The sequence below is a fragment of the Sphingomonas pollutisoli genome, assembly GCF_029167165.1.
Lineage (GTDB): Bacteria > Pseudomonadota > Alphaproteobacteria > Sphingomonadales > Sphingomonadaceae > Sphingomonas > Sphingomonas pollutisoli.
In genome coordinates this window covers 403701-515470 of the sequence record NZ_JARFNJ010000003.1, presented here as the reverse complement: position 1 = coordinate 515470, position 111770 = coordinate 403701, and the positions used below count along the sequence as shown (strand labels likewise).

Below are 111770 nucleotides of genomic sequence, written 5' to 3'. Positions count from 1 at the left end.
TGGCGGCGATGCGGATCGCGCCGACCTCGTTCTTGGTGATGTGCCCGCGCCGGCAGATCAGCGGCAGGATCCAGCGCGGATCGGCATTCTCGCGGCGGCCGATGTCCATGCGGAACCACACCACGTCGTCGAAGCCGGCGCGATGATGCTCCTTGCCCGGCGCGCGCTCGGCCGGACCTTCGGCCAGCATCTCCTCGGGCGCGGGCATGCGTGCGCGGAACGAGCGGACCAGCGCGGCGGCGATCTCCTCCGGGGTCTTCTGTTCGAGCAATTTCGCGGCGAGCGCGCGATCGTCCTCATCGACCTCGACGGGTTCGAGAAGCTGGGTCATCAGCCGTTCGCGATCGGCCTTGCGGATGTCGTCCACGCTCGGCACCGGCAGCCATTCGACCGCGATGCGCGCGCCGCGCAACATCATCTCGACCCGGCGCTTGCGCTGATACGGCACGATCAGCACTGCGGTGCCCTTCTTGCCGGCGCGGCCGGTGCGGCCCGAGCGGTGCTGGAGCGTCTCGGCGTCGCGCGGCAGCTCGACGTGGATGACGAGCGTGACGGTCGGCAGATCGATGCCGCGCGCCGCCACGTCGGTCGCGACGCAGACGCGCGCGCGCTGGTCGCGCAGCGCCTGGAGCGCGGCATTGCGCTCGTTCTGGCTATGCTCGCCCGAAAGCGCCACCGCCGAGAAGCCGCGCTCGGTCAGCCCGGCGTGGAGATGCCGCACATTGTCACGCGTCGCGCAAAACAGGATTGCGGTCTCGGCTTCGTGGAGGCGCAGCAGGTTGACGACGGCATTCTCGATGTCGGGCGGCGCGACCGTGACCGCCTGATAGCTGATGTCGCCATGCCCGCGATCCTCGCCGACGGTGGTGATGCGCAGCGCATCCTTCTGGTAGCGCTTGGCGAGCGCGACGATCGACTTGGGCATCGTCGCCGAGAACATCAGCGTGCGGCGCGAGTCGGGGGTCGCGTCGAGGATCTGTTCGAGATCCTCGCGGAAGCCCATGTCGAGCATCTCGTCGGCCTCGTCGAGAATCGCCGCCTTGAGCTGCGACAGATCGAGCGCGCCACGTTCGATATGGTCGCGCAGGCGGCCCGGCGTACCGACGACGATATGCGCGCCGTGGCTGAGCGAGCGGCGCTCGCGCGAGGCGTCCATGCCGCCGACGCAGGTCGAGATGCGTGCGCCGGCCTTGCCGTACAGCCATTCGAGTTCGCGGCTGACCTGCAGCGCGAGTTCACGCGTCGGCGCGATGGCGAGCGCGAGCGGCGCGCGCGCCGGCGGCAGCTTGCCGTCCTCGGTCAGCAGTTGCGGCGCGATGGCGAGCCCGAACGCGACGGTTTTGCCCGAGCCGGTCTGCGCGGAAACGATCAGGTCGCGGCCTTCGGCCTCGGGCGCGATGACGGCGGCCTGGACGGGAGTCGGCGCGGCATACCCGCGTGCGGTGAGCGCTTCGCCAAGAAGCGCGGGAAGGTGGGTAAAGGGCATGATTTTCCGAATGCTGGACGCGCAAATCGCGCGATAAGCGCGGCTCCATAGCAGATATGGCGGAGAAACGCACGCCCCTAAGAAACAGTGCCTTCACCGGCGAACCGGTGCGCGGTTTTCCCGCCCCCGACCGGTCCGGTTCGGGACGAACGGTTCATCCAGCCCGGTCTTTCGCGATGTCGTTACGGAGCCATTCAGCCGCGACGCGGTTATCGTGCGGTATGGACGCAGGATCAGCCCGCCGCCCCAGCGCGCGCCAGCATTATTGGGATACGCTCCGCGCGGCGCTGATGCTGCTCGGCATCCCCTATCACAGCGCGCTCGCCTTTCAGGCGGGCGGCTGGATCGTCGCGACCCACCGGCACGCGCCGGTGCTCGATTATGTCGCGGAGGCGATCCACCTGTTCCGCATGCCGGCCTTCTTCCTGGTCGCGGGCTATTTCGCCGCGCTCAGCCTCACCAAATATCCGCCCGGCGGCTGGTTCCGCGCGCGGCTGACGCGGCTCGGCATCCCGTTCCTCGCCAGTCTCGTCACGATTATTCCGCTGCTCAACATCGGTTGCGAACTGTCCAACTTCGCACCCGCGCAGGCGCTCGAATCGTGGCGGAATCTGTCGCTCACCTCGGGCGGCTATTGGGTGCGGCATCTGTGGTTCATCATCGTGCTGCTGTATCTGTGCGGCGCGACCGCGCTGGCGGCGCGGATATGGCCGGCCCTGCGCACCGCCCCGCTCCCCGCGCGGATCGACCGCTGGACGGCGCGGCGCCCGCTCGCCACGCTCCTGCTGCTCGGCCTCGTCGTCGGGCTGTTCGAGGCGGTGACGATCGAACTGTTCTACGCCGCCCACCTCAACACCACGCTGCCGCAGGAGATTTTGCGGCTCGACGATCTGCTCGGCGCGTTGCCGTGGTTCGTGCTCGGGCTCGCGCTCCAGCGCGCGCCGGAGACGCTCGCGGCGATGGGCGAGCGGCGGGCGGGGGTGGCGGCGCTGGCGGTGGCGGCGACCGCGCTGGCGCTGGCGCTCTACGGGCATAGCTGGCCGCCGCTCTATCGCTTCGTCGGCGCCGGCGCGGCGATGCTGGTGACGCAAGTGATCCTCTCGGTCGCGCGGCAATCGTTCGATCGCGCCAGCCCGGTCACCGACCGGCTCGTGCGCGGATCGTTCGTAGTGTATCTGTTCCACGTGCCGGTGATCGTCTGGCTCGCGCTGATCGTCGATGGCGTCGGGCTGCCGCCGGAGATCGGCTTCGTGGTGGTGGCGTGCGGCACGCTCGCGGCGACGCTCGGCATCGCCGCGCTGATCGAGCGCTCGCCGGCGCTGAGCCTGCTCTACAGCGGCACGCGCGGCGCGGCGCGGCCGCGCGCACGGCGGCAGGTGATGACGGCGGTGGCGGCGGAGTAGCGCCCCGCGTCCGGTCCGGGGCGGGCGGACTATGCCGCCGCGGGTTCGTCCACCGGCAGGATCGCCGCATTCTCGCGCTTTTCGGGCCGGATGTAGATCGACGAGAGGATCGGCAGGCGCGCCTTGAGATCGGTCTCGATCGTCTCGATGATCGTCTCGGCATCGCCCATCGTCAGTGAATCCTCGAAGTCGGCGCTGATCGCGACGAACACGCTGTCGGGCGCGGTGTGGATGGTGCGGACATGGTTGACCGAGGTGATGACCGGATAGGCATCGACGATCGCGCGCACCTCGGCCACGATCGCGGGATCGGCGCCCTCGCCGATCAGCAGCCCCTTGGCCTCGCGCGCGAGCACCATCGCGATCAGCCCGAGCAACACGCCGATCAGGATCGAGGCGACGCCGTCGATGCGCGGATCGTTGAAGTGATGGCTCGCCCAGACGCCGATCGCGGCGATGACGAGGCCGGCGAGCGCCGCCGAATCCTCGAACAGCACGATGAACCCGGCCGGGTCTTTCGACCGCCGCACCGCGCTCCACCAGCCGCGTCCGCGATTGTCGGCGGCGAATCCGCGCATCGCGAGCAGCCACGATCCGCCCTCCAGCGCGAACGCGATGGCGAGCACGACATAGTTGACGAGCGGATCGCGCAGCGGCTCGGGCTCCTCGATATGGACGAGCCCCTCATACACCGACACGCCGGCGCCGACCGCGAAGATCAGGATCGCGACGACGAAGCTCCAGAAATACAGCTCGCGGCCATAGCCGAACGGATGGTCGATATCGGGCGGCCGCTTGCCGCGATGCTGCCCGTAGAGCAGCAAGATCTGGTTGAGGCTGTCGACGACCGAGTGGAACCCCTCGGTCAGCATCGACGACGACCCGCTGATCGCGGCGGCGACGAACTTGGCCACGGCGATGCCGAGATTGGCGGCAAGCGCCGCGAAGATAACGAGGTTCGATTCCCCCTGCTTGGACGACGACATGCAATTCTCCCGGGTGCAGCCTCGGCGTAGCGGGTGAACGGTTGAGGGCCAAGCGGGTGTGTGTTATAACATACGTATGAACGCGCCAACCGAACACGTCCGCAAGCTCAAGCTCATCAAGATCGGCAATTCGATGGGCGTCATCCTGCCGAAGGATGTCATTGCCGGACTGCGCGTCTCGCAGGGCGACGCGATTTATCTGAACGACGCGCCGAACGGCTATAGCATGTCGGCGACCGATCCCGATTTCCTCGCTGCGATGGAAGCCGCCGAGGACATCATGCGCGAGGATCGCGATATCCTCGCCGTGCTCGCGCGCTGATGCCGCATGATCGAACCGAAGTTCCTCAGCGCGGCGGTCGCCTACGCCGTTCATGATCGGCAGTTGGCCGAACATGGCGGGCTGGCGGGCGTCAAGGATGCCGGACTGCTCGAATCGGCGCTCGCGCGTCCCGTCAACAAACATGCGTATGGGGAGGATGATCCCTGTGCGCTGGCTGCGGCTTATGCGTTCGGGATCGCGCGCAATCATCCGTTCAACGACGGTAACAAGCGCACGGCCTGGGTGATCGCGCGACTTTTCCTCAAGCTCAATGGCGTGCAGATCGCATTCGACAAGGCCGAGGCGATCCGCATGGTGCTGGCGCTGGCGGCCGGATCGCTCGAGGAAGATGCCGTCGCCGACTGGTTCCGTGCGAGGATCATCCCCGCCTAGCCGCTTGAGCATTTCGCGCAGCGCGCTACCGAGCGTTGCCAATGTCGTTGCTTGCCGCCCATGCCCATGATCTCGCGGACCTCGCCGCGCGCGACAGGTTGCGGGGGCTGTTCCCACGCAGCGGCGTGGACTTTTCCTCGAACGATTATCTCGGCCTCGCCACGTCGGACCGTCTGCGCGGCGCCGTGATGGAGGCGCTGGCGCGCGGGGTCGCGGTCGGATCGGGCGGGTCGCGGCTGCTCCGCGGCAACGATCCCGAGCATGACGCGCTCGAAGCCGAAGCGGCGGCGTTTTTCGGGAGCGAGGCGGCGCTGTATTTTTCGAGCGGGTACGCCGCCAACGCCGCACTGCTCGGCACGCTGCCGCAGCGCGGCGACCTGGTGGTGTACGACGCGCTGATCCACGCCAGCGCGCATGAAGGGATGCGGCTCGGCCGCGCCGAGACTGTGGGCGTGCCACACAATGATCCACAGGGGTTCGACGACGTGATCGCCGCGTGGCGCGCACGGGGCGGCACCGGACGCGCGTGGATCGCGGTCGAGAGCCTGTACAGCATGGATGGAGACCAGGCGCCGCTGGACGATCTCGCCGAGGTCGCGGCGCGGCATGACGCCGTGCTGCTGATCGACGAGGCGCACGCGACCGGTGTGTTCGGCGCCAACGGACGCGGGCTCGCCGCCGCGTTCGAGGGGCGCGAGAATGTCGTCACGCTGCGGACGTGCGGCAAGGCGCTGGGCTGCGAGGGCGCGCTGGTGTGCGGTCCGCGCGTGGTCCGCGATTTCCTCGTCAATCGCGGGCGCGGCTTCATCTTCTCGACCGCGCCATCGCCGCTGATGGCGAGCGCGGTGCGCGCCGCATTGCGGATCCTCGCTGACGAACCCGAACGGCGAGACCGACTGCGCACCCTGGTGGCGCACGCTGAGGCCGCGCTCGCGCCGTGCGGCGTCACCCCGACCGGATCGCAAATCCTGCCGCTGGTGCTCGGCGACGATGCGACGACGATGCGCGTCGCGAGCGCGGTGCAGGCGGCGGGCTATGACGTACGCGGCATCCGTCCGCCGACCGTGCCGGCGGGAACGTCGCGGCTGCGCATCTCGGTGACGCTCAACGCGTGCGAAGCCGATGTCGACGGGCTTGCGCGCGCAATCGAAGGGGCGCTGGCATGAAGACGATCATCGTCACCGGTACCGATACCGACGCGGGCAAGACGGTGTTCGCCGCCGGTCTCGCGGCGGCGCTCGGCGCGGCCTATTGGAAGCCGGTGCAGGCGGGACTCGACGACGGTACCGACGCGGCGCGCGTCGCCGCGCTCGGTGTGACGCGCGTGCTGCCCGAGGCGTATCGGCTGAACACGCCCTGCTCGCCACACCGCGCCGCCGAGATCGACGGCGTGACGATCGACCCGGCGCGACTCACGCCGCCGAACGTCGAGGGCCCGCTCGTCATCGAAGGCGCGGGCGGGGTGCTGGTGCCGGTGACGCGCACGCTGCTGTTCGCCGATCTGTTCGCACGCTGGGGTCATCCGGTGGTGCTGGTCGCGCGCACCGCGCTGGGGACGATCAACCACAGCCTGCTTTCGATCGAGGCGTTGTGCGCACGCGGAGTGCCGATCCTCGGCGTCGCCTTCAACGGCGATGCCAATGAAGACAGCGAGGCGACCATCGCCGCGATCGGCGGGGTGAAGCGGCTCGGGCGGTTGCCACGGCTGGAGACACTCGATGCGGAGCGCTTGCGGGCGGCGTTCGCCGACAACTTCCGGTTGGAGGATTTCGCATGACCTTCCCTCACCCGTTCGTCCTGAGCGAAGTCGAAGGACGTGCCAAAAGCGTCGCGTCTGGGCCACGCACTTCGACTGCGCTCAGTGCGAACGGGTGGGGGCGGTGAGCGTCTCCTCCCCCTCCCCCGTCTGGCATCCGTTCACCCAGCACGGCCTCGGCGAGCCGATCCCGCTCGTCACGCACGGTGAGGGCGCGGCGCTGTACACGCAGGACGGGCGGCGGATCGTCGATGCGATCTCGTCGTGGTGGGTGACGACGCACGGGCACCGCAACCCGCGGATCATGGCGGCGATCGCCGCGCAGACGCAGACGCTCGACCAGATCATCTTCGCGGGCTGGACGCACGAACCCGCCGAGGCGCTCGCGCGCGGGCTGATCGACATGCTGCCCCCCGCGCTCACCCGTGTGTTTTATTCGGACTCGGGATCGACCAGCGTCGAGGTCGCGCTCAAGATGGCGCTCGGCTATTGGGCCAATCGCGGCGAGGCGCGGCACCGCATCCTCGTGCTCGAACATAGCTACCACGGCGATACGATCGGCGCGATGTCGGTCGGCGCGCGCGGGGTGTTCAACCAAGCCTATGCGCCGCTGCTGTTCGATGTCGGCACCATCCCCTTCCCCGCTGCGGGCCGGGAACAGGCGACGCTCGACTCGCTGGAGGCGGCATGCCGCGCGGGTGCGGCGGCGTTCATCGTCGAGCCGCTGTTGCTCGGCGCGGGCGGCATGCTGATCTACCCGCCCGGGACGCTCGCGACGATGCGCGACATCTGCGCACGGTACGGCGTGCTGTTCATCGCCGACGAGGTGATGACCGGCTGGGGCCGTACCGGCACGCTGCTCGCGTGCGAACAGGCCGGCGTGGTGCCCGACATCCTGTGCCTGTCCAAAGGCCTGACCGGCGGGGCGATCCCGCTCGCCGTCACGCTGGCGTCCGAGCCGATCTACGCCGCGCATTGCTCGCAAGACCGCGCGACGATGTTCTTCCACTCGTCGAGCTACACCGCCAACCCGATCGCCTGCGCCGCCGCGCGCGCCAATCTCGAGATCTGGCGCGACGAGCCGGTCGCGGCGCGGATCGCCGATCTATCACACCGGCAGGCCGTCCGGCTGGCGGCGCTCGATCACCCCGCGATCGGCGGCAAGCGCCAGCTCGGCACCGTCACCGCGCTCGACCTTGCCGATCCGAACGGCGGCTATCTCTCGACCTTGGGGCCGCGCCTGCTCGGCTTCTTCCGCGACCGCGACCTGCTGCTGCGCCCGCTCGGCAACACCGTCTATGTCATGCCGCCCTATTGCATCGACGATGCCGATCTCGACGCGATCTATGCCGCGATCGGCGATGCCTGCGCGATGCTCGCCGCCTGACAAAGCGATTGACCCGGCGCGCGCGCGGAGTAGCTTCGGCGCCGAGGGACGCGAAGGCGGGATGATCGACAGCCTGATCCAGTTCGAAGACGGCGCGCGCGGGGTCGCCGCGCTGATCGGCGGCTTCGCCCGGCGCATCAAGGGCGCCGCCACGCTCGCCGATCTCGCCGAACATGCGCTGGACACCGGCGTACCGCTCGCCGAGGTCGCGGAAGCGCGGCTGGGCGAGCCGCTCAACCTGCGCATGGTGCGGCTGCTCGCGCCGATCGACCTGCCCGATCCCGCGCGGCTGCATGTCAGCGACAGCGGCGCGGCGGCGGCGGGGCGCGGTTCGGGCTGGCGGTATCGCGGCGACGGGCGCTCGCTGGCCGGGCCGGGCACCGTGCTGACCGTGCCCGAATTCGCGCTCGATGGCAGCGAGCGGCCCGAGATCGCCGGGCTATATCTGATCGCGGGCGATCGCACGCCAGTGCGGATCGGCTTCGTGCTCGGCAACCGCTTCCACGATCACGCCGCGGCGCGCACGCACCGCCATTTCCCCGCGCAGCTCAGCCCGCGCCCGACCGCGCTCGGCCCCGAGGTGCGGCTGGGCGCCCTGCCGCACGAGATCATCATGACGAGCCGGTTGCTCCGCGACGGCGTGGTCGAGCGTGAACGCCGCTTCGGCGCGGGCGATGCGCACCTGCCGCACCCGATCGCAGAACTCGAACGCCGGCGTTTCGAAGGCGGCATTCTCGGCCGGCCGGGCGACGTGCTGGTGCATTTCTTCGTCGGCACAGGCGGCGACGCGGAAGACGCCGTACGCACCCAGCCCGACGACGCCTTCGAGGCCACCGCGACCGGCTTCACGCTGCCGATGCGCAACCCGATCGCCTTCGCGCCACGGGTGCGGGTGAGGGGTTAGTCGCCCCTCCCGTTCGTCCGGAGCTAAGGCTGGGCTGTCCTAGCGGCAATCCCCGAGCCTGACCCGTTCGTGCTGAGCTTGTCGAAGCACGTGCCCGAAACGCGACGTCGCGCAACTGGCACGCCCTTCGACAAGCTCAGGGCGAACGGGTGGAAATGCGGGTTTTGATGTCGGAGGTTAGCCGAACCGGCTCACCGCCGCCCGCGCGCCGGCGGTTTCGAGTATGGTCAGGTGGCGCACCAACGTCGCGCGCACCTCGGCATCCGCCGCGAAGCCGAAGAACCCGAGCAGCGCATCGACCCGCGCCGCCGTATCCGGCGCCCCGGCCGACAACGCGCCGAGCGTCTCAGCCGCCGGATCATCCACCGTGAACGTCTCGCCGGCATCGGTGACGCCCGCCTGCCAGCGCATCCACGCCGCCACCGCGAGCGCGAGCGCATCGACCGGCTCGTCCGCTTTGCTGCGCTCGGCGATCGTCGCAAGCAGGCGCTGGGGCAGCTTCTGCGAGCCGTCCATCGCGATCTGGCGGGTGCGATGCTGGAGCGCGCTGTTGGCGAAGCGGCCCATCAGCGCGGTGCGATAGGCGGCGATGTCGAGCCCCTCGGGCGGATCGAGCGTGGTCTGCGCCTCGTCCCACAGCGCATCGACGAAGCCGCGCCCCGCCGGAGTCGCGACGAACTCATGGACGAACGCGTCGCCGCCAAGCGCGCCGAGATAGGCGATCCCCGAATGCGCGCCGTTGAGCAGCCGCAGCTTGGCATCCTCCCATGGCGCGACCGCCTGGGTGAGTTGTACGCCAAGCGCGGCGAAATCAGGACGTTCGGTGACGAAATGGTCCTCGATCACCCACTGGCTGAACGGCTCGGTCTTGACCATCGCGCGGTCCTCCACACCGAGATCGGCGGCGAGCGCAGCGACATCGGCGTCGGTGGTGGCGGGAACGATGCGGTCGATCATCGAGGCGGGGAACGCCACTTCGGCGGCGATCCACTCAGCGAGCGCGGGATCGTTGGCGCGCGCCACCGCCAGCACGGCTTCGCGCAGCAACGCGCCATTGTGGGGCAGATTGTCGCACGAGATCACCGTCAGCGGGCCGAGCCCGGCGCTGCGGCGCGCGGCGAGGCCGGCGGCTAGGAAGCCCGGCGCGGTACGCGGCGCGGCGAGCGATGCGCAATCGGCGGCGACATCGGCATCGTCGGCGAGCAAAGTGCCCTTGGCGCGATCGAGCTTATAGCCCTTCTCGGTGATCGTCAGCGTGACGATCCGCGCATCGGGATGCGCGAGCGCGGCGACGACGGCGGCGGGGTCTTCGGGCGCGACCAGCACCGCCTGTTCGGCACCGATGATCGACACGCTGCGCGCGTCGCCATCGCGAACCACCAGGGCGTAAAGGCAATCCTGCGGCGCGAGCTGATCGCGCACGCTGCCCGAGCGCAGCGACACCGAGGTGATGCCCCAGCGCAAATCGCCCGCCGCCAAGGCCGCCTCGAAATAGGCCGCCTGATGCGCGCGGTGGAACGCGCCGATGCCGAGATGGACGACACCGCGCTTCACCGCGCTTCGGTCATAGGCCGGGCGCGCGATCTCGGCGGGCAGGCCGGCGAGGGTTTCGGTCGAGAGTCTCACAGCTTGTACGCCGCTTTGGCGAGATCATAGGCGAGCGCGCGCGCGACGTCGTGCGCCTCATCCTCGGGCAAACGATGCTCGGCGACGAGCTGCGCGAGCCACACGCAGTCCATCCGCCGCGCGACATCGTGCCGCGCCGGAATCGACAGGAACGCGCGGGTATCGTCGTTGAAACCGACCGTGTTGTAGAAGCCTGCCGTCTCGGTGGTCCGCTCGCGGAAGCGGCGCATGCCCTCGGGGCTGTCGTGGAACCACCACGGCGGGCCGAGCCGCAGACAGGGATAATGGCCGGCGAGCGGCGCCAGTTCGCGGCTGTAAACATCCTCGTCGAGCGTGAAGAGGATCAGCGTCAGCCGGGGATCGGTGCCGAACCGGTCGAGCAGCGGCTTGAGCGACACCACGAACTCGCCCTGCGTCGGGATGTCGGCGCCCTTGTCGCGGCCGAACCGCGCGAGCACGGCGGCATTGTGGTTGCGGTGGACGCCGGGGTGAAGCTGCATCACCATGCCGTCCTCGGTGCTCATCCGCGCCATCTCGGTGAGCATCTGCGCGCGGAACAGCTCGGCGTCCTCCGCCGTCGCCCCCGCCAGCACCCGCGCGTAGAGCGCGGCGGCATCCTCGGGTGAAAGGTCGGCGGTGCGCGCCGAGGGATGGCCGTGGTCGGTCGAGGTCGCGCCGGCTTCGCGGAAGCGCGCGCGGTGGAAGCGGTGCGCGGCGAGATACCCTTCCCAGGTGGACACGTCTTCGCCGGCGGTCTCGCCGAAACGGCGGACGTTGTCGGCGAACTTGGCCGCCTCGGGATCGACCACCGGATCGGGGCGATAAGCGGTGACGACGCGCCCGCCCCAGCCGCTCACGCGGATCGCGGCGTGGTGGGCGAGCGGATCGAGCGGGCTTTCGGTGGTCGCGATCACCTCGATGTTGAAGCGTTCGAACAGCGCGCGCGGGCGGAACGCCTCGGTCTTCAATGCGGCGTCGATCGTGTCGTAATACAGGTCGGCCGTTTCGGGTTCGAGCAGCACGTCGAGCCCGAACACCGCCGAGAACACCCAATCGAGCCACATCCGCGAGGGCGTGCCACGGAACAGATGATAGTTGCTGGCAAGCAGGTGCCAGATCTTGCGCGAATCGGTCTCGGTCAGGCTGCCGTCGACCGTCGGCACGCCGAGCGTCTCGAGCGCGACGCCCTGGCTGAACAGCATGCGGAAGACATAGTGATCGGGCACGATCAGCAGCGACGAGGGATCGCTGAACGGCGCATCGGTCGCGAACCACGCCGGATCGGTATGGCCGTGCGGGCTGACGATCGGCAGATCGGCGACGCCAGCGTAGAGTCGCCGCGCGATCTCGCGAACGGTCGGCTCGGCGGGAAACAGCCGATCGGGGTGGAGCGTGAGCGGTTTTGTCATGCGGGCGACAGGTCCGATACGGGAGAGCGATGGGCAAGCCTTACCCGCGCGGGCGCGGCGCGGGAAGAGCGGTGTCTGACCAATTTCATGCGGCCTCGATCGTCACGCGGGCGAGCCGTGGCGACAGCACCTGCACGATCAGCAGCGCGACGAAATAGGCGGCGGCGGCGACGAGGAAGATCGGCGCGTAGCTGCCAAGCTCCTGAAGCACGCGGCCGACATAGAGCGAGAACAGCATGCCCCCGACCCCGCCGATCGCGCCGCCGATGCCGATCACCGATCCGACCGCCGATCGCGGGAACAGATCGGACGGCAGGGTGTAGAGGTTCGCCGAAAACGCCTGGTGCCCGGCGGTCGCCAGACCGATGATGAACACCGCCACCCAGAGATTATCGACAGATTGCACCGCGAAGATCGGCAGGATCGCGCAGGCGCAGATCAGCATCGTCGTCTTGCGCGCGCCGTTGACACTCCAGCCCGCCTTCATCATCCGGCCCGACAGCCAGCCGCCCGCGACCGAACCGATATCCGACATCAGATATACCGCGACGAGCGGCGGCCCGAACGATTTGAGATCGAGGTGATAGCGTTCGCCGAGATACCCCGGCAGCCAGAACAGATAGAACCACCAGACCGGATCGATGCAGAACTTGGCCGCCGCATAGGCCCAGGTCTCGCGGAACCGCACGATGTCGCGCCAGCGCATCGGCGTGGTCGGATCGGCGGGATCCTGCTCGATCCAGGCGCGCTCCTCGGGTGAGACGCGCGCGTGTTTCGCGGGCGAGCGGTACAGGATCACCCACGCGACCAGCCATATCAGGCTGACGACGCCGGTGATGACGAACGCCGGCCGCCAGTTGCCCGCGTATAGCGCGACCAGCCACGGCACCAGCAGCGGCGTGACGATCGCGCCGACGTTCGATCCCGCGTTGAACACGCCGATCGCGAAGGCACGTTCGCGCGCCGGGAACCATTCGGTGACGGCGCGGATCGCGACCGGGAAATTGCCCGATTCGCCGATGCCGAGCGCGAAGCGCGCGATCGCGAACTGGGTGATCGTGTTGACGGCGCCGTGCGCGATGTGCGCGGCGGTCCAGATCGCGAAGGCGACCGCATAGCCCACGCGCGCGCCGACCACGTCGACGAAGCGGCCGAAACCGATATAGCCGATCGCATAGGCCGCCTGGAACCAGAATACGACATTGGCATAGTCGATCTCGGACCAGTGCAGATCGCTCGCTAGCACCGGCTTGAGCACGCCGATCATCTGGCGATCGACGTAATTGATCGCGGTGACGGCGAACAACAGCCCGCAGATCACCCAGCGATAGCGGCCGCTCGGGGGCGTCAGATGAGACACCGGTGTCAGTTTTTCCGCGTCGGCTGCCGTCATCGCTCTCCCCTTCGCATGATCTACCGGCATGCTTTCATGATGTGGAATTGCGACTCAGATAATGCGGTTTCCGGGGCGTGTATAGCCGCTTTGCCTTGGGCTACAGCGTCACACCGCGCTTCCAGATCGCGATGGCGCGTTCCTCGTTGACCTCATTGCGGGTGCGCGCGCCCGAGGCGATCGCGACGATCCGGTCGAGCAGCCGGTCGGCGGCGACGTCGAGACCATCGTCGAGCACGGCGCCCGCGTCGAAATCGATCCAGCCCGGCTTGGCCGCCGCGAGCGCCGCGTTGGAGGCGATCTTGACGGTCGGCACCGGGCTGCCGAGCGGCGTGCCGCGCCCGGTCGAGAACAGGGTCATCGTCGCCCCCGCCGCCGCGAGCGCGGTGGTCGAGACGGCGTCGTTGCCGGGTGCCTCCAGCAAGGTCAGCCCGGCGCGGCGCACGCGCTCGGCATAGGGCAGCACGTCCGTGACGGGAACGTGCCCGCCCTTCTGCACCGCGCCGAGCGACTTTTCCTCCAGCGTGGTGATGCCGCCCCGGATGTTGCCGGGGCTGGGGTTTTCGGACACCGGCTCGCCGTTGCGGACGAAATAGTCCTTGAAGCCGTTGACCAGCGAGACCAGCGCGTCGAATGTCTCGCGGCTGGTGCAGCGATCCATCAGCAATTGCTCCGCACCGAAGATTTCGGGGATTTCGGTGAGCAGCACGCGCCCGCCGGCCTCGCCGACGCGGTCGGCGATGCGGCCGATCACCGGATTGGCGGTGAGGCCGCTCAACCCGTCCGAGCCGCCGCACTTCACCCCGAGCGTGAGCGCGGAGAGCGGCACCGTGCTGCGCCGGTCCCGCGCGGCGAGCGCGACCAGTTCGGCGATCGCGGCCTGTCCTTCGGCCATTTCATCGGCGGACGCCTGCGCGCCGACCACGCGAATCCGATCGCGCCGCTCGGGCGGGATCAGCTCGAGCATGCCGCTGAGCTGGTTCGATTCGCAGCCGAGGCCGAGCAGCAGCACGCCGCCGGCATTGGGGTGGCAGGCGAGCGCCGCGAGCACCCGCGTCGTGCCGGCGAGATCGTCGCCGAGCTGCGAGCAGCCGAACGGGTGCGGGAAGGCGACGACGCCGTCGACTCCGTCGGGCAGATCGCCCCCGGCGCGCGCGGCGAGCCGCTCCGCCGTGCGCCCGACGCAGCCGACCGAGGGGATGATCCAGATCTCGTTGCGCGTCCCCACCGATCCGTCCGCGCGGAGATAGCCTTCGAACGTGCGCGCGCTCGGCGCGGCCGCGGGCGCGGCCGCGACGGGCGCGTAGCGGTACGCGCCGGCGGTGGCGAGCGCGGTCGCGACATTGTGCGTGTGGACATGCGCGCCCGGCGCGATGTCCGCGCGCGCGGTTCCGATCGGGAAGCCATAGCGCAGCACCGGCCGCCCGGCTGTTACCGGTGTCACGGCAAATTTATGGCCGGCGGGAATATCCTCGGCCAGCCGCACGTCCACACCGCCGACCGTGACGAGATCGCCCGCCGGCAACGCTTCCATAGCCACGGCGACATCGTCGCGCGGGTCAACCTTGATCGCTCGCATTGTCACACCTCTATTGTCTGAGTAATAGACGCGCGCGGCTTTTTCAAGCCGGCGTCACTCGCCCAGCACCGTGCTCGTGTCCTCGAGCGCGAGCGAAACCAGCGCGGTCATCGCCTCACGCGCGCGGGCGGCGTCGCCCGCCGCGATCGCCGCGAACACCGCGCCATGATCGTCGAGCGGGTCGCGCGGCACCGCGTTCTTCCGGTATTTGAACGCGGTGGTCCAGCGCACCGCCGCGGTGATCGTGCTCGACAGGGCCGCGAGCGGTTCGTTGCCGGTCGCGAGCAGGATGGCGCTGTGGAAATCCTGGTCGGCCTGCCGCCCCTCCGGCGTGCCGAGGCCGTGCCGCCCCATATCCTCCAGCGCCTGCCGCATCCGCGCGAGCTGCGGCTCGGTGCGGCGTACCGCCGCCAGCGCGGCGGCGGCGGGCTCGACGATCAGCCGCATCTCGAACAGGCTGCGCACGAACGGCTCGGGCGGCTCGTTGACGAACGCCCAGGCGAGCACCTCGGGATCGAGCATGTTCCAGCGCGCGCGTTCGCTGACGCGCGTGCCGGTCTTGGTGCGGCTCTCGACCAGCCCCTTGGCGGCGAGCATCCGCACCGCCTCGCGATAGGCGCTGCGCGAGACCTTGAGCTGCGCGCTGAATTCGATCTCGCCGGGCAGCACCGCGCCGGGCTGATACTGGCCGCTGACGATCGCGACGCCGAGATCGCGCGCGATGCTGGTATGAATCCGCGGAGCCGCCCCCGCGCTTGGTCTTTCGGTCACGCCGTCTCTCCCCTCGCGCGCTCATGCTCCCAACCATCGGCGCTGTCGAGATCGGCGCGGACGCGTTGACCGGCGCGCGCCGCCGTAGGATAGCGCGTCAACGATCGGAGAGAGGACGCGCATGTCGATCCACGCCTTCAGGATGCAGCTCAAGCCCGGCGTGGTCGACGAGTATCGCGCGCGCCACGACGCGATCTGGCCCGAACTCTCCGCGCTGCTCACCGCGAGCGGGATTTATGATTATTCGATCTTCCTCGACGAGGCGACGCTGAGCCTGTTCGCGGTGCTCAAGCTGACCGAGGACAATGCCCGCGACACGTTGCCCGATCATCCGGTGATGAAGCGGTGGTGGGATTACATGGCGCCGCTGATGGAGGTCGAGGCCGACAACCGCCCGCGCGAATGGCCGCTCCCGCTGATCTTCCACCACGCCTGACTCAAAACGTATGCGAAAGCCGCTTCTTGTTCTCCCGCGCATGCGGGAGTCCAGAGTCCCAAGAGCCGCACATCGGTGTTTGCTTGGCTCTGGGTTCCCGCTTCCGCGGGAAAACACGATACGATACGCGTTCGGCGGCCTTCGCAAAGATCCCGCCTGAAGCGAGCATATCCCTACCCGCGCCCTTGAGGAGATTGCCATGAAGACCGGCCTGCCGTTGCTGATCGTCGCCGCGCTCGCGCTGCCCACGCCGGGCGTCGCCGCCTGGTCGCGGAGTTGGGCGGTCGCGCCGCAAAGCCCCGGCAAGCCCGGCGACCTGCCCGATCTGACCGGTCGGACGTTGCGCCAGGTGGTGCGGATCAGCAGCGGCGGTGCGCGCATCCGGCTCCGGCTGACCAACGAACTGTCGGCGAGCGCGCTCAAGCTCGGCAGCGTGCATGTCGCGCTGGTCGATGCGTCCGGCAAGATCGTGCCCGGCAGCGACCGCGCGGTCACCTTCGACGGCGTCGCCGCGCCGACCATCCCCGATCGCGCGCCGCTGGTGAGCGATCCGATCGCGCTGCGCGTGGCGCCGCTCACGCATGTCGCGATCAGCCTCTATTTCCCGCAAGGCGCGCCCGATCCGACCGTCCACGGCTATGCCGCGGCGACCGCATGGATCGCGGCGGGCGACCAGACCGGTGCGGCGACGCTCGACGGCGCGACCAAGTTCACCCAGCGGATGGTGATCGACGCGATCGACGTCGACACGCCGCAGCGCGGATCGACCGTGGTCGCGTTCGGCGATTCGATCACCGACGGGGTGCGCGCCACCGCCGATGCCGATACGCGCTGGCCCGATCAGCTTGCCGAGCGGTTGCAGAAAGCGGGGCGCACCAGCGTCGGCGTCGCCAATCTCGGCATCAGCGGCAACCGCGTGCTGGCCGAGGGCGCGGGCAACAACGCGCTCGCGCGCTTCGACCGCGATGTGCTGTCGATCCCCGGCGTGTCGCACGTCATCGTGCTCGAAGGCGTCAACGACATCGGCGGCGCGACCGCGCGCAAGACGCCGCTGCCGACTGTCGCCGATCTTACCGGCGGCTATCGCCAGATGGTCGCGCGCGCGCACGACAAGGGCGTGAAGGTGATCTTCGCGACGATCCTGCCGTACAAGGGCGCGGGCTATTGGGGCGCGGAGGGCGAGGCGGTGCGCAAGCAGGTCAATACCTGGATCCGCACCAACACCGTCGCCGACGGTTATGTCGATCTGGCCAAGGCGGTCGCCGATCCGGCCGATCCCGATCGGTTCGCCAAGGCGTATGACAGTGGGGACGCGCTCCACCCGAACGACGCGGGCTTCACCGCGATGGCGGCGGCGATCGACCTCAAGCTGCTGCGGTAAGCCCCGGCGCACGTCCCCAAACCGTTCGTGCTGAGCGAAGTCGAAGCACGTGCCGCAGCCGAAACGTTCGGGGCACGCACTTCGACAAGCTCAGTGCGAACGGTCGGGAGGCGCGACATACGCCCTCACGCCCCCAGGCTGTTGCCGTAGCCGATCACCACCGTCGCGAGCACGAGCAGGCCGATGCCGGTCCACACCAGCGCCCGGACGCGCGGTGCTGCGGCCTTCCATTCCTTGAAGGCGAAGCCCCACAAGGTGCCGAAAATGATGATGCTCGCCATGTGCAGCGTCCAGCTCGAAAAGCCGAAGCGGCCCATCTGGCTTTCGCCCATCGTGTAGAAGAAGAACTGGAAATACCACATCGTCCCAGCGAGCGCCGAGAGCAGATAGTTAAGCCCGAGCGGCGCGCCCGCCGCGACCGCGCCGCGCCCAAGCCACTGGCCGGCGCTGCGGTTCTTCACGATCAACCATGCGCACCACAGCCCGTTGGTGACCAGCCCGCCGAACATCACCAGGCACAGGATCGGCAACCCGGTCCACAGCGGGCCGGTACCGGCGGCGGCGGAGATCGCCTTGATCGGCTCGCCCGCCGCCAGCCCGAACGCGAAGCAGGAGGACATCACGCCCGAAAAGACCGCGACGGCGACGCCCTTGCGGAAGTCGAACTCGGCCACGGTCGCGGCCTTCTCCGCATCGCTCAACGCCGCGTCCTTGCGCGCGCCGGCGAGCGCGACCGTGGCGATCCCCGCGAGCGTGATGGCAAGGCCGAGCAGCACGATCCGCCCGGAGGCGGTGTCGAGCAGCTTGGCCGCGAAATCCCCCTGCACGAGCGGCGGAATCAGCGTGCCGAACACAGTGCATAGGCCGAGCACCACCGCCATGCCGAGCGACAAGCCGAGATAGCGCATCGTCAGTCCGTAGGTCAGCCCGCCGAACCCCCAGAGCAGCCCGAACACCACCGGCCACAGCAAGGTCGGCAGCGGCGCCTGCCCGAGCACGCCGAGCAGATCGTTGGTCTGCAGCGATGCGAAGAACCACGGCGCGATCAGCCACGAGAAGACGCCCCCGGTCAGCCAGTAGATCTCCCAAGACCACCGCTTCACGCCACGATAGGGCACGTAGAAGGTCGCCGAGGCGAACCCGCCGAGCCAGTGGTAGAGTACGCCGATCAGCGGGTTGGGATTGCCGTTCATAGCGTCAGGCCCAGTCGATAGATGCGATTGGCGTTGCCGGCGAACAGCGCGTGGCGCTCCCCGGCGGTCAGATCGGCGACGATGTCTGCATAGGTGTCGAGGTGCTGCGCGAAGCTGCCGAACAATTTGTCGGTCGGGAAATCGCTCGCGAACATCGCGCGGTCGGTGCCGAACAGGTCGATCGCGCCGCGGATCTGGTCGCGCGCGAGCCCCGCGGTCCAGCGGCGGTCGCTGAAGCCGATGCCCGACAGCTTGACCGAGACGTTGGGAAGCGCCGCCAGCGCGGCCATGCCGCTCCGCCATTCGGCTTCCTCACCGGGGATCATCATCCCCATATGGTTGATGATGACCGGGATTTCCGGGTGGCGCGCGATGAGGGGCGCGAGGCCGGGGAGCTGGCCGGCATAGGCTTGCAGATCGAAGCTGAGACCGTAGCTGCCGAGCAGCGCGAAGCCGGCGGCCCAGGCTTCATCGCGCGTCACGTCGCGTGACGTGTAGGTACGCCGGGCGTCGGCATGCCAGTTGACGATGTGGCGGATACCGCGAACATTGGCGCGCGCCGCATGCGCGGCGAGCAGCGCATCAACGTCCGGATCGTCGAGCGCGGCGAAGGCGACGATCGCATTGGGCATGCCGCGTTCGTCGGCGATCCGCTGGAGCCAGTCGGTTTCGGCGAGCGCATCGGCGGCATCGGCACCGGCATCGACATGGACGATCCCGCGCACGTCCCACCCCTCAGCATCGGCGAGGTAATCGTCGAGCAGATAGGTGCGCGCGATCGGTTCGACGCTGCCGTTGGGGCCGTCATCGGCGAACGGCGGCGTCAGCCAGGGATAGCGCAGATGCGCGAGATCCCAGAGGTGGACATGGGCATCGACGAAGGGGCGTTGTTCGGACATGCGCTCTCCACACGGTGATATGCGCTGCCTCTTGGCGGGCAGTCGCACGATTCTTCTGAAACCCCGTTCGCCCTGAGCGTGTCGAAGCCTGTCCTGAGCGGCTGGCTTTGCCAGCCAGCCGAAGGGGGCGTGCTCCAAGCGAGAGCGTCTGGGGCACGTGCTTCGACTTCGCTCAGCACGAACGGCAATCGGCTAGAACGTCGTCCGCCCGCCCGACGTGTCGAAGGTCGAGGCGGTGGTGAAGCTGCATTCCTCGCTGACCATGAAGCACACCATCGCGGCACTCTCATCGACCTCGCCGAGGCGCCCCATCGGGATCTTGGAGCGCATGTAATCGACCTGGCTCTGCGGCAATTGCGCGAGGATCGGGCTTTCGAAGGTCGCCGGGGTCAGCGCGTTGGCGATCACGCCCTTCTCGGCGAGTTCCTTGCCGAGTGACTTGGTGAGGCCGATCACCCCCGCCTTCGACGCCGAATAGGCCGAGGCATTGGGATTGCCCTCCTTGCCCGCGACCGAGGCGAGGTTGGCGATGCGGCCATAGCCGTTCGCGAGCATGAACGGCACCACCGCGCGGCAGCAATAGAACAGCCCGTTGAGGTTGATGTCGATCACCCGCCGCCAGCTTTCGAGCGGATAGTCGTGCAAGGGCGCGGTCGCGCCGGTGATGCCCGCCGAATTGACGAGGATGTCAATCTTGCCGAGTGCTTCGTTCGCGGCTGACGCCGCCGCCTCGACCTGCGCCTGATCGGACACGTCGAGCGCGAACACCGCGGCCGCGCCGGTCTCCTCCTGCGCGGCGGCCAAGGCGTCGGCGTTGACATCCCACAGGGCGACGGTGCCGCCCTCGGCGACGATACGCTTGGCGACCGCCTTGCCGAGCCCGGAGGCGCCGCCGGTCACGATCGCGGTGCGCCCCGCGAACCGGCCCGCATAGGCGCTCACGCGAGCGTACCTTCGCCGAGGTGGCGCCACGCGACGACCTGCTGGCGCTGCGTGCCGAGCTTGCCGATCGCGAGTTCCATCACATCGCCCGCCTTGAGGTAGATCGCCTCGGGCTTCTTGCCCTCGCCCACGCCCGGTGGCGTGCCGGTGATGACGAGATCGCCCGGATACAGCGTGATATACTCACTCACATAGGAAAGGAGCTGCTTGACGTCGAAGATCATCGTCTTCGTGTTCCCGGTCTGCATCCGCGCGCCGTTGACGTCGAGCGCCATGCCGAGATCCTGGCAGTCGCCGACCTCGTCGGGCGTCACCAGCCACGGGCCGGTCGGGCAGAAGGTGTCATGGCCCTTGCCCTTGCTCCACTGGCTGCCGCGCTGCTTCTGGTTGAACCGCTCCGACACGTCGTTGACGAGCGTATAGCCGGCGACATGGCCAAGCGCGTCCTCCTCGCTGACATAGCGGCAGGTCTTGCCGATGATGACGCCGAGTTCGACTTCCCAGTCGCCATGGGTCGAATCCTTGGGCAGCATCACGTCGTCATTGGGCCCGGAGAGGCTCGACACCGCTTTCATGAACATCATCGGCTCGGTCGGGATCGGCAGGTTCGATTCGATCGCATGATCGCGGTAGTTAAGCCCGATCGCGACGATCTTGCCGACACCTTTCAGCGGCACACCATAGCGCGGCGTCCCTTCGACGAGCGGCAGCGCGGCGACATCGGCGGCGAGCGCGGCGGGAAGCGTCGCGATCGTCAGGTCGTCGATCACGCCCGACAGGTCGCGAAGCTGGCCGTCGGCATCGACGATGCCCGGCTTTTCCTGGCCCATCGGGCCGAAGCGGCAGAGTTTCATGAAGGTCTCGCTGTCTGGAGGATCAGTGGGTGTAGGGGCGGTGCGTCGCCACATCGGGATTGAAGGTGACGCCGAAGCCGGGCGCGTCGAGCGCGCTCGCCTTGAGGCGGCCGTTCTCGGGCACCGGCTCGCCGAGCAGTTGCGGCGCGAACATCGGCACCACTTCGGTCGGGCCGGGGTGCATCATCAGGAACTCGGCGAACGGCGAGTTGTGGCGGGTGATGACGAAGTGATAGCTGTACACCGATGATCCGTGCGGCACGACCATCTTGCCCTTCGCGTCGGCGAGCGCGCTGATCTTGAGCAACTCGGTGATCCCGCCACACCAGCCGACATCGGGCTGGATGATGTCGCAGCATTCCATGTCGAGCAGCATGCGGAAGCCCCAGCGCGTCGCCTCATGCTCGCCGGTGGTCACCAGCATCCCGCGCGGCACGTTGCGGCGCAGCTCGGCGTAACCCCAATAATCGTCCGGGCTGATCGCCTCCTCGATCCACTTGAGGCCATGTTCGTGCGCGGCGATCGCGAGGCGGGTCGCATAATCGACGTCGAGCGCCATCCAGCAATCCCACATCAGCCAGAAATCCGGGCCGACGCGCTCGCGCATGTCGGCGAGTTCGGCGATGTTCTTCTTGAGGCCCTCGACACCCTCGGCGGGGCCATGATGCAACGCCATCTTGCCGCCGATGAAGCCGAGATCCTTGGCGATATCGGGGCGCGCGCCGGTCGCGTAGAATTGCAACTCGTCGCGCACCGCGCCGCCGAGCATATGATAGACCGGCTCCTGCCTGAGCTTGCCGAGCAAATCCCACAGCGCCAGATCGACGCCCGAGATCGCGTTGATGACGAGACCCTTGCGACCGTAATATTGCGTCGAGAAGTACATCTGGTCCCAGATCTTCTCGTAGTCGAGCGGGCTGCGGCCTTCGAGGAAGCGGGCGAGATGCTTCTCGACGATGTAGCAGGCGGGTTCGCCGCCGGTCGTCACCGCGAAGCCGATCGTGCCGTCCTCCGCCTCGATCTCGACGACGAGCGTGCCGAGCACGTTGACGCCGAAGCTCTGCCGCGACTGACGATATTCGGGATAGCGGCTCATCGGCGTGGCGATGTGGTTGTCGATCCAATGGCCTTCGCCCTGGTCGTGATAATCGGCGCCGCCGCCGCGCACCGTGAAGGCGCGGACGTGCTTGATCTTCGACAGGCTCTTCAACGTCACCGGCAATCTCCTGGGCGTAGGCGGCAGCATCCAGAATGTGAAAGGAATCGCATCGACGTTCCACAATATGATACGGTGTTGTCTTGGACGATCCGGGTATCTTCACGAAGAAAGCTGCGCCGATCCTCCCTTTGCTGTTTACTTTCTCACTTAATGGGATAGGATATTAATTGATGAGACATGCCCCGTCAAACGAAGAATCGGAAAGCGGCGAGGAGCGCACCAAGATTCAGGGCAGCCAGACGCTGCTGCGCGGGCTCGACATGCTCGACAAGGTCATCGACGGGCCGGTCAAGCTCGCCGACCTGTCGGCGGCGATGGGGCTGACGCGATCGACCACGCACCGGCTCGCCAACGCGCTCGCCGATCGCGGCTTCCTCACCTTCCTGCCGCGCGAGGGATATCAGCTCGGGCCGAAGCTGCTCCAGCTCGGTTTCCTCGCGCAGAGCCAGGCCGATATCGTGCGGATCGCGCGGCCCCGGCTGGAGGCGCTCGCCGCGCGCAGCGAGGACACGGTGCATCTCGGCCGGCTCGATACCGATCTGGCGCTGTATCTCGACAAGATTCCAGGCCGCCGCCGCGTCGATATCTCCAGCCGGATCGGCGACCGTCACCCGCTATCCTCGACCGGGCTGGGCAAGGCGCTGCTGCTCGACACGCCCGAGGCCGAATGGCCCGCGCTGTTCGAGGCGTCGCGCGCGCGCGGCGCGCCGGCGGTCGATTACGCGGCCTGGGCCGAACGGATGCGGGGCTATGTCGCCGCCGGCCATGCCTATGATCTCGAGGAGAACGAGGATCTGATCCGCTGCGTCGCCGCGCCGGTGCGCGACGCGTCGGGCCGGATCATCGCCGCGATCAGCCTGTCGAGCGCCGCGCAATATATGGACGACGCACGCATGGCCGCGCTCAGCGGCGAGGTGCGCGCGACCGCCGACCAGATCAGCACCGATCTCGGCTGGGTGCCCGGCGCCCGGCCAAACCGCCGCCCAAGGCGATAACCACAGAAGAGGAAACGCTCACGTGAAGCTGCTCGAAGGCAAGACCGTTCTCGTCACCGGCGCCTCCACCGGCATCGGCCGTGCCGCCGCGATCGGCGCGGCGCAGCATGGCGCCGACGTCGTCATCAACTATCATAGCCGCGACGAGGATGCCGAAGCCTGTATCGCCGCCATCGAGGCGACCGGGCAGCGCGGGCTCGCGGTGAAGGGTGACGTGGCCGAGCCGGAGACCGCGAAGGACTTCGTCGCCAAGGCGGTCGAGGCGTTCGGCAAGGTCGACGTGATGGTCAACAACGCCGGCATCTGCCCATTCCACGCCTTCCTCGACATGCCGGTCGAAACGTTCGAGCGGACGATGCGCGTCAACATGCACGGCGCCTATTTCATGGTGCAGGCCGCCGCCAACCAGATGGTCGCGCAAGGGCACGGTGGCGCGATCGTCGCGGTGTCGTCGATCTCGGCGCTGGTCGGGGGCGAATATCAGACGCATTACACGCCGACCAAGGCGGGGGTGCATTCGCTGATGCAATCGACCGCGATCGCGCTCGGCAAGCACAAGATCCGCTGCAACTCGCTGTTGCCGGGCACCATCCTCACCGAGATCAACAAGGACGACCTCGCCGACGAGGCCAAGCGCAGCTATATGGAAAGCCGCGTCCCGCTCGGCCGGCTCGGCGCGCCGGAGGACATGGTCGGGCCGATCGTGTTCCTCGCCTCCGACATGGCCGCCTACGTCACCGGCGCGGCGCTGCTCGTCGACGGCGGCATGTTCGTGAACCTGCAATGATCCGCGCCGGCCTCACCGCCGCCGCCGCGCTGCTGCTGGCCAGCGCCGCGCCCGCGCCCCTGCCCGGCTTCGGCAAGATCCTGATCGCGAGCGATTCGACCGCATCTGAGTATGGCGAGGACAAATATCCCCAGACCGGCTGGGGGCAGATGCTGTCGTGCGGGCTCGACGCGGGCACCGATGTCGTCGATCTTGCCACGGCAGGCCGCAGCACGCGCACCTTCATCGCGGAGGGCCGCTGGGACGGGCTGATGGCGCGGGTGCAGCCGGGCGACGTGGTGCTGATCCAGTTCGGCCACAACGACGCCTACAAGGCCAAGCCCGAGCGCTATGCCGATCCGGCGACCACGTATCGCGACAACCTGCTGCGCTTCATCTGGCAGGTGCGCGGCGCGCGCGGGGTTCCCGTGCTGGTGACGCCGGTCGCGCAGCATATGTTCGGGCCGGACGGCAAGGCCAAGGCGAATTTCGCCGACTGGTCGGCGGTGATGCGCGACCTTTCCGTCACCACGCGGACGCCGCTGATCGACCTCGAGGCGCTGTCGCGCGACTGGCTCGATCGCACCGGCGAAGCGGCCTCGCGCGGTTATTACCTGCATCTCCCCGCCAACGCCGCGCCCGGCTTTCCCAAGGGGATCGACGATGACACGCATTTCAGCGAACTCGGCGCGCGACGGATCGCCGATCTCGTCGCCGGCGCGTTGAAGGCGCTGGATCTGCCGCTGTCGGGGCATGTGCTGGCCGAGCGCCCCGATCTCACCCGCGCCACCGCGCTCGGCCACAGGGGATGTTCATGACGATCGACCGACGCACGCTGATCGCCGGCGGCACCGCGCTCGGCCTCGCCGCCACCGCGAAGCGCGCGCGGGCGGCGCAGGCGGCACAAGCGGCGGTACCGCCCGATTTCACCGTGCTGCCGCTCTGGCCAGGCAAGGTTCCGGGCGGCGAGCACGTCACCGTCGCGCAGGAACAAGGCCCGCGCTCGGCGACGAGCGACGCCTATGACACGTTCTTCGCGCACGTCACCACGCCGACGCTGACGGTGCTGCGCCCGGCCAAGCCCAATGGCGCCGCGCTGCTGATGATCCCCGGCGGCGGCTACCGCCGCGTCGTTCTCGGGCATGAAGGGATCAACATCTCGCGGCGGTTCGCACGCGCGGGCTTCACCTGCTTCTCGCTGCTGTACCGGCTGCCGGCGGACGGCTGGGCGGCGGGGCCGGAGGCGCCGCTTCAGGACGCGCAGCGCGCGCTGCGCACGGTGCGCGCGCTCGCCGGCCGCTACGGCTATGACGCGGGCCGCGTCGGCGTGATCGGCTTTTCGGCGGGCGGCCATCTCGCCGGCTGGCTGACCAGCCGCCAGTCGGTCGCGACGCAGGCGGTGAACGACGCGATCGACCGCGAGCCGCTCGCCCCCCGCGCCGCCGCGCTGATCTATCCGGTCATCACCATGACCGCGCCGCTGGCGCACAACGGCTCGCGCGTCGAGCTGATCGGCGAAACCGCGAGCGACGAACGCCGCCGCGCCTATTCGCTGGAGAATGCGATCCAGCCGACCACGCCGCCGACCTTCCTCGCCCATGCGATCGACGACAAGACCGTGCCGGTCGAGAACAGCCTGATGATGCTGGCGGGCCTGCGCGCCGCGCATATTCCGGCGGAGGCGCATCTGTTCGAAACGGGCGGGCACGGCTTCGGGCTGACCCTGCCGGACGGCACGCCCTCGCCCTGGCCCGACCTGTTCGAGAGCTTCGCCAAGCGCCACGGGCTGCTATGACGCCCGCGCCCGCCCCCGCCCCCCGCGTCGCGCTGTTCGTCACCTGTCTGGTCGATCTGATCCGGCCCCGCGTCGGCTTCGCGGCGCTCCGCGCGCTGGAGGCGGCGGGCTGCACGGTCGTCGTGCCGGCCGGGCAGACCTGCTGCGGCCAGCCCGCGCTCAACTCGGGCGCGCGCGCCGAGGCGACCGCGATCGCCAGGCGCACGATCGCGCTTCTCGAAGGGCATGACGCGGTGGTGGTGCCGTCGGGATCGTGCGCGGCGACGATCCGGGTACACTATCCCGAACTGTTCGAGCACGACCCCGCCTGGCGTGGCCGCGCCGAGGCGGTGGCGGCCAAAACCTACGAAATCATGGCCTATCTTGACGAGGTGCGCGGGTGGCGGCCCGAGACCGCGCTGACCGCCACCGCGACCTATCACGACAGTTGTTCGGGGCTGCGCGAACTCGGCATCAAGGCGCAACCGCGCCGGTTGCTGCGCGGCGTCGCCGGGCTGTCGCTCACCCCGCTTGAGGGCGCGGAGACGTGCTGCGGGTTTGGCGGCACCTTCTGCGTCAAATATCCCGCCATCTCGAACGCGATCGCGGGCGAGAAAGCCGCGGCGATCGACGCGAGCGGCGCCGAGCTGCTGCTGGCGGGTGATCTCGGCTGCCTGATGAACATGGCCGGCAAGCTCCACCGCGAAGGATCGCCGGTGCGCGCCTATCACGCGATCGAAGTGATCGCCGGTATGGGCGATGGCCCCGCGATCGGCGAGGACGCATGAGCGCGGCCTTTTCGCGCCGCGTCAATGCCGCGCTCGCCGACCCGATCCTGAAACTCGCGATCGACCGCACCGCCGGCACCGCCGAGGCCAAGCGCGCGCTCGCGGTCGATGGCTTCGCGCATTTCGAGCAAGCGCGCACGCGCGCCGCGGCGATCAAGGATCATGTCGTCGCGCATCTCGGCCATTATCTCGAACAATTCGAGGCATCGGCGACCGCCGCCGGCGCGCAGGTCCATTACGCGCGCACCGCCGACGAAGCCTGCGCGATCGTGATCGGCATCTGCAAGGCGGCGGGCGCGCGCACCGTCGCGCGCTCCAAATCGATGCTGGGCGAGGAGATCGGGCTGCCGCACGCGCTCGCCGAGGCGGGGATCGGGCGGATCGAGACCGATCTTGCCGAGCATATCATCCAGCTCGCCGACGAACGCCCATCGCACATCGTCTGGCCAGCGATGCACAAGACGCGCGAGCAGGTCTCGGCGCTGTTCAAGCAGCACCATACTGCGCCGCATACCGAGGAGACGATCCCGGCGATGGCCGAGAGCGCGCGGCGGCATCTGCGCCAGGGCATGCTCGGGGCGGATGTCGGGATATCCGGCGCGAACTTCCTGATCGCCGACAGCGGCGCGGTTTGTACCGTCACCAACGAGGGCAATGCCGAACTGTCGCTCGTGCCGCCGCGCGTCCATATCGTGACGGCGGGAATCGAGAAGCTGGTGCCGTCGATGGGGCATGCGGCGCAGTTGCTGCGGCTGCTGGCGCGCTCGGCGACCGGCGCGACGCTGACGCAATATACCACCTTCTACACCGGCCCAAAGCGCGCCGCCGATCCCGACGGACCGGACGCGATGCACATCGTGCTGATCGACAACGGGCGCACGAAGATGCGCGATGAGGGGCTCGCCGAGATGCTGCGCTGCATCCGCTGCGGCGCGTGCATGAACCACTGCGTGGTGTTCCGCCAGATCGGCGGCCACGCCTATGGCGGCACCTATCCGGGGCCGATGGGCGCGGTGCTGACCCCCGCGCTCGACGGGCTGGCGGCGAGCCGCGATCTGCCCAACGCCTGCACGCTCAACGGCAAATGCCAGGAGGTCTGCCCGGTCAAGATCCCGCTGCCGACCTTGCTGCGCGGCTGGCGCGAGAAGAGCTGGCGCGAGGGGCTGGAGCCGGCGACGATGCGGCAGGGTATCGGCGCCTGGGCGTGGGTGGCGCAGCGTCCGCGCCTGTATCGGGCGGCGGTGCGCGCGGCGATCTTCGGCATGCGCCGCTTCGGGCGCGGCTGGATCAGGGCGCTGCCACTCGCGCGCGGCTGGACCGCGCACCGCGACCTGCCCGCGCCCGACGCCGAGAGCTTCATGAGCCGCTATGCGCGGGGTGAGCGATGAACGCGCGCGAAGAAATCCTCGGCGCGCTCGGCACCGCCGCGCCGCCGCCCGGCGCCGCCGAGGCGCTGCTTGTCGATCCGGTGCGCCCGGCGGTGGCGGAGGATCGCGTCAGCGTCTTCCTCGCCGCGCTGGCGCTGCCGGCGAGCGGCGCGACCCACGCGCGGATCGCGTCGGTCGCCGACGCGCCGGGGGCGGTGGCGCGCTATCTCGCCGAACATGGCCTGCCCCCGGCGGTGTTCCTGCCCGACGATCCTCGATTCGCCGCCGACTGGTCGGGCTTCACGCTCAGCCCGGCGATCACGCCTGACGAACCGGCGGTGATCGCTTGGGCTAGGCTCGGCATCGCCGAGACCGGCTCGCTGGTGTTCGAGACCGGCCCGCACGCGCCGATGCTGCCCAATTTCCTCGGCCTGCATCACATCGTGCTGCTGCGCGAAGCCGCGATCGTCTCGCATCTCGAGGATGCCGCGCTGCCGGGTCCGCAACCGCGCGCGCATTATTGGGTGACGGGGGTGAGCGGGACGACCGATATCGAGGGGCAGTACATTCGCGGCGCGCATGGTCCGCGGTTTCTGCACGTACTGCTGGTCGGCGAGGAATAGGACGCAACCAACCGTTCGTGTCGAGCGCAGTCGAGACACCTGCGCTCGGGACGAACGGACGGGTTACCGCCTGACGTCGAACTGCCCGGACAGGAACGCGTCGATATCGCCCTGCCCGAACAGGCTCGCGTCGCCGGGGAGCGAATGTTTGAGCACGGTCAGCGCCAGCCCCGATTCCGCCGCGCCCTCGATATCGTCCGGGTTGCGCAGCAAGCCGTGCAGCACGCCCGCCGCGAAGGCGTCGCCCGCGCCGATCCGGTCGATGATGCCCGAGACCTCGACCTCCTCGGTCTGCGCGACCGCGTCGGGCGTTTCCACGCGCGCGGAGAGCAGATGGCGGTCGGCCGCCTCGACATGGCGCGCGGTCGAAGCGAGGTGCCGGAGGTTGGGGAACGCCGCGAACAGCGCCGCCGCCGCTTCACGCCGACGGTCCTCGCCGTCGCTCGCAAAGCGGGTGGCGAGCAGCAGCGCGATGTCCCGGTGGTTGCCGAACATCATGTCGGCCATGCCGACCAGTTCGGACAGCACGCCGCGCGGATCGCTGTCCCACGCTTCCCAGAGCAGGGCCCGATAATTGCCGTCGAAGATCAAGGTGAGCCCGCGATCCTTCGCCGCGCGCGCCGCCGCGATCGCGAGTCGCGACGAATGCGGCCCGAGCGCGGGGGTGATACCCGACATCAGCAGGTGCGTCGCGCCGGCGAACACCGCGTCCCAGTCGAAATCCGCCTCGGTTGAGCGCGCGAACACGCTGCCCGCGCGATCATACACCACTTCGGAGGCGCGCAAGCCGGCGCCAGGGGTGAGGAAATACAACCCCATCCGCCCTTCGGCACGTGCGACATGCGTGCAATCAACGCCCGCCCCCATCAGCACCGAACGCGCCATGTCGCCGAGCGGATTGGCGGGCAGTCGGCTGATCATGCGCGTGGTGTGGCCGAGGCTCGCCAGCCCGATCGCCACGTTCGCCTCGGCGCCACCGACCGCGAGATCGAGCGTGCGCGCGCTGCGCAGCAGCAGCTTGTCGGGCGGGGAGAGGCGGACGAGCAGTTCGCCGAAAAACGCTGTCGAGGATCGCATGCCGTCAGCCTAGCGCGCGAGCCAGCCGCCGTCGACCGCGAGGATATGGCCGTCGACATAATCCGACGCGGACGACGCCAGGAACACCGCCGCGCCGCCGAGATCGGACGGCTTGCCCCAGCGCGCCGCCGGGATGCGCGCGAGGATCGCGGCGTTGCGGTCCTCGTCCTCGCGCAGCGCGGTGGTGTTGTTGGTGGCGATATAGCCGGGCGCGATCGCGTTGACGTTGACGCCCTTGGCCGACCATTCGTTGGCGAGCAATTTGGTGAGCCCGCCCACGCCCGATTTCGACGCGGTATAGCTCGGCACGCGGATGCCGCCCTGGAAGGTCAGCATCGAGGCGATGTTGATGATCTTGCCCGAGCCTTGCGAAATCATGTGTTTCCCCGCCGCCTGGCAGAGGAAGAACACCGATTTGAGATTGGTGTCCATCACCGCGTCCCAATCGGCCTCGGAGAAATCGACCGCGTCGGCGCGGCGGATGATGCCGGCGTTGTTGACGAGGATGTCGAGCCCGCCCAGCGTGGCGACCGTCTCCTCGACGATCGCGCCGACCGGGGCGATGCTCGACAGATCGGCGGCGACGAACACCGCTTCGCGCCCGAGCGCGCGCACGGCGGCGACCGTCTCGTCGCAGGGCGAGCGGCCGACCGCGGCGATGTCCGCGCCGGCCCCCGCCAGCGCCAGCGCGATCGCCTGGCCGATGCCGGTGTTGGCCCCGGTCACGACCGCGACCTTGCCGGTGAGATCGAACATCGCGCTCACGCCAACTGGCAGATGTCGAGGACGTTCATGTCGGTATAATCCTGGTTCTCGCCCGCCATCGCCCAGATGAAGGCATAGGCCTTGGTGCCCGCGCCCATGTGGATCGACCAGGGCGGCGAGATCACCGCTTCCTCGTTCTGCATGACGATGTGGCGGGTCGCCTCGCCCTCGCCCATGAAGTGCATCACGCGATCCTTGTCGAGATCGTCGAGTTCGAAATAGAAATAGATTTCGCTGCGGCGCTCGTGGATGTGCGGCGGCATCGTGTTCCACACCGAACCCGGCTTGAGCACGGTCAGCCCCATCACCAGTTGCGCGCTGTCGCACACGCCGGGGATGACGAGCTGGAAGATCGTGCGCTCGTTCGATTCGGCGAGGCTGCCGCGTTCGAGCGCGTTCGCGTCGGCGATCGACAGTTTGCGCGTGGTGAACGCCTTATGCGCCGGGCACGAGGCGAGATAGAAGCGCGCCCCGTCGCCCGAAAAGCCGACGTCCTTCGCGCCCATCGTGACGTAGAGGCAATCCTTGTTGCCGAGCGTGAAAGCCTCGCCGTCGACCGTGACGATGCCGTCGACCGTGCCGACGTTGACGATCGCCAGTTCGCGGCGTTCGAGGAACGGATGCCCCGCCGCCGAGGGCGGCTCGGTCTGATCGGGCAGCTTGACCGTGCCGGTGGCGACGGCGACACCGCCGATCACGAAGCGTTCGGCATGCGTATAGTTGAGCACGCACGCGCCGGGGCGGAACAGGTTCTGGATCAGATAGCGGTCGCGCAGCTCGTCGTTGCTGACGCACTCCATCATGTCGGGGTGCGTGCCGTAGAAGGTCTTGTCGAACATATCGCCCTCGCCTGTCGTTTGCCGTCGCATAGCGACAAACCGGCATCGCTGCCAACCAAAATAGGGAACCGGTGTCAGAATGTGGGCCGGGCGCTCTCGGCGATCTCAGAGCGGCAGTTCGACCCGCGCGAGCAATCCGCCATCCGGGTGATTCACGATCCGCGCCGTGCCGCCATGCAGGTGGACGAGCGCACGGACGCTGGCGAGCCCCAGCCCGATGCCGCCGGTATCCTTGTTGCGCGATTGCTCGCTGCGGAAGAACGGCTCGAATACACGGTCGAGATCGGCGTCGGGCAGCCCCGGCCCGTGGTCGCGCACGTCGATGGTCGCCAAGCCGCGATCCCGCGCGATCGACACCTCGGCATCGCCCGCATAGCGCAGCGCGTTGGTCAGCAGATTGTCGAGCACGGCGCGCAGCGAGACCGGATCGCCCTCGACGACGACCGGCGGACCGGGCAGCAACACCACCTGCGCGCCACGATCGAGCAGGCCGTCGACCGCGCTTTCGGCGAGCGCGCGCAGCTCGAGGCGGCGGCGCGTGCTCGGCCCGGTCGCGCCGCGCACATAATCGGTGGTCGCCGCGATCATCGCCTGCATGTCGGCGACGTCGCGCTCGACCCCGCGCCGCAACGCCTCGGGCGCATGTTCGAGCCGCAGCGCGAGCCGCATCAGCGGCGTGCGCAGATCATGCGCGATCGCGCCGATCATCACGGTGCGATCATCGACATAGCGGTTGAGCCGGGTCTGCATCTCGTTCATCGCACGCGCGGCATGGGCGATCTCGGCCGGCCCGGATACGGCGAGCGGGGCGGTGTGCGGATCGCGGCCGATCCGTTCGGCGGCGTTGGCGAACAGGGCGACCGGCCGCGCCACCCAGCGCGCGAGCAGCCACGCGAACGGCGCGACCGTGACGAGCGAGGCGAGCAGGAACAGCAGCAGCCGCACCCGCCACGCGTCGAGGCCGCTGCGCACCGGCGCCACCGCCAGCCAGCGTCCGTCGTCCCGGCGGAACGCCGCGCTGAAATCGCCGACCAGCACCGCGTCGCGATTCTCCCCGGCGTCGTGCGGCCGCGCCGCGCCGCCGGCCACGCCGTGGCGGAACATCGGCGGATCGGTGAAGGCGAGCCGCACCGCGTCGCGCGACACGCCCAGATCGCGCGCCAGCGCCGCCGCCAGCCATGTCGCGCGGCCGGGGCGGGTCGGCTCCGGGGCGTCCGTCACCCGGAAGTGGAACGCGCCCGGCGCCTTCTCCCCGCCGCGCAAGGCGGCGGCGACCTGCGCGACCGTGAACAGCGGCGGGCGCGGCAACGGCACGAATTGCAGCAGCGCGAAATTGGCGAGCTGCACCGCGACCACCGCCGCCAGCAGCACCGCCAGCACGCGCGTGAGCATCCCCCAGCTCGCGCCGCGCCCCAAGCTCATCGGTGCGTCATCACCGGCGCGTCACGGCGGGCACGAACATATAGCCCTCGTTGCGGACGGTGCGGATCATCTCGTCGCCGGGCGCGCGCAACTTGCGCCGCAGCCGGCTGATCTGCACGTCGATCGCGCGGTCGAACGCGTCCGAATCGGGGCCGCGCGCGCCCTCCAGCAATTGCTCGCGCGACAGCACGCGGCGCGGGCGCTCGACGAACAGGCGAAGCACCGCGAACTCGCCGTCGGTGAGATCGATCAGCACGCCCTCGGGATCGGTCAGTTCCCACGCGCTCAGGTCCATCCGCCAGCCCGAGAACACCAGCACCGCCTCGCGCGCGCCCACGCCTTGATGTGTGCGCAGCGCGGCGCGCACGGTGGCGAGCACCTCGCGCGCGCTGCACGGCTTGGGCAGATAATGGCTCGCGCCGGTCTCGAGCCCGAGGATGCGGTCGCTTTCGCCGCCGCGCGCGCTGAGCAGGATCACGGGCGGGCCGCCCGCCTGCCGCAGCCGCCGGCACGCGGCGATGCCGTCCTCGCCGGGCATCATGATGTCGAGGATGACGAGATCGACCCGGCCGGTCCGCATGAGCGTGTCGAGCTGGCGCGTGTCCGCCGCCATGCTGACGGCGAAGCCATGTTCGGCGAGGCTTTCCCACAGCAGCGTGCGGATTTCGCGATCGTCATCGACGACGACGATGTGCGTGTCCGCATCGGCCGGGGCGGTGTCGATGGTCACGGACTCCTCATCGCGCTCCGATAGCATCACGCCACCGCCGCGATCAAACCGCGCGCGCGGCGCGATCGGCCCGCGATGGCGCACGCCATCTCGGCATGGAGGGTGCAGAGCCGGCGATGCGCGTCCGCCGCGGCCTCGCTGGTGGCGTTGATCGCGGCGATCTGCTCCTGGCGCGCGCGGCGGCAGAAGTGGAGAAAACTCGGTTCGGACATAAGCAACACCTCCAGGCGGGCTGGGTGGTGCCGCGATGTTTCGGCAGAATTTCCGCACGCCCGGCGTGCCGCGCCCGGCGTGCGGCCCGTCTCACGCCGGGAAGCGGTGGATGGTTTCGTCGCGCACGCCGAGCGCCTCGGCCATGCGGACGAGATCGGCGAGCGACTGCGCCGCCATCTTGCGCATCACGTTGCCGCGGTGGATCTTGACCGTGATCTCCGACAGATCGAGCCGGGCCGCGACCTGCTTGTTCATCAAGCCGGTGACGACCAGCGCCATCACCTCGCGTTCGCGCGGGGTGAGCCGGGCGTATGCGTCGCGCAGGCTGGCGTCGCCGGCGGCGGCGGCGCGCCGCGCGCGGTCGGCAGCGATCGCGGTTTCGACCGCCGCCAGCATCTGCTCGTCGCTGAACGGCTTGGGGAGGAAGTCGATCGCGCCGGCTTTCATCGCGCGCACGCTCATCGGAATGTCGCCATGCCCGGTGATGAGGATGACCGGCAGGTCGATGCCGCGCGCCGCGAGCCCCTCCTGGAAATCGAGGCCGTTCTCGCCGGGCAGGCGCACGTCGAGCACCAGACACGCGGGCAGCTCGGGCCGCGCGTCCGCCAGGAACGCCGCCGTGCTTTCATACAGCGCGACGTCGAAGCCGCTCGACCGCAACAGGCTGCCGATCGCGCCGCGCACTTCGGCATCGTCGTCGATGATGCAGGCGCGGCCCGGAGCGATGGTCATGCGGCGATCTCCTCGGATGTGGTGGTGCCGATCGGCAGGCGGAAGCGGAAGGTGGCGCCGCCGCCGGGCCGCTCGGCGGCGGTGAGCGTGCCGCTGTGCCGCTCGACGATCGCGCGGCAGATCGACAGGCCCATGCCCATCCCGTCGGCCTTGGTGGTGAAGAAGGGGCTGAACAGCCGCTCGGGCGCGATGCCGGTGATGCCGGGGCCGCAATCCTGCACGTCGACCGTCACCGCCGTGCCGTCGCGACGGGCCTCGACGCAGAGGTGCCGGCGTTCGGCGGGGGTGTCGGCCATCGCCTGGCTGGCGTTGAGCATCAGGTTCATCAGCACCTGCTGAAGCTGGACGCGGTCGCCCGCGACCGGCGGCAGATCGTCCGCCACGTCGAGCCGCAGCGCCACCGCATGCGCGTTCAGGTCGCGCCCGAGCAATTCGGCGGTCTCTGCGATCAGCGCGGCGAGATCGGTGACCTCGCGCCGCGGCTCGCCCTTGCGCGCGAGATCGCGGATGCGCGCGATCACGTCGGCGGCGCGGGTGCCGTTGGTGGCGATATGGTCGAGACAGTCGCCGACCTCGGCCGCACCGGGCGCCTCGCGCGCCAGCCAGCGCCGGCCCGATTTGGCATAGGTGATGATCGCCGACAGCGGCTGGTTGACCTCATGCGCGATCGACGCGGCGAGCTGACCGAGCGTGGTGACGCGCGACATGTGCGCCAGTTCGGCCTGCGACTGGGCGAGCCGCGCCTGCGCGCGGTTGCGCTCGGTCACGTCCAGCGCCATCACCAGCACCTGCCGCCAGCCGTCATGCTCGGGCGGCAGGGTGATGCGCAGCACGACATCGACCGTGTCGCCGGTGCAGGTGAGGAGTTGCAGTTCCTCCTCGATCTCGGTCACGCCCTGTTTGAGCGCGAGGAAGAAGCGCTCGAACATCGCCTGCGCGGCGGGCGTATGGTGGCCGACGATGTTGCGCCCGGCGAGCGCCTCGCGCGTCTCGAAGCCGAACAGCCGCGCCGCCGCGAGATTGCCGGTGCGGATATGCGCGGTCTCGGCGGCACGCCGGACCAGTTCCGCGTCCGGCGCGTCCACGTCGCGCAACATCGCATAGGCCGCCGACCAATCCGATTCCCAGATCGGAAAGCCGACCGCGTTGAAGATCGTGCGATAGCGCTGGTCGGACTGGCGGCGCGCCGCCATCGCGGTCTGGTGCCGTGCCGTCAGGATCGTGGTGATGGCGATCGCGAGCAGGCTGACGCCGAGCCGGATCGCCGGCGAGCCGAGCGGCGCGCCCCAATGGCCGACGACATAGCCCGCCGCGGCGAGCCCCGCGCAGATCACGCCGGCGGCGATCACCGGCGCGCGGTCCCGCCCGCGCGCGGCGAGCAGCACGACCGTCGTGTAGAGGACGGCGACCGCCCCCTGCAGCGGGCTGAGCGCGTCGAGCACGAAGATGCCGAGCGCGAGCGACAGCGCGGCCGCCGCCCGCAGCCGCCCCGCCAGCCGCTTCGCCTTGGCATCGCCGCGCATCAAACCCTCCCGCCCATTCACCCCCGCCGCTCTACCAAGCGTTACGATCTCGTAACAGCCGCATCATCTTGGTCGCGGCGAATCCACCAAAGCCCAAACCCTGATAGTACGGAGCCGGCACGAGCGGCACCCCAACGTGCGTATGGTAGCTTTCGTGCAATCGTTCGACGATATCCAGCACCGACGGACCGGCGCGGCGCCGGCATCCAGACCGATGGAGATTAGCATGGCTTATGTGACCACCGCGGACGGCACCGAGATCTTCTACAAGGATTGGGGTCCAAAGGACGCACAGCCGATCGTCTTCCATCACGGCTGGCCGCTGTCGTCGGACGATTGGGACGCACAGATGCTGTTCTTCCTCGCCCAGGGCTACCGCGTGGTCGCGCACGACCGGCGCGGGCACGGCCGCTCGTCGCAGACCCCGATCGGCCACGACATGGACCATTATGCCGCCGACGCGTCGGCCGTTGCCGAGCATCTCGACCTCAAGAACGCCGTCCACATCGGCCATTCGACCGGCGGCGGCGAAGTCGCGCGCTATGTCGCCAAGTTCGGTCAGCCGCAGGGCCGCGTCGCCAAGGCGGTGCTGGTGAGCGCGGTGCCGCCGCTGATGGTGCAGACCGACGCCAACCCCGACGGCACCCCGATCGCCGTGTTCGACGGGCTCCGCGCCGCGCTCGCCGCCAATCGCGCGCAATTCTTCCTCGATCTCGCGTCGGGGCCGTTCTACGGCTTCAACCGTGAGGGCGCGGCGGTGTCCGAAGGCGTGATCCGCAACTGGTGGCGCCAGGGCATGATGGGCGCGGCCAACGCGCATTACGAGGGGATCAAGGCCTTCTCGGAAACCGACCAGACCGAGGATCTCAAGGCGATCACCGTGCCGACGCTGGTGCTCCAGGGCGATGACGACCAGATCGTGCCGTACAAGGACGCATCGCTGCTCCAGGCCAAGCTGCTGCCGAACGCGGAGCTGAAAATCTATCCGGGCTTCCCGCACGGGATGCTGACGACCCATGCCGAGGTCATCAACGCCGATCTGCTGGCGTTCATCCGCGCCTGAAGCGGCGGGGCGGCGGGCGATCGGCCCGCCGCCCCGTCCCGTCATTCCAGATCATTCTCGCTGATGACGATCACGCTCGCGGCGTTGTTGCGCGCCAGCGCGACCAGTCCGGCCTCGGCGATCGTGTCGCTGAAGCGCGTGAACATATCGATCGCGTCATCCTCGGGCGCGTCGCCGCTCAGCGCTTCGAGCACGGCATATTGGACCGCGAACTCATATTCGTCGCCGTCGACCTCGGCGGTGAATTCGACCACTTGGTCCTCCACGTTGTCGAGCGCGGTCGCCAGATCGATGTCCATCTTGTCGGCAGCCATGAAATCTCCTTCGGTCATTGTCCTCCCGACGCATCGGAGAAGCGAACGCGCCCGTCAACGCCGCGCGTGGGGCGGCGTTCCTCCGAAACGGCTGGGACGCGCCTGACTCAGCGCGGCGCTTGGTGTCCGCCGCGCCCGGTGCCGATCCGCCAGGCATCGAAGTTGAACAGCGATTCGCCCGGCGTGCCGTGGAACACCAGGAAGACATCGTGGACGCCGCGGGTGCGCGCGAGCGGCGCCGATACCGTGCGCCACGTCTCCGGTCCCCCGGTCGCCGGCACCGCGAGCGTCGCGACACGCGGGCCGGCCAGGCCGTCGAGCCGCAGGTCGATGCCCGCGCCCCCGCGCGCCGCCGCGACCGTCGCCTCGAAGGTCTTGCCCGCGCCCTTGCCGAAATCGACCCCGCGCACGACAATATAGCCGCCGTCCAGCACATGCGTGACGTACATGCCCGTGGCGCCGCTCGACGCGGTGCGGACGCCCGGCGCCCACGCGTGCGCGCCGCTCGCCGACGTGTCCGTGGCCGATGTCCAGGCGATCGTCTCGGCTTGAACGCGGCGGAACGGGTCGATCGTGCCGAGTTGCTTGGCGCCGACCGTGTCCCACCACGGCTGCATCGGGATCGTGCCGTCCTTGTTGTAGCGGAATTCGGTGACCGTCACCGAGCGGCGCTCGCGATGCTCGCCGGTCTGCGCATCGTTGAGGCGGTAGTTGAAGCCGAAGACGTAGCTGCGGCCCTTATAGTCGATGATGCCCGGATGGTTGCCCGACGAACGCTTGTCGTGGTCCATGATCGAGCCCTGGTACCGCCACGGCCCGGCCGCATGGTCGCTCATCGCATAGCCGATCCCCTCCGGGCAGCAGGTCGAGGCGTACGCCATGTAATAATGGCCCGCGCGGCGGTAGAACCACGGCCCCTCCTGATAGTCGGTCAGCCGCGGCATCTTCACGATCGGCCCCGCGGTGGAGATCATGTCGGGGTTGAGCTTGACGCGCCACAGATCGGGGTTGCCCCAGTAGAGCCAGGCCTGGCCGTCGCCGTCGATCGCCACGGTCGGATCGATATTGTCGCTGTCGGGGGCGATCAGCGGATGGCCGAGCGCGTCCTTGAACGGCCCGTACGGCGTGTCCGCCACCGCCACCGCGAGGACGTTCTTGGGCGATCCCGCCACGCTGATCGGCACGTACAGATAGAATTTGCCGCCCCGCGCGATCACCTGCGGCGCCCAGGCGTCATTGTCCTGCCGCGCCCAAGGGAAGGTCTTGAGCGAGGCGACCGCGCCGTGGTCGGTCCAATTGACCATGTCGGTCGAGGTATAGAGCCGCCAGTCGCGCATCAGGAAGTTGCGCGCGTCGTCCTCGTCATGGCTGGTGTAGAGATAGACCGTGCCGTCGTGGACCAGCGGCGCGGGATCGGCGGTGAATAGCGTCTGGATGATCGGATTGTCGGCGCTGACCGGCGCGGGAAACAGCGCCGTCGCCAGCAGGGCGCACAGCCCGGTGATGATGGATCGGATACGCACGGTCTTTCCCCCCGGTTGCGAGCCTCAATCGAAGCGCACGCGCGCGGCGCGGCCGTCATAGTCGATCGCGCGCGACGCCGCGGTCGCCCCGGCCAGCACGATGTTGAGCCGGCGCTTCGCGACCAAGCCGGGGTACGCACCCTTGCGCGCGCCCACGCTCAGCGTACGGGCCTTGTCGTCCCAGACGAGATCATAGGTCGCGAACTTGCCCTTCTCGTACGCATACGTCTCGTTATCGTCCTCATAGACGGTGAAGGTCGCATCGGCGCCCGGATAGACGCGGATCTCATAGGGCGCGTCCGGGCTTTGCGTGGCATATTGCAGCGCCGGCCCCATCGGCACGATCGAGCCGGCACGCACGTAGAGCGGAACCACGTCGAGCGGCGCCTCGCGGGTCACGCGCCGCCCCCCGTCGAAACGCTGGTTGGTCCAGAAATCATACCAGCCGGCGCTCTGCGCCAGATACGTCTCGACCGTGGTGTCGAGCTTGCCCGCGACCGGCAGCGCCTGCCGCTCGCTCGGGCGGCGCCAGCCGAAGCGCAGCCCGCGATTGCCGTCGGCCTGGAAATAGTCGATCACGACCTTGACGACCTGCCCCTTGCGGAAGCTCCGTTCGGTGCTCTTGTACCGCGTCGCGCCCTTCTGCCAGCTCTCGATCGCCGGCGTGCCGTCGAGCGTCAGGCGGAAGCCGTCATTGCCCTCGATCCCGAGTTCATACGTCCCGTCCTCGGGCGCGGTGAGCGTGCCCTGCCAGCGCGCCGAGAAATTGCTGAGGCTGGTGAGCCCGCCCGGAATGTCGGCGAACGGCGGGTCGGGCCAATTGTGGTCGATCTTGGTATCGACGAATTTGCCCTTCGGCGTCTCGAAATTCTGGCCCTCGAAATATTGCCCGGCCAGCCCCGGCTGGCCTTCGGGCGTGCGCAGATACTCCGCCGGCACCGTGACCGGCGGCGGCGGCACGATATGGTACATCGCGCGCGTGACGGGATGGACGAGCAGCGACGGCCCGAACATGAAGCTGTCGTCGATCGTGTCGGTGGCGCGATCGTCGGGGAAGTCCATCATCAGCGGGCGCATCAGCGTGTAGCCCGCCGACGTCACCTTCCAGCTCAGCGGATAGATATAGGGGAGCAGGCGATAGCGTAATTGCGTGCTCTTGAGCAGCGACTCATAGACCTGCGGATCGAGCGTCTTGAAGCGGTACGGCTCGCGATCGACATCGGTGCCGTGGATTCGCATCAGCGGGTTGAACGCCGAGAATTGCAGCCAGCGCGCATAGAGTTCGCGCCACGCCGGGTTCTGCGCGCCGCCGATGAACTCCGAGACGAAGAACCCGCCGGTGTCGTTGGTCCAATAGGGGTTGCCGGTGACGGTGACATCGACGCCACCCGCGATCTGCTGTTTGAACGTCTTCCAGCTTGCGTAGATGTCGCCGCTCCACGAGGCGGCGGCGGTGCGCTGCGCGCCGGCCCAGGCCGAGCGGGTGAGCGTGAAGACGCGCTTGTCGCTCGTCGCGCGCTCGCCTTCATAGGTGCCTTGCGTCGTCAGCAGCGAATAGGGGTTCAAGTAGCGCGTGAAGTCGCCGAGCGCGTTCGATCCCAGCGCCTTGGTGTCGCGGACGTTGTCGGCCGCGTTCCACATCGCGCTGCTGACCTCGACCTCGGTGCCGTCCATCCACAAGGCGTCGACGCCCTTGTCGAGCAGCCCGGTCTTGATCGCGTTGAAATAGATCTGCCGCCCGAGCTTGCTGTACGCATCGTACACGCGCGCGTGCTTAGAGATCCAGTGCAGCGGCTCGAAGCGCAGGTTATGCGCGTCCAGCTCGTGCGCGAGCGCGGTGTCGTTGCCGACCGACGGCCAGATCGAGACCATCAGCTTGAGGTTCATGTCGTGGAGCTGGCGGCTCATCCCGGCGGGATCGGGGTAGCGGGTCTTGTCCCACGTCATCCCGCTCCAGCTCCCGTCCTTGTCGGAGCCCCAATATTGCCAGTCCTGCACGATGTAATCGAGCGGGAAGCGTTCGCGGCGGAAGGTCCGCGCGACATCGAGCAACTCGTCCTGCGTCTTGTAGCGTTCCTTGCTCATGAACAGGCCGAATGCCTGTTTGGGGAACATCGGCGCGGCGCCGGTCAGCCGGCGATAGGCGCCGACCACCTCGTCGGGCGTGCCGCCAGCCATGAAGTAATAATCGACCCCGCCCGGCGCGCTCTCCGCCCAGAGCGACGCACCGCCCGCGTCGTCCTTGAAGCGCATCTGCGAATAGGTGTCCCACATCACGCCGTAGCGGCGCGACGACATCATCACCGGGATGATGATCCCCATGTTGGTCTGGACGAGCAGCAGATCCTTGCCGCGCCGGTTGCTGGTGTCGTCGGCGGTGAAGCCGAAGCCGTACAGCGCCTCGTCCGGGCGCAGCGTGAAGGTGTTGGTCGCCTCGTAGCTCGGCTTGCCCGAGATGGTGACGGGCTTGAGCGCCTGGGGCGCGTCGGCCTTCTCCTCGGTGTAGAGTTTGCCGGCGCCGTCGAGGAAACGCAGCGCGCCGTTCGCCTTGCTGATCTCGATCCGCAGCATCTTCGCGGTGATGACGAGCGCGTCCGGCGTTTCGCGGAGCGTGAACGGCACGGCGGCGGGTTTTTCGGTGACGACGATGCTCGGCGCGGTCCAGTGGTTCGCGCCGAGATTGGCGTTCACCCGCACCGTGTCCGGCCCGTAGAAGATCACGTTCTTGGTGACGCCGCCGACGCGCACCTGCACGCCGTCACGCAGCCGCACATAGGCGAAGGCGGCGGAGGACGGCTGCGGTAGCGCAACCAGATGCCCCTTGGCGTCGAGCCCGGTCGCGGTCTGCGCAAGCGCGGGAGTCGCGAGCGCTGACGCGCACAGCATGAAGAGGGCCGAACCGCGTTTCGCCACATGCATCTCCCAGAATCGACCGTAAACGTTTTCCCCCAAGGTCTTATCGGTGGCCCTCAGCCTGTCAAGGCGCGACGGCACCAAGCGCGGTAGCGATCCCATCGGCGTTGCCGCACGAGCCGGCTTACCGTATTTCCGGCTTCCGCCATCGGATGGGCCGTGCGTCGCGCGCCCCCTTCCGGATCACCCGCTCCAGACCAAGGGCCAGCATCATGATCGAACACCGCCGGACTCCATGCTGCGGCCATTCACGCCGGGATTTCCTCGCCACCGCCGGCGCCGGGGCGCTCGCCACCGGCGTGACCGGGGCGATGCCCGCGCGCGCCGCCACGCTGGAGCGGGGCGCCGGCCAGCCGGCCGCCGCGCTGAAGCCGTTCGACATGGCCGACGTGCGCCTGGCCGACGGCCCGTTCCTGCACGCGCAGCGCATGACCGAGGCGTATCTGATGCGGTTGCAGCCCGACCGGATGCTGCACAATTTCCGGGTCAACGCCGGGCTGAAACCCAGGGCGCCGGTCTATGGCGGGTGGGAATCGGAGCCCACTTGGGACGACATCAACTGCCACGGCCACACGCTCGGCCATTATCTGTCGGCCTGCGCGCTCGCCTATCGCGCGACCGGGGACGCGCGCTACAAGCAACGAATCGACTATATCGCAGGCGAACTCGCCGCGTGCCAGCAGGCGGCGGGTTCGGGGCTGGTCTGCGCCTTTCCCAAGGGCGCGGCGCTGGTCGCGGCGCATCTGCGCGGCGAGAAGATCACCGGTGTTCCCTGGTACACGCTGCACAAGGTCTATGCCGGGCTGCGCGACGGCGCGCTGCTGGCCGACAGCGCGCCGTCGCGCGCGGTGCTGCTGCGGCTGGCGGACTGGGGCGTGGTGGCGACCAGGCCGCTGTCGGACGCCGAGTTCGAGACGATGCTCGAGACCGAGCACGGCGGCATGAACGAAATCTACGCCGACCTCTTCGTCATGACCGGGAATGACGACTACCGGACGCTCGCGCGGCGCTTCTCGCACAAGGCGATCATGGAGCCGCTGGCGCGCGGGCGCGACCATCTCGACGGGTTGCACGCCAACACGCAGGTGCCCAAGATCGTCGGCTTCCAGCGCGTCTATGAAATCACCGGCGACGCCCGATATCGCGATGCGGCGGCGTTCTTCTGGCGCACCGTGGCGAAGACCCGCTCGTTCGCGAGCGGCGGGCACGGCGACGAGGAGCATTTCTTCGCGATGGCCGATTTCGACAAGCACGTCTTTTCGGCGAAGGGATCGGAGACATGCTGCCAGCACAACATGCTCAAGCTGACCCGCGCGCTGTTCCTGCACGATCCGCGCGCCGAATATGCCGATTATTACGAACGCACGCTCTACAACGGCATCCTCGCCTCGCAGGATCCCGACACGGGCATGGCGACCTATTTCCAGGGCGCGCGGCCGGGCTACATGAAGCTGTACCACACGCCCGAGGACAGTTTCTGGTGCTGCACCGGCACGGGCATGGAGAACCATGTCAAATATCGCGATTCGATCTACTTCCACGACGATGCCGCGCTGTACGTGAACCTGTTCGTGCCCTCGGCGGTGACATGGAAGGAGAAGCGCGCGGTGCTGGCGCAGACCACGACCTTCCCCGAAACCCCGACGACCACCTTGCGCTGGACGCTCGCGCGCCCGACCGCGCTGACGCTGAAGCTGCGGCATCCGGGCTGGAGCCGGACCGCGACGGTGCTGGTCAACGGCGAGGAGGCGGCGCGGTCGGCCGCGCCGGGCAGCTATGTCGCGCTCGCGCGGACCTGGCGCGACGGCGACCGGATCGAGTTGCGGCTGGTGATGGAGCCCGCGGTCGAGAGCGCGCCCGCCGCGCCCGACATCGTCGCGTTCACCTACGGCCCGCTGGTGCTCGCCGGCGCGCTCGGGCGCGACGGCCTGGCGCCGGGCGCGGACATCGTCGTCAGCGAACGCAAATACGGCAGTTACAACGACACCCCCGTCGCGGTGCCGACGCTGGCCGGCGATCCGCGGCTGCTGGCGCAGCGCATCCGCAGCGGCGACCGACCGCTCGACTTCACGATCGCCTCGGCCGAGGGGCAGCCGGTGCGGCTGATTCCGTATCACCGCATCGCGCATGAACGCTACGCCACCTATTGGCGGGTGCAACCGACGGTCGCGTGAACCCGGAACGGCCCCTCCCGCGTTCGTCGGCGGGGCCGGCCGCCGCGCAGGCGGTGCCGCTGCGACAGAGTGGAGCATGTCTCGATGAGTACCGACGACCTGATGATCGACACGCCCGACGGCCCGATGACCTTCGCGGAGTGGAAGAAGAAGCATCCCGTGCAAATCCCCTCGCGCCGCACCAAGGGCAAGGATCTGCCCGTCAAGGTGAAGCGCTTCACCGACCGGTGAGGCGCGCGGGTAAGAGCGCGTTCGGCTGGTTGTCGCCGAGGTGACCCAAGATTCAACTTCTCCTTGACATTTTCACATGCTGGATTAAATACATTCCCGTCTCATCCACCATGCGTGGAAGGAGCAACGGGGTCGCCTTTGGGCGGCCCTTGCCATTTCTGAGCTATAGCTTCCAGAAGCTGGCATGCTCAGCGGAGAAAGTCCGCGCTCGATTCGATTTCACGCAGTATGCTGTCCAGAACAGCCAAAACTGCTCTCGTTCCTCCAACACTATAGCGTAGTTGTCACCACGCAGCCAAACAACGACGCGCTTCCTTACCCTTGGAGGACGCCACCAAACAATGTCCCCGCATGAGCCATCATTACCCACCGCTTCCAACATGTGGGCGGCCCATGTGATCCGCTCGCATCGACGAAGATCGATAGTTCTATCATCTTCGCGCTCTGTTTCACCTCCCTCCGATACGGCGTGCCAAAAAGCAAATCCCTTACCGTCGGTCGCCGGCGCATGCTTGAAGCTTATGGGCTTTCCAAGAAATGTTAGATTTCCTCGAACCAGGGCGTCCACATAAGCAGCGTAAACAGCATCAATATACCGCTCAAAGTCGCCGCCAAAACCGGAGAGCTCGATGAGGTCGGGATACGACATATTCTAGGCTGCTGCGGACCAATAAAAAAGGTCAAACTTTTCCTCGGATAGAAACGACGTTTCTCCTAATTTTCTGGGGTACCGCCGCTTATATGTAGAAAGAGTATCTATAAGCTTGAGTTTGGCCTCGCTACCATCTTGCTGCCTATTGTAATAAGAAACAGCCCCTAAAATCAAATCACAAAGCTGCAAAAGCTCGGATTCTTCGGATCTAATTTGCTCAACATGCTTGAGAACCATCTTCTGGTCATCTCTTAACTTTGTGCATAGAAAATCATGCAGACGCCTAGTTTTCGAGCCCCCACGTGTATCTTTTATATCGAGATATACATTGTACTCGTTGTTTTTCTTTTCAAGAATTCTCAAAAGAAGTCGATAATACAGCTTATAATAAAAATCATCGTGCGTCTGATCGAAGGCACTGTGATCTAGAAGATTTTTATCTCGCACAATTATAGATCGGAAATGCAATCTATCATCCTCGAGAAATAGCCGAATCAAACTGTCATAGAAGTGCAACTGCGCAGGGCCGACTTTCGTCCATTTGACTTCAAAACCCCGCGACCGGGCATCAGGGATTTTTAGTCCGTGCTCGCGCTTCAACGCCCTGATTGACTCTGATATCGAGCGGACCGCTCCTCGATCGCACCATATTGCGCCGAGCAGCATCACCCTCTGATTATCATGCTCCAAATGGCACGATTCATCACAGAAAATGCTTATTTCCACAAAAACCGGGCCTTTGATCCAAAGGACGAACGTGGTGCCACTTATCCGATCTCCGTTAAACGGCCAAGCGCCGTACGACACTTCGACGAACCCAGAATTGCAGCAAATCCAGTATTGAGAAGCAGGCGAAGTTCAGAGTCCCAGCGAGCTTGGTATTCGCTCCCGCTGTGGTCAGCGAAGGCGGCGCCATCGCCATTCGTTGTCTACCATCAAGTACCACCAAGTCGCCCCATCCCTGGCAGACGATCTTGATGAGCGGACTCCCGCGCCGAACACTTCAATGACCCCACTTCCTGACCGTTGCGTGTGCGTCCGGGTGCGGTTCCTGGACGGCGGAGCGGGCGCGCGCCGCTGCGGAGCAGCCTAGATAATGGCTCAGCATCAACCGAATCAGAGCTCCTTGGCGTGAGCGGTGCCCGATAAATGAAACGATCCGCTGAGCACCGCGTCCTTCCGAGCCCGGCTTCAACATCAGCCGCCAACCGGTGGATGCGCCGTAGCGCTGCCGCGTAGCTATCAGTGCCGAGCAAGCGCTATACTTCGCTGACCGGGGCGGTGAGGAGATCGGTCGACACTCGTCGTCGTTAGCGGAAAATCCTCGCTATGAGAAACGACCGACCAACCGATTGTGGAGACGCCTTATGTGACAAGAGGCGGCGATCTTTTCCCGATAATTTACCGGAACTTGAGCCATCTACACCCACATCATCGCGGAAACGCTCAGCGCGAAGGAAACTGGCGCTGAACCGTCAGCCGATGGCTTTGCGAGAACGTCCAATACATTGGAAACGCTGGAGCGGGCGAAGGGATTCGAACCCTCGACCCCAACCTTGGCAAGGTTGTGCTCTACCCCTGAGCTACGCCCGCTCTGGCGACTGCCTGCCGGTGTGAACCGGAAGGCGGGTGAGGCGCGGCTGATACCGATGGGTTGGGGGGCTGGCAAGCCCCTTCTTCACGCTTTTCGCATTCCGCGCGAAAAACTTGGCCGCGCGAAAAGCCTTGGCTTGTGCGCCCGAGCGCCCACATAAGGCGCCATATCTTCGATCCCCCTGACCTTCAGACATTGGAGCGCATTTTGGCTACCCTGGGAATGAGCGCCGCCGAACGCGAGGCCGTCGAGAGCTTCCGCCGCGACGTGGTCGAGCCGTCGATGACCAAGCTCGTCATCATCGATTTCTGGGCGGAATGGTGCGGGCCGTGCAAGGCGCTCGCCCCGGTGCTCGAAAAGGTCTCCGCCGCCTATGCCGACAAGGGCGTCGTGCTCGCCAAGGTCGATACCGACGAGAACCAGTTCATCGCCGCCCAATTCCAGATCAAGTCGATCCCGACCGTCTATGCGATGTTCCAGGGCCAGCTCGTCGCCGACCTGACATCCGCGCGCACCGAATCGCAGTTGCGCGCGATGCTCGACCAGATCCTCAAGCAATTGCCGATCGAGAGCGAGGAGGCGTCGCTCGAAGCCGAGCTCGAGCCGCTGCTCGCGATGGGCGAGCAGGTGCTGGCCGAGGGCGATGCCGAACGCGCCGTCAGCATCTTCGCGCAGATCGTCGAAATGGCGCCCGAGCATCCCGGCGCGCTCGCCGGCCATGTCCGCGCGCTGGTCGCCGCGCATCGTGTCGACGAGGCCGACGCGGCGATCGCCGCGCTGCCCGAGGCGGTCGCCAAATCGCCCGAGATCGAACGCGCCAGGGCGGCGCTCGCGCTCGCGCGCGATGCGAAGCCGGTCGATGATCTGGCGGCGCTCGCCGCCGAGGTCGCCGCCAACCCGCACGACATGGCCAAGCGCTTCGAACTCGCCGGCGGGCAGATGGCGGCGGGTGACCGCGAGGCCGCCGCCGCCACGCTGCTAGCGATGATCGCCGAGGACAAGGCATGGAACGAGGCCGCCGCGCGCACCCAGTTGCTCAAGCTGTTCGAAGTGGTCGGGCTTGAAGACCCGTGGGTCTCGGCGCAGCGCCGCAAGCTCTCCGCGATCCTGTTCGGATGAGCGGGCCGGGCGGGAGCGACGCGGCGAAGACCACGCGCCTGTCGGTCTTCCCGCTGCCGGGCGCGCTGCTGTTCCCGCGCATGCACTTGCCGCTGCACATCTTCGAACCGCGCTACCGCGCGATGGTGTCCGACGCGATGGCGCGCGACCGGCGGATCGGGATGATCCAGCCGCGCACCGACAAGGGCGGGCGCAAGGACAAGCCGCCGCTGTTCGCGATCGGCTGCGTCGGCAAGATCGGCGAGTTCGAGGCGAGCGAGGACGGGCGCTACAATCTCGTGCTCGAAGGCGTCGCGCTGTTCCGCATCGTGCGCGAACTCGATGTGACGACCGCGTTCCGTCAGGTCGAGGCCGAGCTGCTGCCGCTCGCCGAAGAGCCCGAAACCTTGTCGCTGTCCCGCCGCTCGCTGCTGGAAAGCGAATCGCGGCGCTTCGCTGATGCGCAGGGCTATGCGGTCGATTGGAAAGCGGTGACCCGGCTCGACGACGAGGCGCTGGTCAACGGCATCGCCCAGATCGCCCCGTTCGACGCGGCGGCGAAACAGGCGCTGCTCGAGGCACCCGATATCGAGAATCGCGCCGAACTCATCATCCAGCTCATGCAGTTCTTCGGTCGACACGACGGCGAGGATACGGTGACGCTGCAATAGCGGGTGTTCGGGCGATTATAGGTAACGCCGCCGCTATGAAATCCGTTCGTCCCGAGTAGCGGCCGAGTGGCCCGAAGGGCGTATCGAGGAACGGGCCTCGATACGGCGCAAGCGCCTACTCGGCACGAACGGGTGGAGGTGAGGTCGTCGCGCTCTGCTCTACGCTCGTCACTGGCGTCGCGGCGATCGTGCCCGCCGCCTGGCCCGCCATCGCGGCGGCTTCGAGCGTATCGAGCGCGTGGCGCGATTCGATGTAGCGCCGCGCCGCATCGGTCCAGCGGCCCGCGTCGGCCGCGCCGGGCAGCCGCGCGACCTCGCCTAGCGCCGCTTCGATCCGCCCGCCCTCGACCAGCCGGCGCGCGCGCGCGAGCCGGTCGGCGGGCAGCGGCGAGGGCGTGCCGGCGCGGTGGAGCGCGATCAGCCCGGTCAACTCGCGCCGGAAGCTCGCGACCAACCCGCCGCGAAACCCGCCCGTCACCAGATCGGGGCCGATCGCGTCGAGACCGCCGCGCAGATCGTCGAGCGTCACCGGCTCGCGCGCAGCCTGTACGATCGTCGCGACCGCGCCGGGCTGGCTCGCGCCGAAACGATAGCGCAGCCGCTCCTCGAGATAGCCGAGCCCGACCCCGCGATCGAGCGCGCGCCGCGCCGCGAAGGCGATCAGCATCCCCTCCGCGCGCGTCGCGTTGCCGGCGGCGGCCTGCGCATCGGCACCCACGCCGGCGGTGCGCTCCTCGAGCGCGTCGAGCTGCGCGGAGAGCGCGGCCTCGCGCGAGGAAAGCGCGTCGAGATCGATCGTCGATCCTTGCGCGCCGCCCTTGGCGGGAACGATCACGACCGGCGCTTGCGATCCGCCCGCGCCGCTCCCCACCGGCAGCGTCAGCGTGGTCGTCTTGGGCGCGGGGCCGAGCCCGAACATGCGGAACAGCGCGAAGGCACCGGCGGCGCCGGCCAGGATCAGCAGGATCGCGAGCAGCGTGATCGTTCGCCAGCCCGCGCGTCGGGCGGGAACCGTCGGGGTCGGCGGCGCTTGCTCCATGTCACCTTATCTCCGCCGAACGCGAGCCGGTCAACGCCCAAGCGCGTCGATCGCGGCGAACAGCGCCGTATCGCTCGGGCGCGCCGCGACGGCGACCGCGTGCCAGCCCGGACCAGCGGCGGCGGCGATCGCCGCGCTGAACGCACCGATCGTCACGCGCGCGCGCGGCAGCGCCGCCGCGTCGAGCAGCTCCCCCAGCCGCGTCGCCGCGCGCGCCGAATGGAGCAGCGCGACGTTTCCCGCCAGTCCGGCGAGATCGGCGGGCGCGACGGCGCGCGGTTCGCTCGCATAGACCGCGATCGCACGCGTGACCCCATCGACCGGGGTCCGCTCGCGCCCGCCGAGGTGTAGCGCGCGCGTCATGCCCCGCGCCGCGAGCAGGGCGGCAAGCGCTTCCGCGTCGCTGCTTCCGGTCGCCGTCACTGTCAGCCCGGCGGCGCGCGCGGCGGCGGCGGTCTGCTCGCCCACCGCGATCACCGGCAGCGCGGCGAGATCCGCGAGTCCCGCGCCGGCCATGCGGACGATATTGGCGCTGGTCAGCACCAGCGCGTCATGCGCGCGCGCGTCGGGCACGATCCAGGCGAGCGGCACCACCGCGAAGAGCGGCAGCCGCAGCACCGCATAGCCCGCCGCCGCCGCGCGCGCCGCCGTCGCCGCATTGCCCGGTTCCGGGCGCAGCACGGCCAGCGTGCGCGTCATCCCGCGAACAGCCGCCGCACCGAATCTGGCGCGCGATCGAGCAGGTCACGCGCCAGCGCCTCGCCGAGCGCGGCGCCGGGTTCGCCGCGGATTTCGCCGCTGACATGCGCGCTGCCATCCGCGGCGAGCAGTTCGGCGATGATATGCATCACCCCGCCCTCGATCGTCGCGAGCGCGGCAACGGGCGAGTGGCAATCGGCGTTCAGCCGCGCGAGCAACGCACGTTCGGCACCGACGCACGCCTGAGTCACGCCGTCGCCGATCGCCTCGACCAGCGCGCCCGCGCGATCGTCATCGGCACGGACTTCGATGCCGACCGCGCCTTGCGCCGGCGCGGGCAACAGCACAGCGATATCGACCGACACGCCGACATCGTCGCGCCCGAGCCGCTCAAGCCCCGCCGCCGCGAGCAGGGTGGCATCGGCCTCCCCCGCCGCGAGCTTCGCCAGCCGCGTATCGACGTTGCCGCGAAACACCACGATCGTCACGTCGGGCCGCAGCCGTCGCACCTGCGCGGCGCGGCGCGGGCTGCTGGTGCCGAGCACCGCGCCAGGGCGCAGCGCGGCGATGCTGTCCGCGCCGACCAACCGCTCGCGCACATCGGCGCGCGGCAGCAACGCGGCGATCCGGATCGCCTCGGGCCGGATCGTCTCGACGTCCTTCATCGAATGCACCGCGCAATCGATCTCGCCGCCGAGCAGCGCGCGGTCGAGTTCCTTGGTCCACAGCGCCTTGCCGCCGATCTCGGCGAGCGCGCGGTCCTGCACGCGATCGCCGGTGGTGCGGATCACGACGATCTCGACTGCGCTCTCGCCCCAGCCATGCGTGGCGCACAGCGCATCGCGCACCATATGGGCCTGAACCAGCGCGAGCGGTGATCCGCGGGTTCCGATCCGGAAGGTCATTTGGCTTCCCGAAAAAATGTGCGCCAGATCGATCTTACTCCCGTTCGTCCCGAGCGAAGTCGAGGGACAAGCCCGAAGCGCAGGTGCCTCGGCTTCGCTCGGCACGAACGGTTCTGTTTGGGCGCTCGCTGTACGGGAAAGTGCCGCCCTTCGACAAGCGGGCGACGACACGTTAGGGACGAACGGATCATGACCAAGCTCATCCTCGGCCTCGAATCGAGTTGCGACGAGACCGCCGCCGCGATCGTCACCTCGGACCGCCGTGTGCTCTCGCACCGCCTCGCCGGGCAGGAAGCCGCGCACCGGCCCTATGGCGGCGTCGTGCCGGAGATCGCCGCGCGCGCGCATGTCGAGGCACTGACGCCGCTCGTCCAAGGCGCGCTCGCCGATGCCGGCGTGACGCTGGCGGATGTCGATGCGGTCGCCGCGACGGCGGGACCGGGGCTGATCGGCGGGGTGATGGTCGGGCTGGTCACCGGCAAGGCGCTCGCGCATGCGGCGGGCAAGCCGCTCGTCGCGGTCAACCACCTCGAAGGCCACGCGCTCTCGCCCCGCCTCGCCGATCCCGATCTCGACTTTCCCTATCTGCTGCTGCTCGTCTCGGGCGGCCATTGCCAGTTATTGCTGGTCGAAGGCGTCGCGCGCTACCGCCGGCTCGCCACCACGATCGACGATGCGGCGGGCGAAGCCTTCGACAAGACCGCCAAGATCCTCGGGCTCGGCTTCCCCGGCGGCCCGGCGGTGGAACGCGCCGCCGCGCTCGGCAACCCGAGCGCAGTGCCGCTGCCGCGCCCGCTCAAAGGCTCGGCCGAGCCGCATTTCTCCTTCGCCGGCCTCAAGAGCGCCGTGGTGCGCGCCCACGCGGCGGGCACATGGTCGCCCGAGGATATCGCCGCATCGTTCCAGGCGGCGGTGGTCGATTGCCTGATCGACCGCACCACCCGCGCGCTCGACCGCGCCGAGGACGCGACCGCGCTGGTCGTCGCGGGCGGCGTCGCCGCGAACGGCGCGGTGCGGGCGAGCTTGCAGACGTTGGCGAGCGACAACGCGCTGCGCTTCGTCGCGCCGCCGCTGTGGCTGTGTACCGACAATGCCGCGATGATCGCCTGGGCCGGCGCCGAACGCTTCGCCGCCGGGCTCACCGATCCGCTCGACATGCCGGCGCGTCCGCGCTGGCCGCTCGATCCCTCGGCGGAGGCGGTGCGCGGCGCGGGGGTGAAGGCATGAACATCGGAATCTTGGGTGGCGGCGCGTGGGGCACCGCGCTCGCGCAGGTGATGGCGGCGGGCGGGCATGACGTGCGGCTGTGGGCGCGCGAGGCCGAGGTGGTCGCGGCGATCAACGCCAACCATGCCAACCCGCTGTTCCTGCCCGACATCGCGCTCTCGCCGGCGATCCGGGCGAGCGGCGATCTCGCCGACGTCGCCGATACCGATCTGATCCTCGTCGTCACGCCGGCACAGCATGCCCGCGCGGTGCTGCGCGATCTGCCCAAGCACGGCCAGCCGCTGCTGCTCTGCTCGAAGGGGATCGAGGCGGGCAGCCACAAACTGTTGAGCGAAGTCGCCGTCGAGGAGCATCCCGCCGCGCCGATCGGCGTGCTCTCCGGCCCGACTTTCGCGGGTGAGGTCGCGCGCGGGCTGCCGACCGCGGTCACGCTGGCGATGGCGGACGAGGATGCCGCCGCGCGCATGGCCGAGGCGCTCGCGCTGCCGACCTTCCGCCCCTATGCCTCGACCGACGTGATCGGCGCGGAGATCGGCGGCGCGGTCAAGAACGTGCTCGCCATCGCCTGCGGCGTGGTCGAGGGTGCGGGGCTCGGCCAGAACGCGCGCGCCGCGCTGATCGCGCGCGGCTTCGCCGAGATGACCCGCTTCGGCCTCGCCCGCGGCGCCCGCGCCGAGACGCTCGCCGGGCTGTCGGGGCTCGGCGACATGGTGCTGACCTGCTCCTCGGTCAGCAGCCGCAACTTCTCGCTCGGGCTGGGCTTGGGTCAGGGGCGCAAGGCGGCCGAGCTGATGGCCGATCGCCGCACCGTCGCGGAGGGCGCGTTCACCGCGCCGGTGCTGTGCGCGGCGGCGGCGGCGGCGGGCGTCGCGATGCCGATTGCCGAGGCGGTGGCAGCGCTGCTGGCGGGGGCTGAGGTGGGCGCGGAGATCGACACGTTGCTCGCAAGGCCGCTGACCCGCGAACACGCCTGATTGGGGTCATCGCCCTCACCCTTCCGTCGCTTCGCTCCTCCCTCCCTCTCCCGCTGGGAGAGGGAAGGGGCCCGCCCGGCGCAGCCGGGTGGGAAGGGTGAGGGTGACCGCGCGGAATTAAAAATCGACCGCGATGCCCTTCAGCGTCCAGTCGCCATACCGCGTCGGATCAAGCGTGAGCGGGTCTTTGGTCTCGACCTTCGGCTGCGGCTCGGGCACCGGCGTGGTCTTGGAAAGATACGCGGGTGGCTTCACATGGGGCGGTCGGCGGCTCATGGAGGCTCCTTTGGCGCGGGACTCCCCAGATCGCGCGCCCAACGTGAGAGTTCAAGACCCGTGGCCGTTCCGAAATCGTCCTCCGCCAAACCCACCGACCCGCCCGGCGTCCCCGCGCGCCGTGCCGCGCTGAAGCTGCTCGATGCGGTGCTGCGGCAGGGGCTGCCGCTCGAGGCCGCGCTCGGCCGCGCCACGGCGGGAATCGAGCGCGCCGACGACCGCGCGCTCGCCCATGCCATCGCCGCCGAGGTGCTGCGCCGGCTGCCCGATCTCGACGCGCTGATCGATTCGGCGACGCCGCGCGCGTTGCCCGACGACGCCAAGGCGCGCTTCGTGCTGCGGATCGCGCTGGTGCAGACGCTGTCGCTCGGCACGCCCGCGCACGCCGCGATCGCGACGGTGCTGCCGCTCGTCGATGGCGGGCCGAAGAAGCTCGTCCACGGCGTGTTCGGCGCGCTCTCGCGGCGCGGCGACACCCTGCCCGAGATTCCGGCGCTGCCCGATCCGGTCGCGATCCGCTGGCACTACGCCTGGGGTGACGACATGATCGAAGCGGCCGAACACGCCATCGCCGCGCCGCCGCCGCTCGACCTCACGCTCGCCGACCCCGCCGCGACCGCGCAATGGGCCGAACGGCTCGGCGGCACGTCGCTGCTGCCCGGCCATGTCCGGCTCGACTCGGCGCACGTTCCCGAGCTGCCCGGCTTCGAGGAGGGCGCGTGGTGGGTGCAGGATATCGCCGCCTCGCTGCCGGCGCGGCTGATCGGGCGTGGTGAGGGCACCGCGCTTGACCTGTGCGCCGCGCCGGGCGGGAAGACGATGCAGCTCGCGCATGCCGGCTGGTCGGTGATCGCGGTCGATGCGTCGGAGGCGCGCCTCACCCGGCTGCGCGCCAACATCGCGCGCACCGACACCAAGGCGCGCGTCATTACCGGCGACGTGCTGCACTGGTCGCCGCCCGAAAGCGCAGATGCGGTGCTGCTCGATGCGCCGTGCAGCGCGACCGGTATCTTCCGCCGCCACCCCGATGTGCTCTACCGCACCCGCCCCTCGGTGATCGCGCAGATGGCGGCGACGCAGGCGAAGCTGCTCACGCGCGCCGCCGGCTGGGTCAAGCCGGGCGGAACGTTGGTGTATGCGACCTGCTCGCTCGAACGCGACGAGGGCGAGGCGCGGATCGACACGTTCCTCGCCGACCATCCCGAATATGCGATCGATCCGGTCCGCCCCGACGAACTGCCCGCCGGCGTGACTCCGCACGAACGCGGCTGGGTCCGCCTGCTGCCGGGGCAGGTGCAGCCCGGCGGCAACGACGGCTTCTTCATCGCCCGTCTGCGGCGCGGATAGCCGTTCCGGTCGATACGTGGGTTGCGGGTGGTCGGTTGCGTGCCTACAGATTCGGGCATGCCGAACCCCGTCCGCATCGCACCCTCGATCCTCTCGTCCGACTTCGCCAAGCTCGGTGAGGAGGTGCGCGCGATCGACGCCGCCGGCGCCGACTGGATTCATGTCGACGTGATGGACGGGCATTTCGTCCCCAACATCACGATCGGCCCGCAGGTGGTGAAGGCGCTGCGCCCCCACACGGCCAAGCCGTTCGACGTCCATCTGATGATCCAGCCGGTCGACGCCTATCTCGATGCGTTCGCCGAGGCGGGCGCCGACACGCTCAGCATCCATGTCGAGGCCGGGCCGCACACGCACCGCAGCCTCCAGCACATCCGCACGCTCGGCAAGCGCGCGGGCGTGGTGCTGACCCCGCAGACCCCGGCCAAGGCGCTCGACTATTTGATCGATTCGGTCGATCTGGTGCTGGTGATGAGCGTCAACCCCGGCTTCGGCGGGCAGAGCTTCATCCCGAGCGCGCTGCGCAAGATCGAAGCGGTGCGCAAGATGATCGACAAGGGCGGCTATAGCGTCGATCTCGAGGTCGATGGTGGCATCGACGTCGAGACCGCGCGCGACGCGATCAACGCGGGCGCCGACGCGCTGGTCGCGGGCACCGCGAGCTTCCGGGGCGGCCCGGAGCGTTATGCCGAGAATATCCGGGCGCTGAGGGGCGCGTGAACGATTCCCCGTCGCAGGACGACGCGGACAAGCCCGATGGCGCCGAAACGGCCGAGGGCAAGTGGCTGGTCCGCGCCGACGGCGACAAGGGCCTGTCGCTCGCCGAGCGGATCAGCGAACATTTCCACCGGCTGACCTGGCGCACGCCGATCCACGGCTTGCGGCTGAGGGGGCGGCATCCGCTCAAGTTGCTCACGGTGCCCGACGATCCGTTCCTCGGCGATGCCAGGCGCGGTCACGCGCTGCTCGCCGGGCGGATCACCTTCCGGGGCGAAACCCGCGCGATCGACTCGCTCAATCTCCTCAAGCCCGATTTCTCCGCCGCCTTTGCCGACTATCTGCACGGCGGCGCCTGGCTCCGCGATCTCTCGACCGTCGCGACGCGGGTCCAGGGCGTGCCGGTCGCCGAGGCGATCCTGCGGCAGTGGCTCGCCGCGCATGCCGAGATCGTCAGCGAGCCAGCGTGGCGGGCGGATCTGTGCGCGCGGCGCATCCTCGCCTGGTCCGCGCACGCGCCGCTGATCCTGTCCTCGGCCGATCTGGTCTATCGCAGCGCGGTGCTCAACGCCTTCGCACGCTGCGCGCGGCATCTCGATCGCGGCGCGGAGAAGGTCGCGCCCGGCGCCGCGCGGGTCGCGACGCTGTGCGGCGTGGTCGCGGCGGGGATGCTGCTGCCGGGCGGCGACGCGCGCCGCGCCGCGACCGAGGCGGCGCTCGCCCGCGCGCTGGCGGTGTCGCTGTTCGAGGACGGCGGCGTCGTCTCGCGCAGCCCCCAGGCGCAGCTCGATGTCGTGATGCTGCTCACCCAGCTTCGCGCGGTCTATGAGGCACGTCGGATCGAGCCGCCGGCGCAAATCGCCGAAGCGCTCGGCCGGCTGGTGCCGGCGCTGCTCGGCGTGTGCCTCGGCGATGGCGGGCTGTCGAGCTGGCAGGGCGGCGGCCCGGTGCCGGGGGACGAGATCGCCGATATCATCGCCGCGACCGGGGTGCGCACGCGTCCGCTGCGCCAGGCGCGCGAATGGGGCTATCAGCGGCTCGCGGCGGCGGGCGCGGTGCTGGTGTTCGATGCCGCGCCGCCGCCGGTCGCGCGGCTGGTCAAGGGCGGCTGCGCCTCGACCTTGGCGTTCGAGTTCTCGGATGGCGCGCACCGGATCATCGTCAATTGCGGCGGCGCGCGGGCCGGTATCGCCCAGCTCCCCGCCGAGCTGACCGAGGGGCTGCGCACCACCGCCGCGCATTCGACGCTGGTCGTCGGCGACAGCAATTCCACCGCGATCCACGCCGACGGCACGCTCGGGCGCGGCGTCGCCGAGGTCGAGCTCGCCCGGCAGGAAAGCGAGAGCGTGAGCCGGGTCGAGGCCAGCCACGACGGCTACGCCCGCCGCTTCGGCTTCATCCACCGCCGCCAACTGGTCCTCACCGGCGATGGCCGTGAGCTGCGCGGTGACGACATGCTGCTGCCCGCCAAGCGGCGCGGGCGCATCGCGGCGAGCGGGTTCGTGATCCGCTTCCATCTCGGCGCAGGCATCGAGGTCTCGCCGACCGCCGACGGCATGGCCGCGCTGCTGCGCGTGCCGGGCGGCGCCTTGTGGCAGTTCCGCTGCAAGGGCGGCGCACTCGCCGTCGAGCCGAGCGTGTGGATCGACGGTCAGGGCCGGCCGCAATCGACCTTCCAGCTCGTCGTCACCGGCGACGCGCCGGCCGGCGGCACCAGCGTCGGCTGGGTCTTGAAGCGCGCCGGCTAAGCCGTGAGTGGAACGCCGAGCACCCACTCGCCGTTCGCCCTGAGCGTGTCGAAGGGCGTGCCCCAAGCGCTTCGCCCGTGACACGTGCTTCGACACGCTCAGCACGAACGGATCAAAGACGCGTCAGCCGGCGGCACCACCATCGGCTGGGTCTTGAAGCGCGCAGGGTAAGCGGGCAGGGAGCGCGCGAACTCACACCCCGTTCGTCCCGAGCGAAGTCGAGGGACAGGCCCCGTCCCTCGACTTCGCTCGGGACGAACGGTTGCTAGGATTCCATAATGACCACCATCCCCATCCGCCGCGCGCTCCTGTCCGTTTCCGACAAGACCGGCATCGTCGATCTCGGCCAGTCGCTCGCCAAGGCGGGTGTCGAGCTGGTTTCGACCGGCGGCACCGCCAAGGCGCTGCGCGACGCCGGGCTCGCCGTGCGCGACATTTCCGACCTCACCGGCTTTCCCGAGATGATGGACGGCCGCGTCAAGACGCTCCACCCCAAGGTCCACGGCGGGCTGCTCGCGGTGCGCGACGATGCCGCGCACGCCGCCTCCATGAAGGAGCATGATATCGGCGCGATCGACCTCGTCGTCGTCAATCTCTATCCGTTCGAAGCGACCGTCGCGAAGGGCGCCGAGCGCGACGAGGTGATCGAGAATATCGACATCGGCGGGCCGTCGATGGTGCGCTCGGCCGCAAAGAACCACGCCTATGTCGCGATCGTCACCGATCCGGCCGATTATGCGCTGATCGCGGGCGGCAGCACCACGTTCGAGGATCGCAAGCGGCTCGCCGCCAAGGCGTTCGCCGCCACCGCCGCCTATGATTCGGCGATCGCCCAGTGGTTCGCCTTCGTCGACCAGCGCGAAGCCTTCCCGCAGGTGCTGCCGGTCGCGCTCACGCTCGGCACGACGCTCCGCTACGGCGAGAACCCGCACCAGTCGGCGGCGTTCTACGAAACGCGCGGGCCGGTCGCCAACGGCGTCGGTCAGGCGCGGCAGGTGCAGGGCAAGGAACTGTCCTACAACAATTTCAACGACGCCGACGCGGCGCTCGACCTCATCAGCGAGTTCCGCGACGCCGAGCCGAGCGTCGTCATCGTCAAGCACGCCAATCCGTGCGGCGTCGCCACCGCCAAGACGATCGAACAGGCCTATGCCGATGCGTTCGCGTGCGACACGGTCTCCGCGTTCGGCGGCATCATCGCGCTCAACCGCCCGCTCGACGCGGCGACCGCGCGCGCGATCACCGGCATCTTCACCGAAGTGGTGATCGCCCCCGACGCGGATGAGGAAGCGCTCGCTTTGTTCGCCGCCAAGAAGAACCTCCGCCTGCTGCTGACCGGGGAACTACCCGATCCGTCGCGGCCCGGCCTGATGGCCAAGTCGATCACCGGCGGCTGGCTGGTGCAAAGCCGCGACAACGCCTCGGCGCCCGACCTCAAGGTGGTCACCAAGCGCGCGCCGACCGCTGCCGAACTCGCCGACTGCCGCTTCGCCTGGACGGTCGCCAAGCACGTCAAGTCGAACGCCATCGTCTATGCCAAGGGCGGCAGCACGGCGGGGATCGGCGCGGGGCAGATGAACCGGCTCGAATCGGCGCGGATCGCCGCGTGGAAGGCGAAGGACGCCGCCGAAAAGGCCGGCTGGGCGGAGCCGCGCACGATCGGCTCGGCGGTGGCGTCGGATGCGTTCTTCCCGTTCGCCGACGGGCTGCTCGCGGCGGTGGAAGCCGGCGCGACCGCGGTGATCCAGCCCGGCGGCTCGATCCGCGACGACGAGGTGATCGCTGCGGCGGATGCGGCTGGGCTGGCGATGGTGTTCACCGGCGTGCGGCACTTTAGGCACTGACGATCGCCCCAAGCCGTAGCGAAGCTACGGCGCGGGCTCGCCGCGATCGGCACGGCCGGCGGCGCTACAGCGCCGTCCGACGTCATGGGCTTTGCCCATGACGTGCTGCCACCCTACCCTTCGTCCTCGTCGAACCCGAAGGGGCGTGCCACGCCGCGCGGGCTTCGACTTCGCTCAGCCCGAACGGAGACTTTGGGTTACCCCGCAGCCCCCTTCGGCGTCCGCCGCAGCAACGCGCGATCCTCCGGGCCAAACGCGAATTTCCACAGCACGAACAGATAGCTCGCCGCGATCGCCGGTTCGCCGAACACCAACTCGGCCCATTCGTAGCGGTGCGGCAGCGAGGTGAAGATCGTCCCCACCGCGATCGCCACGCCGGCCGCGAGCAGCAACTGCCAGCGCCAGCCGCGCACCGGCGCGCCGAGCATCCGCGCCAATACGCTCGACTTGACGATCGAGGACGTCCCCATCGCCAGCAGCAGCGCGATCGCCGGGCCCGCCGCCTGATAGGTGTCGGGCCAGCCCAGCCAGCGCATCGCGAAGATCAGCGCGAAGCTGAGCGCCACCTGCAGGCTCAAAGCGCCGATCGACAGCATCAGGTTGAGGTGCCGCGCGATATAGACGAGCGCGCTTTCGCACACCGCGCCGGTCGAGGCCGCGACCTCGGCGGTGAGCAGGAACGCCATCGCCGCCGTGCCCGCGACGAATTGCGGGCCGACCACGCCCATCACCGCCTTGCCCGGGATCGACCCCATCAGCGCGAGGCCGGCCTGCGCCGCCATGATCCAGAAGCCGACCTGCCGCACCTGCTGCGCCACCGCCTTGCGGTCGTTCTGCGCGAGGCTGGTGGTGATGACCGGGCCGAGGATCGGATCGAAACTGGTCTTGAGCTTGCCCGGCAGCGAAGCGATCTGCACCGCCATGTAGTAGATGCCGACGATCGCCGGCGCGAACAGATAGCCGAGGATCGCGCGGTCGACGTTGCGCGATCCCCATTCGATCGCGTCGGCGCCGGCGAGCGGGATGTTGCGCCGCGCGAGCGCGACCAGCCGGCCCGGATCTGGCCGCCAGCCCGAGGGCATGCCGTAACTGCGCAGGAACGGGATCAAAGCCGCCGTCAGCGCGGCGAGCATCGACAGCATGTAGGACAGGACCAGCCCGTCCTGCTTGGTGAAGAAGGAGAAGACGAACGCGGCGATGCTGATCGTCCACGGCTCGACGATCGCGCGCGCCGTCACCGAGGCGCCGACGTTGCGGCGATAGGCGAGCGCGGCGAGCGTGATCTCGGTCCAGGCGGTCGCGAACACGACCAGCGGCAGATAGTGTTCCAGCCGCCCCATCTCGCCGCTCGGGAACATGATCTGCGGGAAGGCGAACAGGATCGCGCTAGCGAGCGCCGAGGCGACGCCGGCGACCGCCAGCGCATCCCAGGCGACATGCGTGTGCGGCCGCTCGCCCGAATCGGAGAAGGCCTGCGCCAAGCCCCGCTTGAGCCCGAGCGTGGCGAGCTGCGCGGCGAATTCGACCACCACCACCGCGAGCGCGAACCGCCCGACCAGATCGGGGCCGTAACTCCGCCCGGCGATGAACAGGAACGGCAACCGCGCGGCGAGCCGCAGCAGGAAGCCGAAGATGTTGGTCCGGCCGCCCTTGGCGAGCGCGTTGATATCGTCGGGGGCGCCCGCCGCCGCCGAAGGTGCCTGACTCAATGCGCCGCGCCCCAGCTCGGCCCGACGCCGATCTCGACGCCGAGCGGCACCGACAGCGTCACCGCCGGTTCGGCGGCGCTCGCCATCACGCGCTCGATCACCGGGCGGGCCGCCGCGACATCGCTTTCAGGCAGTTCGAACACCAGTTCGTCATGCACTTGCAGCAGCATGCGGACATGACCCAACCCGGCCTCGGCCAAAGCCGGCCCCATCCGTACCATCGCGCGCTTGATGATGTCGGCCGACGTGCCCTGGATCGGCGCGTTGATCGCGGCGCGCTCGGCGCCCTGCCGCTCGTGCTGGACCTTCGACTTGATGCGCGGGAAGTGCGTCTTCCGCCCGAACAGCGTCTCGGTATAGCCCTTCTCGCGGACGAACTCGGTGGTCGCGGCGATATAGTTGCGGATGCCGGGGAAGCGATCGAAATAGCGGTCGATCATCGCCTGCGCCTCGTCGGCGGTGACGTCGAGCCGGCCGGCCAGCCCCCAGCGCGAGATGCCGTAGAGGATCGCGAAGTTGATCGTCTTGGCGCGCCCGCGCGTATCGCGGTTGACTTCGCCGAACAGTTCCTGCGCGGTGAGACTGTGGATGTCGGCACCGCTCGCGAACGCGTCGCGAAGCTGCGGCACGTCGGCCATGTGCGCGGCGAGGCGAAGCTCGATCTGCGAATAATCGGCGGCGAGGATGACATTGCCCGCCTCCGCCACGAACGCGTCACGGATCTGCCGGCCGATCTCGGTGCGGATCGGGATGTTCTGGAGATTGGGATCGGTCGAGGACAGCCGCCCGGTCTGCGCGCCGGTGAGGCTGTAGCTGGTGTGGACGCGCCCCGTCTCGGGGTTGATCTGCGCCTGGAGCGCATCGGTATAGGTCGATTTCAGCTTCGAAAGCTGCCGCCAGTCGAGCACCTTGGCGGCGATCTCGACGCCCGGCGAATCCTTGTCGGCGGCGATCCGCTCGAGCTCGTTGACGTCGGTCGAATAAACGCCCGACTTGCCCTTGCGCCCGCCCTTGATGCCCATCCGCTCGAACAGCACGTCGCCCAACTGCTTGGGGCTGCCGATCGTGAACGGACCGCCGGCGAGCGCGTGGATCTCGGTCTCGAGGCCCGCGATCTGCGTCGAGAATTCGGTCGAGAGGCCCGCGAGCTTCTCGCGGTCGACCTTGATGCCGTGCCGCTCCATCCGCGCCACCACCGGCACCAGCGGGCGATCGACCATCTCGTACACGCGCGTCGCGCGCTCGGCGGCGAGGCGCGGCTTGAAGCGGCGCCACAGCCGCAGCGTCACGTCGGCATCCTCGGCGGCGTAGCGCGTCGCGGCGTCGAGATCGACCTCGTTGAACTGGCGCTGGCTCTTGCCGACGCCGACCACGTCCTTGAACGCGATACAGCTATGCGACAGGTGCGTCGCGGCGAGCTCGTCCATGCCGTGGCCGTGCAGACCGGCATCGAGATCGAAGCTCATCAGGATCGTGTCGTCGAACGGCGCGACATCGATCCCGAGCCGCCCCAGCACGATCATGTCGTATTTGAGATTGTGCCCGATCTTGAGCACCGAAGGGTCTTCGAACAGCGGCTTGAGCTTGGCGAGCGCGACCGCGCTGTCGAGCTGCGCCGGCTTTTCCGCGAACAGCCCGGTGCCACCGTGGCCGAGCGGCACGTAACAGGCGAGATTGGGGTGGAGCGCGAGGCTGATCCCGACCAGTTCGGCGCGAGTCGCGTCGATCCCGGTGGTCTCGGTATCGACCGCGATCCAGCCCTGATGGCGGGCGACCTGAATCCAGCGGTCGAGCGCGACCTCGTCCACCACGGTCTCGTAGCTGTCGTGTTCGCAGGGCGGGTCTTCCTCCTGCGGTACGCTGGTCGGCGTCTCGACCGGCGGGTCGGCGACCGCGCTCAGCTTGGCGAGCAGCGACTTGAAGCCGTGATGTTCGAGGAAGACGCGAAGCGGCGCATCGGGGATGCCCTGAAGTTCGAGATCCTCGAGCGGCTCGGGCAGCGGCGCATCGCATTTGAGCGTGACGAGCACCTTCGACAGCCGCGCATTGTCGGCCTGCTCGATCAGATTGTCGCGCAGCTTGCCCTTCTTCATGCCGCTGGCGGCGGCGAGCACGCCTTCGAGATCGCCATGTTCGAGGATCAGCTTGGACGCGGTCTTCGGCCCGACCCCGGTGACGCCGGGCACGTTGTCGACGCTGTCGCCCATCAGCGCGAGCACGTCGCCGAGCTTGTCGGGGCCGACGCCGAACTTCTCCATCACGTGGTCCGGCCCGAGCCGCCGGTTGTTCATCGTATCGTACATGTCGACCGACGGATCGGTCATGAGCTGCATGAGATCCTTGTCGGACGACACGATCGTCACCTGCCAGCCCTGCGCCAGCGCGGCCTTGGTGTAGCAGGCGATGATGTCGTCCGCCTCCAGCCCCTCCTCCTCGATGCACGGCAGCGAGAAGGCGCGCGTGGCGTCGCGGATCATCGGGAACTGGGGGACGAGATCCTCGGGCGGCGGCGGCCGGTGCGCCTTGTACTGATCGTAGAGATCGTTGCGGAACGTCTTCGAGGATTTATCGAGGATGACCGCCATATGCGTCGGGCCATCGGCCTTGTGGAGCTCGTCGGCGAGCTTCCACAGCATCGTCGTATAGCCATAGACCGCGCCCACCGGCTCGCCATGTTTGTTGGTGAGCGGCGGGAGGCGATGATAGGCGCGGAAGATATAGCCCGAGCCGTCGACAAGATAGAGATGTGGCATTGTGCGCGCGGAATAGCCCAGCGCGGGAAACAGCACAAAGGCTTAGAATCGCCGGGGCCGGGCTGTTGCTTTAAGATCACGCGGAGGCGCAGAGAGGTTGCCGATCAAGCAAGCCAGCGCCCCGCCCACGTCCCTTCAATCTTCTTTTTTCTCTTCGCGCCTCCGCGCCTCCGCGTGCAAAATCGCCCCAAGCGACGCGCTTCCTGATTCGCGGAGATCGCGGAGAAGAAGAGATAGGCCCTGCCGCCATCCCCGCCGCCTCTGCGCGAACGTTTAAGAATCGGTTGACCACTCGCCGCTAAGGGGAGCCATGCCCTATGCCAAACTCTTCCGCAGCCGCTGGGCGGCGCTGCTCTGGGCCGGGGGCATCCTGTGGAGCGCCGTCGCGTTCGTCGGCGTGACGCCGGACAAGCAGGCGGTCGCGGCCAATGCGACGACCGACACCGATGTGACCGGCACGGCGGTGGATGCCAACGATCTCGCCGTCCTCGCCAATGCGATGTCCGCGAACTGACGCTCAGCGCCCCTTGGGCTTGACCGGCGGGCGCGGGCGGCGCGTCTCGACCGTTGGCGGCCCGGATTTGGCGCGCGAGCGCGGCGGCGGGGTCGGGCCGCGCGGCGCGGGCGGCGGCGCCCCCCGGCTCGGCGCGACGGTATAGCCCTCCTTGAGCAGCCGCGCGAACGCATCGCGCACGCTGGCGGTGATCGCCGCCTGCACCTCGGCCGGCAGGTCGGCGAGCGTGGTGTTGGCGTGCACCGCGTTCAGATCGCGCACCAGCGCGTTGGGCAGCCCGCCCGACGCCTTCTTGAGCGCCATGAACGCATCGAGCGTCGCGGCGACGAGGATATCCTGCATCAGATCGGTTGCGGACTTTGCCATCCGCGCCCCAAGCCACGCGGTGCGGCGCGGCGCAAGCCCAAAGGCCGGCGTTGCGGAAAAATCGATCGAGATACGCTCCTCGCCCCCGGCCCCCACACCGTTCGTGCTGAGCTTGTCGAAGCCTGTCCTGAGCGGCTGGCTTGCCAGCCAGCCGAAGGGCACCTGCCCCAAGCGCCGCGTGTGCGGCACGCACTTCGACAAGCTCAGTGCGAACGGAGTCGGAAACTCAGATCACATACTCCACCGTCTTCACCTGCTCGGTCGCCGCCGCCGTCGCCGCGCGTTTCTCGGCGATCTGGCGGTGGAGGCGGATGATCGCACGGCTGCCGGTCGTCTTGAACGCGAACGGCAGGATGCCGTGGATCAGCGCGGCGACACCGGCGGCGATCATCGTCACGCCGAAGCGCGACGCCACGCCGAAATGCTCGCCATAGCTTTCGCCGACCGAGGCGGGATGATCGAGGAACAGGCGGCGGAACATGGCGGGACTCCTTCGTCCCCTTTTAACCGGCGGCGGCCCGGGCGGCAATTTGCGTCAGCATGTCGGCGGCGAGCTGGCTCAGCGTGTCGTCGCGCGCGCCCATCACGACGATGCGGTCGCCCGCACGCGCGTCCGCGACCAGCGCGGCAGCGGCCTCGGCGCGATCGGGGATGTGCCGCGCGCGGCCACCGATATCGGCGACCAGATCGGCGCTGGTCACCGCACGCGTCACCGTGCCGCCCTGATAGACCGGATCGGGCAGCACGAGCAGATCCTCCGCCGCCAGCGTCTCGCGGAACATCGCGGCGAGTTCATGCCGCATCACCTTGAGCGGGCCATAGCCGTGCGGCTGGAACAGCACGAGCAATCGCCCCGGGAAGGCATGGAGCGTATCGAGCGTCGCGGCGATCTTGTCGGGATTATGCCCGAAATCGTCAATCACCGACACGCCGCCAGCTTCGCCGACCAGCTCGAAGCGGCGCTTGAGCCCAACGAACCCCTCGATCGCCTCGATCGCCTCGGCGAGCGGCACGCCGGCCGCGCGCGCCGCGCCGATCGCGGCGAGCGCGTTCGAGACGTTGTGCCGCCCCGGCACCGCCAGCCGAACCGGATGGCGCACCCCGTCCGCGACGAGATCGAAGCTGATCGCGAACGGCTCGGGCACGAGATTTTTCGCGACCAGATCGGCGGCGCCTTCCACCGCGAAGGTGATCGGCGGGGTGGCGAGCGATGCCGCCAGCGCCGCCGTCTCGGCATCGCCGATGTTGAGGATCACCGTCTCCGCCCCGCGCGCGAAATCGCCGAACAGCATGCGCAGCTCGTCGAGCGATTTGTGATCGAGGCTGACATTGTTGAGCACGGCGATTTTCGGCCGGTAAAGCGCGATCGAGCCGTCGCTCTCGTCGACCTCGCTGACGAACGCGTCGCCGGCGCCGACCAGCGCGCTCGCGAACGGGGCTTGCGGCGCCACGAAATTCTTCATCACCGCGCCGTTCATCACCGTCGGGTCGCGGTGGCAGGCGTGCAAAATCCAGCCGATCATGCCGGTGACTGTCGATTTGCCGCTGGTGCCGGCGACACCGATCGGCAGCGTGCTGGCGTTGAACAGCTCGGCGAGCAGTTGCGCGCGGCTCAGCCGCTGCGCGCCGACCGCCTCCGCCGCGACGATATCGGCGACGGTCGCTTCGATCGCCGCAGAGGCGACCACGATCTGCTCGGGCGAGGTCACGCCGCTGCCGTCCTGCGCGAACAGATCGATGCCGAGCGCACGGAGCGCCGCGAACTTGGCGGGCAGCCGCGCCTGATCGAGCGCGCGATCCGACCCCGCCACGCGCGCGCCGCGCGCCGCGAGGATCATCGCCAGCGGCATCATCCCGCTGCCGCCGATACCGACGAAGAAGTAGGGGCGCGAAACGTGGGGTTTGGCGGATTGCATGGCGGCACGCTATCGAAGCTTTCGCAAGCCGGAGCAACCTCGCCCGTTCGTGTCGAGCGCAGTCGAGACACTATGCGCCGCGCTTGCCCCTCGACTTCGCTCGGGGCGAACGGAGTTTGGGGCATGGATCAGGGCAAAACATGAAAATCGCCGTCTGCGCGCCAGCGCGCCCGATCGACCCGGTCGTCGAACCGCGCATCAAGGCGCTCGCCGCGATCACCGTCCCCGAGGTGGAGATCGTGTTCCATCCGCAATGCTTCGTCGAGGACGGCCATTTCGCCGGCAGCGATTCGGTGCGCGCCGCCGCGTTCCTCGAGTTCGCCAACGATCCCGCGTTCGACGCGATCTGGTTCGCGCGCGGCGGCTATGGCTCGAACCGCATCCTTCACACCGTTATGCCGCAGCTTGGCCCGGCGGCGGCGCGCAAACAGTATCTCGGCTATTCCGACATGGGCTTCCTGCTCGCCGCGCTCTACGCCCGACGGATCGGCCGCCCCGCGCACGGGCCGATGCCGGTCGAGGTCAACCGCGGCGGCGACCAGGGGCGTGAGGTGATGCGCGCGCTCGCCTGGTTGGTGCGGGGCGACCGCGCCGGCCTCGAACCCAGCCTCGACGGCCGCCCCGCCGCCGCCTTCAACCTCTCGATCCTGAACGCGCTGATCGGTACGCCGTGGCTGCCCGACCTCACCGATCACGTACTGATGATCGAGGAAGTCTCCGAACCGCTCTACCGCGTCGATCGCATGCTCTCGCAGATGGCGCATGCGACCCAGTTGAAGGGCATTGCCGGCATCCGGCTCGGCCGCGTCACCGACATCCAGCCCAACGTGCCCGCGTTCGGCGAGACGCCCGAGCAGATGATCGCACGCTGGTGCGGCGAGATGGGCGTGCCCTATCTCGGCCGCGCGGACATCGCGCATGATGCGGAGAACAAGGTGGTGCCGTTCGGGGTGGCATAGCGTCGCCCCGGCGAAGGCCGGGGCCGCTGTGTTGGGGCAATCCGATCGCCCAGCCATCCAACGGCCCCGGCCTGCGCCGGGGCGACGGTTGTGGCGAGTCGGCTAAACCTTGCCTATATGCCCCTCGCCCGCATAAGCGGCATCCTCTCACCTCAAACCGAGCGAACCTCCATGTCCGAAATGTTCCGCATCACGCTGCCCGACGGTTCCGTCCGTGAGGTAGCCCCGGGGACCACCCCGGCGGACATCGCCGCGGCGATCGGGCCGGGTCTCGCCAAGGCGGCGATCGGCGCGCGCGTCGATGGCGAGCTGCGCGACATCACGCGCCCGTTCGAACACGATTCGCAGCTCGCGCTGGTGACGGCGCGCGACGAGGCCGATGCGCTCGAACTCGCGCGCCACGATTACGCCCACATCCTCGCCGAAGCGGTGCAGCAGCTCTTCCCCGGCACGCAGATCACCTTCGGCCCCTCGACCGACGACGGCTTCTATTACGATTTCGCGCCAAAGGACCGCCCCTTCACCGAGGAAGACCTCCCCGCGATCGAAGAGGCGATGCGCGCCATCATCCGCGCCGACAAGCCGCTCAAGCGCGAAGTGTGGGAGCGCGAGGCGCTGATCGCGCGCTGGCGCGAGCAGGGCGAGACGTTCAAGGCCGAATGGGCCGCCGAACTGCCCGGTGACGAGCCGCTGACGGTCTATTGGTCGGGCGGCGACTGGCTCGACATGTGCCGCGGGCCGCACCTCGCCTCGACCGGCAAGCTCGATCCCGATGCGTTCAAGCTGACGCGCGTCTCGGGCGCCTATTGGCGCGGCGACCAGAACAACGCGATGCTCAGCCGCATCTACGGCACCGGCTGGCTCAACAAGAAGCAGCTCGCCGAGCATCTCACGCGGCTGGAAGAGGCCGCCAAGCGCGACCACCGCCGCATCGGCCAGGAGATGGACCTGTTCCATCTCCAGAGCGAGGCGCAGGGCTCGGTGTTCTGGCACCCCAAGGGTTTCGTGCTGTGGCGCGCGCTCGAGGCGTATATGCGCCGCCGGCTCGACGCCGCCGGCTATGCCGAGGTCAAGACGCCGCAGTTGATGGACGCGCGCCAGTGGGAGCAATCGGGCCATTGGGGCAAGTACCGCGAGAATATGTTCGTGGTGCCCGACGAAATCCCCAATGCCGAAGAGGACGGCCCGATCCTGTCGGGCAAGGCCGATCTGATGGCGTTGAAGCCGATGAACTGCCCGGCGCACGTGCTGATCTTCCGCCAGGGCATCAAATCCTACCGCGACCTGCCGATCCGCATGGCCGAGTTCGGCTGCTGCCACCGCAACGAACCGCACGGCGCGCTCCACGGCATCATGCGCGTGCGCCAGTTCACCCAGGACGACGCGCATATCTTCGTGCGCGAGGACCAGTTGATTGGCGAGGTCCGCGCGTTCTGCGAGCTGCTCGACAGCGTGTACCGCGACCTCGGTTTCGAGGAGTATGCGGTCAAGCTCGCGCTGCGCCCCGACAAGCGCTTCGGCGACGATGCGATGTGGGACAAGGCCGAGCAGGAACTCCGCGAGGCGGTGCTGCAATCGGATTTGAGCGAGGCGATCAAGGCCAGGTTCGAGGAACTGCCCGGCGAAGGCGCGTTCTACGCGCCCAAGCTCGAATTCCACCTCACAGATGCGATCGGGCGGACGTGGCAGGTCGGCACGATCCAGTCCGATCGCGTGCTGCCCGAGCGGCTCGACGCCTCGTACGTCGGCGACGACGGCGAGCGCCACCGCCCGGTGATGCTCCACCGCGCGATCCTCGGCACGTTCGAACGCTTCCTCGGCATCCTGATCGAACACCACGCCGGCCGCTTCCCGCTCTGGCTCGCGCCGGTGCAGGCGGTGGTGGCGACGATCGTGTCGGACGCCGATGAGTATGCCGCCGTGGTCGCGGCCAAGCTCAAGGCGGCGGGGCTGCGCGTCGAGACCGACCTGCGCAACGAGAAGATCAACTACAAGGTGCGCGAACATTCGCTGGCGAAGGTTCCGAACCTGCTGGTGGTCGGCAAGCGCGAAGCCGAGGAAGGCACCGTCGCGCTCCGCCCGCTCGGCGAGGGCGCGAAGCAGGAAGTGCTGTCGCTCGACGCGGTGATCGCTCGGTTGAAGGCCGAGGCGACCCCGCCCGATCTGCGGTGATTCAGCCCGTCGTCTCGGTCAATTCGGCGATCTCGAAGCGGTAGCTCCGCCAGCCACGCTGCGCCGCGGCCTCCTTGGTCGCGGCGCGCTTGCCGGTCGCGTCCTTGAGCGATTTTGCATGCCCCCAGAACACCTCGGTCCGCCCGGTCTCAAGCTCGGCGACGATCCGCCAGTAATGCGTGAACGCGGCCGCAGTCGGCCCGATCGTCTTGACGTACCCGTCGGGCATCGTGGCGGTGAGATAGCGCTTCTTCGGCATGGCGCTTCAGATACAACGCCCCGCCCGACACCAGAAGACCGTCGTCGGAGATGTTTCCGTTCAACGGAAGCGCCAATCGCGGCAAAGCTCGTGACCGCCGCTTACGTCTCGCCGAACCGCCGCGAAATCGCCCCCTTGCATGGCAACCGCCGTTCCCCGATTGTTCCGCTTGCCGAATCATCTGACGTGGAGGCGATCTATGCCGGAAATGGACCCTGTGGTTTTGCACGAGGATGAGAAGACGGGCGACCGCTTTCTCGTTTATGGCACCGACAAGGGCATGCGCCTCGACATTCGATATATAGGCGAGGCGCTATGGATGACCCAAGCGCAGATCGCCGACCTCTTTGGGCGGGATGTCTCGGTTATATCCAGGCATATCAGCAATATCCTGGAGGAAGGCGAACTCGACGAATCGACTTCTTTGCAAAAAGCGCAAACATCGACCGGGCGCCCCGCGAACCTCTACAGCCTCGATATGGTCATATCGGTCGGCTATCGGGTGTCGTCGGCTCAGGCTACGCTGTTCCGGCGCTGGGCGACCGAGAAGCTGGTGCAGTTCGCGACCAAGGGTTTCGTGATCGATTCCGTCCGCCTCAAGCAGCCGGAGAATGCGGATCGCATCGCCGAACTGCGCGAGATCATCCGGGATATCCGCTCGGACGAGGCGAACGTCTATCGCGAACTGCGTAAGATCTGCGCCATGTGCCAGGATTATGATGCCAAATCTGAAGCGTGGCGAGATTTCTACACCAAGACCCAGGCCAAGATCGTCTATGCGGTGACGTCGCGTACGCCCGCTGAAATACTCGCCACCCGCGCCGACGTGACCCAGCCCAACATGGGCCTGACCTTGGCCGAACGATACCATCAGAAAGGGTGACGTCACCGTCTCCAAAAACTATTTCGGCAATTCGGAGGTCAAGGAGCTGAATCGCCTGACCACCATCCTTCTTGACATCTTCGAGGACCAAGCCGCTGTCGGTCGTTTGGTCATGATGGACGACGCACGCCGCATCTTGGACCGGCAGCTCCAATCTCTCGGCCGCGTCGTGCTCACCCACGGCGGGAGCGTGTCGGCGCCCGATGCGAAGCGGCATGCCGAGCGCCAGTACGAAATCTACAGCGCGGCCCGAAAGGCCGAGCGCCAGATCGAAGCCGATAAGATGATGGCCGCGCTGAAAGCGCAGGACAACGCCCTCCCCAAAACCAGTCGCCCGACGCGTCGATGATCCTGATCGTCAGCGCGCCCAATTGGGGGACTCAATTTCGGCGGCAGTGCCGAGCGCTCGGAGATTGCCGAGCGATCCCATCGATATGACGAGCCGCTGGATGCCCCGTGAGGATTCGAACCTCAATTGACGGAGTCAGAGTCCGTAGTCTTACCTTTAGACGACGGGGCAACGCGGACTGGCCCCTTAGGTGGCGCGCGCTGGGCTGTCAACTGACTCACGTCGCCCGCTTGCCGCATCCGTTCGCCTGCGGTAGCGTGGCACCCAAGCACCGGGCGCGGGCCATTCCGGCACGTCGCAACGGCAGATGATGTAGAGAGTGAGTTGACGGCATGGGGGATCATTCGCCCAGAATGCCGCATCGGCGGGGGCAGTCCTCCGCCCATCCGGCTCCGAAGGAGGCGCGTGCGCAATGGCCGGGAGCGCGCCATTATGCCGCGCTCGATCTCGGCACCAACAATTGCCGGCTGCTGATCGTGCGGCCGCAGGGCGCCGGTTTCGCGGTGATCGATGCGTTTTCGCGGATCGTGCGGCTCGGCGAGGGGCTCGCCTCGTCGGGGCGGCTCAGCGATGCGGCGATCGAGCGCACCGTCGCCGCGCTGAAAATCTGTTCGGACAAATTGCGCCGCCGCAACGTCACGCTGTCGCGCGCGGTCGCGACCGAGGCGTGCCGGCGCGCGGCCAACGGCGCCGATTTCATCGCGCGCGCCTATGCCGAAACCGGCATCCACCTCGACATCATCACCGCCGAGGAGGAGGCGCGGCTCGCCGTGCTCGGCTGCCACGCGCTGATCGAACCCGGCGAGGGGCCGGCGCTGATCTTCGACATCGGCGGCGGCTCGACCGAACTCGTGCTGGTCGATACACGCGGCCCCAATCCGGTGGTGCTCGACTGGCACAGCGCGCCGTGGGGCGTCGTGTCGCTCACCGAAAGCCTCGGCCACGGCGACGGCGAGGACGGCCGCCTCGCCGCCTATGCGCGGATGCGCGCGGCGGTGGCGGAGAGCTTCGCGGGCTTCGCGCGCCGCCTGCCCCGCGTCGAGCGGCCGCGGCTGCTCGGCACCAGCGGCACGGTGACGACGCTCGCCAGCGTCCATCTCGAACTCTCGCATTATGATCGCGCCGCGGTCGACGGGCTGATCGTGCCTGCCGCCTCGATGCGCAAGATCAGCAGCGACCTCTCGCGGATGAGCCTCGCCGAGCGCGCGCGCCTGCCCTGCATCGGCAACGAGCGCGCCGATCTGGTGGTGGCGGGCTGCGCGATCCTCGAAACCATCCTCGATCTCTGGCCGGCGGAGCGGCTCGGCGTGGCCGATCGCGGCATCCGCGAAGGGATTTTACGCCGCCTCATGAACGGACCCGTGTTTTGAGCCATATCCGATGAGCCGCGATGGTGGCGGCCTGCGCACCCGCGTCAAGACCGCGCGCAAGCGCACCGCGCAATCGACGCGCTGGCTCGAACGCCAGCTCAACGATCCTTACGTCAAGCGCGCCAAGGCGGAGGGCTATCGCAGCCGCGCCGCCTATAAGCTGATCGAACTCGACGAGCGGTTCGGTTTCCTCAAGGGCGTCCGCCGCGTCGTCGATCTCGGCGTCGCGCCGGGCGGCTGGGCGCAGGTGGTGCGGCGGCAGGTGCCGCGCGCGGGCGTGGTCGGGATCGATCTGCTCCCGGTCGATCCGCTCGACGGCGTCACGCTGCTCCAGATGGATTTCATGGCCGACGCAGCGCCTGAGCGCCTGATGGCCGAGTTGGGCGGCGCGCCCGATCTTGTCCTGTCGGACATGGCCGCCAACACCGTCGGCCATCCGCAGACCGACGCGCTACGCACGATGGGGCTGGTCGAGGCGGCGGTCGCCTTCGCGGTGGACGTGCTCGAACCCGGCGGCGGCTTCGTCGGCAAGGTGTTCGCGGGCGGCGCCGATTCGGCGCTGGTCGCCGAGTTGAAGCGCAACTTCACCAGCGTCAAACACGCCAAGCCGCCGGCGAGCCGCAAGGGATCGTCCGAATGGTACGTGGTCGCACAGGGGTTCAAGGGACGAGCGGCGGCGGAAACTGAGTGACCGATGTCCCTCTCCCACCGGGAGAGGGAGGGAGCCGGCGCAGCCGGCGGAAGGGTGAGGGCGACCGAGCGCTCGCCCCACGCGGCCCGATCCGCCTAGGACGACGCGAAGCTGGTCGAACGCGAGAGCCCCTCCCAGGCGGTGATCTCGGCCCGCATCGCGTCGAGCTTCTGGTCGACCAGGCTCAACGCATCATCGCCCAGGAACAGCCGCGCCGGCGGCGTCTCGGCGTCCACCAGCGCGAGCAAGGCTTGCGCCGCCTTGGCCGGATCGCCCGGCTGGTTGCCGCTCTTGGCCTGGCGCGCCGCGCGGATCGGGTCCATCACCGCGTCATAATCGTCGATGCTGCGCGGCGTCCGGTCCATCGAGCGCCCCGCCCAATCGGTGCGGAACTGCCCCGGCGCGAGCGCCGTCACCCGGATGCCGAAGCCCGCGACCTCCTTGCCGAGCGCTTCGGAAATGCCTTCCAGGGCGAACTTGCTGCCGCAGTAGAAGCTTATCCCCGGCATGGTGATGAAACCGCCCATCGAGGTGACGTTGACGATATGGCCGGCGCGGCGCGCCCGCATTCCCGGCAGCACCGCCTTCATCATCGCCACCGGGCCGTACACATTCGCGGCGAACTGGCGCTGGAGATCGTCGATCGAGGATTCTTCGAGCACGCCTTCATGGCCGTACCCCGCATTGTTGACCAGCACCGCGACCGGCCCGACGGCGTGTTCCGCCGCCGCCACCGCCGCCGGGATCGCCGCGAAGTCGGTCACGTCGAGGATCAGCGGGTGTGCGCGCTCGGGCGCGAGCGCGGCGAACGCGTCGGCGTCGCCCGCCTTGCGCACCGTCCCGATCACCCGGTGACCGGCGTCAAGCGCCGCTTCCGCGAACGCGCGGCCGAGGCCAGAACTGACCCCGGTGATGAGAAATGTCTTGGATTGCGCTGTCGACATGGACCAACTCCGAATTACCGCATATCAATGTATATCATGATATAGATAGGGCCATGGCGCGAGACAAGAGTCAGATACCCGCCCCCGTCCGGGGCGAAGCGGTGCGCCAGCGTGTGATCGACGCGGCGGAGCGGCTGCTGCGCGGGGGCAAGGCCGACTTTTCGATGCGCGAGCTCGCCGCCGAGGCCGCCGTCAGCTTCGCGACCCCGTTCAATCAGTTCGGGAGCAAGGGGGCGATCATGCACGCTCTGTCCGACCGCCGCATCGACACGATGATGGCGCGGTTCGCCGAGGCGCGCCAACCGCCGGGGGCGGCGGCGCGCGTCATGCTCGCCGTGGACATGGCGGTCGCGGTGATGCTCGAGGAACCCGGCGTGAATCGCGCGGTGATGGGGTGGATCGGCACGGCCAGTCCGTTCCCCGGGCGCGCCTGGTCCCGCTCCACCGCGCTCTGGGTCTCGGCGCTGGCCGGCGGAGAGGGGATCGCGGAGCCCTTGCGGGAGCAGGCGCTCGGCTACCTGCCGAGGCAACTGGCGCTCGGCTTTCGCGGCGCCCTGTCGTTCTGGAGCGCCGGCGAACTGGCGGACGATGCACTCGGCGCCGAGGCGCGGGCGATCGCCGCCACGCTGCTGTTGGCGTTCGCCGATCGCGCGCCCACGCCCGATCCGGCCGGCTAGCCACCCGCGCGCCGGGCCGCCCCCCGTTGCGCCTGTCCTACACGCGCCGCCTCGGGCATGCTCGCGCACATGCTCTTTGACAGTGTCAGCGCCCGCGCCATCACGGCGCTCCGTCACGACCGGTACTTTATACCCGGCCGCCCCGCGCGTCCAAAAGTGACACCTGCGTCACCGTGGCGAGGATGGACAACGTTAGCGATCTTAGGCCGTCCGTCAGTCCCGCTCCAGCGCATTGATCGCCGCATGGACCCGCGCCTCGGCCTCCTTGCGCGACAGCCCCGGCGGGATCGGCTCGCCGAAGCGGATCGTCACCACGCCCGGCCGCTTCGGCCCGCGCCGTGGCCACACCCGTCCGCTGTCGAGCGCGACCGGCACCACCGGCAGCTTGAGCATCTGGTACAGCCCCGCGAACCCGGATTTGAGCGCGGGCCGCTCGCCCGGCGCGACCCGCGTGCCCTCGGGGAAGATCACGATCGAGCGGCCTGCGTCGAGCGCCACCTTGGCCTCCCCCAGCATCCGCCTGAGCGCGCCCGCCGACGCCTCGCGGTCGACCACGATCACGCCGTAGCGCCGCGCCGCCCGGCCCCAGATCGGAATGTCGGCGAGTTCCTGCTTCATCACGATCGCGGGGCGATTCAGGATGCGGCTCAGCTCGAGCGTCTCGTACATCGACTGGTGCTTGGCGGCGTAGAGCGCGGGCGTGCCGAGCTGCGGATCGCCCACGATCCGCGTCTCGATGCCGAGCAGCGCGCGCGCCGCCCAGCGGTGGAACCCGATCCAGGCGCGCGCGAGGCCGAGCAGCGCGGGGCGTCCGATCGCGGCGGCGAGCGGCGACAGCAGCACGAACGCCACCGATCCGCCGTAGAAGACCACCGCGAAGGCGAGATTGCGCAGACCGATCATGCCCCCACTCCCAGCGTCAGCGCCACCCAGCGGACGATCAGCTTGTTGTACTCGGCGACCAGCGTCAGGAAGCGTGGCTTGCTCGCGACGCCGTCGCCATAGACGATGATGTCGTCTCCCGTCGCATGGACCAGTTCGAGCCGCGCGCGCGGCAGATGCCAGTTGGAGGTGACGAGCCGCACCGTCCGATAGCCATGCTCGCGCAGCCACTGCGCGGTTTCGTCCGCGTTGGAGCGCGTATCCACCGCCTCCTGGCCGAGATCGACGCAGCACGCCAGCAGCGAGGGGGGCACGCGATATTCGAGCGCGAGTTCGATCGGCCGGACCTCGGGCGCCACTCCGGTCACCAGCAGCCGCTTGGCGGCATGGCGCTGAAGGAGGGCGAGGCCGCGGTCGATCCGCCCCGCGCCGCCGGTCGGCACGACGATCGCGTCGGTGCGGCGGTCATCGAGCGGCCCCGGCATCGCCAGGAGGAACACGCCGAAGCCGCCGCCCCACAGCAGCGCAAGCGCGGCGGCGAGCTTGCGGATCATGAGCGGGGCGCTTCCGCGCACGGCATCCGCAGGCCCGTCACAGGATCTTCCTCAGCGCGCCGAGCACGGCGTAGCGCGCCGCGACCGTGGCGAGCAGCGCGAAGGCGAACGGCAGCAGCGCCAGCAGCGCCCAGTCGCGCTGCCCGAGCGCGAGGCCGTCGAGCAGGTCCGATCCGAGCGTCGCCAGCCGTGCGCCCAGCGCAGCCGCCACCGCGACCGCGAGCACAGTGCCGACCGCCCCGCCGAGCAGCGTGTCGAGCGCGATGCGGCGCTGGAACAGCCGCGCGATCTGCATGTCGGTCGAGCCGAGCATGTGCATCACCTCGATCGTCTCGCGGTGCGTCTCGAGGCTCGCCCGCGCGGCGAGGATCACCACCGCCGCCGTCGCCCCCGCGATCAGCGCGACCAGCCCCGCCGCCAGCCAGGTGACGAGCCGCATGAACCCGCTCACCGGCGACATCCAGCGCTGGTGCCGGTCGACCCGCGCGGAGGGCGCCACGCGCGCCACCGCCGCCGCGACCGAAGCGGCCGCGGCATCGCCGCCCGAGGTGAGATCGACATCGATCATCGCCGGGATCGGCAGATCGGGATCGGCGCCATCCGCCCCGAGGCTCGCCAGCAGCAGCGCGGCGAGCGGCGCGAAATCGACCTCGGCCGCGTCGCGCACCCCCGGCGCGGCGCGCAGCGCGCCGAGCGCGGCGGCGTTCTGCGCGGCGCGCGCCGGCGCAGACGGCTCGACGATCTGCACGGTCAGCCGCCCGACCAGTTGCCGGTCGAGCAGCGCCGTCGCCGCGAGCGTGGCGAGGCCGAGCGCGGCGGCGAGCGCGGTGAGGAACAGCATGATCGCCATGATCCACATCATCGCGCGCGTGCCGCCCCGCTCGTCGAGCAGCCGGCGGTCGGCGGCGGCGGTGATGAAGCCGATCCTCATGCCGCCGCCCCCGGCGCCTGGCTTTCGGGGGGCGGGAAGCGCAGCGACCCGGTCGGATCGAGCAGGCGTCCCTTGTCGAGCCGCATCATGTGCGCGTCGGGGATGCGCCCGAGCAAATGGAAATCGTGCGTCGCGACGACGACCGTGGTGCCGAGCCGGTTGAGCGAATCGAACAGGTGCAGCAGCCGTTCGGCCATATCGGGATCGACGTTGCCGGTCGGTTCATCCGCGACGAGGATTTCGGGCCGGCCGATCACCGCGCGTGCGATCGCGACGCGCTGTTGCTCGCCGCCCGACAGCGTCGGCGGCTTGGCGTCGATCCGCCGGTCGAGCCCGACCCAGGCCAGCATCTCGCGGACCGGCGCGTCGATATCGCTCTCGGCTACCCCCGACACGCGCAACGGCAGCGCGATATTGTCATAGGCGGAGAGATGCGGGACGAGCCGGAAATCCTGGAACACCACGCCGATCCGCCGGCGGAAACCCGGCAGGCGCGCGCGCGGTAGCGTTACCGCGTCCTCGCCGAACAGGCGGATGCCGCCGCGCGTCGGGCGCTGCGCGAGATACAGCAATTTGAGCAGCGAGGTCTTGCCCGCGCCGCTCGTGCCGGTGAGGAAATAAAAGGCGCCGCTCGACAGCGTGAAGCTCACGTCGGACAAGGTCTCCGCGCCCGTGCCGTAGCGCAGGCCGACATTCTCGAACTGGACGATGTTCGCCATTGATCCCGGCGCTTGCCGCTCGCTTCCTTGCCGTGCCCCAACGCAGGCCCATCGCACGATCGGGCGCGCCGCTTCAAGCCGGGCGACTCGAAAGACTTGCCACCGCGCGCGCCGGATGCTTAGATTCGTAGTGAGGCTGCAGGTGGCCCGCCGCCTCGGACTGCGTATCATGATCCTTGAATGCCCCGATTGTCGTACCCGTTATCTCGTCCCCGATACTGCGATCGGCATGGATGGACGCACGGTGCGCTGCGCGAATTGCCGGCATAGCTGGTTCCAGTCGGGCGTCGAGATCGTCGAGGAGGATGCGCCCGAGCCGGCCGCCCCGGCCCCCGAACCCGAACCCGTCGAAGCGGCTCCCGAACCGCGGGCGGCGCCGGAAGCGCCGCGCGTGTATGAGGACGCCAGCTACACCCGCGCGATCGACCCGTTCGCGCATCGCCCGCCGTTCAAACCCCGCCGCAACCCCGCGCGGCGCTGGACCCTGGCGGCGATCGTGGCGGGGCTGGTGATGCTGATCGCGGCCGGAATCGTGCTGTATTCGGGCGCGCCCGGGCTGGCCTCGCAGCTCGGCCTCCCGCTCGGGCCGCGCGACACCCCGCTGCGGATCGTCAGCAAGCCGATCGATCATCACGACCTCGACAATGGCAGCGAGATTTTCGCGATCAGCGGCACCGTGCTCAACCCGACCGATTCGCGGCAGCAGGTACCCGACATCCGCGCCGAGCTGCGCGACGAGCAGGGCCGGCTCGTCTATAGCTGGACGATCCGCCCCGATGCGATGATGCTCGCGCCCCACGGCCAGGTCGGCTTCAACAGCGCCAAGCTCGACGTGCCGGTCAACGCCAAGAAGCTGGTGCTGAGCTTTTCAGGCGAAGCGCGGGACTGACCGGGCGACGTTCCGTGACGGCGGCAAGCCCTCGATCACGCCAACGTAATCCCATCCGTTCGCGCCGAGCGACGTCGAGGCGCCTGCGTTCCTGGCCTGTCCTTCGACTCCGCTCGGGACGATCGGGTAGAAGCGGGCTGGCGGGTAGGAGCGGGCCGGCGCCGTTTTTCAAACAAAAGATGATTGCTGTTGCCAGCCCGGATTCGCTTTGCTAGTGGCGCTCGCCTGCCAGCCACCGGGGCATCCCGGTGTATCACGTGCGGTCGTGGCGGAACTGGTAGACGCGCAACGTTGAGGTCGTTGTGGCCGAAAGGCCGTGGAAGTTCGAGTCTTCTCGACCGCACCACTCCCGGATCGGCGGGCGCCCGCGCGGCGCCCGCCGCCGGAGCAGGGGGCTTCCCCGACACGGCGCCATTGCGGATGCATCATCGGTCTAAATCGTGCGGCCTTTCGCCGGCACATCTTTCGCGTGCGCGCGAAATCCCCTATATAGGCTGATCTAAAACCTCAGGAGCAATACCCATACGTCCTCCCATGATCCGTCGCCCGCAGGGCGCGCCGATGCCGATGAACGGCCCGCGCTTCAATGAATTCATCCAGTCGCCCAAGGTCCGCGTGATCGACCAGGACGGCGAAAACCTGGGTGTGATGTACACGCGCGAGGCGTTCGAACAGGCGCAGGCGGTCGGGCTCGACCTCGTCGAAGTGTCGCCCAACGCCGATCCGCCCGTGGCCAAGTTCCTCGACGTCGGCAAGTTCAAGTACGAGGCGCAGAAGAAGGCCAACCTCGCGCGCAAATCGCAGAAAACGCAGGAGATCAAGGAGATCAAAATGCGTCCGAACATCGACGATCATGATTATGATACGAAGATGAAGAAGATCATCGAGTTCATCGGTGAGGGCGACAAGGTCAAGGTAACGCTGCGTTTCCGTGGCCGCGAATTGTCGCACGGCCAGCTCGGCATGCAACTCCTCCAGCGCGTCCAGGCCGATGCCGCCGAGACCGCCAAGGTCGAAGCCTATCCGCGCATGGAAGGCCGCCAGATGCTGATGGTGCTCTCCCCCAAATAAGCATGCGAAGCGCCCGGCAGTGACGCGAGTCACGCCGGGCGTTTGCGTGCGGTGGCAGGAGGCAGGATCGCGTCGGGCATCCCCACGCGCATCTCATGGCGCGCTGCGGTCACGTGCTTCGACACGCTCAGCACGAACGCAGCGGAGAGCATCGTCTCCAACTCCGCCCAACGTATCGCGCACGCCGTCCCTCGCCGCGGTCAGCGGCCGAGCGCGCCCTTCAACTCATCGATGCGCTTGGACGCATCCGCCTTGGTCAGATCCTCGGGCGGCGGGGTTTCGCCGGCTTCCTCGCTCAGCGTGGTGAGATAGCTTGCCTGCGCGCCGGTCATCGGCTCGCCACCCGAGACCCAGTCGGACGGGTCTTTTTCGGTATTCGATCCAGGATGCTCGTCGAGCTTGGGATTGTGCGGCTGGTCGGTCATCGCTTGCCTCATGTGTTCTTGATATGTTCTGAACGCGAGAACCGGCACGCGGTTCCCGTCAGGTTAAACGCCGAGCCACCTCAGCCCGCTGGGCAAATCGCACGCCGCGAAATCGACCTGGAATACGCGCCGTCGGCCGGGCTCGGCCGCAGCCGCCGAGCCATGCAAGATCGGCGTGGCGTAAAGCCAAACATCCCCAGCGTCCGCCAGGCAGGCGACCGAGCCGTGGTCGGCCACAACCGCCTCGATACGATCCTCGGCGATCCGCCCGAGCCTGTGCGTACCCGGTGCGACGAGCAATGGCGCGTTGGTGGCTGGCACCGCATCGAGATGCACGCGCATCGTCAGCATACCTGCCAGCAACGCCGCAGGTGGAGCGACGTGGAGCATCCCCTGTTTCACAGACCACGGCCCGTAGCCCGGCGTGTCGATCCGCTCGCGCACGGCGATCACGCGGTCCTGATGCCAGCCGAGCGCCCAATTCGTGTCGGCGGTCTTGTCGAAGAGGATCGCGCGAACCGACCGGGCGCGCGGACCAAGGCGAACGCCGGCGAGATGGCCAAGCGCCGCGTCGGGGGCGAGGAGCGCGGTCAGCGCGGGGATGCCGTGCAGGCGCGTACCGGCGCGCTCAGCCGCCAGCGTATCCGCCAAAGCTAGAAGGTGCGACAGGATCGGAAGCGCGGCGCAGTCCAGGCGTTCGGCACCGTGGCGTTCGAGCGAGAGATTGTCCGCGCTTACCATTCGGTCTGCTCATATGGCAGCGACGCGGGCAAAGCCCGCGTCGTCGGCCGCGGCTATGGCCGCGCCGGCCGGTCGAAATGGTGCATGCGCGCTTCGCTTGCACGCACCGGACCGGAGCTTCGCTCCGATCCTACAATTTCGACGTCAACTCCGGCACGATCTTGAACAGATCGCCGACCAGCCCGATGTCGGCGACCTGGAAGATCGGCGCGTCCTCGTCCTTGTTGATCGCGATGATCGTCTTCGAATCCTTCATGCCGGCAAGATGCTGGATCGCGCCCGAAATGCCGACCGCGATATACACTTCGGGGGCGACGATCTTGCCGGTCTGGCCGACCTGATAGTCGTTGGGGACATAGCCCGCATCGACCGCCGCGCGGCTCGCGCCCACGCCCGCGCCGAGCTTGTCGGCGAGCGGCTCGATCAGCGCGTGGAAATTCTCGCCGTTCTGGAGCGCCCGTCCGCCCGAGACGATGATCTTCGCCGAGGTCAGTTCGGGCCGCTCCGACGTCGCGATCTCGCTGCCGACATAGGTCGAGACGCCCGCGTCGGTCGCGCCCGACACCGGCTCGACCGGTGCCGAGCCCCCTTCGGCCGCTGCCTTCTCGAACGCGGTGCCGCGTACCGAGATCACCTTCTTGGCGTCCTTCGATTGCACCGTCGCGATCGCATTGCCAGCGTAGATCGGGCGCGTGAACGTGTCTGCGCTTTCGACGCTGAGGATGTCCGAAATCTGCATCACATCGAGCAACGCGGCGACGCGGGGCGCGATGTTCTTGCCGTTGGTGGTGGCGGGCACCAGAAACGCGTCGTGATCCGCCATCAGCGTCGCCACCAGCGGCGCGACGTTCTCGGGCAGCGCGTGCGCGAGCGCGGCCTCGTCGGCGACCAACACCTTCGCGACGCCGGCGATCTTGGCCGCGGCGTCGGCCGCTGCGGACACGCCTTCACCCGCGACGAGCAGCACCACGTCGCCGAGCTTGGCGGCGGCGGTCACCGTCGGAAGCGTGGCATCCTTGACGGCGGTGCCGTCATGTTCGACCCAAACCAGAACGCTCATCTATCTCGGTCCTCTCATTCCCGTTCGGGCCGAGCCAGTCGAAGCCCGCGCCCGAAACACGCCCGTCGACACGCTCAGGGCGAACGGTTCGATATGTTCGGCGCGCCTTACTTCGCGACGCCCAGCGCCTTCAGCTTGCCGACCAGCTCATCGACATCGGCGACCTTGACGCCCGCCGAGCGCTTCGCCGGCTCCTCGACCTTCAGCGTGGTCAGGCGCGGCGACACATCGACGCCGAAATCGGCGGCGGTCTTGGTCGCGAGCGGCTTGGACTTCGCCTTCATGATGTTGGGCAGCGAGGCGTAGCGCGGCTCGTTGAGGCGCAGATCGGTGGTCACGATCGCGGGCAGCTTGAGCTTCTCGGTCTCGGCGCCGCCATCGACCTCGCGCGTGACGGTAACCGAGTCGCCCTCGACCTCGACCTTCGAGGCGAACGTGCCCTGTCCCCAGCCGGTCAGCGCGGCGAGCATCTGCCCGGTCTGGTTGTTGTCGTCGTCGATCGCCTGCTTGCCGAGGATGACGAGCGAGGGCTGTTCCTCGTCCGCGATCGCCTTGAGCAGCTTGGCGACGCCGAGCGGCTCGACCTTGGTATCGGAGGTTACGAGGATCGCGCGGTCGGCGCCCATCGCCAGCGCGGTGCGCAGCGTGTCCTGCGCCTTGGGTTCGCCGATCGACACCACGACGATCTCGGTGACGACGCCCTTTTCCTTGAGGCGGATCGCCTCTTCGACGGCAATCTCGTCGAACGGGTTCATGCTCATCTTGACGTTGGCGAGGTCGATCCCCGTCCCGTCCGCCTTCACCCGGGGCTTAACATTGTAATCAAGCACCCGCTTGACCGGCACCAGCACCTTCATGCGGCAGTCCTCTCACGTTCCTTCGCGCGACACGGCGCTTCGCGAGACTGCCGTGCGCGATGCGGCGGCCGGTTGGCAAATGTAAAGTTGCAAACCGGCCGGCGCTACCTTTGCAAACCGCTTACGCGGCCTTCTTCACCTCGGCCACGATCTTCTTCGCGGCATCGCCCAGATCGTTCGCCGGAACGATCGCCAGACCCGAATTGGCGAGGATGTCCTTGCCCTGCTGGACGTTGGTGCCCTCGAGGCGGACGACCAGCGGCACCGACAGGTTCACTTCCTTGGCGGCGGCGACGATGCCCTCGGCGATGATGTCGCACTTCATGATGCCGCCGAAGATGTTGACGAGGATGCCCTTCACGTTCGGATCGGCGAGGATGATCTTGAACGCGGCGGTCACCTTCTCCTTGTTGGCGCCACCGCCGACATCGAGGAAGTTCGCCGGGAACATGCCGTTGAGCTTGATGATGTCCATCGTCGCCATCGCGAGGCCGGCGCCGTTGACCATGCAGCCGATATCGCCATCGAGCTTGATATAGGCGAGATCGTACTTCGAGGCTTCCAGCTCGGCCGGGTCTTCCTCGGTTTCGTCGCGCAGTTCGAGCAGATCCTTGTGGCGGAACATCGCATTGCCGTCGAAGCCGACCTTGGCGTCGAGCACGAGCAACTGGCCCTGCTTGGTGACCGCGAGCGGGTTGATCTCGATCTGCTCGGCATCGGTGCCGAGGAACGCCGCATACAGCTTCGCCGCGGTCGAGGCCGCCTGCTTAGCGAGATCGCCGGTCAGGCCGAGCGCGGCAGCCACGGCACGGCCATGATGCGGCATGAAGCCGGTCGCGGTGTCGATGTCGATCGCGTGGATCTTCTCGGGCGTGTCATGCGCGACGGTTTCGATGTCCATGCCGCCCTCGGTCGAGACGACCATCGAGACGCGGCCGGTCGCACGGTTGACGAGCAGCGCGAGGTAGAATTCCTTGTCGATGTCGGCGCCGTCGGTGACGTACAGGCGGTTGACCTGCTTGCCATGCTCGCCGGTCTGGATCGTCACCAGCGTGTTGCCGAGCATGTCGGCCGCAGCCGCGCGGACTTCCTCCTCGTTCCAGGCGAGGCGCACGCCGCCCTTCGCCTCGGGCGGCAGTTCCTTGAACTTGCCCTTGCCGCGGCCGCCGGCGTGGATCTGCGCCTTCACGACGTACAGCGGCCCGGGCAGCTTCTTCGAAGCCTCGACGGCCTCCTCCACGGTCATCGCGGCATAGCCCGCGGGGACCGGTACGCCATATTTCGCGAGCAGTTCCTTGGCCTGATATTCGTGAATGTTCATGGCGCGCGCCTTTTCGAGTTGCGGACAGTTGATCCGCCTAAAGCACAGCGGCCCGCGCGAATCCACCCCTGCAGCGCAGCCGTCGGAGACCGGCCATCAAAGGGTGTTGATATTGCGAAACGTTATCGCGCAAGCCCACTCGCGCATAACGCCGCCGCCGTGGCGGTGACATCGACGATTTCGGGATCGTCGAGCGCGCGCAGTTCGCGGATGAGGCCGTCGATGCCCCGCGTGCGGCGCGCCTTGCCGATCTTGCCGAGCCGGCGCAACTGGGCGAGCGAAAGCCGGTCGCTCATCCGCGCGGCCATGCACCCCGCGATCGGCTGTGGCACGCCCGCGCTTATCAGCCCGGCGCGCACCTGCCCTTCGGGTGCCGAACAGGCCGCGAACGCGGCGACGAGCAACAGCGGGATCAGGCGTCGCGTCTTGGCCATCGGGGCGCTATAGCGCCGCCTATGCCGTGGACCAACGCCCTTCTCCTCTTCCTCGCGACGATCGCGGGCATGGAAGTGTTCGCTTATGCCGCGCACCGCTGGGTGATGCATGGCCCCGGCTGGTTCCTCCACGCCAGCCACCACCGCGCGCGCCATGGCTGGTTCGAGCTCAACGATCTCTACGCCGCGATCTTCGCGGTGCCGTCGTTCGTGCTGCTGCTCGGCGGGTTGCAACTCGGCTGGTGGCCGGGCTTCACCTGGATCGGCGCGGGGATCGCCGCCTATGGCGCGATCTATTTCGGCTTCCATGACGTGATCGTCCATGCGCGCGTGCCGCACCGCTACGTGCCGCGATCGGTTTATATGAAGCGGATCGTGCAGGCGCACCGGCTCCACCATGTCGTCGAGACCAAGCACGGCACGGTGAGCTTCGGCTTCCTCTACGCACCCAGGCCCGAAGCGCTCAAGGCCGAGCTCAAGCGGCGCGCGCGCGCCGGCGTGCGGGCGCCGGCCGCGCGGTGAGCGAATCGCTGCTGTTCTATGCGCTGGCGGTGCCGGCGGTGATCCTGCTCGGACTCTCGAAAGGCGGGTTCGCGGGGATGGGCGCGCTATCGCTGCCGATCCTCGCGATGACGATCTCGCCGGTGCGCGCGGCGGCGATCCTGCTGCCGATCCTGATCGTGCAGGACGTGGTGAGCGTGTGGGCGTTCCGCCGCGATTGGGACGGTTTCGTGCTGGCGTGGATGCTGCCCGGCGCGGTGATCGGCATCATGCTCGCCTATCTGTTCGCCGCGCATGTCGATCCGGACGCGGTGCTCGGGCTGGTCGGCGCGATCTCGATCGTGTTCGGCCTGTACCGGCTGTGGCTCGAGCGGCGCGGCGGCGCGGTGCCGGCGGCCAGGTCGCCCGGCTGGGTGGGGACGCTCGCGGGCGTGGTGTCGGGCTTCACCAGCCAGATCGCACACGCCGGGCAGCCGCCGTTCCAGCTCTGGGTGCTGCCGCGCCGGCTACCGCGCGACGTGCTGGTCGGCACCACCGCGATTTTCTTCGCCGCGACCAACTGGTTGAAAGTCCCGGCCTATTGGGCGCTCGGCCAGTTCACCCCGCGCAATCTCACGACGGCGGCGCTGCTGATGCCGGTCGCGATCCTCTCGACCGTGGCGGGCGTATGGCTGGTCCGACGCGTGTCGCCACAGCGGTTCTATGGCGCGATCTATGGGCTGATGATCGTCGTCGGTGTGAAGCTGGTGTGGGACGCGGTGGCTTAGGCATCCCGAACCGCCTGCCCCGTTCGCACTGAGCTTGTCGAAGTGCGTGCCCCAAACGCCGCGCATCTGGCACGTGCTTCGACAAGCTCAGCACGAACGGGGGAAGGGGGCGATCAGATCACCTCAGTCGAACAGCGACGACACCGAACTCTCGTCGGCGATCCGCTTGATCGCTTCGCCGAGCAGCGGCGCGATCGTCAGGTGGCGGATTCGCTTGGCGGCGGTGATCGCCTCCAGCGCGCCGATCGAATCGGTAATGACCAGTTCCTCCAGCGCCGACGCCTCGACGCGCGCGACCGCGCCGCCCGAGAGCACGCCGTGCGTCACGTACGCGACGACGCCCGATGCGCCCGCCTCCTTGAGCGCGGCGGCGGCGTTGCAGAGTGTGCCCGCCGAATCGACGATGTCGTCGATCAGGATGCAGAACCGCCCCTCGACATCGCCGATGATGTTCATCACCTCCGATTCGCCCGCCCGCTCGCGGCGTTTGTCGACGATCGCGAGCGGCGCGTTGTCGAGTCGCTTGGCGAGCGCGCGCGCGCGGACCACGCCGCCGACGTCGGGCGAGACGACCATCAGGTTGCGCCCGCCGAAGCGCGCCTCGATGTCCGCCGACATCACCGGCGCGGCGAACAGATTGTCGGTCGGGATATCGAAGAAACCCTGGATCTGCCCGGCGTGAAGATCCACCGACAGCACCCGATTCGCGCCCGCGACGGTGATGAGGTTGGCGACCAGCTTGGCCGAGATCGGCGTGCGCGGCCCCGGCTTGCGGTCCTGCCGGGCATAGCCGAAATAAGGGACGACCGCGGTAATGCGTCGCGCCGACGCGCGCTTTAGCGCGTCGATGCAGATCAGCAATTCCATGAGGTTGTCGTTGGCGGGATAGCCGGTCGACTGGATCACGAACACGTCCTCGCCGCGCACGTTCTCCTGGATTTCGACGAACACCTCCTCGTCGGCGAAGCGGCGCACGCTCGCCTGCGTGAGCGGCATCTCGAGATAGGCGGCGATGTCGCGCGCCAGCGGCAGGTTCGAATTGCCGGTGAGGAGTTTCATGGTGGCGGCCCCTTACGCGCGACGTTTGCCGCCCCCTTAGAGGGACGGTAGGGATGGGGGAAGGGCCCGCGGGGAGGATTATGACACGCAGCGTCACATTCACGCCGAGCGAGGCGGATTACGTCGCGGCGATGCGGGCCAACTTCGTGCGCGCGATCCGGCGCCGCCGGGTTATTTTCCGCGTGACGATCGCCGCGCTGGTGTTCGCGGCGATCGGTGCGGCGATCGGTCTCGCCGACGGTGGTATCCTTTGGGCGGTGCCCTATGCGCTTGGCGGTCTGACCTATGGCGCCATCCTGTTCGCGATCATCTACGTCTCATCCTACCTGCTGCTCCCGCGCCGTGCCGCCCGGCTGTTCCGGCAGCAGCGCTCGATTCATCAGAGCTTCGACTATCGTTGGTCGGAAGACGGACTCGAATGGTCGTCGCCCCAGGGCAGCGGCCGGTTCCCCTGGACCGATCTGCACGGCTGGCGCGAGACGAAGCCGGCCGTGCTGATCTATATGAACGACACTTTGTTCCAGTTCCTGCCACAGCGCGCCTTCACGCCCGAGGCGGTCGCCGATCTGCGCGCGACGCTGGAGCGCTCCGGCTTGCCGATCTACTGACGCTTGGCCTAGGCGAACGCGCATGACCGTCCGTACCCGCTTCGCCCCCTCGCCGACCGGCTTTCTCCATGTCGGCAACATCCGCACTGCGCTCCACAACTGGCTGTGGGCGAAGAAACATGGCGGCGCATTCTGGTTGCGCATTGACGATACCGATGCCGAACGCAGCGAGGAGCGTTTCGTCGAGTCGATCCGCGCCGATCTCGACTGGCTCGGGCTGTCCACCGACGGCGAGGAACGCCAGTCGGCGCGGTTCGCTCTGTACGAAGCGCGCTTCGAGCGGCTTCGCGCGGCGGGACGCGTCTATCCCGCTTATGAGACTCAGGCCGAACTCGATCTCAAGCGCAAGATCGCGGCCGGGCGCGGGCTGCCGCCGCTCTACGATCGCGCCGCGCTCGCGCTCACCGATGCCGATCGTGCCGCGCTGGAGGCGGATGGCGTGCGCCCGCACTGGCGCTTCAAGCTCGATCATGACGCGCCGATCGTCTGGGACGATCTGATCCGCGGGCCGCAACGCTTCGATGCCAAGACGATGAGCGATCCCGTCATCCGCCGCGCCGACGGATCGTGGCTCTATATGCTGCCCTCCGCGATCGACGATGCCGAGATGGGGATCACCCATGTCGTGCGCGGCGAGGACCATGTCTCCAACACCGCGCTGCAATTGCAGATGTTCGCGGCGATGGGCGCGGCGCCGCCCGCCTTCGCGCATGAGGCGCTGCTGACCGGCAGCGAGGGGAAACTGTCGAAACGGCTCGGCTCGCTCGGCGTCGCGCATTTCCGCGACAGCGGGATCGAGCCCGAGGCGGTGCGCGCCTTGCTCGCGCGGATCGGCACCAGCGATCCGGTCGAGCCGCTGGTCGATACCGCCGCGCTCGTCGCCGGGTTCGATTTCAGCTGCTTCGGCCGCGCGCCGGCGCGCTTCGACGAGGCCGAACTGGCGGGCGTCAACACCCGCATCGTCCACCAGCTCGACTTTGAACGAGTCGCCGGTCGCCTGCCCGCCGGCATGGGCCGGGCCGAGTGGGAGGCGGTACGCCCCAATCTGACGCGGATCGACGAAGCCGCCGAATGGTGGCGTGTGATCGAGGGGCCGATCACCGCCGAACGCGACCCCGCCGATGCCGCCTTCCTCGCCGAGGCCGCCGCGATCGCCGCGACGCTCGACTGGGGTGCAGACCCGTGGGGCACGCTCACCGCCGCGCTCAAGGCGGCGAGCGGACGCAGCGGCAAGGCGCTGTTCCTGCCGCTGCGCCGCGCGTTGACCGGGCTCGATCATGGCCCGGACATGAAGGCGTTGCTGCCGCTGATCGGCCGCGATCGCGCGATCGCGCGGCTTTCTTGAGGATATAACATCTCTCTTGTCTTCTGTGTAATGATGTAACATCATGCCAGCGCCGTCGAACCGGGCGGCGCGACTCCAGGAGAAGGAGACAGAGGCATGTATGCGGATCGTCACGCACGGCACACTCAGATCAATCCAGGCAGCGCCGCCCTCGCGCTCGCCATAAACGGCGCGATCCTCGGCGGACTGGTGCTGTTCGCCAACCCGACGTTTAAGAAGCATGTCGAGACGATCCTGACGATCAATCCGATCCCGCTCGAACCCGTCAAGCCGCCGCCCCCGCCCCAACCGCAGCCGAAACCCAAAACGATCGAGCAAGCCTCGCCGCAGCCGGTCGATACCAGCACGCCCGTCACCGTTACGAAGATCGCCGATCCCGCCCCGATTTCGCAGCCGACCTTCACGCCGGCTCTCGATGGCGGCGGCACGGCCGGCGCCGGCACGGTCGAAATCGCGAAGCCGGTGCCCCCCGTCCTCGTCGATCCGACGATCGACCCGCGCTACGCCAGCCTGTTCCAGCCGCTGTTCCCGCCCGACGAGCAGCGTGCGGGTCGCGGCGGGCGCGTGGTGGTGCGCGTGCTGGTCGGGGTCGATGGCCGCGTGAAGGATATCGAACAGGTCAGCGCGACCAGCGATTCGTTCTTCGCGGTCACACGCAGGCGCGCGCTGGAGAAATGGCGCTTCAAGCCCGGCACGCGCGACGGCATCCCGGTCGAGGCGTGGCGCACGGTCGCGGTCAGCTTCGTGCTGAACGACGCGGAATGACCATCCGCGGGGCGGGGGCTGGCGCCGTCCCCGCCCCGCCCCTATCTTCAGCCCCATGAAGTTCCGCATGCCCTGGATGTCCGAAGACCTCGCCGCCGCCGCTTCGGTGCGCGGGGCGATCGGCGATTTGCGCGCCTATCTGCGCCGACGGCCGCGCCATCAGATCGTGTTCCTCACCGCCGCGATCGGGCTGACCTTCCTGATGATCTACGGCTTCGCGATCGAGATGAAGGGCAAGCCGCGCGAATATCACCGCGACATCATCTATTTCAAACAGTGGAACGCCGATCGCACCGACGCCGAGATCGTCGCGCAACAGAAGATCGACGGCCCCGAACAGACCAAGCGCGAAGAGGCCGAAAAGCGCCTCGAGGCCGAGAAGCGCGCGATCTTCAAGCGGCTCGGCGATCAGATGAACGCGATCGGCCTGTACTGACGGTGGCCGACGACGCGCGCTGGATGGCGGCGGCACGGTCGCTGGCCGAACGCGGGCGCGGCCGATCGACTCCCAATCCCAATGTCGGCTGCGTCATCGTCCGCGACGGCCGTGTCGTCGGGCGCGGCTGGACCCAGCCCGGCGGCCGCCCGCATGCGGAGGCGATGGCGCTCGAACAGGCGGGCGAATCGGCGCGCGCCGCGACCTGCTACGTCACGCTGGAACCCTGCGCGCACGTCTCGCCGCGCGGGCCCGCCTGCGCCGATCTGCTCGTCGCGGAGGGCGTCGCGCGCGTGGTGATCGCGCTGCGCGATCCCGATCCGCGCACCGACGGCGATGGCATCGCCCGGCTGGAGGCCGCCGGCATCGCCGTCACCTCCGGCATCGGCGCGGACGCGGCGCGGCGCGGCATGGCCGGTTTCCTCACCCGCCTGCGTCTCGGCCGCCCGCACGTCACGCTCAAGCTCGCGCTCTCGCTCGATGGCGCGGCGGCGATGGGCGACGGGCGCAGCCGATGGATCACCGGCGCCGAGGCGCGCGCGCACGCCCATCTCGAACGCGCGCGGCACGACGCGATCCTGGTCGGGCGGGGCACGCTGGCGGCGGACCGGCCGCGCCTCGACGTGCGCCTGCCCGGGCTCGGCGATCGCACGCCGGCCCGCGTCCTGCTCTCCGCCACGCCCGAGCCCGGCTGGACGACGATCACCGCGCCGCCCGAGATCGCGACGCTCGCGGGGATCGGCAGCCTGTTGGTCGAAGGCGGCGCCGCGACGGCGGCGGCGTTCCTCGCCGCCGACCTGGTCGATCGGCTGCTGCTGTACCGCGCGCCGATCCTGATCGGCGGCGGCCGCACCCTGCCCGCGATCGGCCTCGACGATCTCTCGCGCGCGCATGGCCGCTGGGCGAGGCTTGACGCACGGCAACTTGGCAGCGACCGGCTCGAGGTCTACGAGCGCACGGAGAGAGACTGATGTTCACCGGAATCATCACCGATGTCGGCACGATCGCGGCCGTCGAGCCGCGCGGCGACACGCGTGTCCGCATCACCACGTCCTATGACACCGCCGATATCGATCTGGGCGCGTCGATCTCCTGCTCGGGCGTGTGCCTCACCGTGGTCGACAAGGCGCCGGGCTGGTTCGCGGTCGATGTGTCGGGCGAGACGCTGTCGCGCACCGCGCGGGGGCAGTGGGCGGAGGGCCGCCGGCTCAACCTCGAACGCGCGCTGAAGCTGGGTGACGAACTCGGCGGGCATATCGTCACCGGCCATGTCGATGGCACCGGCACGATCGTCGATCTCCACGACGAAGGCGGCTCGAAGCGGATCACCATCCTCGCCGGGCCGGAGATCGCGCCGTACATGGCCGAAAAGGGCTCAATCACGCTCGACGGCGTCTCGCTGACCGTCAACAGCGTCGAGGATGTCGCCGATGGCGTTCGCATCGGCGTCAACATCATCCCGCACACCGCCGAGGTCACCGCGATCGGCGCGGCCCATCTGGGCGACACGGTGAACATCGAGATCGATGTGCTCGCCCGCTACCTCCAACGCATGGAAGACTATCGTGCAAAACGCTGAACCCCGGTCCGGTGATCTCCACCGGCTTCGCCACGGCTTCCTCTCCAGCCCGGAGGAGATCATCGACGAGGCGCGCAACGGCCGCATGTACATCCTCGTCGATGACGAGGACCGCGAGAACGAGGGCGATCTCATCATCCCAGCACAAATGGCGACGCCCGACGCGATCAACTTCATGGCGACCCACGGACGCGGGCTGATCTGCCTCGCGCTTTCCAAGGAGCGGGTCGATCAGCTCGGGCTCGATCTGATGAGCCGCAACAACGGCACTCGCCACGAGACCGCCTTCACCATCTCGATCGAGGCGAAGGAGGGCGTCACCACCGGCATCTCCGCCGCCGATCGCGCGCGCACCGTCGCGGTCGCGATCGACGCCAGCCGCGGCCGCGAGGACATTGTCAGCCCCGGCCACGTCTTCCCGCTCGTTGCGAAACGCGGCGGCGTGCTGATCCGCGCGGGCCATACCGAAGCCGCCGTGGACGTCTCGCGGCTCGCCGGGCTCAACCCGTCGGGCGTGATCTGCGAGGTGATGAACGACGACGGCACGATGGCGCGGCTCGACGATCTCGTCGCCTTCGCCCAGCGCCACAACCTCAAGATCGGCACGATCCGCGATCTCATCGCCTACCGCCGCCGTCACGACCATCTGCTCGAACGCCGCAGCGAAATGCGGTTCAGCAGCCGCTGGGGCGGAGACTGGACCGCGATCACCTTCTACAACAAGGCGGTCGGCACGGAGACGATGGCGCTCGTCAAGGGCAGCATCGATCCGAGCAAGCCGACGCTGGTGCGGATGCATACGCTGTCGCTGTTCGCCGACACGTTCGGCGAACGCTCCCCCCGCGAGGGCCTGCTCTCCGGCGCGATGAAGATGATCGCCGAGGAAGGCAGCGGCGTGGTCGTCATCATCAACCGGCCGATGCCCAACTTCGCGTCGCGCCAGATGGAGGTCCACAAGACCGGCACGTTCGACGGCGATTCGGAGGAATTGCGCGATTACGGGATCGGTGCGCAGGTGCTCGCCGAACTGGGCGTGCATGACATGGTGCTGCTCACCAACACCCGCCACACGCTTGTCGCGCTCGAAGGCTATGGCCTGTCGATCATCGGTGAACGCGAAATCGAACGTATCGTCGAGGGGGACGCCTGATGGCGCGGATTCTGATCGTGGAAGCGCGCTTCTACACGCATCTCAACGACCTGCTGCTCGAAGGCGCGCGCGCCGCGATCGAGCAGGCGGGCCATAGCCACGAGACGATCACCGTCCCCGGCGCGCTCGAAGTGCCCGGCGCGATCGGCCTCGCCGCGGAAAGCGGCCGCTATGACGCCTATGTCGCGATCGGCGTGGTGATCCGCGGCGAGACCTATCATTTCGAGATCGTCGCGGGCGAGAGCGCGCGCGGGCTGATGGCGCTGTCGATGGACGGCCTCGCGATCGGCAACGGCATCCTCACCACCGAGAACGAGGCGCAGGCGCTCACCCGCGCCAAGCCGACCGAAAAGGACAAGGGCGGCGAGGCCGCCAAGGCCGCGCTCGCCATGCTCGCCTTGCGCGAGCGCTTCGCCTGAGCGCCACGATCGTCACCCCAGCTTACGCTGGGGTGACGGTGATGGTTACGCCGCGACGGCTTCCGTCTCGAGCGCGGGATAGTCGGTATAGCCCTTCTCGCCCCGGGTGTACCAGGTCGCGGGGTCCGACGGGTTGAGCGGCGCGCCCGTCCGCAAACGCTCGGGCAGATCGGGGTTGGCGAGGAAGGTACGGCCGAATGCCACCGCGTCGGCCACACCCGAATCGATCACCGCCTGCGCCGCCTCGGCCGTGTCGTAGTCCGAATTGACCACCAGCGGCCCCGCGAACACCTTGCGGATCGCCGGCGACAGCTTCGGGACATCGGTGCTGCCGAAGGTGCCGTGAGGGCCGGGCTCGCGCAGTTCGAGGAAGCCGATGCCGAGATCGGACAGCAGCTTGGCGGCATGGGTGAACAAGGGCTCGGGATCGCTGTCGTTCACACCCTGCGAATCGCCGTTGGGCGACAGCCGAACCGAGGTACGCCCCGCGCCCGCCACCGAGATCACGCGCTCGGTCACTTCGCGCAGCAGCCGCGTGCGGTTCTCGATCGAGCCGCCGTAAATGTCCTCGCGAAAATTGGCGTTGTCGCGCAGGAACTGGTCGATCAGATAGCCATTGGCGGCATGGATCTGCACGCCGTCGAACCCGGCGGCGAGCGCGTTGCGCGTGGCCGTCTCGTAATCGTCGAGGAGGCCGGGGATCTCGTCGAGCCGCAGCGGCCGCGCGGTCTCGGACGGCTGGCGGCCCTCATAGGTGTGCATATGGCCTTCGGTCTTGGTCGCGGAGGCGGACACGGGCTGCCCGCCGGTCACCGACGAATGCACCTGCCGCCCCATGTGCCAGAGCTGCGCGACGATACGGCCGCCCGCCGCGTGGACGGCGTCGGTCACCGGTCGCCACGCCGCGACCTGCGCGTCATTCCACAGACCGGGCGCATAGGGCCAGCCAAGCCCCTGCAGCGAGATGCCGGTCGCTTCGCTGATGATGAGCCCCGCGCTCGCGCGCTGGCGGTAATATTCGATCATGATGTCGGTCGGGACATGCTCGCGCGTGGCGCGGCCGCGCGTCAGCGGCGCCATCAGCACGCGGTTGGGAGCCTGGATATCGCCGAGGGCGATCGGGTCGAAGAGCGAAGTCATGGAACGGCACAATCCTTTTGTTGCCTGACGCGGCGGAGATAGGGCGCTAAGGGGCGGCATGCATCGCCGCGCCTCCCCAAGAATTTCTGCTGCACCGCAAACCGGCGGTGTGTTGGCGTTCGCGGCGCTGATCGGCGGCAACGTCGCGCTCGCGTTCGGGCCGTGGCTCGTCCGCCTCGCCGATACCGGGCCGGTCGCGGCGGCCTTCTGGCGCCTGACGCTGGCGGCACCGGTGCTGATCGCGCTCTCGCTGCGCTCGGGCTGGCGCCCGGCGGCATGGTCGTGGCGGCTTTGGCTGATGACGGCGCTGGGGGCGGCGTGTTTCGCCGGCGATCTCGGCAGTTGGCACCTCGGCATCCTGCGCACCACGCTCGCCAACGCTTCGCTGTTCGGCAATTCGACGACGATCCTCTTCCCGATCTACGGCTTCATCGCCGCGCGCACGCCGCCGACGCGGGCGCAGGCGGGGGCGTTGCTGCTCGCCTTCATCGGCGCGCTGTTGCTGATGGGGCAATCCTATCAGCTCGATTCGAGCCATCTCGGCGGCGATCTGCTCTGCATCCTCGCCGGGCTGCTCTACACGGTCTATCTCGCGCTGATGGCGCATGTGCGCGCCACCACCCCGCCGATGCCCGCGCTCGCGCTCTCGACGGTGATGAGCATCGCGCCGGCGCTGCTGTTCGCGCTGGCGCTCGGCGAGCGCGTTTTCCCGCAGCATTGGGGGCCGCTGGTCGGCCTCGCCTTCGTGAGCCAGATACTCGGACAGGGGCTGATGCTGCTCTCGCTCGGCCGCTTCCCGCCGCTCGTGATCGGGCTCGCGCTGCTGACCCAGCCGATCGTCGCGGCGACGGTCGGCTGGGTCTGGTATGGCGAGGCGCTCGGCCCGGCGGACATCGTCGGCGCGCTGCTCGTCGCGGTCGCGCTGGTGATGGTGCGCGCGCGGCGAGCGCCGGTTGCAACCGAAGGCGCCAAACACCAGAATACGGGCGGAGACCTATGATGCCGATTATCCCCGAAGACGCCACGCTCGACGAGATTGCGGTTCAGCTCGCGCCGCTGATCGCCGCCAACGCCGCCTTCGACGGATGGGGCGCCGCCGCGCGCGATGCCGCCGCCGACGCCGCCGGCGTCGACCGCGACGTCGCATCGCTCGCGCTGCCCGGCCAGATCGAGATGATCGCGGCGTGGTTCGGCAGCATAAACGCCGACATGGTCGAACGCCTGCCGCCCGAGGCGGTCGCCACGATGAAGATTCGCGCGCGCATCACCGCGCTGGTCGAGGCGCGGCTGGCGATCGTCGCGCCCAACCGCGAGGCGTTGCGCCGCGCCTTCGCGATCCTGGCGATGCCGCAGAACATCACCGCCGGCGCGCGGCTCGGCTGGTCGGCGGCGGACGCGATCTGGCGCGCGGCGGGCGACACCGCGACCGACTACAACCATTATACCAAACGCACGATCCTCGCCGCGATCTACGCCGCGACGATGAGCGTGTTCCTCGACGACGAGAGCGAAGGCTGGGCCGACACGCGCGCGTTCCTCGCGCGGCGGATCGAGGGCATCATGCGCTTCGAGAAGACCAAGGCCGGCCTGCTCGCCCGCGCCGCCTACCGCCCGAGCCTGTCACGCTTCATCGGCCGGCTGCGCTACCCGGCGGTGTGAGCGCCGCCGAAAACGGGAAATCCCCTCCTCATCGGGGCTGAGCGCGCCCGAAAGTTCGCCGCGCCGGGGCGGTCAGCGTGCTGATATCGAGAACGGCCGCGCCGCAGCACCGCTGCCCCAAGATGTGTTCGGCGCGGCCGCCATCGTGAAGCGCAACTCCCCGCCGGCCCGAAGTTCCGCGTCGGTCACGAAGCTGCGCGAGAGCGGCGCGCCGTTCAGCGTCACCGCGCCGATATAGGGGTGCGCATCCGACAGGCCATCGGCGACCACCGTGAAGCGCCTGCCGTTCGGCAAGGTCAGCACCGCGCGCGACACGAACGGCCGCCCGAGGACATATTGGTTCGATCCCGGCGCGACGGGGTAGAAGCCGAGCGCGGTGAACACCAGCCACGCCGACATCTGCCCGAGATCGTCATTGCCCGCGAGCCCGTCGGGCGTCGGCTTGTACTGGCTGTCGACGATCTGCTTGAGCCGCGCCTGCGTCCGCCACGGCGCGCCGGCATAAGCGTAGAGATAGGCGACGTGGTGGCTCGGCTCGTTGCCGTGGATATATTGGCCGATCAGCCCGGCGATATCTTCCGCATGGCTGTAATCGACCTTGCTGGTGTCGAAATCGAACATCGCGTCGAGCTTGGCGATCGTCTTCGCATCGCCGCCGAGCAGCGCGATCAGCCCGGCCTCGTCCTGCGGCACGAACCAGCTATATTGCCACGCATTGCCCTCGGTATAGTCCGAGCCATAGTTGATCGCGGTCGGATCGAACGGCGTGCGGAACGCGCCGGTCGAAAGCCGAGCGCGCAGCCAGCCGCTGTTCGCGTCGAAGCTGTTCCGCCAGTTGCCGGCGCGTTTCTCGAATCGGTCGGCGATGTCGGTCTTGCCCATCGCCCGCGCCATCCGCGCGATGCTCCAGTCGTCGAACGCATATTCGACCGTCTTCGAGGCCGCCTCGGGCTCCTTGTCGATCGGCACATAGCCGCGATCGATATAGTCGCCGAGGCCCCCATACGCGCGGTGATCGGCGCTCGCGACCATCGCGGCGAGCGCGGCGTCGGCATCAAACCCGCGCAGCCCCTTCAGATAGGCGTCGGCGATCACCGGCACGGCATGATAGCCGATCATGCACCACGTCTCGCGCCCGGCGAACTGCCACACCGGCAGGATGCCGTCAGGACTAAACTGCTGGCTCGCCACCAGCGATTGCACGACATCGGCGGTGGTCTGTTCCGGCTGCACCAACGTCAGCAGCGGATGTTCGGCGCGGAACGTATCCCACAGCGAGAAGGTCGAGCGGAAGGTGAAGCCCTTGGCCTGATGGACCTGATCGTCCGGCCCGCGATACCGTCCGTCGGCATCGCTCCACACGCTCGGCGCGAGCAGCGCATGATAGAGCGCTGTATAGACGCTGGTGCGGATCGGCGCGGGCGCATCGATCGCCACCGCGCCGAGCGCTTTCTCCCAAGCAGCGGTGGTACGCGCGCGCACCGCATCGAAATCGCCCGACTCGCTGGCGAGATTGGCGACGGCGGCATTCTCATCCACGCCCGACAGCGCGACCTTCACCTCGAGCGGCGCGTTCAGCACGCCGAAATCGAGCCGCGCCTCCAGCGCGCGCCCGAGCTTCTCGGCGAGCGCATCGCTGCCGCGCCCCGGCCCCTGGAAGCCCTTGTAGAGCAGCTTCTCCTCGCGATCGACAAAGGCGTGGTCGGTAAGCGGCGCGGAGAAGCGCATCGCGAAGTACAGCTTACGCCCCGGCGCCCAGCCGCGCGTTTCGCGGAAACCCGTCAGCACGCCGTCGGGGCGGAGATGCAGCCCGGACCACAGCACCTTGCCGGGATAGTTGTAGAGCGACGAGCGCAGATCGATCAGCAGATGCGCCGCCTGGCCGGCCGGAAACGTGTAGCGATGCACGCCGATCCGCGTGCCAGCGGTCAGCTCGGCGCGCACCTTGCTGTCAGCGAGCGTCACCGCATAATAGCCGGGGTGCGCGGCTTCGGTCTTGTGGTCGAAGCGTGAGCGATAGCCGGTGCCCGGCTGCTTGGGATCGCCCGGATCGAGCGCGACGCGCGCACCGACCGCCGGCATCACCAGCACGTCGCCGAGGTCGCTATGCCCCGCGCCCGAGAAATGCGTGTGGCTGAACCCCTGGATGGTCGGGTCTTCGTAGCGATAGCCCGCCGCGTGGCTGTAGCATGCGCGGATCTCGCAGCGCGTATCGGTGTCGGGCGAGAGCTGCACCATCCCGAACGGCGCCGTCGCACCGGGGAAAGTATGCCCTTCGCCGCCGGTGCCGATCATCGGATCGACCGTGTCGATCGGCGCCGGCGTCTGCGCGGCGAGCGGGGTGGTAGCGAGGAGAGCGGCGAGCAGGAGGGGGTGGCGCATTGGGACAGTAGAGCAGCCCGGACCATCCTACGCCATCCCCGTTCGTGCTGAGCTTGTCGAAGCACGTGCCCCAAGCGCTCCCGCCCGGAACACGTGCTTCGACTTCGCTCAGCACGAACGGAATTGAGGCGGGCCGATCAAATCGCCGCCAGCGCCTGCTCGAAATCGGCGATCAGGTCGCCGGCGTCCTCAACCCCGATCGAGATGCGCACCAGATTGTCGGTGATCCCCAGCGCCGCCTTGCGCGCGTCGGGCACCGACAGGTGCGTCATGCCGGCGGGGTGGCTCGCCAGCGTCTCGGTGCCGCCGAGGCTGACCGCGAGCTTGGCGATCTGAAGCGCGTCGAGGAAGGCGAAGCTTTCCGCCTCGCCGCCTTTCAGGAACAGCGAAAAAGTGCTGCCCGCGCCGGTGCAATGCCGGCGATAGATGTCGGCCTGCCGCGCGTCGCCGTGCGCCTCGAGGAAACCGAGATAGCCGACCCGCTCGACCTTGGGATGCCCGTCGAGGAACGCGCAGACCTTGGCGGCATTCTCGCCCGCGCGGCTCATCCGCAGTTCGAGCGTCTCCAGGCTGCGCAACAGCATCCACGCGGTATGCGGGTCGCAGATCGTGCCGATCGTGTTGCGCATCGAACGGATCGTGTTGATGTGCGCCTTCGATCCCAGCACGCCGCCCGCGACGAGATCGCTGTGCCCGCCGGCATATTTGGTGAGGCTGTACACGACCAGATCGGCGCCGTGCCGCAGCGGCTGCTGCCAGAGCGGGCCGAGGAAGGTGTTATCGATCGCGATCGGCGGCTTTTCCTCGGCGTCGGCGAAGATCGCGTCGCGGCTCGCCGCCACCGCCTCGATATCGACGAGCGCGTTGGTCGGGTTGGCGGGGCTTTCGAGATAGATCAGCGCGACCCGGCCCTGCGCCTTAGCCTGCTCCAGCACGGCGTCGATCTCGGCACGCGTCGCGCCCGCCGGGAAATCGAGCCACTTCACCCCGAACTTGCCGAGGATGCGCGCGATCAGCGTCTCGGTCGCGGCGTAGAGGGGCCCCGAATGGACGATCGTGTCGCCGGGCTGCACCATCGCGAGAAACAGCGTCGCGATCGCCGACATGCCGCTCGAGAAAGCGAGCGCGTCCTCGGCCTCCTCCCACACGCCGAGCCGATCCTCCAGAATCTCCTGGTTCGGCCCGTTGAAGCGCGAATAGACGAGCCCGTCGGCGCCCCCCGGCCGCTTGCCGGTGACGCCCTCGAAATGGCGCTTGCCGGCCGCCGCATTGGGGAAGACGAAGGTCGAGGTCAGGAAGATCGGCGGTTTCAGCGATCCTTCCGACAGCATCGGATCATAGCCGTGGCCCATCATCCGCGTCGCGGGGCTGAGCTTGCGCGCGCCGATCGATTCGAGCGCGGGCTTGGCGCGGCGCTGGGGCACGCCGCCGGTGAGGTCGGCTTCGGTTTCGTCGGTCATCTTGGTCTCCTGCGCACCCGGCTGAAGCGGGCCTGTCACAGATGTAACGATCTCGCGGACAAAAGGCAGCACCCGTTCGTCGCCCCGGCGAAGACCGGGGCCGCTCCATCGCGTTCGACCCGATCACGCCGAACGCCGCCGCCGGGCGACGATCAGCTCAGCCCGATGATCGAAATCTGCCGCCCATAGCCCGGCTCGCCGCGATGCGTCGCGCGGCGGAAGCTGAAGAAGCGGTCCTCATCGGCATAGGTGTCGAGCCCGAGCGTCTCGATCCGCCCCACGCCCACGTCGGCGAGCCGATGCGCGACATAGGCTCGGAGATCGAACTGGTGGTGCCCCGCGCGCCCGCTCGAGAAGAAGCGCGCGTTGGCCGGATCGGCGGCGTCGAACGTCCGCAGGAACGCGTCATCGACCTCATAGCTGTCGCGCGCGATGCACGGGCCGATCGCCGCGACGATCCGCTCGCGGCGCGCGCCCAGCGCCTCCATCGCGAGCACGGCGGAGGTGGTGACGCCGCCGAGCGCCCCCTTCCACCCCGCATGCGCCGCGCCGACCACGCCGGCGGCCATGTCGGCGAACAGCACCGGCGCGCAATCGGCGGTGAGGATGCCGAGCGCGAGGCCGGGCCGATCGGTGACGAGCGCGTCGGCGCGCGGGCGCCCGAATTGCTCGAACGCCGCGAGCACCGTCACCGCGTCCGACGAATGGACCTGGAACAGCGTGACCAGGCTCGCGCCCGGCAACACCGCCTCGGTGGCGCGGCGGCGGTTTTCGGTGATCGCGTCGGGATCGTCATCCGAACCGACGCCGACGTTCAGCCCCGCATATACGCCGCGCGACACCCCGCCGCCCCGCCCGAGGAAGCCGTGCGCGGCGCCCTCCAGCACGGCCGCGCGGTTCACCTCGATGCTCATATCACCAACCGCAGCAACCGGTCGTCGTCGATCGTTTCGCCGACCCGGAAGGCATAAGCGCCGATCTCCTCGAAACCGCGCCGTTCATAGAACCGCCGCGCGCGATGATTGTCGACATAGACGCTGAGGATGATCTCGCGGGCGCCGTGCTCGCGCGCGTGGCGGATCGCCCAGTCCATCATCTCCTGCGCGACGCCGTGCCCCTGCCAGGGGCCGAGCACGTAGAATTGGTAGAGTTCGATCGCGTCGGGCCGCCACTCGCCGGGGAACGTGACCGGTCCCATCTTGGCGAAGCCGATGATCGCGCCCGAGTCGATCGCCAGTCGCACGGTGAAATCGGGATCGGACAACTGCGCCGCCAGCCCGTTCACGCCGAAGGCATCGTCGAGGAAGGTGGTGAGATCGGACTCGCTGTAGAGCGTGCCGAACGTCTCGATAAACGATTGGCGCGCCATCGCCGACAGCGGCAGCGCATCGGCGGCGCGCGCGTCGCGATAGACGATCACGAAGCAAACCCCGCCGGCAACGGCCAGCCCGGCGCGGTCACGGCAAGCGCCTTGAACAGCGCCCCCATCTCGATCGTCAGCCGGTCGCGGTCGGCGACGATGTCGCGCGCCCGCGCCGGGGCGCCCTTGGCGAGCGCGGCCGCGCGCGCGTCGATGCCGAGCGCGCGCAGGAACGCGCCCTGCGTGACGACCGGCGACGGCCGCGCGCCTTCCTTCATCGCGGCGGCGGCGAGCGTGGCGAAATCGACATGCGCGGTCAGGTCATTCTCTCCCGGCGACTCGAACGGATTGGCGTAGGCGTGGCCGCGCACCGCCTGCAACGTGTCACCGATTGCCGGACCTTCATAGCCATAGTCGACCGTCAGCATCGCGCCGCCCTGCTGCGCGATCCGGCGGGCGAGCGCGCGGAAGATCGCGACGCTCGCCGGCGAGGTCTCGATGATCGATCCCGGCGCGGCATCACGCAACGCGGCGGGGATGATCTCGGCGGGCACCGGCTTGCCCGCGACCGGCAGGAACAGCGTGTCCTGGCACGCGACGAACCGCTCCGCCCAGCCGTCCGCCGCACGCACGAGCTGGCGGATCGGCAGCGCGTCGAAGAATTCGTTGGCGACGACGATCAGCGGCACGCCGTCAGGCAGCGTCGTCACGTCGTCGTGCCACGTCGCGCCCTCGACGCGCCTGGCCTGTTCGGCGCGGAGCACCGGGCTGGTCTCGACGAAATGGACCGGCGGCGCGAACCCCGCCTTGGCGGCGGCGCGCAGCGCATCGGCGGTGAGCGTGCCGCGTCCGGGGCCGCACTCGACCCACGCCGCATGGGGTCGCCCGGCGCTGTCCCACAGATCGGCCGCCCACAGCCCGATCAGCTCACCGAACATCTGGCTGATCTCGGGCGCGGTGGTGAAATCGCCGCCCGCCCCCAGCGGATCACGCGTCGCATAATAATGCGCGTTGGCGGCGGCCATGAACTGCGCGATCGGGATCGGCCCGGCGAGCGTGATCGCGCGCGCCAGCCGATCGGCGAGCGATGCTTCTTCTCCCCTCCCGCTTGCGCGAGGGGTCGGGGGAGGGGCGGTCAAAACGCGGGCCGGGCATGTGTGGACACGCCCTCCCCTAACCTCTCCCGCAAGCGGAAGGGGAATATCGTATGCATCAAGCCACGCTCTCCCCGCCCGCGATCGGCTCGACGCGGGTGCGGCGGCCCTTGGCGGTGGCGACCAGATACGCGCCGGCCAGGATCATCGGCAGCGTCAGCACCTGCCCCATGTGGATCGTGGTCGCGAAGAAGGTGCCGGCGAACTGCGCATCGGGCTCGCGGAAGAATTCGACCGTGAAGCGCGCGAGGCCATAGCCGATCAGGAAGATGCCGACGAGCTTGCCCGGTTCGTAGCGCGCCTTGGTCCGCCAGAAGAAGAAGCACAGCACCGCGAACAGGGCGATCCCCTCCAGCCCCGCCTCGTAGAGCTGGCTCGGATGGCGCGGAATCTCGCCGCCGCCGCGCGAGAAGATGATCGCCCAGGGCACGTCGCTCGGCTTGCCCCACAGTTCGCCGTTCACGAAATTGGCGATCCGCCCGAAGAACAGCCCGAACGGGACGCAGCAGGCGAGATAGTCATGCACCCGCAGCCAATCGAGCTTGTGGTTGCGCGCGAACAGGATGATGCCGAGCGAGGTGCCGATCATCCCGCCGTGGAACGACATGCCGCCGTCCCACAACCGCAGGATGTTGAGCGGGTGGAGGAACATCTCGGGCGCGTAGAACACGGCATAGCCGAGTCGCCCGCCGAGGATGATGCCGAGCGTCGCGTAGAACACCAGATCGTCGGCATGCCGCCGCGCCATCGGCGATCCCGGCTGCGCGATCAGCTTGAGCAGATACCACCAGCCGATCAGGATGCCGGTGATATAGGCGATCGAATACCATTTGATGTCGAAGAAGCCGAGGCTGAGCGCGACCGGGTTGAGGTGCAGTTGCTCGAACCGCAAATGCGTCTGGGTGTGCGTCGCGAGCGCGGCGGCGGCGGCAATCAGGGTCAAGCGCATGTCCTCGAACGTTCGTGCGCTTCCATAGTCCCCGGTGCGGCCACGGCCAAGTGCGGAACGATCGGCTGCGCCTAACGCCTAGCACCACGCGTCGCAGCCACTCCGTTCGCCCACCCGCTCCGTTCGCTTCGAGCGGAGAACGAGCGAAGTCGAGATCGCAGTCGAGAAGGCGCCCCTCGCCACCCGGTTCTCGACGGCCGCTTCTCGGCTTCGCTCGAAGCTGCTCGAACCGAACGGGGCTTTGCGAGGAAAGCTATGGTGACGCCACCCTTCGCCGGGTACAGCAGGGCAATGGCCGCACGCGGAGAGGGAAGCAACGTCAGCCGGCGCGGGCTGTTGGTCGGCGGCGGCGCCGGCGTCGGGCTGCTCGTCGCCTGGGCGCTCTGGCCGCGCGGCTATGCGCCCAACCTGCCGCTCGCGAAGGGGGAGACGCTCTTCAACGCCTGGCTCAAGATCGGCGAGGACGGCACCGTCACCGTCGCGGTGCCGCAGGCCGAACATGGCCAGGGCGTCTATACCGCGCTCCCGCAGATCCTCGCCGACGAACTGGGCGCGGACTGGCGCACCGTCGCGGTGCAGCCCGCCCCGCTCAACCCGCTCTACGCCAACCCGCGCGCCGCCGACACGCTGTTCGCGGGCGTGTTCGACGCGGTGCCGCCACCGCTGCGCGAAGCCCATGCGCGGCGCGGCGCGCTCCTGCTCACCGCCGGATCGACCTCGGTGCGCATGTTCGAAGCGCCGCTCCGCGCGGCCGGCGCGGCGGCGCGCGTGCTGCTGTGCCAGGCGGCGGCGAAGCGGTGGGGCGTCGATTGGCGGGCGTGCGCGGCCGAGGCGGGCTTCGTGACGCACGGCAAGCAGCGGCTGCGCTTCGCGGAGCTCGCCGCAGCCGCCCCCGGCGGCACGCTGCCCGATCCGCTGCCGCTGCGCGCGGACGACACCAACCGGCTGACCGGCCAGCCGCTGCCCCGGCTCGACGCCCCCGCCAAGATCGACGGCTCCGCCAATTTCGCGGGCGATATCCGCCTGCCCGACATGGTGTTCGCCGCGATCCGCCAGGCGCCGCTCGGCGATGCCCGCCTGCTCTCGGTCGATCGCGCCGCCGCCGCGAAGGTGCGCGGCATGCTCTCGGTTGTCACCAACGATGGGTGGGTCGCGGCGGTGGCGAGCAACGGCTGGGCGGCGGACCGCGCGCTCGACGCGCTCGCGCCGCGATTCACGATTCGCGGCGCCCCGATCAACAACGACAGCATCGACGCCGCGCTTGATGCCGCGCTCAAAGGCGACGGTACGCGGATCTGGGCGAAGGGCGATCTCGCGCCGGTGTTCAAGGGCGCGCGGCTCGTCACCGCCGCGTACCGCGCGGGCATCGCCGTCCATGCCGCGATCGAGACGATGACCGCGACGGCGCGGCTCGAGGACGGGCGGCTCGAACTGTGGCTGCCCACGCAGGCGCCCGGTCTCGCCCGCGCCGCCGCCGCGGCCGCGCTCGGCATCGCCGAAGCCGCCGTGACCGTCTATCCGATGCTGATCGGCGGATCGTTCGGCGCCAATCTCGATCACCGCGCGGCGCAGCAGGCGGCGGTGCTCGCGCGCGTGCTCAAGCGCCCGGTGCAGCTCACCTGGTCGCGCCGCGAGGATCTCCAGCACGATCGCTATCGCCCGCCCGCGCGTGCGCGCATGGCGGCGCGGCTCGGCGCCAACGGCCAGATTCTAGGTTGGCAGGCGCGGATCGCCGCGCCCGCCACCGGCCGCGAGCTCGCCGCGCGGCTGCTCGACACCGATGCGGCCGCGCGCGCGGCGCTCGCGCTGCCCGCCGCGGGCGATCGCTACGCGGTCGCCGGCGCGCGCCCGTTCTACCGAATCCCCGCCTATGCGATCGACCATCACCCCGCCGACATCGGCGTGCCGACCGGCCATTGGCGCTCGGGCGCGCACAGCTACACCGCCTTCTTCACCGAATGTTTCATCGACGAGCTGGCGCATGTCGCGGGCACCGAGGCGCTGTCGTTCCGCATCGCCATGCTCGGCGGCGATGCGCGGCTGGCGCGCTGCCTGTCGACCGCCGCCGCGCTCGGCGGATGGGAAGGCGGCGTGCCGGGCAGCGGGCAAGGCATCGCCTGCCACAGCTTTCGCGGCAGCCACATCGCGGTGCTGGCCGAGGCGCATATCGACGACGACCGGACGGTCGCGGTCGATCGCATCGTCGCGGCGGTCGATTGCGGGCGGCAGATCAACCCCGATCTCGTCCGCCAGCAGATCGAGGGCGGGCTGATCTTCGGCATGGCGGCGGCGATCGGCGGCGCGACCGGGTTCAGCGAGAATCGCGCCGACGTGCGCACCTTGCGCGACCTCGGCCTGCCGCGCCTCGCCGACACGCCCGACATCACCGTCGAACTGATTTCGAGCGAGGCCGATCCCGGTGGGGTGAGCGAACTCGCCGTGCCCGCGGTCGCGCCCGCGATCGCCAACGCCTTGCAGACATCGACCGGCTACCGCCTGCGTTCGTTGCCGCTCACCGTAGGAAACTCCTGATGCTCCCCGCCAACCATCCCCCCGTCGCGGCGCCGCGCATCGGCGTCCTGATCGTCAACCTCGGCACGCCCGATGATGCCTCGCCGCGCGCGGTGAAGCGCTACCTCGGCGAATTCCTGTCGGATCGCCGCGTCGTCGAAATCTCGCCCCTGCTCTGGCAGCCGATCCTGCGCGGCATCATCCTCAACACCCGCCCCCGGAAGTCGGCGCATGCCTATCGCCAGGTCTGGCGCGAGGACGGCTCGCCGCTCGCGGCGATCACGGCGGCGCAGGCGCGCGCGTTGCAGGGCGCTTTCGGTGACGGCGTCACGGTCGATTGGGCGATGCGCTACGGCACGCCGGCGATCCCCGAGCGGCTGGCGGCGATGAAGGCGGCCGGGTGCGAGCGCATCCTGATCGCCCCGCTCTATCCGCAATATTGCGCCGCCACGACCGCCACCGCCAATGACAGCGCCTTCGCCACGCTCGCGGCGATGCGCTGGCAGCCGGCGCTGCGCACGCTGCCGCCCTATCACGACGATCCGCGCTACATCGCCGCGCTGAAAGCATCGGTCGAGGCGTCGCTCGCCGCGCTCGATTTCACGCCCGATGCGATCCTCGCCAGTTTCCACGGCATGCCCAAGCGCACGCTGGAGCTCGGCGATCCCTATCACTGCCATTGCCAGAAGACCGCGCGGCTGCTCGCCGAGGCGATCGACCGACCGCTCACCATCACCTTCCAGTCGCGCTTCGGCCCCGCCAAATGGCTCGAACCCGCGACCGACACCACGCTGGCCGCCCTGCCCGCGCAAGGGGTGAAGCGGGTGGCGATCGTCGCGCCGGGCTTCTCGGCGGATTGTCTGGAAACGCTCGAGGAACTGGCGATTCGCGGACGCGAGACGTTTCTGGCGGCGGGGGGCACGGACTTCGCCTATCTTCCCTGCCTGAACGATAGCACCACAGGGGTGCAGCTTTTGCGGCAAATACTCAGACAAGAACTTGAAGGGTGGCTCCCCGCCGCCTAGCGTCGAAACGGCCAAACGCAGGAGAGAGACATGGCACGCGTAGGAATTGTCACGGGTGGAACGCGCGGTATCGGCGAAGCGATCAGTCTCGCACTCAAGGAAGCGGGGGTGACGGTCGCCGCGACCTATGCGGGCAACGACGCGCGCGCGCGGGAGTTCACCGAGCGTACCGGTATCGCCGCGTACAAATGGGACGTCGCCGATCACGCGGCCTGCCTCGCCGGTTGCGCCAAAGTGGTCGAAGAACTCGGGCCGGTCGATATTCTCGTCAACAACGCCGGCATCACCCGCGACGGCACCATTCTCAAGATGACCTATGAGATGTGGAAAGAGGTGATGGACACCAATCTCGGCGGCTGCTTCAACATGGCCAAGGCGGTGTTCCCCGGCATGCGCGAGCGCAAATGGGGGCGGATCGTCAACATCGGCTCGATCAACGGGCAGGCCGGCCAATATGGCCAGGTCAATTACGCCGCCGCCAAATCGGGCATCCACGGCTTCACCAAGGCGCTCGCGCAGGAAGGCGCGCGCGCCGGCGTCACCGTCAACGCGATCGCGCCGGGGTATATCGACACCGACATGGTCGCGGCGGTTCCGGCCGATGTGCTCGAAAAGATCGTCGCCAAGATTCCGGTCGGCCGCCTGGGGCAGGCGCATGAGATCGCGCGCGGCGTCGCGTTCCTGTGTTCGGAGGACGGCGGCTTCGTGACGGGCTCGACGCTGAGCATCAACGGCGGACAACATATGTACTGACGGGCGCAGGGCCGGCCGAGCCGCGCCGACGCGCTCCGCGCGTCGCCCGGCACGGCCGGCGGGTCGGCGCCAAGCCGAACCCGGCCGACGGCTTCGCCGTCGGCGCCGGCATGCAAATCACCCGTTTGTGCCAAGCGGAAGGGAAGGTCAGTCCGGGGGCGGATAGTCGACCTGGCCGCAGCTCACCGGGCCGCCCGCGACCGCGTTCACCGTGCAGGCGGGCTTGCCGTACACCGTCACGCCGCCGAGGCCGGTGGTGGTGACGGCAGCGGTGTAGCGCGCCTGCGCGTCGATCGCGCCATTGCCGTCGAGCCGGACGGTGAGATCGTCCGCGACCAGCGGCGCGGCGGCGATGCTGGCGCTGCCGCTCGTCGTCAGCCGCGCCTTGGCGGCGCGCCCGCCAAGGGTCATCGTGCCCGCGCCGAGCACGGTCGCGAAAAGCTGATCGGCGTCGATCGTCGGCGCGGCGAGCGTCCCGCTGCCGGTCAGCGACAGGTCCAGCCGCTGGCCGCGAAACGGGCCGCCGACCGAGACCTGCGCCGCGCCGACCGCCACGATGCTGCGAATCGCCTGGGTCGAGATACGCACGACCGGCGCGGTGTGTCGGGCGCCGCCCTGCTCGCCCCAGCCGTTCACGCCCGCGCGCACGATCAGCGTGGTGCCATCGACGCGCACGTCGAGATCGCCGAGCGCGCGGGGATCGCCCTCGGCGCTGCCGCCGGGCGCGCCGCCGAGCGTCACGATCACGCGGAACGGCCCGTCGATGCGGACCCGGTCGAAGCTGCCGATCGCGAATCCGCGCTGTTCGGCGGCGGCGGGCGCGGGGAGGCAGAACAGCGGCAGGGCGGCGAGAAGACGTTTCACGCGAAGGGCATCGTCCGCTTTGTGCCCCCACACAAGCGCGAACGGGACGTTGCCGTTCGATCAGCCGCCGCAGCGGACCTCGCCGGTGCCGGTGTTGGTGGTCGAGCACCGCGCCGCCGGGCCGAGATCGACGTCGCCGGTTCCGGTGACCGACACCCGCGCCGGCCCTTCGACCGTCGCGCGCACGGAGCCGGTTCCCAGCACCGACACCGTCGCGTTCGTCGCCTTCAGCCCGGCGGCATCGACGTCGCCCGAGCCGGTCAGGTCGATCTTGAGCTGGTGCGCGCTGCCCTTGGCCGACAGCCCGCCGGTGCCCGACAGCGTCAGATCGGCGGATTCGACGCCGAGGGTGCCGATCGCGACGTCGCCCGAACCCTGGCTATGAAGGCGGAAGCGCTCGCCCTCGACCCGGTCGATCGCGAGATCACCGGTGCCGGTGAGATCGGCGCTGGTGATGCGCGGCATCGTCACGAAGATCTTCACATGGGCCTTGTCGCCCCATTGAAAGCCAAACGCCTGCTTGCGGCCGATGCTGAGCACGTCGCCGTCGCGGACGATTCGAAGCGCGTCGAGTTCGGCGGCCGGCCCCTCGGCGCGGACCGAGAAGCCGCTGCCGACGCGGATATCGACGTCATCCGAGCCGCGCAGCGCAACGCCGTTGAAACCGGCCACCTCATAAATGCGTGACGTGCCGCCGCCGGTCGCGGCGGCGGCGTCGCGGTCCTCGGCCGGTGAACAGGCGACCAACGCCATCAGCGCGATGAGAGACGCGAACCGCATGCCATCCTCCTTGTGTATTGTTTTTATAATACACAATCGCGTGAGCCACAACGAAAAAGGGGCGGCCGTCACCGGCCGCCCCCTTTGAACGTCAGGAAAAGGCGCCGCGGATCAAGCGGGAACCTTGTCCTTGTTGTGGATCGCCGCGGCCTTGCGCAGGATCTCGAGGATCTTCTCCTGCGCGGTCGGCTCATCGACCTGTTCCATCGCGGCGAGCTCGCGCGCGAGGCGGCTGGTCGCCGCTTCGAAGATCTGGCGCTCCGAATAGCTCTGCTCGGGCTGGTCGTCGGCGCGGAACAGATCACGGACCACTTCGGCGATCGAGACGAGGTCGCCCGAATTGATCTTCGCTTCATATTCCTGCGCGCGGCGCGACCACATCGTGCGCTTGACGCGCGGCTTGCCGGTCAACGTTTCGAGCGCCTCGCGCAGCGTCTTGTCACTCGACAGCTTGCGCATGCCGACGCTCTCGGCCTTGTTGGTGGGGACGCGGAGCGTCATGCGCTCCTTTTCGAAGCGAAGCACGTAGAGTTCGAGTTGCATCCCGGCGATTTCCTGCCGTTGCAGCTCGATGACACGGCCGACGCCGTGCTTGGGGTAAACGACATAATCGCCGACGTCGAAGGACAGCGCCTTGGCAGCCATTCCGTTAGCCTTTCTGTAGGACCGGTGATCCCGTGCGACAGCACCGCGCGCAAGAGGCTGCGAGGGTGCAAGCGGGTGTGGGTGTGTTAACGTCTCCAGCGGGAGAAACGCGCGACCGCGCCTCCGTCGCCGATGCTATAACACACCAGCAATAAAATTACCAGCCCGCCGTCATGAACGCGCGGGGGCCGCCGTGGCGGGCCGATCCTAGCAAGTGGCGGACGCGATCAGTCGCCGGCGCCCGGCGCCGCCGAAAAATATTTGTCATACTTGCCGGTTTCGTCCTTCATCGCATCGGCGTCGGGCGGCGTCTGATCGAGCTTGCGGGTGACGTTGGGCCATTGCGCCGAGAAGGTGGCGTTGAGTTCGAGCCATTGTTCGAGATTGCTCTCGGTATCGGGCAGGATCGCCTCGGCCGGGCATTCGGGCTCGCACACGCCGCAATCGATGCACTCGCTGGGGTTGATGACGAGCATGTTCTCGCCTTCATAGAAGCAGTCGACCGGACACACCTCTACGCAGTCCATATACTTGCAGCGAATGCAGGCATCGGTGACGACGTAGGTCATTAAACTCACTCCGGGACGGTAATCGCGCCCTGCTATGCGCGGGGACAGGCCCCGTCAATCACCGGGGACAAGATGCGAGCCGTTCTCAAGCAAATCGCTGTAGCACGCGCGTCCCTCCGCTGGCGGCCCACGCCGGGCGGGCAGCGCCTCGACCCGGATCGCGCGGACCCGCCCCGCCGGCGTCGCGAATGCGATCACCGCGCCGATCCGCACCGGCGCGGCGGCACGGTCGATGGGACGACCATCTAGGCGGAGGCGGCCCGCGGTGGCGAGCGCCTGGGCGATCGCGCGCGTCTTGACGATGCGGCTATGCCAGAGGAACACATCGAGCCGCATCGTGCCTTCAGCCAAGCCGTGCTCCCAAATCTGCAAGCGCCGCGAACGCATTGTCGCGCGGCGGCGCGGTCGGCGCCGCGCGGGTGAGGCCGCGCCATGCCCAGCGCGGCCGGCCATCCTCCGGGCGGGCGGCGCGGAAGCCCAACGCCGCCATCAGCCGCGCGAGCGTGTCGGGCGTCATCCCGATCGAGGTGGCGAGCGCGGGATCGGGCGCGAACGGGCGATGGCCGTCACGCGCATCATGCACCGCCCGCGCGACCCGTTCGGCGAGATCGACGCGCACCGCCTGGCTGCCGAGTGGACGATAGCCGTGCTGGAGGTGCGCGCCCGGCGCTTGACGCGGCAGCACCGTCGGGCCGGCGGCTGGTGGCGGCGACACCGCCACCCCGCGCGCGGCAAGCAGCATCCGCCGCCAGCGCGCCGGCTCGGGCTTGAGCAGGCGCGGATCGAACAGGTCGAGCGCGCCGATCGTCACGCCGGCGGCGCGCAACCGCTTGCGCGCGGCGGGATCGAGCGCGTCAACCGCCTGGCCGACGCTCATCCGCGTCGCGATCCCGCCGGCATCGACCAGCCCCGCCGCCACCGCGCGCAGCGGCGGCGACGCGTGCGCGTCGCGCAACACCGCGTCGAGCGTGCCGAGCACGGGCAGCCGCCGCGCGATCTGCGCAGTGACCCAGCGTTCGAGCCGCTCGCGCGCGGCCGTCTGCGCGGGCCGGTCGAGGCAATCGAGCGCGCGATTGAGCAGCACGCGCGGCCGCGCCAGCGAGGGCCCCGGCCCGAGCCGCGCGACCTCATGTCCGGCCCAGCGGATCGCCGGCGCGTCCTCGGCGAGGGTGAAATCGGCGTCGGCCGCATCGGCGAGCGCCTGCGCGCGCCGCGCGCGCTCGGTCCCGAGCCGGCGTTCGGCGGCCGCAAGCAGCAGCCGCTTGTCGGCAAGCCGCGCGTCGGGCGCGACGGTGAAGCGGAAACCGTTCAGCGTGCCGATCGGATGATCCTCTACGCTGACCTCGCCCTCCGGCCCCACAGTGACGGGCAGCGCGCGCGGATCGGCGCCGATCTGCCGCATCAGCAGCGTGGTGCGCTTGTCGACGAAACGTTGCGTCAGGCTGAGGTGGAGCGCGTCGGACAACCGCTCCTCGACTGCGC

111 protein-coding genes, 3 tRNA genes and 1 pseudogene (2 of these 115 cut by a window edge) are annotated in these 111770 nt (G+C 68.7%); 52 read left to right on the top strand and 63 right to left on the bottom strand.

What is annotated here, in order from left to right; all coding sequences use genetic code 11:
* Positions 1 to 1486 carry the 5' portion of a DEAD/DEAH box helicase gene (locus PX554_RS08760; RefSeq protein ID WP_275500758.1) on the bottom strand. It extends 215 nt beyond the left edge of the window, so only the first 1486 of its 1701 coding nucleotides appear in the window; the start codon lies at positions 1484 to 1486; its stop codon lies off the left edge, out of view.
* Between the two features lie 221 nt (positions 1487 to 1707).
* On the opposite strand from PX554_RS08760, the gene PX554_RS08755 reads away from it, so the two are divergent.
* On the top strand, positions 1708 to 2889 hold the full coding sequence (locus PX554_RS08755) for an acyltransferase family protein (protein WP_275500755.1): 1182 nt from the start codon (positions 1708 to 1710) through the stop codon (positions 2887 to 2889).
* A 29-nt stretch (positions 2890 to 2918) separates the two neighbouring features.
* Here PX554_RS08755 and PX554_RS08750 read toward each other — a convergent pair whose 3' ends face one another.
* Positions 2919 to 3875: a cation diffusion facilitator family transporter gene (locus PX554_RS08750; protein WP_275500754.1), complete on the bottom strand. Its 957-nt coding sequence runs from the start codon at positions 3873 to 3875 to the stop codon at positions 2919 to 2921.
* Between the two features lie 76 nt (positions 3876 to 3951).
* Between PX554_RS08750 and PX554_RS08745 the strand changes: the two genes are divergently transcribed.
* The 6 genes from PX554_RS08745 to PX554_RS08720 all read left to right on the top strand — a co-directional run bounded on the left by PX554_RS08745 (position 3952) and on the right by PX554_RS08720 (position 8637).
* Positions 3952 to 4197: an AbrB/MazE/SpoVT family DNA-binding domain-containing protein gene (locus PX554_RS08745; RefSeq protein WP_275500751.1), complete on the top strand. Its 246-nt coding sequence runs from the start codon at positions 3952 to 3954 to the stop codon at positions 4195 to 4197.
* Between the two features lie 6 nt (positions 4198 to 4203).
* Positions 4204 to 4590 (top strand): type II toxin-antitoxin system death-on-curing family toxin, encoded by a 387-nt coding sequence (locus PX554_RS08740; protein WP_176787191.1) that lies wholly within the window; start codon positions 4204 to 4206, stop codon positions 4588 to 4590.
* A 41-nt stretch (positions 4591 to 4631) separates the two neighbouring features.
* Positions 4632 to 5756, top strand: a complete 1125-nt coding sequence (locus tag PX554_RS08735) for an 8-amino-7-oxononanoate synthase (protein ID WP_275500748.1) — start codon at positions 4632 to 4634, stop codon at positions 5754 to 5756.
* Complete coding sequence (gene bioD, locus PX554_RS08730) at positions 5753 to 6367, top strand: dethiobiotin synthase (protein ID WP_275500746.1); 615 nt, start codon at positions 5753 to 5755, stop codon at positions 6365 to 6367. Before PX554_RS08735 ends, bioD begins: the two co-directional genes overlap by 4 nt.
* 103 nt (positions 6368 to 6470) lie before the next feature.
* The gene (locus tag PX554_RS08725; RefSeq protein WP_275500742.1) at positions 6471 to 7733 is read left to right on the top strand and encodes an adenosylmethionine--8-amino-7-oxononanoate transaminase; all 1263 of its coding nucleotides are present in this window, start codon (positions 6471 to 6473) and stop codon (positions 7731 to 7733) included.
* A 61-nt stretch (positions 7734 to 7794) separates the two neighbouring features.
* Positions 7795 to 8637, top strand: coding sequence for an FAH family protein (locus PX554_RS08720; RefSeq protein ID WP_275500740.1), 843 nt, complete (start codon positions 7795 to 7797; stop codon positions 8635 to 8637).
* A 177-nt stretch (positions 8638 to 8814) separates the two neighbouring features.
* Here the strand turns inward: PX554_RS08720 and PX554_RS08715 are convergent, their stop codons facing one another.
* The 5 genes from PX554_RS08715 to PX554_RS08695 all read right to left on the bottom strand — a co-directional run bounded on the left by PX554_RS08715 (position 8815) and on the right by PX554_RS08695 (position 15415).
* Positions 8815 to 10263: a mannitol dehydrogenase family protein gene (locus PX554_RS08715; protein ID WP_275500738.1), complete on the bottom strand. Its 1449-nt coding sequence runs from the start codon at positions 10261 to 10263 to the stop codon at positions 8815 to 8817.
* On the bottom strand, positions 10260 to 11672 hold the full coding sequence (gene uxaC / locus PX554_RS08710; protein ID WP_275500736.1) for a glucuronate isomerase: 1413 nt from the start codon (positions 11670 to 11672) through the stop codon (positions 10260 to 10262). Before uxaC ends, PX554_RS08715 begins: the two co-directional genes overlap by 4 nt.
* 85 nt (positions 11673 to 11757) lie before the next feature.
* On the bottom strand, positions 11758 to 13065 hold the full coding sequence (locus PX554_RS08705; protein WP_275500734.1) for an MFS transporter: 1308 nt from the start codon (positions 13063 to 13065) through the stop codon (positions 11758 to 11760).
* A gap of 100 nt (positions 13066 to 13165) precedes the next feature.
* On the bottom strand, positions 13166 to 14644 hold the full coding sequence (locus PX554_RS08700; protein ID WP_275500732.1) for a UxaA family hydrolase: 1479 nt from the start codon (positions 14642 to 14644) through the stop codon (positions 13166 to 13168).
* Positions 14645 to 14698: 54 nt separating this feature from the next.
* On the bottom strand, positions 14699 to 15415 hold the full coding sequence (locus tag PX554_RS08695; protein ID WP_093225017.1) for a FadR/GntR family transcriptional regulator: 717 nt from the start codon (positions 15413 to 15415) through the stop codon (positions 14699 to 14701).
* A 121-nt stretch (positions 15416 to 15536) separates the two neighbouring features.
* Here PX554_RS08695 and PX554_RS08690 point away from each other — a divergent pair, with 121 nt between their 5' ends.
* Both PX554_RS08690 and PX554_RS08685 read left to right on the top strand, forming a co-directional pair.
* On the top strand, positions 15537 to 15851 hold the full coding sequence (locus PX554_RS08690) for an L-rhamnose mutarotase (RefSeq protein WP_093225016.1): 315 nt from the start codon (positions 15537 to 15539) through the stop codon (positions 15849 to 15851).
* Between the two features lie 199 nt (positions 15852 to 16050).
* Positions 16051 to 17232, top strand: a complete 1182-nt coding sequence (locus PX554_RS08685; protein WP_275500730.1) for an SGNH/GDSL hydrolase family protein — start codon at positions 16051 to 16053, stop codon at positions 17230 to 17232.
* 125 nt (positions 17233 to 17357) lie between these two features.
* Here the strand turns inward: PX554_RS08685 and rhaT are convergent, their stop codons facing one another.
* The 5 genes from rhaT to rhmD form a co-directional block, all read right to left on the bottom strand.
* Positions 17358 to 18425, bottom strand: a complete 1068-nt coding sequence (gene rhaT, locus PX554_RS08680; RefSeq protein WP_275500729.1) for an L-rhamnose/proton symporter RhaT — start codon at positions 18423 to 18425, stop codon at positions 17358 to 17360.
* A complete protein-coding gene (locus PX554_RS08675; protein WP_275500727.1) occupies positions 18422 to 19324 on the bottom strand; it encodes an amidohydrolase family protein in 903 nt (300 codons plus the stop codon). The genes rhaT and PX554_RS08675 overlap by 4 nt, the downstream gene beginning before the upstream one ends.
* A gap of 192 nt (positions 19325 to 19516) precedes the next feature.
* Positions 19517 to 20266 (bottom strand): SDR family NAD(P)-dependent oxidoreductase, encoded by a 750-nt coding sequence (locus PX554_RS08670; protein WP_275500725.1) that lies wholly within the window; start codon positions 20264 to 20266, stop codon positions 19517 to 19519.
* Positions 20263 to 21120 (bottom strand): 2,4-didehydro-3-deoxy-L-rhamnonate hydrolase, encoded by an 858-nt coding sequence (locus tag PX554_RS08665; protein ID WP_275500723.1) that lies wholly within the window; start codon positions 21118 to 21120, stop codon positions 20263 to 20265. Before PX554_RS08665 ends, PX554_RS08670 begins: the two co-directional genes overlap by 4 nt.
* A gap of 22 nt (positions 21121 to 21142) precedes the next feature.
* On the bottom strand, positions 21143 to 22336 hold the full coding sequence (gene rhmD, locus PX554_RS08660) for an L-rhamnonate dehydratase (protein WP_420833433.1): 1194 nt from the start codon (positions 22334 to 22336) through the stop codon (positions 21143 to 21145).
* A 173-nt stretch (positions 22337 to 22509) separates the two neighbouring features.
* On the opposite strand from rhmD, the gene PX554_RS08655 reads away from it, so the two are divergent.
* The 7 genes from PX554_RS08655 to PX554_RS08625 are packed head-to-tail and all read left to right on the top strand — an operon-like array spanning position 22510 to position 28652.
* A complete protein-coding gene (locus tag PX554_RS08655; RefSeq protein WP_275500720.1) occupies positions 22510 to 23334 on the top strand; it encodes an IclR family transcriptional regulator in 825 nt (274 codons plus the stop codon).
* Between the two features lie 22 nt (positions 23335 to 23356).
* Positions 23357 to 24121: an L-rhamnose 1-dehydrogenase Lra1 gene (locus PX554_RS08650; protein ID WP_093225005.1), complete on the top strand. Its 765-nt coding sequence runs from the start codon at positions 23357 to 23359 to the stop codon at positions 24119 to 24121.
* On the top strand, positions 24118 to 24918 hold the full coding sequence (locus tag PX554_RS08645; RefSeq protein WP_275500717.1) for a rhamnogalacturonan acetylesterase: 801 nt from the start codon (positions 24118 to 24120) through the stop codon (positions 24916 to 24918). Before PX554_RS08650 ends, PX554_RS08645 begins: the two co-directional genes overlap by 4 nt.
* Entirely contained in the window at positions 24915 to 25895 is a 981-nt protein-coding gene (locus PX554_RS08640; RefSeq protein WP_275500716.1) for an alpha/beta hydrolase, read from the top strand. The genes PX554_RS08645 and PX554_RS08640 overlap by 4 nt, the downstream gene beginning before the upstream one ends.
* Positions 25892 to 26662, top strand: coding sequence for a (Fe-S)-binding protein (locus PX554_RS08635; RefSeq protein ID WP_275500714.1), 771 nt, complete (start codon positions 25892 to 25894; stop codon positions 26660 to 26662). The genes PX554_RS08640 and PX554_RS08635 overlap by 4 nt, the downstream gene beginning before the upstream one ends.
* The gene (locus tag PX554_RS08630) at positions 26659 to 28050 is read left to right on the top strand and encodes a lactate utilization protein B (RefSeq protein WP_275500713.1); all 1392 of its coding nucleotides are present in this window, start codon (positions 26659 to 26661) and stop codon (positions 28048 to 28050) included. Before PX554_RS08635 ends, PX554_RS08630 begins: the two co-directional genes overlap by 4 nt.
* Entirely contained in the window at positions 28047 to 28652 is a 606-nt protein-coding gene (locus tag PX554_RS08625; RefSeq protein ID WP_275500711.1) for a LutC/YkgG family protein, read from the top strand. Before PX554_RS08630 ends, PX554_RS08625 begins: the two co-directional genes overlap by 4 nt.
* Before the next feature lie 63 nt (positions 28653 to 28715).
* Here the strand turns inward: PX554_RS08625 and PX554_RS08620 are convergent, their stop codons facing one another.
* The 8 genes from PX554_RS08620 to PX554_RS08585 form a co-directional block, all read right to left on the bottom strand.
* Positions 28716 to 29729, bottom strand: a complete 1014-nt coding sequence (locus tag PX554_RS08620; RefSeq protein ID WP_275500710.1) for a sugar kinase — start codon at positions 29727 to 29729, stop codon at positions 28716 to 28718.
* 9 nt (positions 29730 to 29738) lie between these two features.
* Positions 29739 to 30494 (bottom strand): 2-dehydro-3-deoxy-D-gluconate 5-dehydrogenase KduD, encoded by a 756-nt coding sequence (gene kduD / locus PX554_RS08615; protein ID WP_275500708.1) that lies wholly within the window; start codon positions 30492 to 30494, stop codon positions 29739 to 29741.
* Entirely contained in the window at positions 30491 to 31333 is an 843-nt protein-coding gene (kduI, locus tag PX554_RS08610) for a 5-dehydro-4-deoxy-D-glucuronate isomerase (protein WP_275500706.1), read from the bottom strand. The genes kduD and kduI overlap by 4 nt, the downstream gene beginning before the upstream one ends.
* A 105-nt stretch (positions 31334 to 31438) precedes the next feature.
* Positions 31439 to 32755, bottom strand: a complete 1317-nt coding sequence (locus tag PX554_RS08605; RefSeq protein WP_275500705.1) for an ATP-binding protein — start codon at positions 32753 to 32755, stop codon at positions 31439 to 31441.
* A 10-nt stretch (positions 32756 to 32765) separates the two neighbouring features.
* On the bottom strand, positions 32766 to 33479 hold the full coding sequence (locus PX554_RS08600; RefSeq protein ID WP_371128295.1) for a response regulator: 714 nt from the start codon (positions 33477 to 33479) through the stop codon (positions 32766 to 32768).
* A 32-nt stretch (positions 33480 to 33511) separates the two neighbouring features.
* Positions 33512 to 33697, bottom strand: a complete 186-nt coding sequence (locus tag PX554_RS08595) for a hypothetical protein (RefSeq protein ID WP_093224993.1) — start codon at positions 33695 to 33697, stop codon at positions 33512 to 33514.
* A 91-nt stretch (positions 33698 to 33788) separates the two neighbouring features.
* Positions 33789 to 34430: a response regulator transcription factor gene (locus PX554_RS08590; protein WP_093224992.1), complete on the bottom strand. Its 642-nt coding sequence runs from the start codon at positions 34428 to 34430 to the stop codon at positions 33789 to 33791.
* A complete protein-coding gene (locus PX554_RS08585) occupies positions 34427 to 35953 on the bottom strand; it encodes a sensor histidine kinase (RefSeq protein ID WP_275500702.1) in 1527 nt (508 codons plus the stop codon). Before PX554_RS08585 ends, PX554_RS08590 begins: the two co-directional genes overlap by 4 nt.
* A 226-nt stretch (positions 35954 to 36179) precedes the next feature.
* On the opposite strand from PX554_RS08585, the gene PX554_RS08580 reads away from it, so the two are divergent.
* The gene (locus tag PX554_RS08580) at positions 36180 to 37016 is read left to right on the top strand and encodes an alpha/beta fold hydrolase (protein WP_093224989.1); all 837 of its coding nucleotides are present in this window, start codon (positions 36180 to 36182) and stop codon (positions 37014 to 37016) included.
* A 41-nt stretch (positions 37017 to 37057) separates the two neighbouring features.
* Here PX554_RS08580 and PX554_RS08575 read toward each other — a convergent pair whose 3' ends face one another.
* The 3 genes from PX554_RS08575 to PX554_RS08565 all read right to left on the bottom strand — a co-directional run bounded on the left by PX554_RS08575 (position 37058) and on the right by PX554_RS08565 (position 41766).
* Positions 37058 to 37330 carry a DUF1488 family protein gene (locus tag PX554_RS08575; protein ID WP_093225112.1) on the bottom strand — a complete coding sequence of 91 codons (273 nt, stop codon included), beginning with the start codon at positions 37328 to 37330 and terminating at the stop codon, positions 37058 to 37060.
* A 107-nt stretch (positions 37331 to 37437) separates the two neighbouring features.
* Entirely contained in the window at positions 37438 to 38853 is a 1416-nt protein-coding gene (locus tag PX554_RS08570) for a glycoside hydrolase family 43 protein (protein ID WP_275500700.1), read from the bottom strand.
* 24 nt (positions 38854 to 38877) lie between these two features.
* Positions 38878 to 41766, bottom strand: a complete 2889-nt coding sequence (locus PX554_RS08565; protein ID WP_275500698.1) for a TIM-barrel domain-containing protein — start codon at positions 41764 to 41766, stop codon at positions 38878 to 38880.
* Between the two features lie 311 nt (positions 41767 to 42077).
* Between PX554_RS08565 and PX554_RS08560 the strand changes: the two genes are divergently transcribed.
* Together PX554_RS08560 and PX554_RS08555 are read left to right on the top strand one after the other, a co-directional pair.
* Positions 42078 to 43940, top strand: a complete 1863-nt coding sequence (locus PX554_RS08560) for a beta-L-arabinofuranosidase domain-containing protein (protein WP_420833440.1) — start codon at positions 42078 to 42080, stop codon at positions 43938 to 43940.
* Between the two features lie 84 nt (positions 43941 to 44024).
* A complete protein-coding gene (locus tag PX554_RS08555) occupies positions 44025 to 44171 on the top strand; it encodes a hypothetical protein (RefSeq protein WP_176787190.1) in 147 nt (48 codons plus the stop codon).
* A gap of 163 nt (positions 44172 to 44334) precedes the next feature.
* Here PX554_RS08555 and PX554_RS08550 read toward each other — a convergent pair whose 3' ends face one another.
* The 3 genes from PX554_RS08550 to PX554_RS08540 form a co-directional block, all read right to left on the bottom strand.
* Positions 44335 to 44820, bottom strand: coding sequence for a hypothetical protein (locus tag PX554_RS08550; protein WP_275500695.1), 486 nt, complete (start codon positions 44818 to 44820; stop codon positions 44335 to 44337).
* 3 nt (positions 44821 to 44823) lie between these two features.
* On the bottom strand, positions 44824 to 45549 hold the full coding sequence (locus PX554_RS08545) for a DUF3800 domain-containing protein (RefSeq protein WP_275500694.1): 726 nt from the start codon (positions 45547 to 45549) through the stop codon (positions 44824 to 44826).
* Between the two features lie 792 nt (positions 45550 to 46341).
* A tRNA-Gly gene (locus tag PX554_RS08540) sits at positions 46342 to 46416 on the bottom strand.
* A 223-nt stretch (positions 46417 to 46639) separates the two neighbouring features.
* Here PX554_RS08540 and PX554_RS08535 point away from each other — a divergent pair.
* On the top strand, positions 46640 to 47536 hold the full coding sequence (locus PX554_RS08535; RefSeq protein ID WP_275501002.1) for a tetratricopeptide repeat protein: 897 nt from the start codon (positions 46640 to 46642) through the stop codon (positions 47534 to 47536).
* Entirely contained in the window at positions 47533 to 48186 is a 654-nt protein-coding gene (locus PX554_RS08530) for an LON peptidase substrate-binding domain-containing protein (protein ID WP_093224981.1), read from the top strand. Before PX554_RS08535 ends, PX554_RS08530 begins: the two co-directional genes overlap by 4 nt.
* Positions 48187 to 48301: 115 nt before the next feature.
* Here PX554_RS08530 and PX554_RS08525 read toward each other — a convergent pair whose 3' ends face one another.
* Genes PX554_RS08525 through hemC form a run of 3 tightly spaced genes read right to left on the bottom strand, consistent with a single transcriptional unit; the run spans position 48302 to position 50829 of the window.
* Positions 48302 to 49225, bottom strand: coding sequence for a hypothetical protein (locus PX554_RS08525; RefSeq protein ID WP_093224979.1), 924 nt, complete (start codon positions 49223 to 49225; stop codon positions 48302 to 48304).
* A gap of 30 nt (positions 49226 to 49255) precedes the next feature.
* Positions 49256 to 49924: a uroporphyrinogen-III synthase gene (locus PX554_RS08520; protein ID WP_093224978.1), complete on the bottom strand. Its 669-nt coding sequence runs from the start codon at positions 49922 to 49924 to the stop codon at positions 49256 to 49258.
* Complete coding sequence (hemC, locus tag PX554_RS08515; RefSeq protein WP_093224976.1) at positions 49921 to 50829, bottom strand: hydroxymethylbilane synthase; 909 nt, start codon at positions 50827 to 50829, stop codon at positions 49921 to 49923. The genes PX554_RS08520 and hemC overlap by 4 nt, the downstream gene beginning before the upstream one ends.
* Before the next feature lie 189 nt (positions 50830 to 51018).
* Between hemC and tsaD the strand changes: the two genes are divergently transcribed.
* A complete protein-coding gene (gene tsaD / locus PX554_RS08510; protein ID WP_093224975.1) occupies positions 51019 to 52056 on the top strand; it encodes a tRNA (adenosine(37)-N6)-threonylcarbamoyltransferase complex transferase subunit TsaD in 1038 nt (345 codons plus the stop codon).
* Positions 52053 to 53030, top strand: a complete 978-nt coding sequence (locus PX554_RS08505) for an NAD(P)H-dependent glycerol-3-phosphate dehydrogenase (protein WP_093224973.1) — start codon at positions 52053 to 52055, stop codon at positions 53028 to 53030. Before tsaD ends, PX554_RS08505 begins: the two co-directional genes overlap by 4 nt.
* 117 nt (positions 53031 to 53147) lie before the next feature.
* Here PX554_RS08505 and PX554_RS08500 read toward each other — a convergent pair whose 3' ends face one another.
* A complete protein-coding gene (locus PX554_RS08500; RefSeq protein WP_093225109.1) occupies positions 53148 to 53306 on the bottom strand; it encodes a DUF1674 domain-containing protein in 159 nt (52 codons plus the stop codon).
* Here PX554_RS08500 and PX554_RS08495 point away from each other — a divergent pair.
* The 4 genes from PX554_RS08495 (at position 53286) to purH (ending at position 58962) form a co-directional block, all read left to right on the top strand.
* Positions 53286 to 54653, top strand: a complete 1368-nt coding sequence (locus tag PX554_RS08495; protein WP_420833432.1) for an RsmB/NOP family class I SAM-dependent RNA methyltransferase — start codon at positions 53286 to 53288, stop codon at positions 54651 to 54653. The genes PX554_RS08500 and PX554_RS08495 overlap by 21 nt on opposite strands.
* A 57-nt stretch (positions 54654 to 54710) precedes the next feature.
* A complete protein-coding gene (rpe, locus tag PX554_RS08490) occupies positions 54711 to 55373 on the top strand; it encodes a ribulose-phosphate 3-epimerase (protein WP_275500674.1) in 663 nt (220 codons plus the stop codon).
* Entirely contained in the window at positions 55370 to 57118 is a 1749-nt protein-coding gene (locus PX554_RS08485; protein WP_275500671.1) for a heparinase II/III family protein, read from the top strand. Before rpe ends, PX554_RS08485 begins: the two co-directional genes overlap by 4 nt.
* A gap of 278 nt (positions 57119 to 57396) precedes the next feature.
* Entirely contained in the window at positions 57397 to 58962 is a 1566-nt protein-coding gene (gene purH / locus PX554_RS08480) for a bifunctional phosphoribosylaminoimidazolecarboxamide formyltransferase/IMP cyclohydrolase (RefSeq protein ID WP_275500670.1), read from the top strand.
* Positions 58963 to 59159: 197 nt separating this feature from the next.
* On the opposite strand, the gene PX554_RS08475 is transcribed toward purH, so the two are convergent.
* Together PX554_RS08475 and polA are read right to left on the bottom strand one after the other, a co-directional pair.
* Positions 59160 to 60671 carry a lipopolysaccharide biosynthesis protein gene (locus PX554_RS08475; RefSeq protein ID WP_275500668.1) on the bottom strand — a complete coding sequence of 504 codons (1512 nt, stop codon included), beginning with the start codon at positions 60669 to 60671 and terminating at the stop codon, positions 59160 to 59162.
* Positions 60668 to 63424 carry a DNA polymerase I gene (gene polA, locus PX554_RS08470; protein ID WP_275500666.1) on the bottom strand — a complete coding sequence of 919 codons (2757 nt, stop codon included), beginning with the start codon at positions 63422 to 63424 and terminating at the stop codon, positions 60668 to 60670. The genes PX554_RS08475 and polA overlap by 4 nt, the downstream gene beginning before the upstream one ends.
* 310 nt (positions 63425 to 63734) lie before the next feature.
* Between polA and PX554_RS08465 the strand changes: the two genes are divergently transcribed.
* A complete protein-coding gene (locus PX554_RS08465) occupies positions 63735 to 63938 on the top strand; it encodes a hypothetical protein (protein ID WP_275500664.1) in 204 nt (67 codons plus the stop codon).
* 3 nt (positions 63939 to 63941) lie between these two features.
* Here PX554_RS08465 and PX554_RS08460 read toward each other — a convergent pair whose 3' ends face one another.
* The 3 genes from PX554_RS08460 to PX554_RS08450 are packed head-to-tail and all read right to left on the bottom strand — an operon-like array spanning position 63942 to position 66220.
* A complete protein-coding gene (locus PX554_RS08460) occupies positions 63942 to 64505 on the bottom strand; it encodes a hypothetical protein (protein ID WP_275500663.1) in 564 nt (187 codons plus the stop codon).
* Positions 64506 to 64530: 25 nt separating this feature from the next.
* Complete coding sequence (locus tag PX554_RS08455) at positions 64531 to 64785, bottom strand: DUF6356 family protein (RefSeq protein WP_275500662.1); 255 nt, start codon at positions 64783 to 64785, stop codon at positions 64531 to 64533.
* 22 nt (positions 64786 to 64807) lie between these two features.
* Positions 64808 to 66220, bottom strand: a complete 1413-nt coding sequence (locus PX554_RS08450) for a glutamate ligase domain-containing protein (protein ID WP_275500660.1) — start codon at positions 66218 to 66220, stop codon at positions 64808 to 64810.
* Positions 66221 to 66360: 140 nt separating this feature from the next.
* On the opposite strand from PX554_RS08450, the gene PX554_RS08445 reads away from it, so the two are divergent.
* Positions 66361 to 67179 carry an LD-carboxypeptidase gene (locus PX554_RS08445; protein ID WP_275500658.1) on the top strand — a complete coding sequence of 273 codons (819 nt, stop codon included), beginning with the start codon at positions 66361 to 66363 and terminating at the stop codon, positions 67177 to 67179.
* 171 nt (positions 67180 to 67350) lie between these two features.
* A complete protein-coding gene (thrS, locus tag PX554_RS08440) occupies positions 67351 to 69351 on the top strand; it encodes a threonine--tRNA ligase (RefSeq protein ID WP_275500656.1) in 2001 nt (666 codons plus the stop codon).
* A gap of 1 nt (position 69352) precedes the next feature.
* Here the strand turns inward: thrS and PX554_RS08435 are convergent, their stop codons facing one another.
* Positions 69353 to 69610: a hypothetical protein gene (locus PX554_RS08435; RefSeq protein ID WP_275500653.1), complete on the bottom strand. Its 258-nt coding sequence runs from the start codon at positions 69608 to 69610 to the stop codon at positions 69353 to 69355.
* Positions 69611 to 69749: 139 nt separating this feature from the next.
* On the opposite strand from PX554_RS08435, the pseudogene rhuM reads away from it, so the two are divergent.
* A pseudogene (gene rhuM, locus PX554_RS08430) lies at positions 69750 to 70842 on the top strand (RhuM family protein).
* 97 nt (positions 70843 to 70939) lie between these two features.
* Here the strand turns inward: rhuM and PX554_RS08425 are convergent.
* Positions 70940 to 71013: transfer RNA gene (locus tag PX554_RS08425), tRNA-Gln, on the bottom strand.
* Positions 71014 to 71195: 182 nt separating this feature from the next.
* Here PX554_RS08425 and PX554_RS08420 point away from each other — a divergent pair.
* Positions 71196 to 72212, top strand: a complete 1017-nt coding sequence (locus PX554_RS08420; RefSeq protein WP_420833431.1) for a Ppx/GppA phosphatase family protein — start codon at positions 71196 to 71198, stop codon at positions 72210 to 72212.
* Between the two features lie 10 nt (positions 72213 to 72222).
* Positions 72223 to 72903 (top strand): RlmE family RNA methyltransferase, encoded by a 681-nt coding sequence (locus PX554_RS08415; RefSeq protein WP_275500650.1) that lies wholly within the window; start codon positions 72223 to 72225, stop codon positions 72901 to 72903.
* A 95-nt stretch (positions 72904 to 72998) separates the two neighbouring features.
* Here the strand turns inward: PX554_RS08415 and PX554_RS08410 are convergent, their stop codons facing one another.
* The gene (locus PX554_RS08410; protein WP_275500648.1) at positions 72999 to 73847 is read right to left on the bottom strand and encodes an oxidoreductase; all 849 of its coding nucleotides are present in this window, start codon (positions 73845 to 73847) and stop codon (positions 72999 to 73001) included.
* A gap of 53 nt (positions 73848 to 73900) precedes the next feature.
* Between PX554_RS08410 and PX554_RS08405 the strand changes: the two genes are divergently transcribed.
* Positions 73901 to 74524 (top strand): TetR/AcrR family transcriptional regulator, encoded by a 624-nt coding sequence (locus PX554_RS08405; protein ID WP_275500647.1) that lies wholly within the window; start codon positions 73901 to 73903, stop codon positions 74522 to 74524.
* Between the two features lie 213 nt (positions 74525 to 74737).
* On the opposite strand, the gene PX554_RS08400 is transcribed toward PX554_RS08405, so the two are convergent.
* The 4 genes from PX554_RS08400 to ftsE are packed head-to-tail and all read right to left on the bottom strand — an operon-like array spanning position 74738 to position 77610.
* On the bottom strand, positions 74738 to 75427 hold the full coding sequence (locus tag PX554_RS08400; RefSeq protein WP_275500645.1) for a lysophospholipid acyltransferase family protein: 690 nt from the start codon (positions 75425 to 75427) through the stop codon (positions 74738 to 74740).
* Positions 75424 to 75960: a YdcF family protein gene (locus PX554_RS08395; protein WP_275500643.1), complete on the bottom strand. Its 537-nt coding sequence runs from the start codon at positions 75958 to 75960 to the stop codon at positions 75424 to 75426. The genes PX554_RS08400 and PX554_RS08395 overlap by 4 nt, the downstream gene beginning before the upstream one ends.
* A 37-nt stretch (positions 75961 to 75997) precedes the next feature.
* Positions 75998 to 76891 carry a cell division protein FtsX gene (locus PX554_RS08390; protein ID WP_275500641.1) on the bottom strand — a complete coding sequence of 298 codons (894 nt, stop codon included), beginning with the start codon at positions 76889 to 76891 and terminating at the stop codon, positions 75998 to 76000.
* Positions 76888 to 77610, bottom strand: coding sequence for a cell division ATP-binding protein FtsE (gene ftsE / locus PX554_RS08385; RefSeq protein ID WP_093224945.1), 723 nt, complete (start codon positions 77608 to 77610; stop codon positions 76888 to 76890). Before ftsE ends, PX554_RS08390 begins: the two co-directional genes overlap by 4 nt.
* 169 nt (positions 77611 to 77779) lie before the next feature.
* On the opposite strand from ftsE, the gene PX554_RS08380 reads away from it, so the two are divergent.
* The 3 genes from PX554_RS08380 to infC all read left to right on the top strand — a co-directional run bounded on the left by PX554_RS08380 (position 77780) and on the right by infC (position 79570).
* A complete protein-coding gene (locus tag PX554_RS08380) occupies positions 77780 to 78499 on the top strand; it encodes an MJ0042-type zinc finger domain-containing protein (protein ID WP_275500639.1) in 720 nt (239 codons plus the stop codon).
* A 259-nt stretch (positions 78500 to 78758) separates the two neighbouring features.
* Positions 78759 to 78845, top strand: a tRNA-Leu gene (locus PX554_RS08375).
* A 188-nt stretch (positions 78846 to 79033) separates the two neighbouring features.
* The gene (gene infC / locus PX554_RS08370) at positions 79034 to 79570 is read left to right on the top strand and encodes a translation initiation factor IF-3 (protein ID WP_069204113.1); all 537 of its coding nucleotides are present in this window, start codon (positions 79034 to 79036) and stop codon (positions 79568 to 79570) included.
* Between the two features lie 29 nt (positions 79571 to 79599).
* On the opposite strand, the gene PX554_RS08365 is transcribed toward infC, so the two are convergent.
* The 7 genes from PX554_RS08365 to PX554_RS08335 all read right to left on the bottom strand — a co-directional run bounded on the left by PX554_RS08365 (position 79600) and on the right by PX554_RS08335 (position 84408).
* Positions 79600 to 79722: a hypothetical protein gene (locus PX554_RS08365; protein WP_256326255.1), complete on the bottom strand. Its 123-nt coding sequence runs from the start codon at positions 79720 to 79722 to the stop codon at positions 79600 to 79602.
* A gap of 48 nt (positions 79723 to 79770) precedes the next feature.
* Complete coding sequence (locus PX554_RS08360; protein WP_275500636.1) at positions 79771 to 79995, bottom strand: DUF3072 domain-containing protein; 225 nt, start codon at positions 79993 to 79995, stop codon at positions 79771 to 79773.
* 63 nt (positions 79996 to 80058) lie between these two features.
* Entirely contained in the window at positions 80059 to 80736 is a 678-nt protein-coding gene (locus PX554_RS08355; protein ID WP_275500634.1) for a phytanoyl-CoA dioxygenase family protein, read from the bottom strand.
* Between the two features lie 130 nt (positions 80737 to 80866).
* Complete coding sequence (locus PX554_RS08350) at positions 80867 to 81796, bottom strand: electron transfer flavoprotein subunit alpha/FixB family protein (protein ID WP_093224939.1); 930 nt, start codon at positions 81794 to 81796, stop codon at positions 80867 to 80869.
* Between the two features lie 107 nt (positions 81797 to 81903).
* Positions 81904 to 82653: an electron transfer flavoprotein subunit beta/FixA family protein gene (locus PX554_RS08345; RefSeq protein WP_275500625.1), complete on the bottom strand. Its 750-nt coding sequence runs from the start codon at positions 82651 to 82653 to the stop codon at positions 81904 to 81906.
* A 121-nt stretch (positions 82654 to 82774) separates the two neighbouring features.
* Positions 82775 to 83974, bottom strand: coding sequence for an ADP-forming succinate--CoA ligase subunit beta (gene sucC / locus PX554_RS08340; RefSeq protein ID WP_275500623.1), 1200 nt, complete (start codon positions 83972 to 83974; stop codon positions 82775 to 82777).
* Positions 83975 to 84096: 122 nt separating this feature from the next.
* The gene (locus tag PX554_RS08335; RefSeq protein ID WP_275500621.1) at positions 84097 to 84408 is read right to left on the bottom strand and encodes a hypothetical protein; all 312 of its coding nucleotides are present in this window, start codon (positions 84406 to 84408) and stop codon (positions 84097 to 84099) included.
* A gap of 21 nt (positions 84409 to 84429) precedes the next feature.
* Between PX554_RS08335 and PX554_RS08330 the strand changes: the two genes are divergently transcribed.
* Both PX554_RS08330 and PX554_RS08325 read left to right on the top strand, forming a co-directional pair.
* On the top strand, positions 84430 to 84930 hold the full coding sequence (locus PX554_RS08330) for a sterol desaturase family protein (RefSeq protein WP_093224932.1): 501 nt from the start codon (positions 84430 to 84432) through the stop codon (positions 84928 to 84930).
* A complete protein-coding gene (locus tag PX554_RS08325) occupies positions 84927 to 85676 on the top strand; it encodes a sulfite exporter TauE/SafE family protein (protein WP_275500616.1) in 750 nt (249 codons plus the stop codon). Before PX554_RS08330 ends, PX554_RS08325 begins: the two co-directional genes overlap by 4 nt.
* 123 nt (positions 85677 to 85799) lie before the next feature.
* Here the strand turns inward: PX554_RS08325 and PX554_RS08320 are convergent, their stop codons facing one another.
* Positions 85800 to 86735: a ribose-phosphate pyrophosphokinase gene (locus PX554_RS08320; protein WP_275500614.1), complete on the bottom strand. Its 936-nt coding sequence runs from the start codon at positions 86733 to 86735 to the stop codon at positions 85800 to 85802.
* A gap of 80 nt (positions 86736 to 86815) precedes the next feature.
* Here PX554_RS08320 and PX554_RS08315 point away from each other — a divergent pair, with 80 nt between their 5' ends.
* The 8 genes from PX554_RS08315 (at position 86816) to ribH (ending at position 93037) form a co-directional block, all read left to right on the top strand.
* Complete coding sequence (locus PX554_RS08315; protein ID WP_275500612.1) at positions 86816 to 87343, top strand: YcxB family protein; 528 nt, start codon at positions 86816 to 86818, stop codon at positions 87341 to 87343.
* A 22-nt stretch (positions 87344 to 87365) separates the two neighbouring features.
* Positions 87366 to 88688 (top strand): glutamate--tRNA ligase, encoded by a 1323-nt coding sequence (locus PX554_RS08310; protein ID WP_275500609.1) that lies wholly within the window; start codon positions 87366 to 87368, stop codon positions 88686 to 88688.
* 96 nt (positions 88689 to 88784) lie between these two features.
* Positions 88785 to 89453 (top strand): TonB family protein, encoded by a 669-nt coding sequence (locus PX554_RS08305; RefSeq protein ID WP_275500607.1) that lies wholly within the window; start codon positions 88785 to 88787, stop codon positions 89451 to 89453.
* Positions 89454 to 89520: 67 nt separating this feature from the next.
* Positions 89521 to 89889, top strand: coding sequence for a hypothetical protein (locus tag PX554_RS08300; protein WP_275500604.1), 369 nt, complete (start codon positions 89521 to 89523; stop codon positions 89887 to 89889).
* A gap of 2 nt (positions 89890 to 89891) precedes the next feature.
* Complete coding sequence (gene ribD / locus PX554_RS08295) at positions 89892 to 90860, top strand: bifunctional diaminohydroxyphosphoribosylaminopyrimidine deaminase/5-amino-6-(5-phosphoribosylamino)uracil reductase RibD (RefSeq protein ID WP_338061577.1); 969 nt, start codon at positions 89892 to 89894, stop codon at positions 90858 to 90860.
* Positions 90860 to 91468, top strand: a complete 609-nt coding sequence (locus PX554_RS08290; protein ID WP_275500602.1) for a riboflavin synthase — start codon at positions 90860 to 90862, stop codon at positions 91466 to 91468. The genes ribD and PX554_RS08290 overlap by 1 nt, the downstream gene beginning before the upstream one ends.
* Positions 91416 to 92618 (top strand): 3,4-dihydroxy-2-butanone-4-phosphate synthase, encoded by a 1203-nt coding sequence (ribB, locus tag PX554_RS08285; protein ID WP_093224921.1) that lies wholly within the window; start codon positions 91416 to 91418, stop codon positions 92616 to 92618. Before PX554_RS08290 ends, ribB begins: the two co-directional genes overlap by 53 nt.
* Positions 92618 to 93037, top strand: a complete 420-nt coding sequence (ribH, locus tag PX554_RS08280) for a 6,7-dimethyl-8-ribityllumazine synthase (protein ID WP_275500601.1) — start codon at positions 92618 to 92620, stop codon at positions 93035 to 93037. Before ribB ends, ribH begins: the two co-directional genes overlap by 1 nt.
* Positions 93038 to 93082: 45 nt before the next feature.
* On the opposite strand, the gene PX554_RS08275 is transcribed toward ribH, so the two are convergent.
* On the bottom strand, positions 93083 to 94177 hold the full coding sequence (locus PX554_RS08275; protein WP_275500599.1) for an alkene reductase: 1095 nt from the start codon (positions 94175 to 94177) through the stop codon (positions 93083 to 93085).
* 58 nt (positions 94178 to 94235) lie between these two features.
* Between PX554_RS08275 and PX554_RS08270 the strand changes: the two genes are divergently transcribed.
* Positions 94236 to 95177 carry a DMT family transporter gene (locus PX554_RS08270; protein WP_093224916.1) on the top strand — a complete coding sequence of 314 codons (942 nt, stop codon included), beginning with the start codon at positions 94236 to 94238 and terminating at the stop codon, positions 95175 to 95177.
* The gene (locus PX554_RS08265; RefSeq protein WP_256326251.1) at positions 95177 to 95836 is read left to right on the top strand and encodes a COQ9 family protein; all 660 of its coding nucleotides are present in this window, start codon (positions 95177 to 95179) and stop codon (positions 95834 to 95836) included. Before PX554_RS08270 ends, PX554_RS08265 begins: the two co-directional genes overlap by 1 nt.
* Positions 95837 to 95908: 72 nt before the next feature.
* On the opposite strand, the gene PX554_RS08260 is transcribed toward PX554_RS08265, so the two are convergent.
* The 6 genes from PX554_RS08260 to lgt form a co-directional block, all read right to left on the bottom strand.
* Positions 95909 to 98218 carry a GH92 family glycosyl hydrolase gene (locus PX554_RS08260; RefSeq protein ID WP_275500596.1) on the bottom strand — a complete coding sequence of 770 codons (2310 nt, stop codon included), beginning with the start codon at positions 98216 to 98218 and terminating at the stop codon, positions 95909 to 95911.
* A gap of 137 nt (positions 98219 to 98355) precedes the next feature.
* Positions 98356 to 99678: a cystathionine gamma-synthase family protein gene (locus tag PX554_RS08255; RefSeq protein ID WP_275500595.1), complete on the bottom strand. Its 1323-nt coding sequence runs from the start codon at positions 99676 to 99678 to the stop codon at positions 98356 to 98358.
* A gap of 152 nt (positions 99679 to 99830) precedes the next feature.
* Entirely contained in the window at positions 99831 to 100592 is a 762-nt protein-coding gene (pgeF, locus tag PX554_RS08250; protein ID WP_275500592.1) for a peptidoglycan editing factor PgeF, read from the bottom strand.
* Complete coding sequence (locus PX554_RS08245; protein ID WP_275500591.1) at positions 100589 to 101098, bottom strand: GNAT family N-acetyltransferase; 510 nt, start codon at positions 101096 to 101098, stop codon at positions 100589 to 100591. The genes pgeF and PX554_RS08245 overlap by 4 nt, the downstream gene beginning before the upstream one ends.
* Positions 101095 to 102177, bottom strand: a complete 1083-nt coding sequence (locus PX554_RS08240; protein ID WP_420833430.1) for a class I SAM-dependent methyltransferase — start codon at positions 102175 to 102177, stop codon at positions 101095 to 101097. The genes PX554_RS08245 and PX554_RS08240 overlap by 4 nt, the downstream gene beginning before the upstream one ends.
* A 73-nt stretch (positions 102178 to 102250) precedes the next feature.
* Positions 102251 to 103141: a prolipoprotein diacylglyceryl transferase gene (gene lgt, locus PX554_RS08235; protein ID WP_275500589.1), complete on the bottom strand. Its 891-nt coding sequence runs from the start codon at positions 103139 to 103141 to the stop codon at positions 102251 to 102253.
* A 291-nt stretch (positions 103142 to 103432) separates the two neighbouring features.
* Here lgt and PX554_RS08230 point away from each other — a divergent pair, with 291 nt between their 5' ends.
* Genes PX554_RS08230 through phbB form a run of 3 tightly spaced genes read left to right on the top strand, consistent with a single transcriptional unit; the run spans position 103433 to position 107430 of the window.
* Positions 103433 to 105673, top strand: coding sequence for a xanthine dehydrogenase family protein molybdopterin-binding subunit (locus PX554_RS08230; RefSeq protein ID WP_275500997.1), 2241 nt, complete (start codon positions 103433 to 103435; stop codon positions 105671 to 105673).
* On the top strand, positions 105673 to 106677 hold the full coding sequence (gene hemH, locus PX554_RS08225) for a ferrochelatase (protein ID WP_093224907.1): 1005 nt from the start codon (positions 105673 to 105675) through the stop codon (positions 106675 to 106677). Before PX554_RS08230 ends, hemH begins: the two co-directional genes overlap by 1 nt.
* A gap of 30 nt (positions 106678 to 106707) precedes the next feature.
* Positions 106708 to 107430, top strand: a complete 723-nt coding sequence (gene phbB / locus PX554_RS08220) for an acetoacetyl-CoA reductase (RefSeq protein ID WP_093224906.1) — start codon at positions 106708 to 106710, stop codon at positions 107428 to 107430.
* Between the two features lie 147 nt (positions 107431 to 107577).
* Here phbB and PX554_RS08215 read toward each other — a convergent pair whose 3' ends face one another.
* The 6 genes from PX554_RS08215 to PX554_RS08190 form a co-directional block, all read right to left on the bottom strand.
* Positions 107578 to 108294: a GIN domain-containing protein gene (locus PX554_RS08215; RefSeq protein WP_093224904.1), complete on the bottom strand. Its 717-nt coding sequence runs from the start codon at positions 108292 to 108294 to the stop codon at positions 107578 to 107580.
* A 60-nt stretch (positions 108295 to 108354) separates the two neighbouring features.
* Entirely contained in the window at positions 108355 to 109074 is a 720-nt protein-coding gene (locus PX554_RS08210; RefSeq protein WP_093224903.1) for a head GIN domain-containing protein, read from the bottom strand.
* 111 nt (positions 109075 to 109185) lie between these two features.
* A complete protein-coding gene (locus PX554_RS08205) occupies positions 109186 to 109719 on the bottom strand; it encodes a CarD family transcriptional regulator (RefSeq protein WP_069203963.1) in 534 nt (177 codons plus the stop codon).
* A gap of 227 nt (positions 109720 to 109946) precedes the next feature.
* Entirely contained in the window at positions 109947 to 110288 is a 342-nt protein-coding gene (gene fdxA, locus PX554_RS08200; protein WP_093224901.1) for a ferredoxin FdxA, read from the bottom strand.
* Between the two features lie 54 nt (positions 110289 to 110342).
* Positions 110343 to 110639, bottom strand: a complete 297-nt coding sequence (locus PX554_RS08195; RefSeq protein ID WP_371128288.1) for an RNA-binding S4 domain-containing protein — start codon at positions 110637 to 110639, stop codon at positions 110343 to 110345.
* A protein-coding gene (locus tag PX554_RS08190; protein ID WP_093224899.1) for a helicase-related protein crosses the window boundary here: on the bottom strand, positions 110632 to 111770 show its 3' end. It continues 1354 nt past the right edge of the window; 1139 of the gene's 2493 nt are visible here — the last part of the coding sequence; its start codon lies beyond the right edge, outside the window; its stop codon occupies positions 110632 to 110634. The genes PX554_RS08195 and PX554_RS08190 overlap by 8 nt, the downstream gene beginning before the upstream one ends.

Excerpts from the sequence above, each read along its gene's own strand:
- PX554_RS08755 (WP_275500755.1), top strand. The coding sequence starts at position 1,708 with ATGGACGCAGGATCAGCCCGCCGCCCCAGCGCGCGCCAGCATTATTGG.
- PX554_RS08750 (WP_275500754.1), bottom strand. The coding sequence starts at position 3,875 with ATGTCGTCGTCCAAGCAGGGGGAATCGAACCTCGTTATCTTCGCGGCG.
- PX554_RS08745 (WP_275500751.1), top strand. The coding sequence starts at position 3,952 with ATGAACGCGCCAACCGAACACGTCCGCAAGCTCAAGCTCATCAAGATC.
- PX554_RS08740 (WP_176787191.1), top strand. The coding sequence starts at position 4,204 with ATGATCGAACCGAAGTTCCTCAGCGCGGCGGTCGCCTACGCCGTTCAT.
- PX554_RS08735 (WP_275500748.1), top strand. The coding sequence starts at position 4,632 with ATGTCGTTGCTTGCCGCCCATGCCCATGATCTCGCGGACCTCGCCGCG.
- bioD (WP_275500746.1), top strand. The coding sequence starts at position 5,753 with ATGAAGACGATCATCGTCACCGGTACCGATACCGACGCGGGCAAGACG.
- PX554_RS08720 (WP_275500740.1), top strand. The coding sequence starts at position 7,795 with ATGATCGACAGCCTGATCCAGTTCGAAGACGGCGCGCGCGGGGTCGCC.
- uxaC (WP_275500736.1), bottom strand. The coding sequence starts at position 11,672 with ATGACAAAACCGCTCACGCTCCACCCCGATCGGCTGTTTCCCGCCGAG.
- PX554_RS08705 (WP_275500734.1), bottom strand. The coding sequence starts at position 13,065 with ATGACGGCAGCCGACGCGGAAAAACTGACACCGGTGTCTCATCTGACG.
- PX554_RS08700 (WP_275500732.1), bottom strand. The coding sequence starts at position 14,644 with ATGCGAGCGATCAAGGTTGACCCGCGCGACGATGTCGCCGTGGCTATG.
- PX554_RS08690 (WP_093225016.1), top strand. The coding sequence starts at position 15,537 with ATGTCGATCCACGCCTTCAGGATGCAGCTCAAGCCCGGCGTGGTCGAC.
- PX554_RS08685 (WP_275500730.1), top strand. The coding sequence starts at position 16,051 with ATGAAGACCGGCCTGCCGTTGCTGATCGTCGCCGCGCTCGCGCTGCCC.
- rhaT (WP_275500729.1), bottom strand. The coding sequence starts at position 18,425 with ATGAACGGCAATCCCAACCCGCTGATCGGCGTACTCTACCACTGGCTC.
- PX554_RS08675 (WP_275500727.1), bottom strand. The coding sequence starts at position 19,324 with ATGTCCGAACAACGCCCCTTCGTCGATGCCCATGTCCACCTCTGGGAT.
- PX554_RS08665 (WP_275500723.1), bottom strand. The coding sequence starts at position 21,120 with ATGAAACTCTGCCGCTTCGGCCCGATGGGCCAGGAAAAGCCGGGCATC.
- PX554_RS08655 (WP_275500720.1), top strand. The coding sequence starts at position 22,510 with ATGAGACATGCCCCGTCAAACGAAGAATCGGAAAGCGGCGAGGAGCGC.
- PX554_RS08645 (WP_275500717.1), top strand. The coding sequence starts at position 24,118 with ATGATCCGCGCCGGCCTCACCGCCGCCGCCGCGCTGCTGCTGGCCAGC.
- PX554_RS08640 (WP_275500716.1), top strand. The coding sequence starts at position 24,915 with ATGACGATCGACCGACGCACGCTGATCGCCGGCGGCACCGCGCTCGGC.
- PX554_RS08635 (WP_275500714.1), top strand. The coding sequence starts at position 25,892 with ATGACGCCCGCGCCCGCCCCCGCCCCCCGCGTCGCGCTGTTCGTCACC.
- PX554_RS08630 (WP_275500713.1), top strand. The coding sequence starts at position 26,659 with ATGAGCGCGGCCTTTTCGCGCCGCGTCAATGCCGCGCTCGCCGACCCG.
- PX554_RS08625 (WP_275500711.1), top strand. The coding sequence starts at position 28,047 with ATGAACGCGCGCGAAGAAATCCTCGGCGCGCTCGGCACCGCCGCGCCG.
- PX554_RS08620 (WP_275500710.1), bottom strand. The coding sequence starts at position 29,729 with ATGCGATCCTCGACAGCGTTTTTCGGCGAACTGCTCGTCCGCCTCTCC.
- kduI (WP_275500706.1), bottom strand. The coding sequence starts at position 31,333 with ATGTTCGACAAGACCTTCTACGGCACGCACCCCGACATGATGGAGTGC.
- PX554_RS08605 (WP_275500705.1), bottom strand. The coding sequence starts at position 32,755 with ATGAGCTTGGGGCGCGGCGCGAGCTGGGGGATGCTCACGCGCGTGCTG.
- PX554_RS08595 (WP_093224993.1), bottom strand. The coding sequence starts at position 33,697 with ATGTCCGAACCGAGTTTTCTCCACTTCTGCCGCCGCGCGCGCCAGGAG.
- PX554_RS08590 (WP_093224992.1), bottom strand. The coding sequence starts at position 34,430 with ATGACCATCGCTCCGGGCCGCGCCTGCATCATCGACGACGATGCCGAA.
- PX554_RS08585 (WP_275500702.1), bottom strand. The coding sequence starts at position 35,953 with ATGCGCGGCGATGCCAAGGCGAAGCGGCTGGCGGGGCGGCTGCGGGCG.
- PX554_RS08580 (WP_093224989.1), top strand. The coding sequence starts at position 36,180 with ATGGCTTATGTGACCACCGCGGACGGCACCGAGATCTTCTACAAGGAT.
- PX554_RS08575 (WP_093225112.1), bottom strand. The coding sequence starts at position 37,330 with ATGGCTGCCGACAAGATGGACATCGATCTGGCGACCGCGCTCGACAAC.
- PX554_RS08560 (WP_420833440.1), top strand. The coding sequence starts at position 42,078 with ATGCCCGCGCGCGCCGCCACGCTGGAGCGGGGCGCCGGCCAGCCGGCC.
- PX554_RS08555 (WP_176787190.1), top strand. The coding sequence starts at position 44,025 with ATGAGTACCGACGACCTGATGATCGACACGCCCGACGGCCCGATGACC.
- PX554_RS08550 (WP_275500695.1), bottom strand. The coding sequence starts at position 44,820 with ATGTCGTATCCCGACCTCATCGAGCTCTCCGGTTTTGGCGGCGACTTT.
- PX554_RS08535 (WP_275501002.1), top strand. The coding sequence starts at position 46,640 with ATGAGCGCCGCCGAACGCGAGGCCGTCGAGAGCTTCCGCCGCGACGTG.
- PX554_RS08530 (WP_093224981.1), top strand. The coding sequence starts at position 47,533 with ATGAGCGGGCCGGGCGGGAGCGACGCGGCGAAGACCACGCGCCTGTCG.
- PX554_RS08525 (WP_093224979.1), bottom strand. The coding sequence starts at position 49,225 with ATGGAGCAAGCGCCGCCGACCCCGACGGTTCCCGCCCGACGCGCGGGC.
- PX554_RS08520 (WP_093224978.1), bottom strand. The coding sequence starts at position 49,924 with ATGACGCGCACGCTGGCCGTGCTGCGCCCGGAACCGGGCAATGCGGCG.
- hemC (WP_093224976.1), bottom strand. The coding sequence starts at position 50,829 with ATGACCTTCCGGATCGGAACCCGCGGATCACCGCTCGCGCTGGTTCAG.
- tsaD (WP_093224975.1), top strand. The coding sequence starts at position 51,019 with ATGACCAAGCTCATCCTCGGCCTCGAATCGAGTTGCGACGAGACCGCC.
- PX554_RS08505 (WP_093224973.1), top strand. The coding sequence starts at position 52,053 with ATGAACATCGGAATCTTGGGTGGCGGCGCGTGGGGCACCGCGCTCGCG.
- PX554_RS08495 (WP_420833432.1), top strand. The coding sequence starts at position 53,286 with ATGGGGCGGTCGGCGGCTCATGGAGGCTCCTTTGGCGCGGGACTCCCC.
- PX554_RS08500 (WP_093225109.1), bottom strand. The coding sequence starts at position 53,306 with ATGAGCCGCCGACCGCCCCATGTGAAGCCACCCGCGTATCTTTCCAAG.
- rpe (WP_275500674.1), top strand. The coding sequence starts at position 54,711 with ATGCCGAACCCCGTCCGCATCGCACCCTCGATCCTCTCGTCCGACTTC.
- purH (WP_275500670.1), top strand. The coding sequence starts at position 57,397 with ATGACCACCATCCCCATCCGCCGCGCGCTCCTGTCCGTTTCCGACAAG.
- polA (WP_275500666.1), bottom strand. The coding sequence starts at position 63,424 with ATGCCACATCTCTATCTTGTCGACGGCTCGGGCTATATCTTCCGCGCC.
- PX554_RS08465 (WP_275500664.1), top strand. The coding sequence starts at position 63,735 with ATGCCCTATGCCAAACTCTTCCGCAGCCGCTGGGCGGCGCTGCTCTGG.
- PX554_RS08455 (WP_275500662.1), bottom strand. The coding sequence starts at position 64,785 with ATGTTCCGCCGCCTGTTCCTCGATCATCCCGCCTCGGTCGGCGAAAGC.
- PX554_RS08450 (WP_275500660.1), bottom strand. The coding sequence starts at position 66,220 with ATGCAATCCGCCAAACCCCACGTTTCGCGCCCCTACTTCTTCGTCGGT.
- PX554_RS08445 (WP_275500658.1), top strand. The coding sequence starts at position 66,361 with ATGAAAATCGCCGTCTGCGCGCCAGCGCGCCCGATCGACCCGGTCGTC.
- thrS (WP_275500656.1), top strand. The coding sequence starts at position 67,351 with ATGTCCGAAATGTTCCGCATCACGCTGCCCGACGGTTCCGTCCGTGAG.
- PX554_RS08435 (WP_275500653.1), bottom strand. The coding sequence starts at position 69,610 with ATGCCGAAGAAGCGCTATCTCACCGCCACGATGCCCGACGGGTACGTC.
- PX554_RS08420 (WP_420833431.1), top strand. The coding sequence starts at position 71,196 with ATGCCGCATCGGCGGGGGCAGTCCTCCGCCCATCCGGCTCCGAAGGAG.
- PX554_RS08415 (WP_275500650.1), top strand. The coding sequence starts at position 72,223 with ATGAGCCGCGATGGTGGCGGCCTGCGCACCCGCGTCAAGACCGCGCGC.
- PX554_RS08410 (WP_275500648.1), bottom strand. The coding sequence starts at position 73,847 with ATGTCGACAGCGCAATCCAAGACATTTCTCATCACCGGGGTCAGTTCT.
- PX554_RS08405 (WP_275500647.1), top strand. The coding sequence starts at position 73,901 with ATGGCGCGAGACAAGAGTCAGATACCCGCCCCCGTCCGGGGCGAAGCG.
- PX554_RS08400 (WP_275500645.1), bottom strand. The coding sequence starts at position 75,427 with ATGATCGGTCTGCGCAATCTCGCCTTCGCGGTGGTCTTCTACGGCGGA.
- PX554_RS08395 (WP_275500643.1), bottom strand. The coding sequence starts at position 75,960 with ATGATCCGCAAGCTCGCCGCCGCGCTTGCGCTGCTGTGGGGCGGCGGC.
- PX554_RS08390 (WP_275500641.1), bottom strand. The coding sequence starts at position 76,891 with ATGAGGATCGGCTTCATCACCGCCGCCGCCGACCGCCGGCTGCTCGAC.
- ftsE (WP_093224945.1), bottom strand. The coding sequence starts at position 77,610 with ATGGCGAACATCGTCCAGTTCGAGAATGTCGGCCTGCGCTACGGCACG.
- PX554_RS08380 (WP_275500639.1), top strand. The coding sequence starts at position 77,780 with ATGATCCTTGAATGCCCCGATTGTCGTACCCGTTATCTCGTCCCCGAT.
- infC (WP_069204113.1), top strand. The coding sequence starts at position 79,034 with ATGATCCGTCGCCCGCAGGGCGCGCCGATGCCGATGAACGGCCCGCGC.
- PX554_RS08365 (WP_256326255.1), bottom strand. The coding sequence starts at position 79,722 with ATGCTCTCCGCTGCGTTCGTGCTGAGCGTGTCGAAGCACGTGACCGCA.
- PX554_RS08360 (WP_275500636.1), bottom strand. The coding sequence starts at position 79,995 with ATGACCGACCAGCCGCACAATCCCAAGCTCGACGAGCATCCTGGATCG.
- PX554_RS08355 (WP_275500634.1), bottom strand. The coding sequence starts at position 80,736 with ATGGTAAGCGCGGACAATCTCTCGCTCGAACGCCACGGTGCCGAACGC.
- PX554_RS08350 (WP_093224939.1), bottom strand. The coding sequence starts at position 81,796 with ATGAGCGTTCTGGTTTGGGTCGAACATGACGGCACCGCCGTCAAGGAT.
- PX554_RS08345 (WP_275500625.1), bottom strand. The coding sequence starts at position 82,653 with ATGAAGGTGCTGGTGCCGGTCAAGCGGGTGCTTGATTACAATGTTAAG.
- sucC (WP_275500623.1), bottom strand. The coding sequence starts at position 83,974 with ATGAACATTCACGAATATCAGGCCAAGGAACTGCTCGCGAAATATGGC.
- PX554_RS08335 (WP_275500621.1), bottom strand. The coding sequence starts at position 84,408 with ATGGCCAAGACGCGACGCCTGATCCCGCTGTTGCTCGTCGCCGCGTTC.
- PX554_RS08330 (WP_093224932.1), top strand. The coding sequence starts at position 84,430 with ATGCCGTGGACCAACGCCCTTCTCCTCTTCCTCGCGACGATCGCGGGC.
- PX554_RS08320 (WP_275500614.1), bottom strand. The coding sequence starts at position 86,735 with ATGAAACTCCTCACCGGCAATTCGAACCTGCCGCTGGCGCGCGACATC.
- PX554_RS08315 (WP_275500612.1), top strand. The coding sequence starts at position 86,816 with ATGACACGCAGCGTCACATTCACGCCGAGCGAGGCGGATTACGTCGCG.
- PX554_RS08310 (WP_275500609.1), top strand. The coding sequence starts at position 87,366 with ATGACCGTCCGTACCCGCTTCGCCCCCTCGCCGACCGGCTTTCTCCAT.
- PX554_RS08305 (WP_275500607.1), top strand. The coding sequence starts at position 88,785 with ATGTATGCGGATCGTCACGCACGGCACACTCAGATCAATCCAGGCAGC.
- PX554_RS08300 (WP_275500604.1), top strand. The coding sequence starts at position 89,521 with ATGCCCTGGATGTCCGAAGACCTCGCCGCCGCCGCTTCGGTGCGCGGG.
- PX554_RS08290 (WP_275500602.1), top strand. The coding sequence starts at position 90,860 with ATGTTCACCGGAATCATCACCGATGTCGGCACGATCGCGGCCGTCGAG.
- ribB (WP_093224921.1), top strand. The coding sequence starts at position 91,416 with ATGTGCTCGCCCGCTACCTCCAACGCATGGAAGACTATCGTGCAAAAC.
- ribH (WP_275500601.1), top strand. The coding sequence starts at position 92,618 with ATGGCGCGGATTCTGATCGTGGAAGCGCGCTTCTACACGCATCTCAAC.
- PX554_RS08275 (WP_275500599.1), bottom strand. The coding sequence starts at position 94,177 with ATGACTTCGCTCTTCGACCCGATCGCCCTCGGCGATATCCAGGCTCCC.
- PX554_RS08270 (WP_093224916.1), top strand. The coding sequence starts at position 94,236 with ATGCATCGCCGCGCCTCCCCAAGAATTTCTGCTGCACCGCAAACCGGC.
- PX554_RS08265 (WP_256326251.1), top strand. The coding sequence starts at position 95,177 with ATGCCGATTATCCCCGAAGACGCCACGCTCGACGAGATTGCGGTTCAG.
- PX554_RS08260 (WP_275500596.1), bottom strand. The coding sequence starts at position 98,218 with ATGCGCCACCCCCTCCTGCTCGCCGCTCTCCTCGCTACCACCCCGCTC.
- PX554_RS08255 (WP_275500595.1), bottom strand. The coding sequence starts at position 99,678 with ATGACCGACGAAACCGAAGCCGACCTCACCGGCGGCGTGCCCCAGCGC.
- pgeF (WP_275500592.1), bottom strand. The coding sequence starts at position 100,592 with ATGAGCATCGAGGTGAACCGCGCGGCCGTGCTGGAGGGCGCCGCGCAC.
- lgt (WP_275500589.1), bottom strand. The coding sequence starts at position 103,141 with ATGCGCTTGACCCTGATTGCCGCCGCCGCCGCGCTCGCGACGCACACC.
- PX554_RS08230 (WP_275500997.1), top strand. The coding sequence starts at position 103,433 with ATGGCCGCACGCGGAGAGGGAAGCAACGTCAGCCGGCGCGGGCTGTTG.
- hemH (WP_093224907.1), top strand. The coding sequence starts at position 105,673 with ATGCTCCCCGCCAACCATCCCCCCGTCGCGGCGCCGCGCATCGGCGTC.
- phbB (WP_093224906.1), top strand. The coding sequence starts at position 106,708 with ATGGCACGCGTAGGAATTGTCACGGGTGGAACGCGCGGTATCGGCGAA.
- PX554_RS08210 (WP_093224903.1), bottom strand. The coding sequence starts at position 109,074 with ATGCGGTTCGCGTCTCTCATCGCGCTGATGGCGTTGGTCGCCTGTTCA.
- PX554_RS08205 (WP_069203963.1), bottom strand. The coding sequence starts at position 109,719 with ATGGCTGCCAAGGCGCTGTCCTTCGACGTCGGCGATTATGTCGTTTAC.
- fdxA (WP_093224901.1), bottom strand. The coding sequence starts at position 110,288 with ATGACCTACGTCGTCACCGATGCCTGCATTCGCTGCAAGTATATGGAC.